Genomic DNA, 91,744 nt, shown 5'->3' with positions numbered 1-91,744 from the left:
AACCAATCAACCGAATAAAACATCCGGTATCAACAAACATGGCACACTATTGAGTTCTCAAACAACAGACCAGCAACCAGGCACCACACCCGGAAACCGTGTTGGAATTCTTTTTCGCTCGGTTCTCGCGATCTCTCGCTTTCCCCGCGGCGACCTCCTCAGCCTATCCCCATCTTCTCCGCTTCCCCAAATCGCTTTTCCGTCGCTCGGCGACGGTCGGTTCTTCGGGAGGAGAATTCGTGGATCTGCCGGATTCGGCGCCGTGGGCCGCAACGATCTCTCGCTGCTGCCCGAAACAGCTCCACCAGCGTACCCGACCCGATCTCGGCCCACAAGCTGATGTCCACCGCGCAGCGGTGATCGGCTTGATGGTTCGAGGAGGTTCGGTCCGCCGGATTCGGCGTTGCCGTCCGGGGCGATCTCTCGCGTCCCTTGCGGCGACTCGGAATACATTACACAGGCCCCGGAGGACCGTCAAAACCCGTGCCGGGCCGGGCCGGAGTCCCCTGGTCACCGCTCTGCGCTCCCGCCGATCGCCGCAGGATCGTGCGGCCGGGGCTGCGGTGGCGGCAGTGCGTAGGCTGATGGAACACCGATGCCCCGACCCGAAAGGACAGCAGATGAGCACCTCACCGGAAGAGCTGCCGGAGACTCCCGACGCCTACGAGGGCGCCGCCGAGATCGATCCCGAGCACTGGCGCGAGGACCCGCTGATCGAGGGCGACGAGGCCGTCGTGCAGGACGAGCGCGTGGACCCCGAGCACCCGGTGGTCCCCTCGGAGCAGGAGCTCCGGGACGAGACGGCGGAGGCCCGCTACGAGTCGGGCGACGAGCAGGTCCCGCCCGAGGAGCCTCGCATGGGCGAGGCGATCGCGGACCTCGACATCCCCGAGGATCCCGCGTTCGAGGACGAGATCGACTCGAGCAACGACTCGTTCCACGGCGGCGCCGACCTCTGAGCCCCCACGGACCGAGCACGACGGCGCCCCGGCCTCGACGGCCGGGGCGCCGTCCTCGTTCCCGGGCCGGCCCCAGCGATTCTGTCCTCAGGGGTGGCGCAGCTCCTTCCTGCGCACCGTGCCCGTCGCGGTGCCGGGCACGGCCTGCTCCCCCTCGAGCGAGGAGACGTTCTCCCCGTCCCAGATGATCACGTCCTTCCCCCCGGTCCTCGAGCTGGAGGCAGTCGTCGGGGTGCATCACCCCGAGGTCCCCGGTGAGGCACCGGCCGCCGGGGAAGGCCTCGGCCGTGACCCCCTCGTCCTCGTGGTAGCCGAGCATCACGTGGTTGCCGCGCAGCACCACGTCACCGAGGGTCTCGCCGTCGTCGTGCGGAAAGGGCGAGAGATCAGGCGAAGGCGGAGATGCCGGTGATGCCGCGCCCGATGATCAGGGCCTGCACGGTCTCGGTGCCCTCGTAGGTGTGCAGCGCCTCGATGTCGGCGAAGTGGCGGGCCACGCGGTTCTCGATCAGGATGCCGTTGCCGCCCATGAGGTCCCGGGCGTTGGCCGCGATCGAGCGGGCCGTGCGCGTGGAGGTGTACTTCGCCAGCGACGCCTGCTCGGCGGTGAGCCGGCCGGCCTCCTCCCGCTCGGTCATCCGCGCCACGAGCAGCTGGATCTGGGTGAGCTCGCTCAGCATCCGGGCCAGCCGCTCCTGGACGATCTGCGAGGCGGCGAGGGGCCGGCCGAACTGCACGCGCTGGCCCGCGTACTGCACGGCGGTCTCGTAGCAGGCCTGGGCGTGACCCACCGCGCCCCACGCCACGCTGATGCGGGTCGCGAACAGGACGTCGGCGGTGTTCCTGAAGGACCGTGCCGCGGGCAGCGCGTTCTCCTCCGGCACGAAGACGCCGTCGAACCGCAGGTGCGCCTGGTGGATGGCGCGCAGGGCGAGCTTGCCGCGGATGGTCGTGCCGGTGTAGCCCTCGCTCTCCTGCGGGACCACGAAGCCCCGGACCTGGCCGTCCTCGTCGGAGCGGGCCCACACCACGGTGATCCCGCCCATCGAGCCGTTGCCGATCCACTTCTTCTCACCGTTGAGCAGCCAGCCGCCGTCCACCGGGGTGGCACGGGTCTCGAGGCTCACCGAGTCCGAGCCGTGCGTGGGCTCGGTGAGGGCGAACGCGCCGAGGAGCTCGCCGGTGGCCATCCGCGGCAGCCAGCGCTGCCGCTGCTCCTCGGAGCCGCACATGGCGATCGAGCGCATCGCGAGCCCGCCCTGGACGCCGGAGACGGTCGCGATGGACCCGTCGCCGCGGGAGAGCTCCATGCTGATCAGCCCCGCCGCGGTCTTGGACATCGCCTCGTGGCCGTCGACGGCCACGCCGTCGCGCAGCAGATCGAGCTCCCCGAGCCGGCGGACGAGGTCGAGGGGGTACTCCGAGCGGTCCCAGTGCTCGGCGATGACGGGCAGCAGGTCCTCCTGGACGAACCGGCGGGCGCGCATCCAGTGCTCGCGGTCGGTGTCGGAGACGGCGTCGAAGGCGCCGGCGGCGTCGGTGTCGAGGGCCTCGTCGAGGACGTAGTCGGGCTCCACGGTGCCGGCGGGGAACAGGTTCGCGCCGGTCTCAGGGGTGGCGGTCATGGAAGGATCCTTCGTTCTGTGGGCTGGCGGGAGGTCGATCGGGGACACGGTCAGTCCCGGTGGAAGGGGCGGCCGAGGACGCGCTCGGAGGCGCCGGTGCGGTCGAGGTACGGGGTGATGCCGCCCAGGTGGAAGGGGTAGTTGGCGCCGAGGACCATGCACAGGTCCACGTCCTCGGGCCCGGCGACGACGCCTTCGGCCAGCATCGCGCCGATCTCCTCGGCCAGGGCGTCCTGGACCCGCGCGAGCAGCTCCTCCGGCGAGGCGGGGGCGCCCGGGGTGCCTGCGGGGCGCTCCGCCCGGGTCCGCTCGAGCAGCCGGGCGGCGTCCGCGGCGAGGTAGCCGTCCGCGCCCGTCTCCGGGGCCTGTTCGGTGGGCAGCACGTGGGTGAGGCCCGCCTCGACCACCGCGTCCATCCACGGGGACCGCGCGAAGCGCTGGGGATAGGCCCGGTGCATGGTCTCGTCCACGTGGTGCAGCACGGCCGGGCCCACGAAGTCGAGCAGCCGCAGCGGGGTCATGGGCAGGCCCATCGGATCGGGGGCGTGGTCGGCGGCCGACACGTCCGTCCCCGCGTCGATCGCCTGGACGATCACGTCGAACAGCCGGGTCAGCACGCGGTTGACCACGAAGCCGGGGGCGTCCTGGACGCGCACCGCCGTGCGGCGCAGCGCCGCGGCGAGCTCGAAGGCGGTCGCGAGGGCGGCGTCGCCGGTCCGCCGCCCGGCCACGATCTCCAGGAGCGGGGTGACCTCCACCGGGTTGAAGACGTGGAAGCCGACCACCCGCTCGGGGTGCCGGAGGCCCTCCGCCATGGCGGTGACGGACAGGGAGCTCGTGTTGGTCGCGAGGATCGCGTCCGGCCGCACGACCTGCTCCCACTGGGTGAGGACCTGCTTCTTCACGTCGAGGTCCTCGAAGACGGCCTCGATCACGAAGTCCGCGTCGGCGAGGTCCTCCGGTCCGCTCGCCCCCGTGACGAGGGCGCCGAGCTGCTCGGCCTGCTCCGTGCTGATCCTGCCCCGGGCCGCCTGGGCCGCGAAGCGCTCCCTGGTCCGGGCCACGCCGGCGGCGAGGCGTTCGTCGTCGAGGTCGGTCATGACCACGGGGATCCGGGCGCCGCTCGCGACGAGCGAGGCGAGCTGGCCGGCCATCAGGCCGGCGCCGATCACGGCGGCCTTGCGCAGGGGAACGGGCTCGGCGGCGGGGACGTCGGCGGCCTGCCGGGACCGTGCCGAGACGAGCTCGAACGCGTAGAGGGAGGCCCTGGCCACGTCCCCGCGGACCAGTGCGGCGAAGGCGGCCACGGCCTTGGTCCCGTTCTCGGTGCGGGTCTCGGTCCAGGCGTCCGCCACGAGGTCGATCGCCACGAGCGGGGCCGGCGCCGCGCCGTGCCACGTGCGCTCGGCACGGTCCCGGGCCTGCTCCACGGCGTCGTGCCACTGCTGCTCACTGGTGCCGCCGGGCGTGCCCGCGCGGCGGCGGGTCTCCCCCGCGTCGAGCGCGGTGAGCTTGTCGGCGACCCACCGCTGCCAGGCGGTGTCCCACTCCCCGGTCCCCGGGGCGGCGTCGAGCACCACGTCCACGAGGCCGAGCTCGAGGGCCTCCGCCGCCTTGGCGTTGCGGCCCCGCAGGGAGTCGAACACGATGACGCGCAGCGCCGCGGCCGGGCCGATCAGGTGCGGGAGCAGGTGCACGCCGCCCCAGCCCGGGAAGAAGCCGAGCCGGCACTCGGGCAGTCCGAGCGGACCGGTGCGCGGATGAGCCGCGCGGTAGTCCGTGTGCAGGGCGAGCTCGAGGCCCCCGCCGAGTGCCTGCCCCGTGAGCAGGGAGAACGTCGGCACGCCCGCGTCGGCCAGGACGCCGAAGGCCTCGTGGCCGAGTCCCACGTACCGGTCGGAGACGCCGGCGAGCTGGGCGTGGCGGATCTCCTTGAGGTTGGCCCCCGCGCCGAAGGACCGGGCGTTGCCGGTGACCACGATCGCCTCGACCGCCGACTGGTCGATCGACTCCAGGACGTCCCGGAGCTGTTCCAGTGCCTCGGAGCCCCAGATGATCAGCCCACCCGGCGGGGTGGAGTCCAGCCGCACCAGGGCAACGGGGGCGGACCGGCCGGGCAGGACCAGCTGTTCGACGTCCACCGTGACGGTGGACGGGAAGGACGGGGCGGGCGCGGCGGGTGCCATGGGCGGACTCCTGACGTGTGGGTGATCGCCACCACTCTGACTGATACTGAGTATCACGTCAAGGAATTGAGTCTCAATGTCGTCGCGCGGCGTCCGGTTCCCGGGTGTGCAGGCCGTATTCTGGCTGGTGATGATCGACGTGCTGCCCCCAGAGACCGAACGCCTCGCGTTCCGCCGCTTCGACGCCGCGGACCTCGACCCCATGCACTCCTACCAGAGCCGCGAGGACTACGCGCAGTACGCGTGGCGGGGTCCGCGCACCCGCGAGGAGTGCGAGCGGACCCTGGCCGAGAACAGCGGCATGCGCCCCTGGGGCCGGGACGGCGACCACGTCCGCTTCGCCGTCTCCCCCCGGGGCTCGCGGGAGCTCGCGGGCGAGGTCGTGCTGACGCTCACGGACGCGGCGGCCGCGCAGGTCGAGATCGGCTGGGTGGTCCATCCCGACCACGCGGGCCGGGGGATCGCCTCCGAGGCCGCCCGCGCCGCGATCGAGTTCGCGTTCGCCGAGCTGGGCGCGCACCGGGTCTGCGCGAGCCTGGACGCCCTCAACGTGAGCTCCGCCAAGGTCTGCGAGCGCATCGGCATGCGCCTGGAGGCGATCCTGCGCGAGAGCCACCACCAGCTGGGCGAGTGGCGCGACGAGCTGATCTACGCGATCCTCGCCGGCGAGGTCTGAGTCCTCAGCGCAGGGCGTCCCGCACGGACGCCAGGATCTCCTCCGTGTCCGCGCCGGGGTCCAGGACGGTGACGACGACGGCGGGGCGCGCCCCGGCGGCGGCCGGCCGCGCCGCGCCGCCCTCGTAGCCGGAGACGAGCGTGCGCGCGAGGCGCTCCAGCTGCACCGCCAGCTCCGCCGAGGGGTCGGTGTCCGGGGCGCGCAGCCAGGCCCGCAGGGCGGCGTTGTGCACCGCCACCGCGGCGGCGGACAGCGCCGTGGCCAGCGTGGCCCGCCCCGGCGAGTCGGGCAGCGCGGAGCGCAGGTAGCGCTGCAGGACCCGCTCGTAGCGGTGGGACGTGATGAGCTCCCGGTCCCGCAGCTGCGGGACCTGCCGGAGCAGGGCGTTGCGGGCCAGGGCCCGCTCCCGGTGGTCGAGGTGGTGGCGGAAGACCAGCAGCACGCCGTCCCGCAGCGCGACGGCCGGGTCGGCGCCCGGCTCGTCGGCCGCCCGGGCCAGCTGCTGCTCGAGGCGCTCGAGGTTCGCGGCGTGGTCCGCGAAGACGATGTCCTCCTTGGACCCGTACTTGCGGAAGAAGGTGGCCCGGCTGATGCCCGCGGCGAGCGCGAGCCGGTCCACGGTCGTGGCCTCCCAGCCCTGCTCCGCGAGCAGGCGGATCGAGCCGGTGACGACGTCCGGGGCCGCCCGGGGGGTCTCGGTCATGGGTTCCTCCTCGCTGCGATCCTAGACCGGCGGCCTCCCCACCTCCTGGCCGCAGCTCACCGCACTGCCGCCCGCGCCGGGGGCCTCAGCCCGCGGCGCGGTCGGCGTTGGCGTGGATCGCGTCGCGGACGTACTGCGCCAGCCCGGGCTCCAGGTCCTCGTAGGTCCTGGTGAACCGCGGGTCCCCCACGTACATGTCCCCCAGCGCCCGGTGGAGCTCGGGCGAGAGGTCGTAGAAGCGTTCGTGGATCTGGCGCCGAGCCGCCTCCGCGGCGTCCATCGCCTCGGCCGAGCCGGCGGGCAGTCCGGCGCGCCGGGCCGCGGCGAACCGTTCGTTGATCGCCGAGGTCTCGGCGGCGATCCGCCGCCAGTCCTCCTGGTCGTATCCGGCCGCGCGGCGGTGGGACTGCTCCCACGCGTCGGTGCCGCCCCAGCGGCGCTCGGCCTCCGCCGCGTACGCGTCGCTGAAGCCGTCGCCGAAGAGCTCGCGGCGCTCTTCGGGGGTCAGGTCGATCCCGGTCATGTCCTTCTCCAGTGCTCGGTCGATCGCGGTGACGAGGTCGGACAGCTCGGCCTGCCTCGCCAGGACGGACTCGCGCTGCCGGCGCAGGTGCGCCCGCACGGACCCGGGCTCCTCCGCGGTCAGCAGCTCCTCGATGCGATCGAGGGGGAAGCCTAACCGGCGGTAGACCACGACGTGCCGCAGCCGGAGCAGGTCGCCCTCCGTGTAGAGGCGGTACCCGCCCGCCGAGCGTTCGCTCGGGCGCAGCAGGCCGACGTCGTCGTAGTGGTGGAGCGTGCGCACGGTGACGCCGAAGCGCTCCGCGACCTGCCCCACGGTGAGCCTCTCGTCCGCCGCCGCCGGCCGCTGTCCGTCCATGCCCTCCATCCTGGGCCCTCCCGCCGCGTGAGGGTCAAGCCCGTCAGCGCCGGGCCCGGCGGCCCAGGAGCAGCGCCCCGGCGGCGCACAGCACGGCGAGCACGGCGAAGGAGAGCGCCGACGAGGTCCCCCCGCTGAGCAGGGAGCCCACGAGGGCGACGACCCACACGAGCACGAGCAGCCACAGCAGTCCGGCGGTGCGCCTGGGGTTCCGCACCGCGGTCAGCCCTCGAAGGGCAGGACGGGAAGGCCGGCGACGTCGACCCGGACGGCGAACAGGGAGCCGGCGGCGGGATCCTCGTCCGCGGCGAGGTTCTCCCGGGAGGTGGTGATGTAGAGGGTGCGCAGGTCCTCCCCGCCCAGGCAGCACGCGGTGGTCTGGCGCGCGCCGACCTCCACGACGGCGTCCAGGGCGCCGTCGGCCGTGTAGCGGTGCACCTGCCCGGCCCCGTGCAGCGCCACCCAGACCGCGCCCTCGGCGTCGACGGTCAGCCCGTCGGGGTGGACGTCCCCCTCCGCGAGCTCGGGCACCACGAAGGTGCGGCGGCCGTGCAGCCCCGCGGCCTCCGACCAGTCGAGGACGTCGACCTTCCCGGTGGGCGTGTCGTTGTAGTAGGCCAGGGTGCCGTCCGGGGACCAGGCGATGCCGTTGGAGACGGTGACGCCCTCCAGGACCGGCTCCCACCGCAGGTCCGGGTCCACGCGCCAGAGCGTGGCCGCGCCCTCGGCCTGGTCCCAGGCCATGGAACCGACGTAGAAGGAGCCGTCCGGGCCGGCCCCGCCCTCGTTCATCCGGACCGCTCCGGGCTCCCAGAGCAGCTCGGCCGGGTGGACGGTCCCGTCCGGGTCCTCGAGGGCCACGCCCGTCTCGACGGCCAGCACCGCGCCCCCAATCGCGCGCGGGCGCACGCAGGCCACGACGTCCCCGACGTGCTTGCGGAGCACCTCGCCGTCCGCGCCGAAGGACAGCACGTCCCCGGCGAGCATGTCGACCCACCGCAGTCCGCCCCAGGCCTCGGACCAGCACGGCCCCTCGCCGTGGTAGGTGACGGAGTCGGTGATCCGTTCGGCGTTCAGCCGCCGCACCGCCATCTCAGCGGCCCGTCGCGCGTGCATCAGGCCGGTTGCCGGGCTGGACGCCGGCGTAGATCGCCGCCTCCTCGTCGATCCGGCGGAGCAGGCTCCCGCCGAACAGGGTGCCGTTGGCGTTGAGGTCCTCCGGCGTGACCCACGTGCGGGTGCGGAAGGAGATGTCCTGGGTCGTCATGCCCCCACGATAGTCAGGGCCGGCGTCCCGTGCGCCGTCGGCTACAGCTCGACGGTCCCGCGGACCACCGGGCTCACGTGCCCGCCGACCCATACGGTCTCCGCGTCCCGCTCCACCACCACGCGCCCGGTGCGCCCGAGCACCGTGCCCTGGGCGGCGACGTAGCGGTCCGGGGCCCACCCGTTGTCGGTCAGCCACCGGGCCAGGCCCGCGTTGAGGCTGCCCGTGACCGGGTCCTCCACGACCCAGTCGCCCACGAACGCCCGCACCTCGACCGCGCACTCCGCGCCCTCGGGATGGGACCCGACCACCCCGAGCTTGAGCCCCGCCATGGCGGACCAGTCCGCGCGGATCCCCAGGACGGCCCCGGCGTCGGCCACGCGCACGCCGATCCAGCCGGGACCGTTGTCGACCCAGGAGACGTCGAGCATCGCGGACGGGTCCAGCCGCAGGGACCGTGCCACCCGGTCCAGCAGCGCCGGCTCCACCACGGGCTCGTAGCGCAGCAGGGGCGGGGCGGCGAACGAGAGCCGGTCCCCGCGGCGCCGGACGGTCACCAGCCCCACCCCGCACTCCTGGACGACGTCCTCGCCCGCGGCCTCCCCGCCGAGGGCGAGCCAGGCGGACGCCGTCCCGAGCGTGGGGTGCCCCGCGAACGGCAGCTCCCCGCCGGGGGTGAAGATCCGCACCCGGTAGTCGGCGCCCGGGACCGTGGGCTCGAGCAGGAACGTGGTCTCGGAGAGGTTGGTCCAGCGGGCGAAGCGCGCCATCGTGTTCTCGCCGAGGGCGTCGGCCCCGTGCACGACGGCGAGCGGGTTGCCGCCCAGCGGCGCCGCCGAGAAGACGTCCACCCAGCTGATCGCGTGGCTCGTCACGGTCTCAGAGCACCGGCCCGCGCGCGTTCCTGCGGGCGGGCCGGGCCCGTCCCGCCCGCCGGCCGCCCCGGCCTGCGGGCGGGACGGCGGTCTCGCCGCGGGCCGCCGCCCGGTCCTCCCGCAGCCTCCGCACCACCATGCCGACCAGGACGGAGCCCACGGTGCTCAGCACCAGGGGCAGCACCGCGCTGCGCTGCTCGCTGTTGTCGTACATGGCCGGGCCTCCTGCCGGAAGGCGACGCGGGGCGTCGTCGGGTTCGGTGCCAGGAATCCTACGCACCCTCCGGCGCCTCCGGCCACACCCCGGAGCTGCCCCGGCGGTGGCTGCCGACCAGGTGGGTGTCGACGATCCCGACCGCCTCCATGAGCGCGTGCATCGTGGTCGGCCCCACGAAGCGGAAGCCGCGCCCCCGCAGCGCCCGGGACAGGGCCTCGGACTCCGGGGAGCGGGTCGGGACCTCGTCCGCCGTGCACGGTCGGGGGGTCCGCGCCGGGCGGAACGACCACACGAGCTCGGCCAGCCCGCCCTCGCCGCGCAGGGCCACGGTGGCGCGGGCGTTGCCGACGGCGGCCTCGATCTTGCCCCGGTGGCGCACGATCCCGGCGTCGCCCAGCAGCCGGTCGACGTCCTCCGGGCCGAAGCCGGAGACCGTGTCCGGGTCGAAGTCCGCGAAGGCCGCCCGGAAGGCGGGCCGCTTGCGCAGGATCGTGGCCCAGGACAGTCCGGCCTGGAAGCCCTCGAGGCAGATCCGCTCGTAGAGCCCCCGCTCGTCCCGCACGGGGACGCCCCACTCGGTGTCGTAGTACGCGCGCAGGAGCGGGTCCGTGGCCGCCCAGGCGGGGCGGGCGAGCCCGTCCTCGCCGAGGACGAGGCCGGTCGCGGGATCGGGCAGGGAGCTCATGCCGAGCATCGAACCACACCGGAGGGCTCCGACACACCCCGGAGCAGTACCCCCTGGGGTATATGATGGCGGTCATGCACCCGACGAACTCCACCGTGGACCGGCGCGCCCTCCAGCGGAGAGTCGTCCGCGTCCTGGCCCTCGGCCAGGTCCTCGGCGGGCTCGGCGTCGGCGCCACCCTGGCCCTCGGCGCCCTCCTCGTCACCGAGGTCTCCGGCTCCTCGGCCTGGTCGGGCATGGCCGCGACCATGAACACCCTCGGCGCGGCCCTGCTCGCCGTCCCCCTCGCCCGGCTCGCCCAGGCCCGCGGCCGCCGGATCTCGCTGAGCACCGGGGCGTTCACCGCCATGGCGGGCGCGTCGATCACGATCGGCGCCGCCGCCCTCGCGAGCTTCCCCGTCCTGCTGGTGGGCCTGGCGCTGCTCGGCGCCGGCTCTGCGCTCAACCTCCAGTCCCGGTTCGCGGCGACCGACCTCGCCCCCGACGACACCCGCGCCCGGGACCTGTCCCTGGTGGTCTGGTCCACGACGATCGGCGCGGTGCTCGGCCCCAACCTCTTCGAGCCGGGTGAGCTGATCGGGCGGACCCTGGGCCTGCCGGAGCTCACGGGCGGGTTCGTCATCGCCCTCGTGGCGCAGGCCTGCGGAGCCCTGGTCTACCTCACGGCGCTGCGGCCGGACCCCCTGCTGCTGGCCGTGGCCGACGGGGAGGCCGCGGGGAGGGACAAGCCCTCCCCCGCGGGCGGGCTGGCGGTGCTGCGGTTCTCGTCGCCCGCCCGCCGCGCCGTGCTCACCGTGGCGCTGAGCCACGCCGTCATGGTGGCGCTGATGTCCATGACGCCCGTGCACCTGACCCTGCACGGCGCGTCGCTGAGCGTCGTGGGCCTGACCATCAGCCTGCACGTGGCCGGGATGTACGCCCTCGCCCCCGTGTTCGGCTGGCTCGCGGACCGGGCCGGCCGCCGCCCCACCGTCCTGCTCGGCCAGGCCCTGTTCGTGGCGTCCCTCGTGCTGTCCTGGCTCGGCTCGACGTCCCCGGTGCTGGTGACCGTCAGCCTGGTCCTGCTCGGTCTCGGCTGGTCCGCCTCCACGGTCTCGGGCTCCACGCTCGTGGCCGAGGCCGTCGCACCGGCCGAGCGGCCGAAGCTGCAGGGCGTCTCGGACCTGTTCATGAACCTCGCCGGAGCGACCGGCGGCGCGCTCGCGGGACCGGTGCTGGCGCTGATCGGCTTCGACGGGCTCAGCGCGGCCCTGCTCGTCCTCGTGGCGGTCGTGGTGCTCGCGCACCGGGCCCGGACCAGGCCCGCCCCGGCTAGGTGAGCACCGGCAGCTGGAGCGGGTAGCGGTACACCTCGCCCTTGTTGGCCTTGAGCACGGCCAGGACGTGGCACACCACGAGCAGCACCGCGGCGAGGATCCACAGCACGACCGCCACGGGGATCAGGATCACGGTGAACAGGCACACCCACGCCGCCACGTTGAGCAGCCACATGGACAGGTTGAAGTTGAACGACCCGGCGGAGGTGGCCCGCAGGAAGGGGTTCCGGTCCTTGTACACGAGCCACACGACGAGAGGACCCACGAAGCCGAGCCACCCGACGGAGACCAGCGCGCCGATCAGGCCCGACAGGTGGGTGAGGACCGCGATGGTGCGGTCGTCACCCTGCGCCCGGTGCTGCGGACGAGGTGCTGACGGTGGAAGGTAGGACATCGGGTTCTCCTGGTGGGCAGAGACGGAACCGGTCGCGGCACCCGGTGCCGCGGACGCCGGACCGGCGCGGTGCTGCCAGCGTATCGGGACCGGGCCCGCGCCCGGTATGGGGGATGACCGCACTCCACGGCAGCGGTTCCCCGCCGCCGCGCGCTGCGGGGGCGCCGCCCCGCACCCTGGTCTACGATTCTCTGCAGACCGTTCCCGGCCCGTCTCCTGGCGGGCCCCTTCCCGAGGGAGGCCCGTGGCCCCGCAGCTGCGCCCCAACAAGTACGCCTACCGGGCCATCGTGCTCGCCGGCCTCGCCGCGGTGAAGCTCTTCCGCGTGCCCCTGCTGGCCACGGGTGAGGAGCACCTGCCCACCGACCAGGTGGTGCACGGCCTGCACCGGGAGATCCGCCCGGGCAAGGGCGCCGTCGTGGCGGTGACCCACTTCGGCTACCTCGACTTCGTCTTCGCGCAACTGGTGGTCTGGCGCCGGCTGCGGGCCCACTCCCGCTTCCTCATCACCCGAAAGCACACCGGCAGCGCCCTCGTCACGGCGGTGTGCCGGCTGTGCGACCACGTCGTCGTCGACCGCGCCGACGGCGCCCCCGCCTACGCCGAGGCCGTGGCGAAACTGGCCCGCGGCGAGTTCCTCGCGGTGTTCCCGGAGGGCGGGGTCAGCCGCAGCTGGACCGTGCGCCCGCTGCGCACCGGCGCCGTGCGGATGGCCGCCGAGACCGGCGCCCCCGTCATCCCGGTCTCCGTGTGGGGCGGCCACCGGATGCTCACCCGGGGTCGCGGCGGGATCCGGCTGCGCGACGTGTGGCGCACGCCGGTGCGCGTCCATGTCGGCCCGGTGCTGCAGGTGGAGCCCGACGAGGACGTCCGCGCCGCGAGCGCCCGGCTGCGCGCGGCCCTGCAGGACGGGATCGACCGGTGCATCGAGAGCTACCCCGTCACCCCGGCGCCCGGCGCGTGGTGGATGCCGGCGCACCTGGGCGGCAGCGCGATCACGGTCCAGGAGCAGATCGACTCCGACGCCCGGGAGCGCGAGGCCTACAAGCGGACCGGCTGAGCCCGGCGGGCGCGCAGGGGCACCCACCGCCTCACCGGAATCCGGCGCGCAGCACCAGCTCGAGCTCGAACCGGCTCTTGGGGTCGTTGAGCCGGTCCCCGAAGACCTCCCGGAGCTGGTTCACCCGGTAGCCCACCGTCTGCTCGTGGATGTTCAGCTCGGCGGCCATCGCGGCGCGCTGCCCGTGGTGCTCGAGCCAGCACAGCAGGGTCGCGGCCAGCCGCTCCCGCTGGCCGGCCTTGAGGTCCACCAGCGGGGCGAGGCACTGCGCGGCGAGGTCCTCGACCACGCTGCGCTCGCTGTGCAGGACGAGCTCCATGAGGTGCTCCGAGACCCACAGCGGACCGGGGTCGGCCGGTTCCACCCGCTGCAGCAGGTCCCGGGTCAGCACGGCCAGGCGCAGGGAGTCGGGGGCCGCGTACCAGGGCCGGCCCGGGCCGATCACGGCGCCCCGCCCGGTGAGCGCGCGCTCCAGTTCCCGGCGGCCGGTCGGCGAGGAGGGCTCGGGGACCACCGCCACGACGTCGCCCGGGCGGGAGGTGAGCAGCGCCCGCTCCCCGAGGCGCGAGCGCAGGCCCACCCGCCGGTCGGCGGCCAGCGTCACCACGACCACCCGGTCGGGCACCGGCCACCCCGCGGCGGCGGCGGCGGTGCGCACCGCGTCCTCCGCCACGTGGCCGCGGACGAGCATGTCCGCGAGCACGTCCAGCAGACGGTCTTGCTCCCCCGCGCGCTCGGACTGCTCCATGGCATAGCCCTCGGCGCTGGCCGCGGAGAGCTCCTCGATGTAGGCGAAGACGGACTCCGCGAGGCCGATGAGCACGGACGCCTCGAACCCCGCGTCCATGGCCACGCGGGAGAGCGAGCGCAGCGTGGTGCGCGCCCCGGAGCGGTAGGCCGCGAAGAGGGCGTCCATCGGACGCCCCTCCCGCACCTCGCCGCGGCCGAGCCCCTCGTAGACCCGCCGGTCGTCGCCCATCAGCGCCGGCTGCTGGGTGCCGGGCAGCTGCAGGAACCGGTTCAGGGCCACCTCGACCCCGCGCCGGATGCTGTCGCCGAACAGACCCTCCAGCGGCCGGGCGTAGACCGGGACGTCGAGCCGCACGGAGTCCAGGAGCTCCTCGGTCACCGCGGGCAGGTGCGGGACGAGGAGGGGGGTGAGCGCCGGCGGCAGCGAGGTCCACGGCAGCTCCCGGTCCGCCCGGTCCGCCGGCCGCGCGTGCTCCGTCGTGTGGTCCACCCGATCCACGATCCCCCGCTTTCATTCCGACACCACAATTTCTCTGCTGAAAGAGTACGCGACGGGACGAGAACCACGGCCGGATTTGGGGCACAGTTATTAGGTGCCCCAAATGCGACTGTTCACCCGCCTGGCTTCGGCCTTCACCACCCCCCGCTCCCCCGAGGACTTCCTGCGGCTCATCGACCCCTTGGCCAGCGCCCGCCAGCTGCGCGGCCTGGTGACCTCCGTGGTGCCCGAGACCGCGGACTCGGTGACGATCCGCTTCCGTCCCGGCCGCGGCTGGAACGCGCACGAGGCCGGCCAGTGGGCCCGCATCGGCGTGGAGATCGACGGCGTGCGGCACTGGCGCTCCTACTCCCTCAGCACGGGCGCCGGCCAGGACCCGGCCATCACGGTGACGGCGATGGGCAAGGTCTCCACCGCCCTCGTCCGGGGCACCCGGCCCGGCGACGTCCTGTTCCTCGCCCCGCCCGAGGGCGACTTCGTCCTCCCCGAGAGCCCGCGCCCGCTGCTGATGCTCACCGCCGGCAGCGGCCTGACGCCGGTCATGTCCATGATCCGCACCCTCGTCCCCCGCCGCGCGGACGCCGATCTGGTGCTCGTGCACTCCTCGCGCTCCCCGGAGGAGTCCCTGTTCCGGGAGGAGCTGCTGGAGCTCACCGACCAGTTCCCCGGCTTCCGTCTCGTCCAGTGGTTCACCGGCGAGCGCGGCCGCCGGCTCGACCTCACGGCCACCGCCGACCTCGACGCCGCGTGCCCCGACTGGCGCGACCGCGCCGCCTACGCGTGCGGCCCCGCCGACTTCCTCGACGCCGCCGAAGCCCTCTGGCAGCAGGAGGAGGGTGAGCTGCGGGTCGAGCGCTTCGCCGCCGTGGTCGCCCCCGGCTCCGGCGGGGAGGGCGGGCGCGTGACGTTCGAGAAGTCCGACACGGAGGTCGAGGCCGACAGCGGCACGACACTCCTCGCCGCCGGGGAGGAGGCCGGCCTGATGATGCGCAGCGGCTGCCGCATGGGCATCTGCCACGCGTGCGTGACCCCGCTGCTCTCCGGGCAGGTCCGGGACACCCGCACCGGCGAGGTCCACGGCGAGCCCGGCCACCTCGTCCAGACCTGCGTGTCCACGGCCGCCGGTCCCGTCAGTCTCGACGCCTGACCCGACACCTCCAGCACTTGTTCCCCGACCCCGTTCCCGAAGGACAGACATCATGACGATCGTCACCCCGTTCCTGCTCGACTCCGGCCGACCCGCCGAGTCGACCAAGCCCTCCGCCGCCGCCCACCTCTCCGACGAGCAGGTCGAGGAGCTGGGCCGCGAGCTCGACGCGCTCCGCGAGTCCGTGATCGCCACCCGCGGGGCCAAGGACGCGGCCTACATCCGCCGCGTCATCGCCACGCAGCGCTCCCTCGAGCTGGCCGGGCGCGCCACGCTGCTGCTCGCCAAGCACAAGCCCGCCTGGTTCGCCGGCACCGGCATGCTGACCGTCGCCAAGATCCTGGAGAACATGGAGATCGGCCACAACGTGCTGCACGGGCAGTGGGACTGGATGCGCGACCCCGACATCCACTCCACCACCTGGGAGTGGGACTTCGTGACCCCGTCCAAGGCCTGGCAGCACACCCACAACGACCTGCACCACACCTGGACCAACGTGGTCGGCAAGGACCGGGACGTCGGGTACACCATCCTGCGCATGGACGAGGACCAGGAGTGGACGCCCCGGAACCTCGGCAACCCGCTCTACAACGCGCTGCTGGCCCCGGTCTTCGAGTGGGGGATCGCGATCTACGACCTCGAGCTCGACGAGTACCGCGAGGGCCGCAAGCCGAAGGCGGAGCTCGTGCGCGGCGTGAAGGCCCTCGGCGCCAAGTTCCTGAAGCAGGCCGCCAAGGACTACGTGGCCACCCCCGCCGCCGCGACGCTGACCGGCTCCGGGAAGCAGGCCCTGGCCGCGACCCTCACCGCCAACGCCGCCCGGAACATCTGGGCGCACGCCGTCATCTTCTGCGGCCACTTCCCCGCCGGCGCGGACACGTTCACCGAGGCGCAGATCGAGGGCGAGACCCGCGGTGACTGGTACGTGCGGCAGATGATCGGCTCGGCCAACATCTCCGGGTCGAAGCTGATGCACCTCATGACCGGCAACCTGTCCTTCCAGATCGAGCACCACCTGTTCCCGGACCTGCCCTCGAACCGCTACGCCGAGGTCGCCGTCAAGGTGCGCGAGATCTGCGAGCGCTACGAGCTGCCCTACACCACTGGGCCGCTGCCGAAGCAGGTCGCCTCGGCGTGGGCGAAGGTGTTCCGCCTGGCCCTGCCCTGATCCGTCCCCGCACGACGACCGGCCGAACGGCCGCGATGCTCCGGCACGCGGCCGTTCCGCATGCCGGAGCGCAGGCGGGGCCCGGCCGTCTGCCTGTCGGGCGGCGTTGGTAGGCTCGCGGGACCCGCACGAAAGGCAGGCCATGAGCTCTCCCCAGCGCGTCCTCATCACCGGTGCCACCGGTTACATCGGAGGGCGCCTGGCGCCCAGGATGCTGGAGGCCGGGCACACCGTGCGCGTCGCCGTCCGGTCCCCCGGCAAGCTGCACGCCGTGCCGTGGCGGGACCGGGTGGAGGTCGCCGAGACGGACCTCAACGACCTCGACGGGATGACCGCCGCGTGCCGCGACGTGCACACCCTGTACTACCTGGTGCACTCCATGGGCGCTTCCCAGCAGTTCGAGGAGGAGGAGGCCGAGATGGCCCGGACCGTGGCCCGGGCCGCGGAGCGGGCCGGGGTGCGGCGCATCGTCTACCTCTCGGGCCTGCACCCCCAGGGCGTGGAGCTGTCCCAGCACATGCGCTCCCGGGTCCGGGTGGGCGAGATCCTGCTCGAGAGCTCCGTCCCGGCCGTCGTCTTCCAGGCCGGTGTGGTCATCGGCTCCGGCTCGGCGTCCTTCGAGATGATCCGCCACCTCGGCGACACCCTCCCGGTCATGCCGGCGCCGTCCTGGGTGACCAACAGCATCGAGCCCATCGCCGTCCGCGACGTGCTGTACTACCTGGTCCGTGCGATGGACCTGCCGGAGGACCTCAACCGCACCTTCGACATCGGCTCCCGCGACGTCATGACCTACGCGGACGCCATGCGCCGCTACGCCCGGGTCGCCGGGCTGCGCCGGCGGGTGGTCTTCCACCTCCCCCTCCCCGCGCCCCGGCTGTCCGGGTTCTGGGTGGGCATGGTCACCCCGATCCCCCTGGGCCTGGCCGTGCCGCTCGTGCAGTCGCTGCAGCACGACGCCGTGGCGGGCGAGCACGACATCGACGACCACATCCCGCCGCCCCCCGAGGGGCTGGCCGGCTACCGCCGTGCGGTGGCGCTCGCCCTGAAGAAGATCGAGGACAACTCCGTGGAGACCACGTGGGACGTCCACTACAGCTCCTCCGAGGCCGCCGCCGATCCGCTGCCCTCGGACCCGGACTGGGCGGGGCGCACGGTGTTCGTGGACGAGCGCAGCCGCACGGGCCCGGCGCGGCCCGAGCAGGTGTGGCGGGTCATCGAGTCCATCGGCGGGCGCAACGGCTGGTACTCGCTGCCCCTGGCCTGGCAGGTCCGCGGGATCATGGACAAGCTCGTGGGCGGGGCCGGCCTGAACCGCGGCCGCCGCGACGCCACGGACCTGCAGGTGGGCGAGTACGTGGACTGGTGGCGCGTCGAGGCCATGGAGGAGGGGCACAATCTGCTCCTGCACGCCGAGATGCGCGCCCCCGGCCGGGCGTGGCTCGAGCTGTCCGTGGAGCCCGAGGGTGACGGCAGCCGGTACACGCAGCGGGCCATCTTCTTCCCCCGTGGCCTGCCGGGCCGGCTCTACTGGTGGGGTGTGTGGCCCTTCCACGGGTTCATCTTCCCGTCGATGGCCCGCAACATCCTCGCCACCGCCGCCGCGCTGGACGGCCCCGGGGCCCAGGAGCAGCAGACGGCCTCGGCGGACCAGGCGGCCGCTCGGATCACTCCTGCCGCGGAGACCCCGGTCCGGGACTGACCCCTTCCGGGCCCGCCACGGGCCGGGGACCGGGACGGCCCCACTCGCTCCAGGAGCCGTCGTAGACCACGACGTCCTCGCGGCCGGCCAGGTGGGCGCCGAGCGCCAGGACGCACGCCGTGAGGCCGGACCCGCAGCTGGTGACGATCCGCCGGCCCTCGGGCGCGGCCGCCGCGATCCGCTCCCGCAGCTGCGGCAGCGGCAGCAGCCGCCCGTGCGCGTCCTGCAGGTCGGTGTACGGCAGGTTGACGGCCCCCGGCATGTGCCCGGGGCGCAGACCCGGCCGCGGCTCGGGCTCGGTGCCCGCGAACCGGCCGGCGGAGCGGGCGTCCAGGACGGTGGCGCCCGGGTCGCCCAGCGCGCGGGCGACGTCCTCCGCCCCGACGAAGCTGCCCGCGCGGGGCACGAGCTCCACGTCCCCGGGCTCGGCGGGCGGCGCGGCGTGCGCCCCGGTGGGCCGCCCCTCGGCGAGCCACGCCGGGAGGCCGCCGTCGAGGACGCCGACCCGGTCGAAGCCCGCGGCCCGCAGCATCCACCAGACCCGGGCGGACGCGAAGATCCCCTTGGCGTCGTAGGCCACGACCGTGCTCGTGCGCGAGATGCCGAGCGCACGGGCCGCCGCGGTCAGCTGCTCCGCCGGGGGCGCCGTGTGCGGCAGGTCCGAGGACGGGTCCGAGAAGGCCCCGTCCAGGTCCAGGAGCACGGCCCCGGGAAGGGCCTCCTCGGCCCGGTTCAGCGTGGAGCTCGCGTCCACGAGCACGAGCCGGGGGTCGTGGAGGTGCTCGGCCAGCCAGCGCGTGCTCACCACGGGCCCGGGGAGCTGGAGCGGGGTGTCGTCCTGCGGGGTGTCGTCCTGCGGGGTGTCGTCCTGCGGTGTGCCGTCCTGCGGGGTGCCGGTGCTCATGCGCCCCAGGATAGTGCCGTCCGCGGCGGGCCGCCGGGTCAGGAGACGTCGGCGAGCGCGCGGTCGAGGTCCTCCAGCTGGTCCTCGACGTCCTCGATGCCCACCGAGAGCCGCACCAGGTCCACGGGCACGGCCAGCGCGGTGCCCCGGACGGAGGCGTGCGTCATCTCCGAGGGGTAGCAGATCAGGGACTCCACCCCGCCCAGGCTCACCGACAGCGAGTACAGCCGGGTGCCCTCCGCCACCGCGCGGGCCGCGGCCTCCCCGCCGGCGAGCCGGAAGGAGACCATCCCGCCGAAGCCGCGCATCTGCACGGCGGCGAGCGCGTGGCCGGGGTGCTCGGGCAGCCCCGGGTAGAGCACCCGCGAGACCTCCGGGCGCTCGAGGAGCCACTCGGCGATCCGCTGCGCGTTGTCCTGGTGGCGCTCCATCCGCAGGCTCAGGGTCTTGAGCCCGCGGGCGGCCAGGTAGCTGTCCTGAGGGCCCGCCACGGCGCCGGCGGCGAACTGCTGGAAGCCGACCGCCTCCGTGAGCGGGGCGCCCCGCCACTCGGCCGTCCCGACGACCACGGCGCCGCCGAGCACGTCGGAGTGCCCGCCGATGTATTTGGTGGTGGAGTGCACCACGGCGTGCGCGCCGAGCTCGAGGGGGTTCTGCAGGTACGGGGACGCGAAGGTGTTGTCGACGACGAGCAGCGCCCCAGCGTCCCGGGCCAGCTGCGCCCAGGCCGCGACGTCGGCGATGCCGAGCAGCGGGTTGGACGGCGTCTCGAGCCACAGCACCCTCGTGGCGCCGGGCCGCACGGCCGCGCGGACCGCGTCGAGGTCCGTGATCTCCACGGGCGTGTGCGCGATCTCCCACGGGGCGAGGACCGTGGTGATCAGCCGGTTGGTGCCGCCGTAGCCGTCGGCGCCGAGCACGATGTGGTCGCCCGGGCGCAGCACCGCGCGCAGCAGGGCGTCCTCGGCGGCGATCCCCGAGGCGAACGCGAACCCGCGCTCGCCGCGCTCCAGGGCCGCGAGCTGCTCCTCGAAGCCGCTGCGGGTGGGGTTGGAGCCGCGGCTGTACTCGTGCCCGGCGCGCAGCACGTTGATCCCGTCCTGGGCGAACGTGGAGGTCTGGTAGATCGGCGGGATGACCGCCCCGGTCAGCGGGTCGGGCTCCTGGCCGGCGTGGACGGCGGTGGTCGTGAAGCCCCGGTGGCGGGTGCGGGTCTCGGTGGAGGACGTCATGGCGGTGCTCACTTCCGGGAGGTCTGGACGGTGGCGACGACGGTGTCGAGGGCCTGGCCGAGGTCGGCCACGAGGTCCTGGGGGGACTCGAGGCCGATCGACAGCCGGATCGTGGTCTCGGCGATCCCGCCGGCCCGGCGCTGCTCGGGGGTCAGGCGGCAGTGCGTCATCGCCGCCGGGTGGGCCACGAGGCTGCGGGTGTCGCCGATGTTGGCGACCAGCTTGAACAGCCGCAGCGCGTCGATGAACGGGCCCACGGCGTCGTCCGGGGCGGCGAGGTCGAAGGAGAACACGGAGCCGGTCCCGCGCGGGAAGTCGCGGACCGCGATCCCGGCGCCCGGGTCCCCGGGCACGCCGGGGTGGTGGACGCGGGCGACGGCGGGGTGCTCCGCCAGGAACTCGGCCACCTCCAGCGCGGAGGCCGTGTGGCGGGCCACGCGCAGGTCCAGGGTCTCGGTGCCCTGCAGGATCTGGCTGGCGTTGAACGGGGACAGCGTGGTCCCGAGGTCGTGCACGTACTTGGCGCGGACGAGGTGCAGGTAGGGGCTGGCCCCGGCGCACTTGTCGACCAGGCTCAGCCCTCCCCAGCGGGCGCGGGCCCGGGTGAACTGCGGCCACTTGTCGGGCCGCGCGGACCAGTCGAAGGTCCCGCCGTCCACGACCGCCCCGGCGAGCGCGTTGCCGTGCCCGCCCAGGAACTTGGTGGCCGAGTGCACCACGATGTCGGCACCCTTCTCCAGCGGCCGGTACAGGGCCGGGGACGCGAGGGTGTTGTCGACGACGACGGGCACCCCGGCGGCCCGGGCGACGTCGGCGATCCCGGGCAGGTCCGGGAGGGTGGCCAGGGGGTTGCCGATGGACTCGAGCAGGAACGCGCGGGTGTCGGGGCGCACGGCCGCGGCCCACGCCCCCGGGGCGGTGGGGTCCACGAAGGAGACCTCGATGCCGTAGTCCGCGAAGGAGTCGGTGAGGAGGTCCACCGTCCCGCCGTAGAGCTTCTCGGAGGCCACGAGGTGCTTGCCGGCGCCCTGGCCGAGCAGTGCCAGCAGCGCGACGGCCACGGCGGACTGCCCGGAGCCGGTCGCCACGGCGCCCGCGCCGCCCTCGAGGTCGCTGATCCGCTGCTCGAGCACGGCCACCGTGGGGTTGCCGGTGCGGGTGTAGGTGAAGCCCGCCCGGGTCTGCGCGAACATCTGCCGGGCCGCCTCGTAGTCCGGGAACTCGAACGCCGCGGTCTGGTAGATCGGCACCGTCAGGGTGCGCTGGGTGACCTGGTCGTGGGTGCCGGCGTGGATCTGCCGGGTCGCGAGGTCGTGGTCGGTCACGGGGGTGGACATGGCGCTGCTCCTGTGCGCTTGCTCTTACCCGCACCGGTCATCCGCGCCGGCCCGGTGGGCACGCCGCGGAAGATGCAGGCCGCTTCCTCATCCGAACCACCCAATGAGCATGGGGTTGGTGCGTGACCAAGTCGGAGCTTGGCGGTCACGTCTCGTGAAGCTGGAACAACACTATGCGCAGAGGTAGTGGGTGTCCCTCCGCGACGGAAGATGACGACCGTGACGGTTCATGACGCCGGCCGTGCGCGGCGGACGTGCCGGGCCCGGGCGTCAGGCCCGCGTGTCGATGTCCTCGAAGATCAGGAACGTCTGGGTGTCCACCACGCCGGGCAGCTGCTGGACGTGCTCGAAGATGACCTGGCGCAGGTGCACGGTGTCCACGGCCCGCACGAGGAGCATGACGTCGAAGTTCCCGCCCACCAGGGCGATGTGGTGCACGGCCGGGATCGCCCGGAGCTGGGCGCACAGCTCCCGCCAGGTGTTCTGCTGGAGCTTGAGCGTCACGTAGGCGGAGGCCTGCAGGCCCGCCCGCACCGGGTCGATCACGGTGCTGAAGCGCAGGATCACCCCCTCGTCCCGGAGCCGGTTGATCCGGGCGTAGGCGTGGGCGCGGGAGACGTGCACGGCCGCGGCGATCGCGGTCACCGACTGCCGGGCGTCCCGGGACAGCTCCGCGAGGATCTTCCGGTCGGTCTCGTCCAGCGTCACGGGCGTCGAGGGCACGGCGGGCTCCTTCGCGGCGGGTCGGTCGCAGCGTCCGGAACGCGCCGGACGAATGCGTGTGCTCCACGCCACACTAGAACATTTCGTCCACGCACAGTGCACTGTCTGTCTCAGTCTTCTGCATTTTCCCGGTTCTGTGGATACGAACCATGCCGGGTTCCCATACTGGGGAGACAGAGCTGCACCAGCCTTCCTGCCTCCCCGGGCCCGCGAGCGGACCGGGGACCGACCGAGGGGACACCATGAGCCAGACCGTCGAGACCCCCGGGGACCCCATCCTCCGGGCCTCCCAGACCTTCGGCATCACGCCGGAGCAGTACATGCTCCCGGCCCGCGGCGAGATCCGCATGGTCGACCCGAGCGGGAGGCTGCTCGCCCCCGAGGAGCAGGGCACCGGCCCCGGCCACGAGTACCCGCTGCCCGCCCGGGACGTCCTGCTGGAGGCCTACGAGAAGCTGGTGGTCGGGCGGCGGGTCAACGACCAAAACTCCGCCCTGGTCCGCCAGGGCCGGATGGCCGTCTACCCGTCCAGCCACGGCCAGGAGGCCTGCCAGGTGGCGGCCGCCCTGTGCCTCGAGGAGGGCGACTGGCTGTTCCCCACCTACCGGGACACCGTGGCGGTGATGACCAAGGGCGTGGACCCGATGCAGGTCATGGCGATCTTCCGCGGCGAGTGGCACGGCGGCTACGACCCGTACGAGCGCTGCGTGGGCATCCAGTCCACCCCGCTCACCACCCAGCTGCTGCACGCGGTGGGCGTGGCCCACGCCGCCAAGCTGCGCGGCGAGGACACCGTGGTCCTGGCGATGTGCGGCGACGGCGCCACCAGCGAGGGCGACTTCCACGAGGCCCTGAACTTCGCGGCCGTGTTCAAGCTGCCGGTCGTGTTCTTCGTGCAGAACAACGGCTACGCGATCTCCGTGCCCCTGTCCCAGCAGTCCGCGGCCCCGAGCCTCGCCCACAAGGCGGTCGGCTACGGCATGGCCGGCGAGCGCGTGGACGGCAACGACCTCGTGGCGCTGCTCGCCACCCTGCGCCGCGCCGTGGACCTGGCGCGCTCCGAGTCCGAGCCCCTCCTCGTCGAGGCGCACACCTACCGCATGCAGGCGCACACCAACGCCGACGACGCCACGCGCTACCGGGACGACGCCGAGGTGCAGGAGTGGATCGCCAAGGACCCGGTGACGCGGATGCGCGCCTACCTCGGCGCCGAGGGCGTGCTCGACGACGTGGCGGAGCAGCGCATCGCCGCCGCCGCCGAGGACGTCGCCACGGTGCTGCGCGACGGCATGAACGCCGACGTGGAGATCGACCCGCTCGAGCTGTTCCGTCACGTCTACACCGAGCAGACCCCGCAGCTCGCCGAGCAGGAGCAGTTCCTGGCCGCCGAGCTCGCCCGAGAGGAGACCGGACAGTGAGCACCCTGCACGCCCCCGCCCCGGCCGGCGGGGCCCGGGCGGTCAGGCCCGCCACCTTCGCCCAGGCGCTCAACACCGCTCTGGCCGACGCGCTGGCCGCCGACGACGCCGTCGTCGTCTTCGGCGAGGACGTCGGCACCCTCGGCGGCGTCTTCCGCATCACCGACGGGCTGACGAAGCGCTTCGGCCGCACCCGGTGCTTCGACACCCCGCTGGCCGAGTCCGGGATCGCCGGCATGGCCGTGGGCATGGCGATGAACCGGATGCGCCCCGTGATCGAGATGCAGTTCGACGCCTTCGCCTATCCGGCCTTCGAGCAGGTCGCCTCGCACATCGCGAAGATGCACAACCGCACCCGCGGCGCCGTGCGCCTGCCGATCGTCATCCGGATCCCGTACGCGGGCGGCATCGGCGGTGTGGAGCACCACTGCGACTCCTCCGAGGCCTACTACGCCCACACCCCGGGCCTGAAGGTCTTCACCCCCGCCACGGTCGAGGACGCCTACCTCATGCTGCGCGAGGCGATCGACTCCGACGACCCCGTCGTGTTCTTCGAGCCCAAGAAGCTCTACTGGTCCAAGGCCCCCGTGGACCTGGCCGAGCTCAAGGACCGCTACGAGAACCGGTCGCCCGAGCGCCGGGAGGGCCGCGCCGTCGTCGCCCGCGCCGGTGAGGACGCCACGATCCTGGCCTACGGGCCGTCCGTGCCGACCGCCCTGGCCGCCGCCGCGGCCGCCGCCGGCGAGGGCCGCTCGCTCGAGGTCGTGGACCTGCGCAGCATCGTCCCGTTCGACGACGAGACGGTCGCCGCGTCGGTGCGGAGGACCGGGCGGGTGGTGGTCGTGGCCGAGGCCCCGGGCTTCGCGTCCGTGGCGGCCGAGATCGCGGCCCGCGTCCAGGAGCGCTGCTTCCACTCCCTGGCCGCGCCCGTGCGCCGCGTGACCGGGTTCGACATCCCGTACCCGGCGCCCAAGCTCGAGGAGCACTACCTGCCCGGCGTCGACCGCATCCTCGACGCCGTGGACGACCTGCAGTGGGAGGACTGACCATGACCGTGAAGACGTTCACCCTGCCGGATCTCGGCGAGGGACTGACCGAGGCCGAGCTCGTGAGCTGGCTCGTGCAGGTGGGCGACACCGTCGCCGTGGACCAGCCGATCGCCGAGGTGGAGACCGCCAAGTCCGCCGTGGAGGTGCCCTGCCCGTTCGCCGGGACCGTGCACCAGCTCCACGGCGCCTCGGGGCAGACCCTCGACGTGGGCGCGCCGTTGATCTCCGTCGACACCGGGGACCGGGCCGGCACCCCCGCCCCCCAGGGCGGCGGGCCCAAGGGCGGGCAGTCCTACCGGGAGGAGGAGCGCGCCGGGGCGGACCCCGCGGCGGCCGCCGAGGCCTTCGTGGCCTCAGGGGGTTCCGGGGCCTCGGACGACGACGCCGGATCGGGCAGCGTGCTCATCGGCTACGGCACACCCGCCGGCAACACGGCCGGGCGCCGGCGCCGGCCGAAGCGGGCCGGCTCCGCCGCCGGTGCCCCCGCCGCTTCCACCGTCGGGTCTGCCTCCGCGCAGGCGGCGGAGCAGACGGCGGCCCAGGCGGCGCAGGCCGCGGGTGCCGCCCACGACGCGATGGCCTCGGCCCCGCGCCTGGCGCCCACGGTCGTCTCGCCGATCGTGCGCAAGCTCGCCAAGGACCGCGGCGTCGACATCTCCACCGTGCGCGGCTCGGGCCCAGGCGGGCTCATCCTGCGCCGCGACGTCGTGGCTGCGGCGGACGCCCCCGCGGTGCCGGCGCCGCGGGAGAGCACCGCCCCGTCGTCGCCCCTGGCCCCGGAACCGTCCGGCGCGGCACCGTCCGCCGTGGTGCCGTCCGCCGTGGACGCCCGCACGGGGCTCGGGGTGGCCGAGCGGCTCCCGGTCTCCGGGATCCGCAAGGTCATCGGGCAGGCCATGACCCGCTCCCGCGCCGAGATCCCCGAGGCGACCGTCTGGGTGGACGTGGACGCCACGAAGCTCGTGGAGCTGCGCGCCGAGCTCAAGGCGCAGGACCCCGCGACCGCGCCGGGGCTCATGGCCCTCATCGCGCGGTTCGTGCTCGCAGGCCTGGCCCGCCACCCCGAGCTCGCCACCCGGATCGAGACCCTCGAGGACGGCAGCCAGGAGATCGTGCGCTTCGACGGCGTGAACCTGGGCTTCGCGGCGCAGACCGACCGCGGGCTCGTGGTGCCGAACATCCGCAACGCGCACACCCTCAGCGCCCGCGGGCTCGACGCCGAGCTCCGGCGTCTCACCGAGCTCGCACGCGCCGGCAAGGCCGGCCCCGCCGAGCTCTCCGGCTCCACGTTCACCCTCAACAACTACGGGGTGTTCGGCACGGACGGGGCCGCGGCGATCATCAACCACCCGGAGGTCGCGATCCTCGGGATCGGCCGGATCATCGACCGCCCGTGGGTGGTCGACGGGCAGCTGGCCGTCCGCAAGGTCACCCAGCTCTCCCTCGCGTTCGACCACCGCGTGTGCGACGGCGGGGCCGCCGGCGGCTTCCTGCGCATGGTGGCCGACGCCGTGGAGAACCCGGTGTCGGTGCTCGCAGACCTGTAGCCGCCCAGGAGCCCCGCCCGCGAGGGGTCGCGTTCAGCACTCTCCCGCGGCGAGGGGTCGCGTTCCGCCGGTGTGTCTGCCCCAGACCGGCGGGACGCGACCCCTCGGCATGGAGCCGCAGCGGAACGCGACCCCTCGGCGCCGGGGGCCGGCAGCTCAGGGCTGGTCCGCCGTCGCGTCCCTGCGGGAGAGGTCGGGGTGGCGGCGGGTGCCGAGCAGGTGCGGGCCCAGGTCGGCGACCGTCTCGGCGCCCATCAGCTGCATGCTGATCCGGACCTCCTCGGCCAGCAGCTCGATCGCCCGCTCCACGCCCTGCTGCCCGCCGGCCATCAGCCCGTAGAGGTAGGCACGGCCGATGAGCACGAAGTCCGCTCCGGCGCACAGGGCGGTGATGACGTCGGCGCCGCTCATGACCCCGGAGTCCAGGATCAGCTCGACGTCCTCGCCCACCTCGTCCCGCACCTCGGGCAGCGCGTGCAGCGAGGCGGGGGCCCGGTCCAGCTGCCGGCCGCCGTGGTTGGAGACCACCAGCCCGTCGGCCCCGGCGGCCAGGGACTGCCGGGCGTCGTCCCGGGTCAGCACCCCCTTCACGAAGAGCTTCCCCGGCCACACGGAGCGGATCCACTCGAGGTCCTCGTAGGACAGGGTCGGGTCGAACATCGAGTTCGTGATGGTGGGCAGGTCGGCGCTCGTGCTGGAGAGGGACGCGAACTTCAGGGAGTCCGTGGTCAGGAAGTTGAACCACCACTCGGGCCGGTAGGAGGCGTCGGCCACCGTCCGCAGCGTGAGCCTCGGCGGGATGACCATGCCGTTGCGCACGTCCCGCAGCCGCTGGCCCGCCACCGGGGTGTCCACGGTGACGAGCAGGGTGCCGTAGCCGTCGGCCGCGGCGCGCTCCAGCAGGTCCAGGGACCGGGCGCGGTCCTTCCACAGGTACAGCTGGAACCAGCGGGTGGCGTCCGGGCCGGCCGCGGCGACCTCCTCCAGCGAGCGGGTGCCCATGGTGGACAGCGTGAAGGGGATGCCGGCCTTCTCCGCCGCGCGGACTCCCCCGATCTCGCCCTCCGCGTGCATGAAGCGGGTGAATCCGGTCGGGGCGATGCCGAACGGCAGCGCGGAGCGGGACCCGGCGATCGGCGTGGACAGGTCAGGGGCGGCGATGCCGTGCAGGATCCGGGGCAGCAGCTCGACCGCGTCGAACGCCTCCCGCGAGCGCCGGCGGGTCAGTTCGCGCTGGGCGGCGCCGTCCACGTAGTCGAACGCCGGGCGCGGGGTGCGGCGTCGGGCGATCCGGCGCAGGTCCCAGAGGTCCGCGGCCCTGGCCAGCCGGGCCGCGCGGCGGTCCAGAGCGGGGGTCTCGAACTGCAGGAGCGGGCGCAGCTCGGACCACTGGGGCAGACGCCGTTCCATGGCGGACCTCCTGACGGTCGGGGTGCTCCCGACCACACTACGACGGGGATCCTGCCGCCGGGGCCCGTGCCCCGGACGGTGCGCCGTTCAGTCGGTCTCGGGACCCGCGCAGTACGGGCAGTCCTGCTCGACGTCGGACCAGCTGTGCCGGCCGGCCCGGAGGATCCGCGCCGCAGTCCCGCAGTCGGAGACGTCGTCCGGGCGCGGGGAGGTCTGGGGGGAACGGGACGGGAGCAGGTCGACGGTCATGGTGCTGTCCTCCGGGAGGGGTGGTGGCGGGCGGGGCGTCGCCCGGTCCTTCCAGTATCGAGGACACCACCCGTGAGGAACAGCGACGAATCCCGATGCTGACCCGTCAGTCCGCCTGATGGGTTCGTCCGCGGTCGCCCTGCCGGTCACGGGCCCTGGATGCCTGCCCCGGGGCGCTGCGGCCGCCGCCCGGGCTCAGAGCCCGGTGAGGACGTCGAGGGCGGTCCGCAGGCCCTGCTCCTGCCGGACCGCGCGCCCCACGCGCCGCGCCTGCTCCCGGCGGGCGAGGGCGTCGCCCACCGCGGGGACCAGGGTCTCCGGCGTCAGCCTCCGGTGCGGGATCGGGGCCGCGGCGATGCCGAGCCGGTGCAGCTGCCGGCCCCAGAAGGGCTGGTCGACGAGGAAGGGCACCACCACGGACGGGATGCCCGCGCGGGCCACCGTGTGCGCCGTTCCCGCCCCGCCGTGGTGGACCGCGAGGGCGGCGTCCGGGAGCACGGCGTCCAGCGGCGCGGCCGGCACGACGAGCACGTCCTCGCCGCGGCGGTCCTCCGGCAGGGCCAGCCCGCCCCAGCCCGTGACCAGGAGGGTCCGCAGCCCGTGGGCGCGCGCGCTGTCCACCACCGTCCTCCCCCGCGCGGACGGGTCGCCGGCCGCCATGGAGCCGAAGGTCGCCACCAGGCACGGCCCGCCCCGGACGAACTCGGCCACCGCCGGGTCCGGGGACGGGAGGCCCGTTCCGGGGTGCCAGGAACCGGTCAGGTGCACCCGGGCCGGCCAGTCGGCGGGCCGGGGCAGCAGCTGCGGGCTGATCCCCATCAGCGTGGCCCGGGACGCCGCGGGGGCCGACGCCGCTCGGCCGCCCGGCAGCTGCCGGCACGCGCGCTCGACGTCCCGCCGGAACAGCCGGGCGCCGCTGCGGGGGACCGCGTAGGTCGCCCGGTTGAACCGCCCGAGGTCCTTGGAGACCGTGGGCCCGCCCGGCGCGGAGAACTCCTGCGTGGGCGTCGCCACCGGCACGAACTCGGCGAGTGCGCGCGGGACGCCGAGGGCGTCCGCCACGGCCGGTGCGGTGAGGATCAGCGGGTGGTGCAGGACCAGGTCCGGTCCGAACGCCAGAGTCTCCCGCACCGCCGCGGAGAACATCCTCCGCATCCCGGGGCGGACCTCCGCACGGACGTGGTGCACCGCCGCCCGCGGCGAGGCCCCGGGGGCGTCCATCAGCCGGTGGAAGTCCACGTCCAGGCTCACGGCGTCGACCCCGGAGAGGTCGACCCCGGAGTTCTCCGGCACCCCGAGCCGGACCCGGTGGCCCTGCGCGGTGGCGTACCGGGCCAGGGCCGCGAACGGCTCCACGTCGCCGCGGGTTCCGGAGGTCAGCAGCATCATGCGCACCCCCACAGTCTGCCCCGCGGCGGGACGGAGCACGACCGGACCGGCGGCGGTCCCGGTGGCTCGGGGCCCGCCGCCGCGCCGGTCCCGGAACCGACGTAGTGTGGGGTGCACCCGGACCCCCGGGTCACCCGACGTCCGAGGAGGTCCGCCGCCGTGCCCCAGGCAGGATCCGCCCCCGCGCTCCAGCGGATCGTCCACATCTCGCGGCCGGTGCTCTGGATCAACGCCCTGGGCACCGGTGTGGTGGGCATGTGGCTCGCGGGCTCGCTCTGGCGGTGGGAGGCGCTGCCGCTCCTGCTGTGGCTCACCCTCCCCTTCAACCTGCTGATCTACGGCGTCAACGACGTCTTCGACCAGGACACCGACGCCCTCAACCCGCGCAAGGGCTCGCTCGAGGGAGCCCTCATCGACTCCTCCGAGGTGCGCACGATCCTGACCGCGGTGCTCGTCACCAACGTGCCGTTCGTCGTCTGGTTCGCCGTCGCCCTGCCCCCGGCCGCGCTGGGCTGGATCGCGCTGTACGTCCTGGTCTTCGTGTTCTACTCGGCCCCTCCCCTGCGCTTCAAGGCCCGGGCGTACCTCGACTCGCTGAGCAACGCCGCCTACGCGCTGCCGCTGGTCTTCGTCGCCTTCGCGCTGGGGGCGACTCCCGTGTGGCCCGCGGCGCTCGGCCTGATGGCCTGGAGCGTCGCCAAGCACGCGTTCGACGCCGTCCAGGACATCGAGGAGGACCGCGCGGTGGCCATCACCACGACGGCGGTCCGGCTGGGACCGCGTGGGACGGCCCTGTGGAGCGGTGGCTGGTGGGCCGCGTCCACGCTGGGCTTCGCACTGGTCAGCTTTCCGGTGGCCGCGGTCAACGCGCTCATCGCCGGGTGGCTCGTGGCCTCCCTCCTGCGTGACCCGCGGCCCGGGACCGGGCACCGGCTGTACAGGCACTCCATCGCCTTCCCCTACGTCGCCGGCGCCGTGGCCGGCGTGCAGCTGACGGTGGCGCTGTTCTTCGGGCTGTACCCGTGAGCCGCGTCGTCGTCGTCGGCGGTGGCATCGGCGGGCTGACCTCGGCCGTCCTGCTCGGCCACGCCGGTCACCGCGTCACCCTGCTCGAGTCCGCCGACCACCTGGGCGGCAAGAGCCGCCGCCTCGAGGCCGGGGGGCAGCGCCTGGACACCGGACCGTCCCTCTTCACCTTCCCGGGCGTGTGGGAGGAGCTCCTCCGCCGCCTGGACCGCCTGCGGGACGCCGGGACCGCGCGGACGGGGGCCCGGGCGCCGAGGGCCGAGGAGACGGCCGGGCTCGTGCTGGAGCGCCTGCCCGAGGTCGGCACCTACTACTACCGTGGCGCCCGGTGCACGCTGCCCGTCCCGCCCGGGCACCCGTGGCACGAGGCCTGGGCCCGCTTCGAGGCCGAGCACGGCGTGCTCGGACCGGACATCACGCGGCTGCTGACCACCGACGTGCTGGACCGGGCGGCCTATCCCGCGCTCGGTCGGCTCGGGAAGCTGTACGGGCGCCGGCTCACGACCCGCGACTACCTCGACAGCCTCACCTGGATGCCGGAGGGCCTGCGCGAGGTCATCGCCATCCACACCCTCAACGCCGGTGTCGGCCCGGCCCGGACCCCGGCCCTGTACGCGAGCATGCCCGCCGTCATGGCGCGCGACGGCGTCTGGATCCCCCGGGGCGGTGTCTACGAGCTCGTCGAGGCACTCCGGCGCCTCGCCGCGGACGCCGGGGTGGAGCTCCGCACCGGGGAACCGGTGACCTCCGTCGCCCGCCGGCACGTCCGCACGGACCGGGGCGCGTATCCGGCCGACGCCGTGGTGAGCGGGGTCGACGCGCACCGGCTGGACGGGCTGCTCGCGGGGCGCGCCCCCCGGACCCCGCGCCGGCTCAGCTGCTCGGCGATCGCGGTCTACGCCGTGCTCGACTCCGAGCTGCCCGAGGGGACGCCCCGGCACGGCGTCGTGCTGCCCGACCGTCCCGCCGACCTCTACGCCGATCTGGAGGCCGGGTCCGAGCCCGAGCAGACCATGGCCTTCGCGAACCACTACCCGGCGCGCGCGGGCCGTCCCCACAGCGCGGCCACGCTCGCCCTGCTCCTGACCGCGCCGGCCAACGGGAAGTCCTACACCCTCGAAGACCCGTTCGTCGCGCGCGAGCTCGAGCGCACGGGGCGGGTGCTCGGGCTGTCCGGGCCGCTCACGGACCGCTTCCGGAGCACGGAGATCCTGGACCCCGCGTACTTCGCCGCGCACGGCTCGGAGGGCGGGGCGCTGTACGGCGCGGTGCGTCCTGCGTGGCGCAGCGGCCCGTTCCACGCCCCCGCCCACAGCACCCCGTTGCGGCCGTGGCTGTGGCGGGTGGGTGCCTCCGTGCACCCGGGTGGCGGACTGCCCGCGGTGCTGGGCGGCGCCATGATCTCGACCGACAAGCTGCTGAAGCGCCTCGGGTAGGGCGGAAGCCGCCGGCAGGTCTGCGGCCACGGTCCGGGCGGACGGTCAGCGGGCGAGCTCCCACGCCCAGATCAGCAGCAGCGTCACCAGGAACCCGGTGAGGTAGTTCAACCACAGGAACCGCCGCCAGCCCCGGTTGGCGCGCTCGCAGCCGGCGTCCGTGATGGTCAGGAACGGCACGAGGTTGGCGAGGTAGGGCAGCACCAGGAAGGACGCCACCGGTCCGGGCCAGGGCGTGAGCAGCAGGAGCACCCCGGCGGCGAGGTAGAACGCCGCGGCGGCCCACACCGTGGGGCGGGCGCCCAGGACCGTCGCGATCGAGCGCAGCCCGCCCTCCCGGTCCGCCTGGACGTCCTGCACGGCCCCGAACGCCTGCGAGGCCATCGACCACAGGAAGAACCCGGCGCACAGGGCCACGAGTCCTGGCGACCAGTCCGCTCCGGCGAGCACGAGGCCGTAGACGGCCGGGGACACGAAGTGGGTGGCGGAGGTCGCCGAGTCCAGGAACGGGATCTCCTTGAAGCGCAGCCCCTCGAGGCTGTAGGCCGCCACCGCGAACAGGCTGACCACGAGCACTCCCGCCGCGGCGGCCCCGCCCGCCAGGAGCAGGTAGGCCAGGAAGGGCAGCGCCGTCAGCACCGAGCCCACGAGGATCGTCCGGTGCTCGGACCGGTCCACGAGCGCGCCCTCCACACCGCCCTTGCGGGGGTTGCGGAGGTCGGACTCGTAGTCGAAGACGTCGTTGATCCCGTACATCAGGAGGTTGTACGGGAAGAGGAAGAACAGCGTCCCCACCACGAGCGGCAGGTCCACCCGACCGGTCGTCAGGACGCCGGCCGCCGCGAAGGGGTAGGCGGTGTTGACCCAGGAGACCGGTCGGGAGGTGGCCACGAGGGTGCGCACGGTGGCGGCGAGGCGGCCGCGCTCCGCCAGACCCCACCACAGCGAGGGCAGCAGCAGCAGTGCGGCGAGCGGGTACGCGAAGTCCTCGACGGGCACGAGACCGATCCGCAGCTCCGTGATGTGCCCGGCCCCGTAGTCGAAGAACCCGGCGGCGATCATGAGGTTGTCGAACACGGCCGTCAGCACCGCGAGCACCACGAAGGAGATCCCGAGCACGGCCAGGGCCCGGCGCCGCGGCGGCGCCGGGGAGGGCCTGCGGACCAGCAGGGTGGCCGGGGTCAGGGCGAGCGCGAGGAAGACGGGGATGACGAGGGCGTAGGTCACGGGGCGTCGGCTTCCCCCGGGGCCGGAGCGGCCGCGGCGGAGCGGCGCGCCAGCACCTGCTCCGTGAGCCGGACCAGGTTCATGGTCAGGTAGCAGAGGAACACGAGGAACACGACCTCCTCGACGGGGATCTGCGGGGCCACCATCCAGCCGGTCGCCCAGACGCTCGGGCTGTGCAGGAAGATCCCCAGGCTGATCCCGGCGACGTCCCAGGCGAGGAAGAACACCAGGCCCGTGAGCAGCACGAGGGCCGCCCGGCGGGGGTCGTGGGCGAAGAACAGTCTCTCGCGCACGTCGAGGAGCACCATCCCGGCCAGGCTGAACAGCAGGAAGCCGAGGTACACGAAGCTCATCCGCGCGGCACCAGGGGTTCTGCCAGCGGTCCGGTGGAGGTGTCCCCGCGCAGATCCTTGAGCAGGATCTCCGCGCTGATCAGGCACATCGGCAGGCCGATGCCGGGGATGGTCGAGGCCCCGCAGTAGTGCAGGCCCGCGACCTTCCGGCTGCGGTTGGCGCCCCGGAAGAACGCGGACTGCTTGAGCACGTGAGCGGGTCCCAGCACGTTGCCGCGCCAGGAGTTGAAGTCCCGCCGGAAGTCCTCCGGGCCCACGGTGTGGCGCACCACGATGCGCTCCCGCAGGTCGGGCACGCCGGCCCACGCCGCGACCTGGTCGATCACCTGGTCCGCGACGGCCTCGACCCGCGGGGAGCCGGTGCCGTCCGGGCCGCCCGCGCCCAGCGCGGGGTCGGCGGGGACCGGGATCAGCACGAAGAGGTTCTCGTGCCCCTCCGGGGCCACGTCCGGGTCGGTCGCCGAGGGCTTGCAGACGTAGACGGACGCGGGGTCCGGGACGCTCGTGGGCTCCTCGAAGATCGCCCGGAAGTTCGTGTCCCAGTCCTCGCTGAAGAACAGGCTGTGGTGCGGCAGCTCGGGCAGCTCCCCGCGCACCCCGAGCATCACGAGCACCGCGCCGGGGCCGGTCTGGCGCTTGTCCCAGTACCGCTGCGGGTAGCTCTGCAGCCCGCGCGGGAGCAGCGCGGTCTCGGTGTGGTGCAGGTCCGCGGCCGAGACGACGACGTCCGCCGCGAGCTCGTGCTCCGCCCCGTCCGCGTCCCGCCACACGACGCCGGTGGCCCGGACCGGGCCGTCGGCGGCCGGGGAGGTGCTGATCCGCACCACGTCCGCCCCCGTCCGGATCCGTGCCCCGTGGGCGCGGGCGAGCCGCTCGACGGCCTCGACGACCCGGCGGAACCCGCCCTGCGGGTACTGGACGGAGTCCGTGAGGTCCATGTGGCTCATGAGGTGGTACAGCGACGGCGTCATCCGGGGCGCACTGGCCAGGAAGACGGCCGGGTAGCCGAGCACCTGCCGCAGCCGTGTGTCCTGCACGGTGCCGGCGGCGAAGTCGTGCAGGGAGCCGGTGAGGTGCCGGGCGAGCTCCGGCAGGCCCCGCACGACCGGGCGGGTGAGCAGCGGCGTGAACGAGGCGTAGGAGGTGTAGAGGAAGTGGTCGACGGCGAGCTCGTAGGTCCGCTTCGCCGAGGCCAGGTACGCACGGATCCGCGCGCCCGCACCGGGCTCCACCGACTCGAACAGCGCCACGGTGTCCTCGAGGTCCGAGCGGATGTCGATCGGCTCCTCGTAGCGCTCGCCCCAGACCCGGTACGCGGGGTCCAGTCGGAGCAGCTCGAGCTCCTCGGCAGCGCTGGAGCCCATGAGCCGGAAGAAGTGGTCGAAGACCTCGGGCATGAGGTACCAGGAGGGCCCGGTGTCGAAGCGGAAGCCGTCCCGCTCGAGCCGCCCGGCGCGCCCGCCCGTCATCGTCCCGCGCTCCAGGACGGTCACGTCCCAGCCGTCCTTCGCGAGCAGGCCCGCGGCCGCGAGCCCGGCGATCCCGGCCCCCACCACCACGGCGTGCCGCCCGCGGGGCCCGGTGGGGCGACGGCGGGTGCGCGCCTTGACCACGGCGGCCGCGGCGAGCCCGGCCTTGCGGGGGTTCGGCACGCGGATGCGGGAGCTCAGCAGCTCCCGGGCAGGGGTGGCGCGGATCCGCACGGACAGCTCCCGGAACAGGTCGTGGGCGGCGAGGACGGCGGCGCGGGAGGACCCGGGTAGGTCCCCGATCACCGCGCGGGCGGCGGCGAGGTCGGCGTCGATGTCGTCGAGGAGGCGGTTCTTCTCGGCCTCGGAGAACTCCCCGGGCTCCACGCCGGGGAAGTACACGCGGCCGAGCTCCCCGTAGTCCTCGGCCAGGTCGCGCAGGAAGTTGACCTTCTGGAACGCCGCGCCCAGCCGGCGGGCCCCCGCGACGAGCTGCGCCCGGCGCTGCTCGGGCACGGGACGGCCGGCCAGGAAGACCTGCAGGCACATCAGCCCCACGACCTCGGCCGAGCCGTACACGTACTCGTCGAGGGAGTCGGCGCTGTGCCGGTCCTCGCTGAGATCGGCGCGCATCGACGCGAAGAACGGGCGCACGAGGTCGGGGCCGATCCCCGCGTGGCGGGCCGTGCGGGCGAAGGCGTGCACCACGAGGTTGCTGCTGAAGCCGCGCTCGATCGCCCCGTACGTCTCGTCCTCGAGGCCGTCCAGCAGCTCCCTCGACCCCCGGGGCGGGACCCCCGCGCCGGCGCTGGCGCCGTCGACGATCTCGTCGGCGATCCGCACGAGGGCGTAGACGGCGTAGACGTGCGGGCGGATCTCCGGGCCCAGCAGCCGGCAGGCGAGGCCGAAGGACGTGGAGTAGCGGCGGATGACGGTCTCGGCGGCCTGCCGGGCGGTGTCGTCGTACCGGGCGGCGGCCTCGGCCGGCGACCCGGTGTGCTGGGCGGCGCTCACCGGACGCGCTCCGTGGCCCCGGCCACGATGCGGCGCAGGTCCCGCTCGAGGGACGCGGGCAGCCCCGCGGCGTCGAGCAGGGCCCGGGCCTCGTCCGCGCACTCGGCGACCATGTCCTCGACCTCCTGCCGCGCCCCGCACTGCTCGAGCAGGTCGCGGGCCCGCAGGGCCTGCTCGCTGCTGATCTCGTGGCGGCCCAGGATCGCGTCGAGCTCCTCGCCGGCGGGCGTGCGCTGCGCGGCGGCGACGAGCATGGTCCGCTTGCCCTCCCGCAGGTCGCTGACCGCGGACTTGCCCGTGGCCTCCGGGTCCCCGAAGACGCCGAGCAGGTCGTCCACGAGCTGGTAGGCGGTGCCCACGGTCCGGCCCAGGCGCCCGAGCACCTCCACGTCCCCGTCGGGGGCCCCGCCGAGCACCCCGCCGGCCTGCAGCGGGGTCTCGAAGGAGTACACCGCGGTCTTCAGGCACGTGGCCGCGAGGATCTGCTCGCGGTCGGGACGGGCCCCGGGCAGCGTGTGGTCCACGTCCAGCAGCTCTCCCGCGGCCGAGGAGAACAGGGCGGCGTCGAGCAGGTCGAGGAGGCGGGGCAGCCGCTCGGGCGAGAGCCCGGAGCGGGCCACGAGCCGGTACGCGCCGGCGAGGGCGAGGTCCCCGGCGATGACGCCCACGCTCGCGCCGTACTGGCGTGCCTGGTCCGGCCCCGAGCCCGAGGCGAACGCCCGGGCGGCCGCGGCGGCGTTGATGGTGGGCTGGTGCCGGCGCTGCTCGTCCTGGTCGATGACGTCGTCGTGCACGATGAGGGCGGTGTGCAGAAGCTCGAACGCCGCGCCGACGGCCTCGACCACGGGCTCCGGCTCGGGCGCGGGATAGGCGCCGGCCGCGAGGCGCACGAGGTGCGGACGGATCTGCTTGCCCCCGGAGCTGAGCCGGGAGACCTCGCCCCACAGCCGGGCGAACCCGGGGTCCACGGCCTCCGCGCGGCCGGTGGCCTCGGCGAGGAAATCCTCCAGGACGGGCACCCGGGCAGGCTCCCTCCCCCCACCGTGCCCGGTACGCGTCCCGGTGCCCGGACGAGCGCTCGAGGAGGCCGATTCGCGCGAGAAGACCGTCACCATTCCCCCATTCCACCACAGTCCTTCGATAATCGAATCAATCATCTGCGTCACGCCGTGCGCGCAGCCGTCCCGGGCCCTTCCGGAGCCGTTCCGGGCGGGACCGGCGCCCCCTGCGTCGCCCCGTCCTCGCGCGGGCCCTCCCCCGCCCGCTGGCCGGCCCGGCGGACCGCCTCGGTGAGCTGGGGCAGGCGCCGCCGCAGGACGTCGATCTCCTCGTCGGTGCAGTCGTCGAGCACCGCCAGGACCTCCTCGCCCATGGCCGAGAACATCCGGCGGCCGGCGCGGTAGGCGTGCTCGGTGGCCTGGAGGCTGACTTCCCGCCGGTCGCGGGGATCGACCGCGCGCACCAGGTGTCCCGCGCCGACCAGGCGCTTGATGACCGTCGTGGTCGCCGAGCCGCTCAGCACGAGCCGGCGGGCGATGTCCCCGGCGCGGATCGGCCGGCCGGCGCGGTTGGCCTGCATGACCTCGTTGAGGGCGTGGACGTCCTTGTGCGCCAGACCGAAGCGGCGGCGGACCTGGTCCGCGTACCGCTCGGCCTCGGTGCTGAACTGCTGCAGCAGGAAGAGCACGTCGAATCCCCGCCGCCCCTGGTGCGCGCTGCCGCCCGGCGCCGCGGCGCCGGGCGTGCTGATCGTGCCCTCGTCGGACTGCATGTGCCGATTCTAGGGCGCGGGCACGAGAGAATGGGGCCATGACGGAGCGCAGAGACCACACCGGACCGGACCTCCCGCCGCCGGGGACGGCCGGCGCCCCGGCGGTGTCCGTGGTCGTGCCGGCCCGGAACGACGCCGTGCACCTCGCGCGGTGCCTGCGGCTGCTCGCCGCGCAGACCCGTCCGCCGGACGAGATCGTGGTGGTGGACAACGCCTCGAGCGACGGCACCGCCGACGTCGCCCGCGCCGCCGGGGCCCGTGTGGTGTTCGAGCCCGTGCGGGGCATTCCCGCCGCCGCCGCCGCCGGCTACGACGCCGCCCGGGGGGACGTGGTGGTGCGCTGCGACGCGGACAGCCTCCCCGGCCCGGAGTGGATCGCCGGGCTGCTCGCGGCCCTCGAGTCGCGTCCGGACGTGGTCGCCGTGGCCGGCCCGGGCCGCTTCCACGGCCTTCCCCCCGGCATCGACCGGCTGCTGTCCTCGCTCTACATCGGCCTGTACGTGCTCACCACGGCCGCCGCGCTGGCCCACCCTCCCCTGTTCGGCACCAACATGGCGATGCGCCGGTCGTGGTGGCTCGAGGTCCGGGACGGCGTCCACCGCGACGACCCGGAGCTGCACGACGACTTCGACCTCAGCTTCCGGCTGGACCCCGCGCACCGGATCCTGTTCCGGCCCGGCCTGTCCGTGGGCATGTCCCCCCGGGCGCTGCGGGGCGGGCGCCCCGCCGTCGTCCGGCTGGCGCGCGCCTTCCGGACGATCCGGCTCAACTGGGCGGACGAGCGCCCGTGGGAGCGGTGGCAGGCGCGCCTGGGACACCGGCTGCACGGGGGCCGTGCATGAACCGGCTCGCCCTCGCGGTGCGGTGGATCGGCCCGCTCTCCGTGCTGCTCACCGCCCTGTTCTTCGACGCCGTGGGCGCCTCCGTGATGATGCTCGTGTGCCTGGCCATCACCATCACGTGGCGGGCCCGGCTGCCCGCGGCCCTCGAGATCACCACGGACCTGACGCTGCTGCTCGCGGCGTGGAGCTCGGTGTTCCTGCTCTACGAGAGGTTGGAGCACTGGGACCTGGTGGTCCACTTCGCGGCCACCGCGGTGCTGGCCGAGCTCGCGTTCCGCGCCCTCGAGCGCTGGTCCCGGCTCGCGTCCCCCGGCCCGGTGTCCCACGTGGTCCTGGTCAGCTCCCTCGGCGCGGCGCTGGCCCTCGTGTGGGAGTACCTCGAGTTCGCCGGCTACTACCTCGTGGACCCCCAGGTGAACGTGGGCTACCTGGACACCATGGGGGATCTGGCCGCCGGCCACGCCGGGGCGGTGGTCGCCGGGATCCTCGGCACCTGGGCCCGGCAGCGGGCTGCCGCACCCGGCGGCACCCGCGCGCACCGGGACCGCGCCGGTCACGGGGACGCCGTCGGGAATCCGCGCGCCGCCGAGAACCCGGACACCACCGAGACGAAGGACTGATCCATGTTCTGGACGAATCTGCTCAAGACCACCGTGCAGACGGGGGCGGCCGCCGTGGCCGGCACCGCGGCCTCCGCCGGGGTGGACAGTCCCTGGTACCGGGACCTGCGGAAACCGGGGCTGCAGCCGCCGGCCGCCGTGTTCCCCGTCGTGTGGACCGCGCTCTACACGGACCTCGCGGTCACCTCGGCCGCCGTGCTCACCGAGCTGCAGCGGCAGACCCGCCCGGGCCTGCACCGCCGCGGCCCGCGGGTGCGGACGATCCGGCGTCCGGGGTGCACCCCGTCGGAGGCGGCACGGCGCGAGCGCGGCTACCGCCGGGCGCTCGCACTGAACCTCGCCCTGAACGCGGGGTGGAGCTGGGTCTTCTTCACGAAGCACGACACCGCCCTGGCCGCGGCCACGGCCGCCGCGCTGACCGCCAGCACCGCCGATCTCGCACGCCGGGCGGCGCAGGCACGCCCGCTGCACGGCGCCGCCCTGCTCCCCTACGTCGGCTGGTGCGGCTTCGCCACCGTCCTGAGCGCCCGCATCCACCGGCTCAACGCCTGAGCCGGTCCCGGGCGCCCGGACCCGCTCAGCGGGCGGAGATCGTGATCGCGCCGTGGCGGTAGCTGATCGATCCGCCCTGGAAGCGCTGGAGGACCGAGTCCCCGGAGCGGTGCTCCGGGGTCGCCGGGTAGCCCAGACGGCCGTGCTCGCCCCGGAGGTCGGCGTAGGCGCGTCCGATCGCCCCGCGCACGGGCTGCGCGCCGGTGGCGGGCGACCACAGGATCCGGCCCCGCTCGAAGGCCTGGTGCGCCCCGCCGCCGGCCAGTCCGCCGCGCTCGCCGCCCAGCGGGTGCCCCAGGGGGCCCGTCTCCCCGCCCAGGGCCGCCCAGCGTGAGCCGATGGCGCCGCGCACGGCGGCCGCTCCGGTCCCGGCGCTCCAGACGACCGTGCCCCGCTGGAAGCGCTGGTGGACGCCGCCGGCGCCGTTGCCCGTCTCCTCGGTCCGGGGGTAGCCGAGGAGGCCGTTGACGCCGCCGGCCCGGTTCCAGGTGCTCCGCACGCTGCCGTGCACCCACCGGGCGCCCGAGCCCACGCTCCAGTAGATGGCTCCGCGCTCGAACTCCTGGTAGCAGCCGTCCTGCGCGAGGCCGCACCGTTCGTGCGAGCGCGGCGCCCCGGTGGAGGCGCCGATCCGGGCGTGGAGCGCGCCGATGGCGCCCTGCGTGGTGTAGCCCTTCTGGAGAGTGGCCCGGGCGACGGCGGCCCTCGGGTTCAGGAGCCCGGCGCCGCAGCCGCCCGGGCAGGCTCCGGGGAGGGGCCGGGCCGTGGCGACCAGGACCTCCTTGACCTGGGCCGGGGAGAGGGACGGGTCCGTCTCACGGACCAGGGCCACGACCCCCGCGACCGTGGGGCTGGCCATCGAGGTGCCGTACTTGTAGGCGTAGGTGCCGCCCCCGGGCCGGGCCCTCCCGGCGTCGGCGGTGGACAGGATCTGCCGGGCGGGGTCCCCGCCCGGGGCGGCCAGCGTGACCCTGCCCCAGTTGGAGTACCCGGCGCGGGCGCCGTGGGCGGTGGTGGAGGCCACGGCGATCACCCCGCGGCAGTTGGCCGGGGACTCCAGCCGGGCGTCGCGGTTGTTGTTGCCCGCCGCGACGACCACGCTCGCCCCGCGGGACAGCGCCCGGTCGATGCCCTCCTGCAGGGCGGCCGGGCACGTGCTGGAGAGGAAGCCGAGGCTGAGGTTCACCACGGTCGCCGGGTGGGGGTTCGCCGGGACGGTGTCGACGTCGTCGCCGGCGGCCCAGGCGATCGCCACGGCGATGTCGGACACGTACCCGTCCCCGCAGGCCCCGAGGGCGCGCACCGGCAGGAGCTTCGCGCCGTGGGCGACACCGGCCACGCCGGTCGCGTTGTTGCCCCGCGCCGCCGCGGTGCCGGCCGTGTGCGTGCCGTGCCAGGAGGAGGACCGGGCCGCGGAGCCGGACCCGCACTCGCCGGGGCCGGCGTAGTCGCCCTCGTCCTGCGGGTCCGGGTCCCAGCCGTCGCCGTCGCGGGAGTGGCCGGGCTGCACACCGCCGGCGTGCAGGGAGACGAAGTCGTGGCCGGGCAGGACGTTGGCGTCCAGGTCGGGGTGGGCCGTGATCCCGGTGTCGACGACCGCGATGGTCTGGCCGCTGCCGGTCGCCCGGTCCCAGGCGCTGGGCAGGTCGAGGCCCCCCGCCGTGGCCTGGAGGTTCCACTGCGACGTCGCGTAGTAGGGGTCGTCGGGCACGGCGGCGGTGCTCGCGAGATGGTCCGGCTCGGCGTACTCGACGGCCGGGTCCTCCTCGAGCGCGGCGGTCAGGGTCTCGAGCTGCGCCGCGTCGAGGAGCTCGTCCGCCGCCACGACCCTGGCGGAGTCCACGGTCTCGCTGATCTCGTCCAGCAGGGGCGCCGCCTCCTGGTGCTCGCCCGCCGCCGCCGCGCCCCGGGGCGCGATCCGCTCCGCGGCCTCCGCGTAGACGCGCTCGCGGGCCCGCGGGGCGGGCTCCGCGCCGTCCTTGAACCTGACGATCACCCGGTCGGTCGCGCCGGGGCTCCGTGGCCCGCCCGTCGCGGGCGCGTGCGGGGCCGGTCCGACGGCCTCCGCCGGGGGCCGGGCCGCCGCGGGGGCCGGGGCACCGGCCAGGATCAGGACCAGGGCGGCCGCCAGGGCACGGCCGTGGAAGGACGTCATGGACTCTCCAGCCGGTGGGGGGTGCAGCGCGCAGCGGGCAGCTGCAGTGCACCGACCACGGGAAGCGGGGAGTCGGCGCCGCTGCGCTCAGCGTACGGAGCGGTTGCTTGTGTTACCGAATGGGAAGATCCATGTTTTCCGATGAGTCGACACGTCCCGGAGGAGCCGCCCGGGGACGACGACGGCGCCGCCCACCCCAGGAGGTGGACGGCGCCGTCGGGCGGGGCGGTGGATCAGCCCGCGGAGGGGATCGCCCACCACTGGGCCGGCAGGGCCTGCTGCCAGCGGGCGCCGAGACCGGCGTTCCAGACGATCCATCCGTTGGCGAACTCCTGGAAGCACGGCGTGCCGCCCAGGGCGCACAGCTCCCGGGAGCGGGCCTCGCCGGTGGTTGCACTGATCTTCCGGTGCAGCGCCCCGATGCCGCCCGCGGTGGTGAAGGGCTCGCCGCCCTGCACCGCGACCAGCGCGGAGACCGGGTCCACGATGCCGGCGCCGCACCCGGCCGCGCACCCGCCGGGGGCCTGCCGTGCGGTGGAGGTCAGCGCGTCCCGGAGGCCCGCCACACCCAGTCCCGGCGCGACCTCACGGAGCAGCGCCACGGTGCCGGAGACCGCCGGCGCCGCCATGGACGTGCCGTTGCGCTCCGTGTACGTGGGCGCGCCGAGGGCCTGGACCCCGGCGTTGCCGGTCGAGAGGATCTGCGCGTACGGATCCCCGCCCGGGGCCGCGAGCGTGACCGAGCCTGAGTTGGAGTAGGGGGCCAGGGCACCCGAGACGTCCGTGGCGGCGACCGAGATCACGCCGGCGCAGTTGGCCGGGGCGGACTGCGCGGCGTCCGTGCCCTGGTTGCCCGCGGCCACCACCACGGGGATCCCCCGGTTCAGGGCCTCGCTGATCGCGGACTGCAGCACCGCCGGGCACTCCCCCGGGACGCCGAGACTGAGGTTGATGACCGTCGCGGGGTTCGGGTTGGCGGCGGCTCCGGCCACCGGGGCACCGGCGGCCCACAGGACGCCGGCCGCGACGTCGGTGATGTACCCCTGGCTGCAGGCGCCCACGGCGCGCACCGGGAGGATCTTCGCGTCCGGGGCCACCCCCGAGATGCCCAGGCCGTTGTTCGCGTCGGCCGCGGCGATGCCGGCCGTGTGGGTGCCGTGCCACGTGGACTGCGGGGGCATGGGGCTGTTGGGGCACAGCACGGCGTCGGGGTGGTCGCCCATGTCGGTCGGGTCCGCGTCCCACCCGTCGCCGTCCCGGCCGTTCGTGGCCGTGGAGACGAAGTCGTAGCCGGGCAGGACGTTCGCGTCCAGGTCGGGGTGGGAGGTGATGCCCGTGTCCACGATGGCGATGGTCTGTCCGGCACCGGTGGCCCGGTCCCACGCAAGGGGCATGCCCAGGCCGGCCGGGTCGTCCCACAGGCTCCACTGCAGCGCCGCGTAGGACGGGTCGTCGGGCACCGCGGCGGTGGTCGCCAGGAGGTCCGGTTCCGCGTACTCCACGGCGGGGTCCTGCTCCAGGGCGGTGGTCAGCGCCTCGAGCTCGGCGCCGGCCAGCATCCCGTCGGTGCGCACCACCTGCGCGCCGTCCGCGGTGGCGGCGGTCTCCACGAGCCCGGCGCCCCCGGACCGGCCTGCGGCCTGCGCGTACACGACGTCGCGGGAGTCCTCGGGGGCGGCGCCGTCCCGGAACTTCACGACGACGCGATCGGTCGCCGCCACCGTTCCGGAACCAGCTCCGGCAGCCGTACCGGCGGCCTCCGGGACCGGCGGGGTGGCCTGGACGGCAGGCGCGGCGGCCCCGGTCGCCGCCGCGGCGGAGCCGAGCGGGACGAGGGCGAGGGCGGCCGCGAGCGCGAGAGAAGCGGTGGTGCTGCGGGTGGTCGTCAAGTAATCCTCCGGCCGTCGGGACGGGAGGCGGCATGGTGCACACAGCCCACCCCCCGATGGACTGGAGCGGGAGAGATCCCCCTGCGGAAACGGAGCCCCCGCTCCTGTGCTCTGCCCAGCGTAGGGAGGGTGTGCGTGTGTGACCGAATGCGAACCCCGCGGTCCGGGGACGGGGAGGCGCCCCGTGCCGAGCGATGGGCGCTCAGCCCGCCCGGGCGATGCGCAGTGCTCCGGCGATCAGGGGGACCTGCAGCGGGAGCCGCACGAGCGTCACGGCCCGCCGCAGCGGGGAACCCCGGCGGGCGCGCCAGGCCATGGTGACGTTGCCCGGCCACACGCCCACGAAGAGGGCGGCCGCGGCCCAGCCGCCGGCACGGCGGGTGCCGGGGTGGAGCAGCAGCGCTCCGATCCCGAGCTCCGCCACCCCGGAGCCCAGCGTCCAGGTCCGGGGCGTGCCCGGCAGCGACCGGGGGATCAGCCCGTCGAACGGTGCGGGCCGCACGAGGTGCAGCACGCCCGTCCCGCACAGGACCGCTCCCATGCGCAGGGCGCGTGCCGCCACGGCGCCGGAGCGGACGCCGCGGGGATCCGCCCCGGATCGGATCTGCGGGGAACGAAGGGGCATGGGGTCAGGCTACCCACCGGGACGTGCTGCGACGTGACGGACGGCACAGTGCGTCACCGGCATAGACCCGCACCTCTCTTTGTTGACATGTACATCAACGTGACCGCGCCCCTGAAAGGACACCCCATGGCACCCGAGACCCTGCAGGACCAGCTCACCCTCGACGCCCTCGCCGCCGACCTGCTCTTCCGCGAGGCCCGCACGGCCTCCGAGTTCCTCGACGAGCCCGTGGCCGACGAGCAGCTCCGGGCGGCCTTCGAGCTCGCCAGGATGGGCCCCACCGCCATGAACATCCAGCCGCTGCGCGTGACGTGGATCCGCTCCGCGGAGGCACGGGAGCGCCTGCTCCCCCACATGGCCGAGGGCAACCGGGCGAAGACCGCCGCGGCACCCGTCGTCGCGGTGCTCAGCTACGACGTCGACTGGCACGAGCACCTGCCCGTCGTCTTCCCGCCCGCCGCCGGCAACCAGGAGATGTTCGCTGGCAACGAGGAGCTGCGCGCGCAGATGGGCCGGGACAACGCCCACCTGCAGGCCGGGTACTTCGTGCTGGCCGTGCGCGCCGTGGGCCTGGCCGCAGGACCCATGGGCGGTTTCGACGCCGCCGGGGTGGACGCGGAGTTCCACGCCGGCACGGGCCTGCGCTCTCTGATGGTCGTGAACATCGGCACCCCCGCCGCCCCGCGCCACGAGCGGCTGCCGCGCCTGGACTTCGACGCCGCGACCACCACTGTCTGAGTCCGTCCCGGGCGGACCCGCGCACAGCGGGTCCGCCCGGCTCCCGCGCGCCCTCCGTGGCACCTGTCGGTCCGAGGACGGATACTGGACGGGATGACGCCCGCACTCCTGTCCCTCGGCACGGCCCTCCCGCCGCACGTGCTCGAGCAGACCGACGCCCAGGACCTCTACCAGGCCCAGCCCGGCACCGACCGGCTCAACGCCCGGCTGCTGCGCACGGTGTTCGGCGCCTCCGGGGTCGAGCGCCGGCACACGGTGCTGTCCGAGCTGGTCGAGGAGGACGCACGCGCCGGGTCCCCGTACATCACCGCGGACGGCCGGTTCCTGGCTCCGCTGACCGGCGTCCGGAACCGGACCTACGTGGAGCGGGCCCCCGCGCTGTTCGCCGCGGCCGCCCGGGACGCCCTCGCGCGCTGCCCCGGGCTCGACCCCGCGGCCGTCACCGACGTGGTGACCGTCTCCTGCACCGGCTTCTTCGCCCCGGGCCCCGACTACCAGCTGGTCCGGGACCTGGGCCTCGATCCGGCCGTCCGCCGCGCGCACATCGGCTTCATGGGGTGCCACGGCGGGCTGATCGGCCTGCGCCAGGCCGCGGCCATCGCCACGGCGGACCCGGCCGCCGTCGTCCTGCTCGTGGCCGTGGAGCTGTGCACGCTGCACCTGCGCCCGGCCCGGGACACCGACACCATCCGGGGGGCCGCCCTCTTCGCCGACGGCGCGGCGGCGGCCGTGGTCAGCGCGAGGACGCCCGAGGGCGTCACCCCGCTGCTCGAGCTCGACCGGTTCCGCACCCTCGTGATCCCCGACGGCGAGGACGCCATGGCCTGGACCATCGGCGACGCCGGGTTCGAGATGATCCTCGGCGCCGCGGTGCCCCAGGTCCTCGAGGACAACATCCACACCGCCCTGGCGGCGCTGCTGGACGGGCCGGAGGGGGCCGTGGACCGGGACAGTATCACCGACTGGGCCCTCCACCCGGGCGGCCGGGGCATCCTCGACAAGCTCGAGGACACCCTGGGGCTGCCGCCCGAGGCCCTGCGGGAGTCCCGCGACGTGCTCGCGACGCGCGGCAACATGAGCAGCGTGACCGTCCTGCACGTCCTGCGCCAGGTGATCGACGCGGCCCCCGAGGACGAGATCCGCACCGTCTGCGCCCTGGCCTTCGGACCCGGCCTGACCGTAGAGTCGGCGCTGTTCACGATCCCCGCCCGGGCCGCGGCACCGGCCGCGGAGCTCGATCCCGCCGCGGCCGTCCCGATCCGCTAGGAGGTTCCCGTGGACCACGATGTCGTCGTCGTCGGCGCCGGACTCGCAGGCCTGCAGTGCGCCCACCTGCTCGAGCGGCACGGACTGGACGTGGTGGTCCTGGAGGCCTCCGACGGGGTCGGGGGCCGGATCCGCACCGACACGGTCGACGGCCACCGGTGCGACCGCGGTTTCCAGGTGCTCAACCCCGCCTACACCGAGCTGCGGCGCAGCGTGGACGTCGCGGCGCTGGGAATCCAGAAGTTCGACGCCGCGGCGGGGGTCCGCCGCGGCGACGGCATCGACGTCCTCGCCGATCCGCGGCGCGTCCCGTCCCGGCTGCCGGGAACGCTGCGCAGCCCGCTCGTGGAACTGCGCCGGCTGCCCGCCCTGGCGGCCTGGCTCGCCCCGGGGCTGGACCCCCGCGCGCGGCGCCAGGAGCAGCGGGACCGGGCCTGGCACGAGTCGTTCGACGCCGCCGGGGTGCGGGGACCGCTGCGGGACCTGGTGCTCGAGCCGTTCCTGGCCGGCGTGATCCTCGAGGACGAGGGCCGCACCTCGGCGGCCTTCGTGCGCGAGCTCGTCGGCTGGTTCCTGCTCGGCACGCCGGGGCTTCCGACCGGGGGCATGGGCGCCCTCCCGGCCTGGATCCACGACGGGCTCCGGGCCCCGGCCGTCCTCGACACCCGTGTGGACGCGATCCAGCGCACCGGGAACGGGTGGACCGTGGGCGCCGGCGACGCCGCCTGGCGGGCGCCCACCGTGGTCGTGGCCACCGAGGGCCCCGCGGCAGCCCGGCTCCTGGACCTGCCGGACACCCCCATGAAGGGCGAGGCGACCTGGTGGTTCGCGGCGGAGTCCGCGCCCTCGGAGCTCGGGTGCCTGGTCCTGCCGGGCGAGTCCGCCGGCCCCCTCATCGACACGGCCGTGGTCAGCAACGCCGCCCCCAGCTACGCCCCGGACGGCCGGGCGCTGATCCAGGCGACCGCCCTCCTGCCGCGGGGCGCCGAGCTCCCTGCCGAGGCCGACGTCCGCCGGCAGCTGGGCACGATCTGGTCCGCCGACACCGCCGCCTGGGACCTGCTGACCGTGCACGAGGTGCGCCGGGCGCTGCCGGAGCAGCCGCCCGGGCTCGTGACCGACCGGCCCGCCGCCCTCGGCGACGGCCTGTACGTGTGCGGCGACCACCGCACCAACGGCTCGACCCAGGGCGCCCTGCGCTCCGGGCGCCGCGCCGCCGAGGCCCTGCTGTCCTGAGTCCGGGCTCCCCCCGTAGGTCGTCGGTGGCCGGTGGTCGGTGGCCGGTGGTCGGTGGTCGGTGGTCGGTGGCCGGTGGTCGGTGGTCGGTGGTCGGTGGAGCCTGGCGCACCCGTGGTGGGACCGGAACAACCTGCCGCCGGGCGCGTCGCGCGACAGGGCCCTACGATGTCGCCATGGCACGCACGGACACGGCCGCACGAGTGGTCGCCGCCTCCCCAGCACGCGTCTACGCCGCCCTGGTCGACCCGGACGCGCTCGCGGCCTGGCTTCCGCCCAAGGGGATGAGCGGTCGCTTCGAACGGTTCGACGCCCGGCCGGGCGGGTCCTACCGGATGGTTCTCAGCTACGCCGACGCCTCGGCCGCCCCCGGCAAGGCCACCGCCGACTCCGATGTCGTGGACGTCCGCTTCGTGGACCTCGTCCCCGGCGTGCGCGTGGTGCAGGCCGTGGACTTCGTCTCCGACGACCCGGCCTACGCCGGCACCATGACCATGACCTGGGAGCTCACCCGGATCGAGGGCGGCACCCGGGTGGAGGTGCGTGCCGAGGACGTCCCCGCCGGCATCTCCGCGGAGGACCACGCGGCGGGTCTCACCTCGTCGCTGGCGAACCTGGCCCACCACCTGGAGGGCTGACCCGGCCCCGGTGCCTCAGATGTTGGAGGCGTCCGGGGGCAGGCCCGCCGGCGGTCGGGAGGACCCGCCCTCACCGGCGGACCGGGGGCAGTCCATGCCCAGGGTGTAGGCGGTCATCGACAGGGAGCCGTAGGAGTACCCGTCGACGAGCACGCCGGTGTCCGGGGATCCGGCGGCCCCGGCGAGCCCGGCCAGGTAGAGGGACGGGATGAAGTGGTCGGGGGTGGGCACGGCCAGGTCCCAGTCCCGGTGGGCGTCCAGGGCCGCCAGCTCGGTGGGGTCGGTGAGGATGCGCTCCTTGGCGTCCTCGTTGAAGCGTCTCGCCCAGTCGTAGCCGTCGTCGGTGAGGGTCCAGTCCATCCCGCCCAGGTTGTGCACGATATTGCCGCTGGTGATGATCAGCACGCCCGCCTCCCGCAGCGGCGCCAGGCGGGCCCCGAGGTCCAGGTGGTAGTCCAGGGGCTTGTCGGCGTTGATGCTCATCTGCAGCACCGGGATCGAGGCGTCCGGGAAGGCGTGGGTGAGCACGGACCAGGTGCCGTGGTCGATCCCCCAGCTGTCGACGTCGGCCCCGATCCACGTGAGATGCACGGTGTCGCTGATCTCCTCGACCAGGCCCGGCAGACCGGGTGCGGGGTACTGCACGTCGAACAGCTCCTGGGGAAAGCCGTAGGAGTCGTGGATGGTGCGCGGGGCTGGCATCGCGGTGACCGCGGTGGCGTTGATGTACCAGTGGGCGCTCACCACCAGGATCGCCCGGGGCCGCGGCACCGAGGCCCCGAACGCCCGCCAGGCGGAGGTGTACCGGTTCACCTCCAGCGCGTTCATCGGATTGCCGTGCCCGAAGAACGCCGCCGGCATCACGACGTTCGCACCGGAGCTCTGAGCGCTCATCCCGCCTCCTCGGCGCGGCTCCCCGAGGGGCGCGCGGTGCCACAGTGGTCCGTTGCGGCCATCCTGCCCCGTGGTGCTGCTCCTGCCAAGGCGGCGCCGGGCCCCGGCGACATGACCGGGCGTGGCATGCCCCGGCCGCGGTCGAGGAGCAGGGTCCGTGTCCGGTCGGCCGTCAGCGGGTTCTGTCCGCAGGCCCTGTGGCTGCGGACGAGTCAGCGGGACGGGTGGTGCTGTGGTGCCCGCGGAGCACGACCGGCAGCGCGGCGGCGGCCAGGAGCGTGAGCGCGCTCAGGGGCACCCAGGGGGTGCCGGGCCACCAGGAGTGCCGGTCCGTGAGGTCGAGCAGCTGCCCGAGCACGGCATTGCCGGCCAGCACGGCGATGCCGCCGCAGGTGGCGGCCAGCCCGTAGTAGGCGCCCCGCCCCGAGGCAGGTCCGTGCACGGGCACGAACGAGGGGATCAGGGACAGGATCGTGGGGGTGAGGAGCATGTGCCCCAGGATCAGGACGGTGACGGTGCCCATCAGCGGCGCCATCGATCCGGGAGCGGTCCCGGGGTGCATCGAGGTCACGGCGGCCAGGGTGAACGCGCCGGCCTCCAGCACGAAGCCGACCGACAGAGCACGGCCGGGACCCATGCGCAGACCGGCGGTGGAGACCGGCAGCTGCAGCAGCAGGGTCAGGACCGAGGCCAGCAGGAACAGCGCGCCGAGCCAGGCGCCGTCGAGGCCGCGTCGGCTCAGCTCGACGGGCACGGCGAAGTAGAGCTGGTTGTAGGCCAGCATGTTCATGCTGGCCAGTGCGCAGAACACCACGAAGCGCCGGTCGCGCAGGCAGGCCCACCGGGGACCGGTCGCAGAGGGTGCGGCGGCGGGCACCCCTGCTTCCCCATCCGACGGCAGGTGGTCCGGCTCGGCCGGGAGCAGATACCACAGCAGGACCGTCACCGCGGCGAACACCGCGATCCCCATGGTCAGGGCCGCGTCGAACCCCCACCCCAGGAGGAACGATCCCACCACCGGGCCCAGGACGGCGCCGATCTCTCCGGTGATCGCCAGCCACACGAACACCGACCGCCGACTCCCCCGCCCGGAACCGGATCCGGTCGTCCCGGCCGGCCGGTCGGCGTGGGAGAGCCGGGACTCCAGGGCGGGCGAGAACAGGGCGCCTCCTGCGCCGGTGAGCACCGCGCCGAGGAGGAACAGGGCGAAGTCGGACGCCGCCGCCAGCGTGGCGTAGCCGACGATGCGCACCAGGCAGCCGGTGAGGATGGCCCGGCGAGCACCCCACCGGTCGGCCAGCATCCCGCCGAGCAGGAACATGCCCTGCTGGCTGAAGGTCCGAGCTCCCAGCACCAGCCCGATGGCCGCGGCGCCCAGGCCGTACTCGGTGCCCATGGCCCCGGCCAGGAAGGGCACGACGGCGTAGAAGCCGATGTTGAACACCAGTTGAGCGCCCAGCAGGGTGCGCGTCTCGGGCCGGTGGTCACGGAAGGGCATCGAGGTGCTCCTCGGGCAGGCGGTGCGTGTCCAGGATCGCGCACACCTGGGGCAGTGCCGCTGCCACCAGCTGCTTGCTGTGCTCGTGGCGTGGGCGGGTGAACAGCTCAGAGGTTTCCGCGAGCTCCACCAGGCGACCCCGGAAGAGCACGGCGACCCGGTGGCTCATGTAGCGGACGACGCTCAGGTCGTGGGAGATCATCACCAGGGACAGGCGCCGGTCGCGGTGCAGGCGCAGCAGCAGGTCCAGGACGGTGCGCTGGGTCACCGCGTCCAGGGCCGAGGTGGCCTCGTCGCAGATGAGCACCGCGGGTTCCAGCAGCAGTGCTCTGGCGATGGTGAGCCGCTGCAGCTGGCCTCCGGAGCACTGGCCGGGATATCGGTCCAGCAGACCGGGCTCCAGTCCCACCTCCCGCACGACCCCGTGGATGCGGTCACGCCGCTGCTCGGGCGTGCCGTCCCGGTGCCGCAGGAGAGGAGCCTCCAGGCTGGTGCGCAGCCGCATACGGGGATCGAAGGAGTCGTGCGGGTCCTGGAAGACGAGCTGCACGTGCGAGGCCGCCGCGCCGGTGCCACCACGATCGGCGCCCGCGGTGCCGGTGACCCGGCCGCTGTCCGGTGTCTCGAGTCCCACGATCAGCCGTGCGAGGGTGCTCTTGCCGGATCCGGACTGCCCCAGCACCCCGAGGATCTCGCCCTCCCGCAGATCGAGGGACACCCGGTCCACGGCGGGCAGGTCTTTGCGCCGCTTCGAGCCGAAGCGCTTGGTGAGGCTGTCCAGCACCACCACGGGGCGCGCCCCCCGGGTGGCGGGCGGTGTCCCGGTGGGGGTGAGGGACGACGCCTCCAGGAGGGCCTTCGTGCACGTGCTCCGCGGCTGGTTGAGCACGGTGCCGGCCGGCCCCGACTCCTGCACGCGTCCGGCGTCCATGACCACGACCCGGTCGGCGTAGGCGGACACCGTGGCCAGGTTGTGGGTGATGTAGAGGACCCCCAGTCCGCGGTCGCGCCGCTCGCGGTCGATGAGCTCCAGGATCTGCCGCTCGAGCACCGTGTCGAGGGCCGACGTCGGCTCGTCGGCCAGGAGCAGTCCGGGGCGGCCGGCCAGGGCCAGGGCCACCATGGCCCGCTGGGCCATGCCGCCGGAGAGCTGGTGGGGGTGCGCCCGGGCGCACCACCGGGGGTCCTCGAACCCCACTTCGGCCAGCAGTTCCAGCGTGCGCGCACGGGCCTGCGTGCCGCGCAGCCCGGCATGGAGCCTCAGCGGTTCCCGCAGGTGGTCCCCGATGGTCCGGCGCGGGTTGAACATCCGCTTCGGCTGCTGGTAGAGCATCCCGATCCGGCCGCCGCGCACGCGGTTCAGCTCCGCTTCTCCGGCCCGGGTGAGGTCCGTCCCGCCCAGCCGGATCGTCCCGGCGTCGCGGTGCACCTGTGCGGGCAGCAGGCCCAGGACGGACATGGCCGTCAGGGTCTTGCCCGAGCCGGAGGCGCCGACCAGCGCCACGAACTCGCCCGGAGCCACGCTGAGGTCGATGCCGGAGAGGAGGGGGCGGCCGCCGGCCGCGGTCCCCGCTCCGGGCCCGCGCGCGGCCGGCCGGTGGCTGAGATGCAGGTCCTCGACTATCAGGTGCTCAGACATCCCGTTCCGTCCGTGCGGATGCCGGCAGCAGCATGCTGGTGCTGCTCATGTGCGCCAGTCGTTGGCCGACCAGGGTCACGCACAGCGCGACGGTGAAGACCACCAGGCCCGGGGCCAGGATCGTCACCGGCGCCCTGGCGGCGTACGGCTGGGCCGCGGCCAGCATCGCCCCCCAGTCCGACTGCGGCGGCTGCACCCCCAGCCCCAGGTAGGACAGGGCGCCGACGGTGATCAGGAACTGACCGAACCGCAGCGCGGCCTGTCCGAGCAGGGGTCCGGCCAGGTGCGGCAGGATGTGCCGGAGGACGATGAAGGACGGCGAGCACCCCAGGACGCGGGCGGCCTCGACGAAGCCGCGGGCCGAGACGTCATAGGCCAGTGCTCGGGCCAGCCGGGCGAAGGGTGTCCAGCCGGTCACGGTCAGGGCCAGCAGCAGGGAGAGGTGGCCGGGGCCCAGCACGGCGACCAGGAACAGGGCCACCACCATCTCCGGCAGCGCCAGCAGGACGTCGTTGGTCCGGGTGAGCAGCTCGTCGACCCAGCCCCGGCGGCGGGCGCTCAGCACACCGATCCCCGTGCCGATCGCAGCGGTCAGCACGGTGGCCACAGCGGCGGTCACCAGGGAGAACCGGCCGCCGTCGAGCAGCCGGCTCAGGGTGTCGCGACCGAGGTGGTCCGTGCCCAGCCAGTGGTCCGGACCGGGCGGGGCGAGCCGTGCCGTGAGGTCCTGGGCGGCGGGCGGGTACGGTGCGATCCAGGGCGAGACGGCCACGGACAGCACGATCAGGGCCAGGACCGCCGCCGCCGCCCAGACCAGGACGGGCCGCTCACGCATGACGCCCCCTGATCCGGGGGTTGAGGATGCCGTGCACCAGATCCGCCGCGGTCGTCAGGAGGACCGCCAGTCCCACGACCACCACCACGCCGCCCTGGGCGAGGGGGATGTCGCTGTTGCGGACGGCGTCGAACAGCAGCCTGCCCATGCCGGGGATCGCGAAGACGACCTCCACGATGACGGACCCGCCCAGCAGACCGGCGAACCACACGGCCACCAGCGTGGTGAGGGGCAGCAGGCCGTTGGGGATCACGTGGCTCCGCACGGCCCGTGCGTGGCTGAGTCCCCGGGCCCGGGCGGCGACGACGTGCTCGGCGCCCAGCGCCTCGAGCATCCCCTCGCGCACCGCCGAGGTGAAGTAGCTGATCGGGCGCAGGGCCAGGACCGCCACCGGCAGGACCGCGGACGCGGGGCCCTCCCACCCGGCGGAGGGCAGCAGGGACAGCTGCAGCGCGAAGACCAGCACGAGCATCGGGGCCAGCCAGTACTCGGGCATCGCGATGAAGGCCTGGGTGACCGTGGTGATCATCCGGTCGGCCGGGCGCCCCTCCTGCAGGGCCGCGACGATCCCCAGCACCACGGACACCGCGGCCGCCACGCCGAGGGTCACGACCACCAGGCTCAGCGTGATCCACAGGGCGGGCAGCACCTGCTCGATCACCGGTGTCCGGCTGGCGTAGGACAGGCCCATGTCACCGCCGGCGAGCCTGCCGAGCCATCGCAGGTACTGCACCGCGAGGGGGTCCTGGAGCCCCAGTTCGAGCGCCAGCCCCTGGGCGGCGGCGTCGTCGACCACCTCCCCCGCGACCCGGGAGCGGATGATCTTGCGCACCGGGTCCCCCGGGGTGACGTACGGGATGAGGAAGACCACGAAGGACGCCAGCAGGACGGTGGCCCCCAGGGTCGCCGTCCTCCTGGCGAGGAACGCCGTCATCGCCGCCCCCGTGCCCGGAGGGCTCTGCAGGTGCCGGCGGTGCTCACGAGCCGGGCTTCGTCGTCTCCGCGCGCAGCACGTACCGGGACAGCGGGTCCTGGACGTAGTTCTGCAGGTCGGTGCGGACCGCGTCGATGGCCTGCTCGTTGACCAGCCAGACGTTCACGGCCTGCTCCTCGAGGATCTTCCCGGCCTGGGCATAGAGCTCGTAGCGCTGCTCGGTGTCGGCGGTCTCGGCGGCCCTGGCGATGAGCGCGTCGTAGTCCTCGTCGCAGAAGTGGCTGAGGTTGTAGCTGCCCTCGCAGGTGTAGTCGGCGGTGAGGAACCCGATCGGGTCGGCGATGTCGATCAGCCGGTTGCGCTGGCTGAGCACCATGTCGTAGTCCCCGGACAGCAGGTCCGGCTCCACCGCGGCGTACTCCTTGGTCGTGATGGTGACGGGGACCCCGACGCTCTCCAGGTTCTCCTGGACGACGGTCGCCACGTCGGCGAACTCGGCCCGCTCCACGATCGCGATGATCTCCAGCGGCCGCTCGGCGGTGTAGCCGGCGTCGGCCAGCAGCTCCTTCGCCGCCTCCACGTCCCGCGGCGGTGTCCCGGCGCCCTCGACGGCCCAGGGCTCGGACGAGGCGAAGGGACCGGTGCCCGGCAGGGCCGCGCCCTCGTAGACGCTGCCGGCCAGGGCCTCCAGGTCCAGCGCTGAGCGGACGGCCCGGCGGAAGTCGACGTCGTCGAAGGGCGCCCTGCTGTTGTTCATGTACAGCGTGGCGGTCCGCGGGGACTCGGCCTTGAGGACCTCGACCTCGGGATCGGCTTCCAGGGCGGACAGGTCGGCGACGGGAATGGACAACGAGACGTCGGCCTCGCCGGTCTGCACCTGCGTCGCACGCGTGGCCCCATCGGTGATGAACCGCACCTCGGCCCCGGCGAGCTGCACCTCCCCGCCCCAGTAGTCCTCGTTGCGGTCCAGGGTCAGGGACTGCTTGGGCTGCTCCGAGACGGGGGTGAACGGCCCGGTGCAGTGCCCGAACGGGTCCACCGTCCCGCCCTCGAAGGCGGCCGGGGACAGCACTCCGGTGTTGACACTGGCCAGGCGGTAGGGAACCAGGGGGCTCTCGGCCGGGGTGGTGATCCGCACCGTGCGGTCGTCGACGGCCTCGACGCCGCTGACGACGGCCGGGCTGAAGGCCCGGGCCGGGACCTCCGCGTCCAGGACGTTCTGCAACGAGGTCACCACCGCATCGGCGGTGAGCTGGGTGCCGTCCTGGAACTGCACGCCGTCCCGCAGGGTGAAGTCCCACTCCGTGGGCGAGACCTGGCTCCACTCCGTGGCCAGGGCCGGGACGATCTCGCCCTGGGCCTCGTCGTAACGGGTCAGGGTCTCCAGGCACCCGGACAGGGACAGGATGTAGGCGGCGTCGCTCTCCAGGGCCCAGTCGGCCACCGGGGCGCGGAAGTTGTCCACCACGATCCGCTGGTCCCGGTCTGCCGCCTGCTCGCCCTGCCCGTCCCCACCGCTGAAGCCGCAGCCTGACAACGTGAGAACGGCGACGACACCCATCGATGCCGATGCCCGGAGCACAGCGCGCACAGAACCACCTCAGTTCGGCGTCCTTGGACAGTAGCGTCCGCCGACGACATGTGAATGATCGGAAAATCCCCCGGGGGAGAGGTTAGGCTAACCTCAGTCACAGGTCCACTCGACCCGCGGAGACCGTCATGGACCGGCAGGAGTTCGGCGTCCGCCACGGATGTGCTGGGGGCCCGTTCCGGCCGTCCTGCCCGGTGGAGCCGCTCCCGCCGACACCGCCGCGTCAGGGTCCCGGGCGGCGCCGCAGCGGGGCGAAGGTGGCCGGCTTGTCGGCGGCGTGGAAGTCGGTGATCAACCGCGCGCACAGCTGCGGCTTCTCGACCAGCACCCCGTGGGAGGCGTGCGGGACCACGGCCAGCTCCCCGTGCGGCAGCGCGCGGTACGTGGCCACGGCGTGCTCGAGCCGCACCTCGTCGTCGTCGCCGACGAGCACGAGGACGGGGAGGTCGAGGCCCGCGAGGTCCGCGTCCGTGAAGACCGGTTCCCGCGCGTGCATCTGCCGCAGCTTCTCCACGACCCGGTCGTAGTGCTCGCGCCCGTCGGGGGAGACCTCCGCGTAGGCGTCGACCATGAAGTCCGGCACCTCCTCCTCGCCCTCCAGGACCCCGGGCTCCCACCCGTCGCGGTGGTGCACCCCGGCCGCGAGCACCAGGTCCCGGACCAGGTCGGACCGCTGCAGCGCCACGGTGAGGGCGATGACGGCCCCGTCGCTGCAGCCCAGCAGGTGCACCGGCGCACCGGCCTCCTCGTCGAGGAAGGCGATCGTGTCCTCGGCCATCGCCGCGTAGGAGAGCGGGCCCTCCCGGTCGGGGGTGTGACCGTGGGCGCGCTGCTCTGGGGTGATCACCCGGTACCGGCCCGTCAGTTCCTCCACCAGCGGGCCCAGGGCCCGGGAGTCCGTGCCACCGGGGTGCAGCAGGACGAACTGCGGCCCGCTCCCCCGGGCGCAGGCCCACAGTCCCCCGGCCCGGCCGGTCCGCTCCTCGCTCATGCGGCCAGTATCGCCCCTCCCGAGGACACCGCAACAGCCTCGGAGCGGCGCCGGGCCGAGGAGCCCCCGCCGTTCCCGGTGCCGGTCGCCACGGCCGCCACAGCCGCCGCGCCACCGCGGCGCAGTGGCTCAGTGGCGGAGCATCTCCCCCACCCGCCGGACCCCCTCGGTGATGTCCACCTCCGAGGCCGCGGAGTACGCCAGGCGCAGGCTCGTGGAGGCGCGCCCGTCCGCGTAGCAGGCGCCGCCGGGCACCAGCACCACCCCGTGCCCGATGGCCCGGCCCAGGAGGTCCCCGTGGTCGAGGGCCGGGTCGAGGTCCAGCCACGTGAAGAAGCCGCCGGCGGGACGCGTCCAGCGCACCCCCTCGGGCATGAACTGCTCGAGGGCGTCCATCATGGCGGCGCAGCGCGAGCGGTACCGCTCCACCGCCCGGTCCAGGGCGGGCCGCCAGTGCTCGCTGCCCACGTACTCGGCGGCGAGCTCCTGACCGAGCACGGACGGGTGGATCGTCACGGCCTCGGCCGCGATCTGCAGCCGGGCCCGCACCGCCGGCACCGCCGCGATCCAGCCGACCCGCAGCCCGGGCGAGAAGATCTTGGAGAAGCTGCCCAGGTGGATCACGGTGCCGGGGTCCAGCGAGTACAGGGACGGGAGCCGGTGGTCGCGGTCGAAGCCGAGCAGGGCGTACGGGTCGTCCTCGAGGATGAGCACGCCGCGCTCGGCGCAGACCTCCACGAGCCGGCGGCGCCGCTCCTCGGTGGTGGTCACGCCCGTGGGGTTGGAGAAGTTCGGGACGGTGTAGACGAACTTCACGCTCCGGCCGGCGGCCCGCAGCCCGTCGATCCGCTCGGCGACCGCCTCGGGGTCCAGTCCGTCGTCGTCGACGTCCACGTGGGCGACCTCGACCTCGTAGCTGCCGAACACGCCCAGGGCCCCCACGTAGGTGGGGCCCTCGGCCACGACCACGTCCCCCGGGTCGCAGAACAGCTTGGTCACGAGGTCGAGTCCCGCCTGGGACCCGGCGGTGATCTGTATCGTGTCGGGCGTGGTCTCGGCGCCCTGCAGGCGCATGAGGTCGACGACCAGCCCGGGCAGGCGCTCGATCCCGGCCCCGGAGCCGTACTGGAGCACCTCGGGACCGCGCTCGGTCAGGATCCGCGCCGTCATCGCGGCCACGACGTCGTGCGGGAGCACGCTCATGTCCGGGTTGCCGCCGGCGAGGGAGATGATCCCGGGGCGCATCGCGATCTCGAACACGGCCCGGACCGGGGAGGGCCGGAACTCCTCGGAGCGGTGGGCGAACAGCGAGGTGTGGTCGGGCCGGGGGGTCACGGCCGCACCCCCGGTCACCGGCCCTCCCCCGCCGGGAACTGCGCCCGGTCCTGCGCCGGCTCCTCCGCCGGCTCCGGGACGGCGTCCCCGTAGACGTGCCCGGCCAGCCCGTAGGCGGGGCCGCCCGGTGCCGCGCCGGGGCCCAGCGCGAGGAGGCTGATGAGCTCGTAGGCCACGTGCGCGGCGGCCACGCCGGTGAGCTCGGCGTGGTCGTAGGCCGGGGCGACCTCGACGACGTCGCAGCCGACCACGTTCGTGCCGCGCAGCCCGCGCAGGATCTCGAGCACCTCCCGGCTGGTCATCCCGCCGGCCTCGGGGGTCCCGGTGCCGGGGGCGTGGGCCGGGTCCAGGACGTCGATGTCCAGCGAGACGTAGAGCGGGCGGTCGCCGACGCGCTCCCGCAGGTGCGCGACGACGGCGTCCACTCCCAGTCGCATGACGTCGGCGGAGGAGACGATGCCGAAGCCGAAGCGGGCGTCGTCGTCGAGGTCCTCGGTGCCGTAGAGCGGTCCGCGGGTGCCGACGTGGCACACGGCGTCCGAGTCGAGGAGGCCCTCCTCGAACGCGCGGCGGAACGGGGTGCCGTGGGTGTACTCCGCGCCGAAGTAGGTGTCCCAGGTGTCGAGGTGGGCGTCGAAGTGCAGCAGCGCGACCCTGCCGTGGCGCGCGTGGGCGGCGCGCAGCAGCGGCAGGGCGATGGTGTGGTCCCCGCCGATCGCCACGAGCCGGGTGTCCTCGCCCATGAGCTCGGTGGCCTGGGCCTCGATGGAGACGATCGCCTCGGGGATGTCGAAGGGGTTGGCCACGATGTCCCCGGCGTCGGCGACCTGCGCCCCGGCGAACGGCGAGACGTTCTGCGCGGGATTGTAGGGGCGCAGCAGGCGCGAGGACTCCCGGACGTGGTTGGCCCCGAACCGGGCGCCGGGCCGGTAGGAGACGCCGGCGTCGAACGGCACGCCCACCACCGCGATGTCCGTGTGCTCGACCTCGTCCGTGCGCGGCAACCGGGCGAACGTGCCCAGCCCGGCCCAGCGCGGGGTCAGGGCGGCGTTGACGGGTCCGACGACGGGGGTGCCGTCCGGGGCAGTGCCGGTGATGCGCTCGGGGTTCATGGCGTGGGGTCCTCTCGGTGGGTGCTGACGGGGGTGGTGGCCGGGACGGGCGGGGAGCTCAGGAGCCGAGGATCCACAGCAGCACGGCCTCCTCGGTGCCGGGGTTCTCCCAGGTGTGCGGCTCGGAGCCGGGGAACGTCACCGTGTCCCCGGCCTCCAGGTCGTAGGTGCGGTCCGGGACGTGGAGCCGGAACCGGCCGCTGATCAGGTGCAGCACCTCGGTCTCGCAGTCCATGCTGTACATCGCGTCCTCGCCCCGGCCCCCGGCGGCCACGCGGGCCCGGATGACCTGGACCTGGCGCTGGGCCGACGGCGTGACGAGCTGCTCCTCGATCCCCTCGCCGCCGAGGTCGATGTGCGGGGCGTCCTCGAGCCGGACCAGCTCCACGTCGGCGGGCCCGGCGAAGAGCGCGCCCACGTCGATCCGCAGCACCTGGCACATCCGCACCAGGGAGTCCACGGACGGGGAGGTGATGTCCCGCTCCACCCGGCTGACGAAGCCCTTGGTGAGGCCCGCGGCGGAGGCGAGCTGGTCGATGGTCATGTGGCTGCGCCGCCGGTGGTTGCGCAGCCGCGAACCCACGGCGGCGGTGTGCCCGGAGCTCTCGATGGGCAGTGCTTTCACGACGACGACGCCTCCTCCCGGACGGATTCACCCGTCCGTCACGACCGGGACCCGTTCCCAAAACATGATCTGCATCATACTATGTGGGACAACTTTTGTTTCTTGTCGAGCAACCTCGTGGCGAGGAGGCTCCCGATCGACCCCGTGGGCGCCCGCGCTCCGAGGAAGAAGTGACATCCATGAACGTGCTGATCATCGTGCTCTACCTGATCGCCATGGTGGCGGTCGGGCTCTGGGCCAGCCGCAGGGCCCACGACGCCGAGGACTACCGGGTGGCGGGCCGCCGCCTGGGTCCCGGCTTCTACACGGGCACCATGGCCGCCGTGGTCCTCGGCGGCGCCTCCACCGTGGGCGGGGTGGGCCTCGGCTTCACCTACGGCATCTCCGGGATGTGGCTGGTCGTGGCGATCGCCACGGGCCTGGCCGCGCTGAGCCTGTTCTTCGCCGGCCGCATCCAGTCCCTCAAGGTGTTCACCGTCTCCCAGATGCTTCAGCTGCGCTACGGCGAGCGCGGCGGGGCCAAGGCGTCCTCGTTCGTGATGCTGGCCTACACCGTGATGCTCTCCGTGACCTCCACCTCCGCGTACGCCGCGATCTTCTCGGTCCTGTTCCCGCTCGACCGGGCCTGGGCGATCCTGCTCGGCGGCGTGGTGGTCGTGGGGTACTCCGTGCTCGGCGGGATGTGGTCGATCACGCTCACCGACATGATGCAGTTCGTGTTCATGACGGTCGGCATCTTCCTGATCCTGCTGCCGTTCTCCCTCTCCGCCGCGGGCGGCTGGACCGGGCTCGAGGACCGGCTGGACGCCACCTTCTTCACCTGGGACGGCATGGGCACGCAGGCGATCATCACCCAGTTCGTGGTCTACGGGTTCGGCATGCTGATCGGCCAGGACATCTGGCAGCGCGTCTTCACCGCCCGCTCCCCGCAGGTCGCCCGCTGGGGCGGGCTCGCCTCCGCGGCCTACGTGGCGCTCTACGGCGTGGCCGGGGCCGTCATCGGGATGACGGCCGCCGCCGTGGCCCCGGACCTCTCCTCCCCGGACGACGCGTTCGCCACGATGGCGCAGCAGTACGTCCCGGCCGGGCTCGGCGGGGTCGTGCTCGCCGCCGGTGTCGCCGCCATGATGTCCACGGCCTCGGGCGCGCTCATCGCCGCGGCCACGGTCGCCCGGGTGGACGTCGTGCCGACCCTGAGGTCCCTGCTCACCCGCCACGCCGCCCCCGCCCCGGAGGGCACCGCCGAGGCGCTGCGCGGGGACCGGATCTACGTGCTCGTCTTCGGCGTGGTGATCACCGTGATCTCGATCTTCGTCTCGGACACCGTCACCGCCCTGACCATCGCCTACGACATCCTGGTGGGCGGCCTGCTCGTCGCCGTCCTGGGCGGGCTCCTGTGGCGGCGGGGCACGAGCCTCGGCGCGGCCCTGTCCATGCTCGTCGGGTCCGTGGTGACCGTGGCGTCCATGGCGGTCTTCGGCGTGCTGGCCAACGCCCCCATCTACCTGGGCCTGGTGAGCTCGGCGCTGGTCTACGTGGTCGTCTCGCTGCTGTCCCGCCCCACGCACGCCGGGGTGCTGCGGCAGTGGAACGAGCGCCTTGCCGGCACCGGCCCGGCCGGCGCCGACCGCGCGGAGGTCCGCCCGTGAGCGCCTGGACCCGGCTCTCGGACCACCTGGACGAGAACTCCGAGGGCTACGGCCCGCTGCGGGGCACGCTCGGGGCGGGCCGGATCGGGATGATCTGGCTCGCGGCGAACCTCGTGGTGACCACGCTGCTGACCGGGACGCTGTTCGTGCCCGGGGTGTCCTGGCCCACCGCCCTGGGCATGATCGTCCTGGGCACGCTGATCGGCGGCGCGGTGCTGGTGCTCGTGGGGAACATGGGCACCCGCACCGGCCTCGCCACCATGTCCCTGACCAAGGGCTCGTTCGGTCTGCGCGGGTCCTTCCTGCCGGTGGCCGCGAACGTGGTCATCCTCATGGGCTGGAGCTGGGTGCAGGCCATGCTCGCCGGCGTCACCGTGAACTTCCTCGTGGCGCAGGCGACCGGCTACTCCAACCCGGTGCTGTTCTCGGTGCTCTGCCAGGCGCTGGTCGTGGCGCTGGCCGTCCTCGGCCACGAGGGCATCGCCCGCGTGGAGCCGTGGCTGGCGGTGGTGATCCTGGGCATCATGGCCTGGGTCTTCACGGTGGCGTTCACCTCCTACCCGGTGGCGGACTTCGCCGCCCTGCCCGCGGATCCCGAGGCGGGCTGGTCCTCCGTCGCGGTCCTCGACGTCGTCATCGCCACGGCCATCTCCTGGACCGTGCTCTCCGCGGAGTTCAACCGCCTCGCCCGGAGGCAGTCCGCGGGCATGATCGGCTCCGGCACGGGGTATGTCCTGTCCACGGTCGCGGCCATGAGCCTCGGGGCCACCGCCATCGCCTACGTGGTGCTCGACGGCGGGGAGGCGGTCGGGTTCGACCCGACGGTCCTCGTGGCCGCCTTCGGCGCCCCCCTGGCGGTGGTGGTCTTCCTGTCGGTGATGGCCACCAACACCATGGTCGTCTACGGCATGGTCTCCTCGGTGGTGAACCTCACGCCCTCGCGGAGGCTCCGCTTCCTGCCCACGGCGCTCGTGCTGGGGGCCGTGTCGGTCCTCGGCTCCACCCGGCTGGGCCTGCTGGACCAGTTCACCGAGTTCCTGGTGCTGATCGGCTCGCTGTTCATCCCCGTCTTCGCGATCATGCTGGTGGACTACTACGTGGTCCAGCGCGGCGCCTACGCGGCGGACATCCTGCGGGGACGCGGCGGCCGGTACTGGTACCGGGGCGGGGTCAACCCCGCCGCCGTGGTGGTGTGGGTCGTCGGCGCGGTCTCCTCGCTGGTGCTCACCTACGTGCTCCCGAGCCCCGTGGGCGCGACCATGCCCACGTTCGTCCTCTCCGCGGCGCTCTACCTGGGATGGGCTCTCGCGGCGGGAAGGATCGTGGCGGGCCGTCCGGCGCAGCACCACCTGTCCGAGGCGGCGGACGGGACCGCAACGCCGGACGGGATCCCGGCACCGGAGGGGGTCGATGGGGTCGGCACGGTCGGTGCGGTCGGCACGGCCGGCGAGCCGGAGGAGACCGCCGATGCGCCTCGTTGACCTGAGCCACCCCGTGGAGGCCGGCATGCAGGTGTTCCCGGGGGATCCGCCCGTGGACTCCCGGCTCGCGGCGTCCGTCCCGCGGGACGGCTTCCAGGTGGCCGAGCTGCACCTGAGCACGCACAGCGGGACGCACGTGGACGCTCCCCTGCACACCGTGGACGGGGGCCCCGCCGTGGACGAGCTCGACCTCTCCCGCCTCGTGGGACCGGCACGCATCGTGCACGTGCCGGGCCTCCAGGAGCACGAGGTGGTCCGCTGGGAGCACGTCCGCGCGCAGCTGGAGGACGTCCGGGCCGGCACGATCGTGCTGTTCCGCACCGACTGGTCCCGGCACTTCGGCACGCCGCGCTACCTGGCGCACCCGGTGCTGGACGTGGAGATCGCCGAGCACCTGCTGTCCGCGGGCGTGCAGGTGCTCGGCACGGACACCCTCAACCCGGACCGCACCCCGGACGCCGGCTCGACCGGCCCGCTCGAGCTGCCGGTGCACGCGGCGGTCCTGGGAGCGGGCGGGGCGATCATCGAGAACCTGACGAACCTGCACACCGTCGACTGGCCGAACCCGCTGCTGAGCGCCCTGCCGCTGCGGCTGCGCGGTCTGGACGGCTCCCCGGTGCGGGCGGTGGCGATGCAACTGTGAGCCCCGTCCCGTCCCTGACCGTTCCCCACCCCGAGGGCCACGACGCCGTCGACGACACCCGATCCCCGAAGAGGAGCCACCACCATGACCGCTGATGCCCGCCCCACCGCCCCGACCTCCTACCGGTCCGTCAACCCGGCCACCGGCCAGGTGCTGGCCGAGTTCCCGACGGCCACCGACACCCAGGTCCAGGAAGCCCTCGCCGGCGCCGACGCCGCGTTCCGTGCGTGGCGGGCCGTGCCGATCGAGGAGCGCGCGGACGTCGTCGCCCGCGTCGGGGCACTGTTCACCGAGCGGGCCGAGGAGCTGGCCACGATCATCACGGAAGAGATGGGCAAGCCGCTGGCCGAGGCCCGGGACGAGGTCGAGTTCTGCACGGAGATCTTCGCCTACTTCGCCGAGCAGGGCCCGGCCCTGGCCGCCGACCAGCCGATCACCGCCTCCGGCGGCGGCCGGGCGGTGATCCAGAAGCGACCCGTGGGGGTGCTGCTGGGGATCATGCCGTGGAACTTCCCGTACTACCAGGTCGCCCGCTTCGCCGCCCCCAACCTCGTGCTGGGCAACACGATCGTGCTCAAGCACGCCGAGTCCTGCCCCCGGGCCGCACTGGCCATCCAGCAGCTCATGGACGACGCCGGGGTGCCGGCCGGCGCCTACGTCAACCTCTTCGCCTCCCACGACCAGGTCGCCGAGATCATCGCCGACCCGCGGGTCCAGGGGGTGTCGCTGACCGGGTCCGAGCGGGCCGGGGCAAAGGTCGCCGAGATCGCCGGGCGGAACCTGAAGAAGGTCGTCCTCGAGCTCGGCGGCTCCGACCCCTACGTGGTGCTGGACACCGCCGATGTCCAGGAGTCCGCCCGGGCGGCCTTCGCCACCCGGATGGCCAACACCGGCCAGGCCTGCAACTCCAACAAGCGGATGATCGTCATGGCCGACGTCTACGACGAGTTCGTGGCCGAGCTGACCCGCCAGGCCGAGGCGCTGACCCCTGGCGACCCCGCCGACGACGTGCCCGGCACCTACGCCCCGCTGTCCTCCCGGTCCGCCGCCGAGGGGCTGGCCCGCCAGATCCAGGACGCCGTGGACGCCGGTTCCACCCTGCACGCCGGCGGGCGGCTGCTCGAGGGCCCGGGCGCGTACCTGGAGCCGACCGTGCTCACCGGGATCACCCCGGACATGGCCGCCCACCACGAGGAGCTCTTCGGCCCCGTGGCCGTGGTCTACCGGGTCGCCGACGACGCGGAAGCCCTCGCCCTGGCCAACGACACCCCCTACGGCCTGGGCGGGGCCGTCTTCAGCACCGACCCCGACCGGGCGCGCCGGCTCGCCGAGGGCCTGGACGCGGGCATGGCCGCCGTCAACGCCGCCGAGGCCGAGGGTGCCGAGATGCCCTTCGGCGGGGTCAAGCGCTCCGGCTACGGCCGGGAGCTGGGACCGCTGGGCATGGACGAGTTCGTCAACAAGCGCCTGCTCTACGTCAAGGACCGACCCGCCGGCGAGGACTGACCCACCGGCGCCCCACCGCACGAGACCCCCGCCGCCCCACCCCACCCCTTGGAGGACCGCTCATGACCGCCCGCAGGACCACCGCCCGTGCCGTGCTGGAGACGCTCCGGGGCTACGGCGTCGACACCGTCTTCGGCATTCCCGGGACCCACTCGCTCGAGTTCTACCGCCCGCTGCGCGAGCTGGGCATCCGGGCGGTCACCACCCGCCACGAGCAGGGGGCCGCGTACGGCGCCGACGGATGGAGCCAGGTCTCCGGGCTGCCGGGCGTCGTCATCACCACGTCCGGGCCGGGCCTGCTCAACTCGCTGTCCGGGGCGGCCACGGCCTACGCCGAGTCCCGCCCGATGATCATCCTGTCCCCCGGGCGCCCGGTGGGCCACGACTTCCGGGACATCGGCTCGCTGCACGAGACGAAGAACCCGTCCGCGGCCGTGGACGCGATCGTGGGCCGCAGCCGCCGGGTCACCAGCGGCGCCGAGGCCGTGACCATGGTCCACGACGCCTTCCGGGACTTCGCCCACTCCCGCCCCCGGCCGGTGCACATCGAGATCCCGCTGGACGTCCTGGAGGCGGAGCTCGACTACACCGACCGGCAGGTGGCCCCGCGCCGGCTCGGGGCCCCGCAGCCGGCCCCGGTCGACGACGTGCGCCGCGCCGCCGAGGTGCTGCGGAGCGCCGAGCACCCTGTCATCCTGGCCGGCGGCGGCTCCCTGGCCGCCGGCGCGCGGCTGCTCGAGCTCGCCGAGCTGCTCGAGGCACCGGTCATCACCACGACCAACGGCAAGGGCGCGATCCCCGAGCGGCACCGCCTCTCGCTGGGCGCCGACCTGCGCCTGTCCACCGCGCACGAGTTCCTGCGCTCCGCCGACGCCCTGCTGGTGGTCGGCTCGAAGGTCGGTGAGGCCGAGCTGTGGGGCGGGGACATCACGCCCCGGGGGCCGGTCGTGCGCGTGGACATCATGCGGGACCAGATGCTGTGCAACCTCGACCCGGACATCGAGCTGCCCGGGCACTCCGCGGCCGTGGTCCCGCAGCTCCTCGAGGCGATCGGCCCGCTCCCGCCGCGGCCCCCGCGCGACCTCACCGAGGTCTTCGCCGGGCTCGACGACGAGGGCCGCCGCACCGCGCCCGAGCTCGCCGCGCTCAACGAGACCATCATGGCCGTGGTGCCGGAGGGCACGATCATCGGCGGCGACTCCTCCCAGGTCACCTATCTGGGCTCCACCACGTTCTTCCGCGCCCAGCTCCCCCACTCCCTGCTCTACATGGGGACCTACGCGACCCTGGGCTACGGCCTGCCCGCCTCGATCGGGGCGAAGCTCGCCGCCCCGCACCGGCCCGTGCTGTGCCTCGTGGGCGACGGCGCCCTGATGTTCTCGATCCAGGAGCTGATGACCGCCGTGGAGCTCGGCGTGGACCTGCCCATCGTGTGCGTGGACAACGGCGGCTACGGCGAGATCCGGCAGAACATGACCGACCGGGACATCGACCCGCTCGCCGTGGACCTGCGGCAGCCGGACTGGCCGGCGCTCGCGGAGGCCTTCGGCGCGGTCGGGCTCGAGGCCACCCCGGAGAACCTCGCCGAGAAGGTCGTCGAGGCGCTCGCGGTGGAGGGACCGAGCCTCGTGCACCTCCGCATCTGAGTCGTCCGGCCGGTGCGTCACGCGAGGGTCACGACTTGCGCAGAGTGCTCGGGAAGGGACGGGGGAAGATCCGCAGAGTCCGGCGTCATGCCTTGTGAGCGCTCGAAAAGCCTGCCTACGGTGAAGGGGCACGCAGCCGGAGCCCGGTGCCTCACCGCCGATGCGCCGACCCGGTGACCATGGCCGACACCAGGAGGCACATCATGAGAACGCGTGAATCCCACACCACCCGCAAGGCCGTCGTGAGCCTGCTCGCCGCCGCCGCACTGGGTCTCGCCGGCTGCGGCAACGGCGAGCCCGAGACGGGCACCGACGTCGAGGACATCCAGGAGAGCGAGGTCATGGAGTCCTCTCCGGCGCCGCAGGAGGGCGAGGAGACGCCCGCGGACGTCGTCGCTCCCTACAGCGGCGCCTACAACCGGGACTTCTCCGAGGACCGGGCGCTCTACGAGGGCCAGGAGGTGACCCTCACCGGCGAGGTCGAGGACGTCGTCTCGGCGAACGCACTGCAGCTCTCGGACCCGGACGACCTGGAGCTGGGCTCGCTGCTCGTGCTCCACGACGCCGATCTGCCTGAGCTGCAGGACGGCGCCCTGGTCGAGCTCACCGGCACGCTCCAGGCGTCGCTGGACGTGGCCGCCGCAGAGGAGGATCTCGGTGCCGGCCTCGGCGACGAGCTCGCCGACATGGAGGGCGAGTCCTACGTCCGGGCCACGGACGTCACCGTGACCCAGCAGGAGGAGTGATCCAGCACCAGGACTGAAGCACCCCGCCGCACCGCGGCACCGAGGGGCCGCGAGCTGCCGTCGTGCGAGCACCGTGCCGGCAGCACGCGGCCCTTCGTCGTGGGCAGCGGTGGACGCGCCGAGGACGGACGGGCCCGCACCTGCGCCCCGGCACGTGCCGGAAACACCCGGTGAACCTCGCCGAAACACGGAGCCCCTACGGTGACGACTGTCCCTGAGCACCAGCCGTCCCGAGGAGAGCCGTGCACTTGACACCCCGTGAGCAGGAGAAGCTGCTGGTCGTCGTGGCCGGTGACCTCGCCCGACGGCGCCGGGCCCGGGGGCTGCGGCTCAACCACCCGGAGGCGGTCGCCCTGATCACCGCCGAGCTGCTGGAGGGCGCCCGCGACGGCCGGACCGTGGCCGACCTCATGTCGTGGGGCTCCACGATCCTGGCCCGCGCGGACGTCATGGAGGGCGTGCCGGAGATGGTCCACTCCGTCCAGGTGGAGGCGACCTTCCCGGACGGCACCAAGCTCGTCACCGTCCACGACCCCATCCGCTGACGCGACCGTCCCCGAAGGAGCGCCCGTGATCCCCGGAGAGTACGTCCTGCGGCCCGAGCCCGTCGTGATCAACGCCGGCCGGCCCACCACGGAGGTGGACGTGGTCAACCGCGGCGACCGCCCCGTGCAGGTGGGCTCGCACTTCCACTTCGCCGAGGCCAATCCCGGGCTCGAGTTCGACCGGGCGGCGGTCCGCGGCTTCCGCCTGGACGTCCCCGCCGGCACGGCGGTGCGCTTCGAACCCGGCGACCGCAAGCGGGTCCGGCTCGTCGCCCTGGCGGGGCGCCGCGAGGTCCACGGCCTCGCGAACCGGGTGGACGGGCCCCTCGACACCCCCGGCACGGGCGCCCCCGGGACCGGATCTCCTCGCACCGGCGCTCCCGGGGAGGAGCAGGCATGAGCCACGAGATGTCGCGCGCCCAGTACACGAGCCTCTACGGGCCCACCACCGGGGACCTGGTGCGCCTGGCGGACACCGAGCTGTTCCTCGAGGTGGAGCACGACCGCACGGTCCCCGGGGACGAGGTGGTCTTCGGCGGCGGCAAGGTGATCCGGGACGGCATGGGCCACAACGGACGGCTGACCCGGGACGACGGCGTGGTGGACACCGTGGTCACCAACGCCGTGGTCCTCGACGCCTCCGGGATCTACAAGGCGGACGTCGGCATCCGGGACGGGCACATCAGCGGGATCGGCAAGGCCGGCAACCCGGACATCATGGACGGCGTCGACATCCTCATCGGCGCCTCCACCGAGGTGATCGCCGGCGAGGGCCGGATCCTCACCGCCGGCGGGATCGACTCCCACATCCACTTCATCGGCGCCGACCAGATCGGCACGGCCCTGTCCTCCGGGATCACCACGATGTTCGGCGGCGGCACCGGCCCGGCCGAGGGCTCCAACGCCACCACGATCACCCCCGGCGCGTGGCACCTCGCCCGGATGTTCCGGGCCCTCGACGACCACCCCATGAACTTCGGGCTCCTCGGGAAGGGCCACGCGAGCACCGCCGAGCCCCTCGCGGAGCAGATCCGCGCTGGTGCCGTGGGACTCAAGATCCACGAGGACTGGGGCGCCACCACCGCGGCGATCGACACGGCCCTGGCCGTGGCCGACGAGTTCGACGTGCAGGTGGCCATCCACACCGACACCCTCAACGAGTGCGGGTTCCTCGAGGACACGGTGGCGGCGATCGGCGGGCGGGTCATCCACACGTTCCACACCGAGGGCGCCGGCGGCGGCCACGCCCCGGACATCATCCGCATCGCGGCGCTGCCCCACGTGCTGCCGTCCTCGACGAACCCCACGCTGCCCTTCACCCGGAACACGGCGGAGGAGCACCTGGACATGCTCATGGTCTGCCACCACCTCAACCCGGACATCCCGGAGGACGTGGCGTTCGCGGACTCCCGGGTCCGGCCCGAGACGATCGCCGCCGAGGACGTCCTGCACGACCTCGGGGTGTTCTCCATGACCTCCTCCGACTCCCAGGCCATGGGCCGCGTGGGCGAGGTGGTGCTGCGCACGTGGCAGCTGGCCGACCAGATGAAGCGGCGCACCGGGCCCCTGCCCGAGGAGACGGGCCGCGGGGACAACGCCCGGCTCAAGCGCTACGTGGCCAAGTACACGATCAACCCGGCGGTCGCGCACGGGATCGCCGACGTGGTGGGCTCGGTCGAACCGGGCAAGTTCGCCGACCTCGTGCTGTGGGACCCGGTGTTCTTCGGGGTCAAGCCCCACGCCGTGCTCAAGGGCGGGCAGATCGTGCACTCGCTCATGGGCGACCCCAACGCCTCGATCCCCACCCCGCAGCCGCAGCTGCTGCGGGACGCGTTCGGCGCCAAGGGCACAGCCCCGCACGCCAACTCCATCACCTTCATGTCCCGCGCCGCCGTCGAGGCGGGCGTCGGCGAGCGGCTGGGCCTGCGCAAGCAGGTGCTGCCCGTGGGCGGGATCCGCGGTCTGACCAAGCAGGACATGCGGCACAACCACGCCACCCCGGAGATCGAGGTGGACCCGCAGACCTACGAGGTCCGCGTGGACGGCGAGATCGCCACGTGCGAGCCCGCCGAGGAGCTGGCCATGGCCCAGCGCTACTTCCTGTTCTGACCCTTCCACCGGCCCCGCACTTGCCGAAGCATCCCGCAGCATCCCGCAGCATCCCGAGAGGACCCGCACCCGTGATCGTCGAAGCCGTCCTCGGCAACCTGGCCGAGCTCACCGAGCCGGAGCGCGCCGGCCTGCACCTGGAGCGGGTCGCCCTCTCCGGGCCCGAGCTGCGCAGGCGCGTCCAACGGGTCGTGACCGACCACGGGACCGAGGTGGGGATCCGCCTGACCGCGCGGCAGGAGCTCAAGGACGGCGACATCCTGCACCGGGCGGGCCGCAACGCCGTGGTCGTCTCGACCCTGCCCACCGACGTCCTGCTCGTCGCGCCCGCCACGATCGAGCAGATGGGCTTCGTGGCCCACTCCCTGGGCAACCGGCACCTGCCCGCCCAGTTCCTCGGCCCCGCGGCCGACGTCGCCGAGCTGCCCGGCCACGACGGGGTCATGGTGCTCCAGTACGACCACACCGCCGAGGCCTTCCTCCGGGACGCCGGGGTGCGCTTCGCGCGCGTCGAGCGGCAGATGGAGGTCCCCTTCCGCCATGCCGAGCACACCCACTGAGCGCACCCCCGCGGGCGCCCCCGGGACGCCGGCCGGGATGCTCGCCGTGCTGCAGCTGGCCGACTCCGCCCTGCCCACCGGCGCGTTCGCCCACTCCCTGGGGCTCGAGACCTACGTGGACGACGGCACGGTCCGCGACGAGCCCGGCTTCCTGGCCTGGGTCCGGCACTGCCTGCACCACCAGGTGGTGCCCGCGGAGGGCTGGGCGGTCCGGGCGGTCGCCACGGCGGCCGACGACGACGCCGTGTGGCGTGCCGACGACCTGCTGGACGCCCAGGCCCTGCCCGTCCAGGTGCGGGACGCCGCGACCGCGATGGGCCGGCGGATGACCGGCATCGGGGCCGAGAACTTCCCCTCGCCCCGGCTGCTGGCCTACGCCGAGCGGCAGCGCGCCGGGACGAGCCGCGGCAACCCGGCCGTGGCCTTCGCCCTCGTGGGCGCCGGCCTCGGCGTGGCCTGGGAGCAGCTCGCCGGCGCGTACCTCTTCTCGACCGTCACCTCCCTGACCCAGAACGCCGTCCGCGGCATCCCCCTCGGCCAGAACGCGGGCCAGCGCGTCCTGCGCGCCCTGCACGAGGACGTCGCCCGCGGCGTCGAGCGGATCGGGCGCATGGCCGACCACGAGGCCGGGGCGACCAGCCCCGGCCTGGAGATCGCCCAGATGCGCCACGCCTGGCAGCGGGCCCGCATGTTCATGTCCTGACCCGCCACCGGACCGGCCCCACCACCGGGCCGCACCGACCGCACCGACCGCACCGACCCAGGAGCTCCCCATGACCACCGTCTCCCCCGTCCCCTCCGCGCCGACCGGCCGCGGCCCCGTGCGCATCGGCGTGGGCGGGCCCGTGGGCGCCGGCAAGACCCAGCTCGTGGAGCGGGTCACCAGGGCGCTGATCCACGAGGTCTCGATGGCCGCGATCACCAACGACATCTACACGATCGAGGACGCGAAGATCCTGGCCCGCAACGGCGTGCTGCCGCTGGACCGGATCGTGGGCATCGAGACCGGCGGCTGCCCGCACACCGCGATCCGCGAGGACACCTCGATGAACGAGGCCGCGATCGAGAAGCTGTGCGCCGAGCACCCGGACCTGCAGATCGTGTTCGTCGAGTCCGGCGGGGACAACCTCTCCGCCACGTTCAGCCCGGAGCTGGTCGACTTCTCGATCTACGTCATCGACGTGGCCCAGGGCGAGAAGATCCCCCGCAAGGCCGGGCAGGGCATGATCAGGTCCGACCTGTTCGTCATCAACAAGATCGACCTCGCCCCGCACGTCGGCGCCGACCTCGACGTCATGGCCGCGGACTCCGCCGTGTTCCGCAAGGACCGGCCGTTCTGCTTCACCAACCTCCGGACCGACGAGGGCCTCGAGCGGATCCTCGCGTGGATCCGGCACGACGTGCTGATGCTGGACATGGCCCCGTGACCCCTGCCGCACCCGCCGCCGTGGCCCCTGCCGTGGGACCCGCCGGGCAGACCGCTCCGCCGGTCACCGCCCCGACCGGCCGGCTCGAGCTGGTCCTGACGCTCCGCGGGGACCGGACCGTGGCCGCCCACCAGTTCCATGCCGGGGCCCTGCGCGTGCTGCGCCCGCACCACCTGGACGGGTCGGGGCAGCCGTGCTTCGTCGTCGTCAACCCGGGCGGCGGGTACCTCGGCGGGGACCGCTACGAGCTGGACGTCACGGTCGGGGCCGCCGGCACCGCCCTGGTCACCACCCAGTCCGCGACCAAGGTCTATCGCACCCCGGCCGCACCCGCCCGCCAGGACGTGCGGTTCGAGCTCGGCCCCGGCGCGGTGCTCGAGTACCTGCCGGACCAGCTCATCGCCTACGAGGACGCCGACTACGTGCAGTCCACGACCGTGTCGATGGACCCCTCCGCCTGCCTCGTGGCGGGCGAGGTGATCACCCCCGGGTGGGCGCCGGACGGCACCGTCTTCCGCTACCGCGGCGTGGTGCTGCGCACCGAGGTGCTGATGGGCGGGCGCACGGTGGTCCTCGACAACCTCCGCCTGCGCCCCGGGGAGGACGCCGTGGCCGAGCTCGGCTTCCTGGAGGGCCGCACGCACCTCGGGTCCCTGCTGGTCGTGGACCCCCGGGCGGACCGGGAGCTGGTGGAGGAGGTCCACGATCTGCTCGCCGCGGCCGAGGCCCGGGTGCCGGGGCTGCGCTGCGGGGTCTCGGAGCTGCCGGTGCCCGGCCTCGTGGTCCGCGCCCTGGGCCCCGGCTCCGCGGAGCTCACAGACCTGCTCCTGGACGTCTCGGCGCTGCTGCGCGCGCGGTGGACGGGACAGGCCCGCGTGACCCTGCGGAAGTACTGATCCCCGCCGGATCCCCTTCCGGGCACGGGCCGGGCACGGTGCTGACGCCGAGGAGAAGTCATGGGATCGCCATCCTCCGGAAATGCCGCGGCCACAGACCGGGACGAGGATGGAGGAGCTGGGTGCACGAGACGGAAGGGGCTCCCCATGACCGCGAGCAACAGATGGATCCTGGGCCTGGCCCGGGTGCGGCCGGGTGACCGGATCGAGGCCTGGGAGCACCGGCAGCCGTGCTTCACCGGCACGGTCAGCGAGGTGGTTCCGCAGCTGGGGATCGCGTGGGTCCTCGAGGACCGCACGGGACTCCGGCGGCTGGTCTCGGTCCGCGACCACCGGCTGCGCCGGTCCGAGCTGGTGGGCACCGCCTGACCACCCGGGGCCCGGAGCGCACGGAGGTGGTTCCGGGCGGTCCGCGGCCGCGCGCGCCGGCCGGTACGGCGCCGGTGCCTCGGCGGGCCGCGGCGCGTGCCGTGCCGTGCCGTGCCGTGCCGTGCCGTGCCGTGCCGTGCCGTGCCGTGCCGTGCGGGAGCATGCCGTGCCCCCTGGCCTCGGCTCCGGCACGCGCGCACGATGGACACCACGGGCAGGCACCAGGGCCCGCCGCGGCCGGGGGAGGACACGATGCCGGAGGCTCTCACGTTCGACTCGGGCGGCGTCCCGTGCGCCGCCACGCTGTACCGTCCGCCGCGGGCCGGCGCCGCAGCGCCCTGCGTGGTCATGGGCCACGGCTTCTCCGGCACCCAGGACCAGCTGGCCGAGCACGCCGCCGGCCTCGCGGAGCACGGTCTGGCCGTGCTGACCTTCGACTACCGGCGGTTCGGCCGCAGCGGCGGCGCACCCCGGCAGATCGTCGATCCGGCGGAGCAGCTCGAGGACTGGCGGGCGGCCGTGCGCCTGGCCCGCTCCCTGCCCGGCGTCGACCCGGCCCGCACCGCACTGTGGGGCAGCTCGTTGTCCGGCGGGCACGTCCTGCGGCTGGCCTCCGAGGACCGGCGGACGCGGGCCGTGGTCGCCCAGGTGCCGGAGTTCGGCAAGGGCTCCCGGAGCACGGCCGAGGAGCTGCGGGCCAAGAGGCGGCAGGAGCACATCCCGCTCGGGACGCTCCTGCGGACCACCGTCCGGCTGGTGGCCGCGGCGGTCCGCGACGAGCGGCGGAGCCGGCGCGGGCTGCCCCCGTACTGCATCCCGGTGTTCGCGCTGCCCGGGGACGTGGGTGCGATCATCGACCCGGACAGCGACCAGCACCTCGCGCGGGCCGTGGCGACGGGCCCCACCTGGCGCAACGAGTTCGCACCCCGGCTGCTCCTCCACCCACCGGTGTACCTGCCGGGCACCGCCGAACGGGTGCGGGCGCCGCTGCTCGTGTGCGTCGCGGAGCGGGACACCGAGACGGATCCGCTGCGGGCCGCGGAGATCGCCCGGGCGGCGCCGCGGGGAGAGGTCGTGACGTACCCGGTGGGGCACTTCGCGATCTACGAGGACCCGGTGCGCTCGCACGTGCTCGAGGACCAGGCCCGGTTCCTGCTCCGCCACCTCCGCCCCGAGGCGGAGCCGACCGGCGTCGGCTGAGCCGCGTCCGCCCCGGGAGCGCCGAGCAGGGGTGGGGAAAACCACAGGTGTAACAGGTGGAGAACGTCGCAGTGCGGGAGGCCCGCGCGACCGTAGCGTGAAGGGCATGAGCACACCGCACGACACCCGGCCCCTGCCACCCGCACCGTGGAGCGGCCCCGGCCACGAGCGCCCGCACGACCCCGGCGCCGGCCCCGGGGGCCCCGACGACACCCCCCGCCCCGCCGGCGGATCCCGTCCCGCCGGCCCTGCAGACGCATCCCGGTTCCGGGAGTGGGGACCGTGGTCCCCCAGGACCCTCTTCTTCGGCACCACCGACCTCGTGGTGGACGCCGCGCTCGGCACGCTGTGGCTGACCGCCCTCGTCTCCCTGGTCTCCGCAGGCCTTGCCTCGCTCGCCGCCCTGGTGGGCGTGGTCCTGCTCGTGGCCGCGATCTACGCGGTCCGCGGGATCGAGTGGGTCGAGCGCCGCCGCACGCAGGCGGCGTTCGGCCTGTACCTGCCCGCCCCACGCCGGCGCCGCTCCCCCCGCACCGACGGCTGGCGGATCGTCCACCAGTGGTGGCTGGACGTCTCCGACGCCGCCTTCTGGACGGGCCTGCTGCACCTGCTCCTCACCACCGTCCTGGGCTGGGTCGCCGTGGCGGCCCTGGCCGGCACCGGCGCCGCCGTGGCCCTCGCCTTCGCACCGCTGTACGCGGCGCCGAACAACCCGTTCTGGCCCTCCGAGCTGGTCGGGACGTGGCCGGACTGGGCCGTGGTCCTGACGGGGATGGCCCTGACCCTCCTCGGGCTGCTCGTCGTGGTCCTCGCCGTGGCCGCGCACCGGGGCCTGTCCCGGCTGCTGCTGCGGGTGGACGAGGCAGCGGAGCTGCGCCGCCGGGCCGCCGAGGCCGCGGCCGCCCGAGAGACCGCGGTCCGCGGCGCCCGCACCGAGCGCTCCCGGATCGAGCGGGACCTGCACGACGGCGTGCAGCCCCAGCTCGTGTCCGTGGCCATGAACCTCTCGATGGCCCAGCGGCGCATCGACCACGACCCCGCCGGGGCCAAGGACCTCATCGGGGAGGCGCACGCCACCACGAAGGCCGCGATCGCCGAGCTGCGCCGCCTGGCCCGGGGCTTCCACCCGGCGGTCCTGGAGGACCGGGGCCTCGACGCCGCCCTCTCCGCCGTGGCCGCCCAGTCCCCCGTCCCGATCGCCGTGGACGTGCGGGTGCCGCGGCTGGCGCCGGAGACCGAGGCCGCCGTGTACTTCGCCGTCTCCGAGGGCATCGCCAACATGGTCAAGCACGCCCAGGCCGGCGCCGCGTCGGTGCGGGTGGGCCTCGAGACCGACCCCGCGGGAGGCACCCGCGTGGTCGCCCGGATCGCCGACGACGGCCGCGGCGGCGCCGTGGTGGTCCCCGGCGGCGGCCTGTCCGGGATCGCCGACCGGATCCGCTCCGCGGGCGGGCACTTCTTCCTCGACTCGCCCGCCGGCGGGCCGACCGAGCTGACCGTCGAGCTGCCGGTCGACCGAGGGGCGGGATCCTGATGCGCATCGTCATCGCCGAGGACGCCGTCCTCCTGCGCGCCGGCCTCGTCCGCCTGCTCACCGAGGCCGGCCACGAGGTGGTCGCCGACGTCGACACCGCGGAGGACCTGCTCAGGGCCGTGGAGCAGCACGAGCCGGACTTCGCCCTCGTGGACGTGCGGCTGCCGCCGACGTTCACGGACGAGGGCATCCGCGCCGCCGTCCTCGTCCGCTCGCAGCACCCGCGGATCGCGGTGCTCGTGCTCTCGCAGTACGTCGAGGAGCGCTACGCCTCCGAGCTCATCGCGTCCCGCCGGGACGGGCTGGGGTACCTGCTCAAGGACCGGGTCGCGGACGTCGACCAGTTCCTGGAGTCCGTGGAGACCGTGGGCGCGGGCGGCACCGTCCTGGACCCGGAGGTCGTCTCGCAGCTGCTCGTGCGCTCGCGGCACCGTCAGGACCTGGACCTCCTCTCCCCACGGGAGCACGAGGTGCTCGGGCTCATGGCCCAGGGGCTCTCGAACGCCTCGATCGCCGCGAACCTGTTCCTCACCGAGTCCTCGGTGGAGAAGCACATCCGCTCCGTGTTCACCAAGCTCGGCCTCGCCCACGAGGACGGCGGCAACCGCCGCGTCCGCGCGGTCCTGCGCTACCTCGGCTACCCGGACCCCGGGCCCGGCCACACCCCGTCCGTCCACCCGTCCCACCAGGAGCACCGGCCATGAGCACCCACCCCGAGCACCCCGCCGTCGCGGACGTCCCCAGCGCGAACGAGCGCACCGCCTGGCTCGTGCCGACCGCCGTGCTCGGCGGCATCGGCGCCCTCCTCCTGCTGGGCGCCGGCGGCGCGACGGCGGCCGCGTCCCTGTCCGTCCAGGAGCACCGGGTGGACACCACCGTGACCGAGGATGTGGACACGGTCGTGGTCGACGGCCGGTCGGCCGTCATCGAGGTCGTGACCGCCGACGTCCCGGACCTGCGGGTGGAGTCCGTGCACGCCGGGTTCCGGCTCGAGAGCGCTCCCGAGCCTAGGATCGAGGACGGCCGGCTGAGCATCGACGCCCTCCCGTCGAGCTCCTGGCCGGGCGCCGGCAGCGGGATGCACGTGCGGATCACCGTCCCGGCCGAGGACGAGCCCGTGGACCTGCGGCTCTCCGGGGACGCCGGCGCCATGAGCGTCGAGGGCGACTTCGACGACGTCCGGCTGGACACCCGGGCCGGCGTGATCGAGATGAGCGGCGGCGCCCGGACCCTGTGGGCGGCCTCGGAGTTCGGCGCCGTGGACCTCGACGGCGTACGGGTGCGCGAGGACCTGGACGTGCACACCGAGGTCGGCGCCACCGAGGTCCGGCTGGTCGGCGAGGCGCCGCAGCGCGTGTCCGTCACGACCCGGACGGGGGCCGTCGAGGCCTCGGTCCCGGACGCCGACTGGTGGACCCCCGCCGTGGTCGGCGCGGACGAGCGCGACCCGGAGGACCTCACGGCGGCCACGGTCTGCGCCGCCGCCCCCGGCGACCGGCCCTGCCTGTACGTCTCCTCGGCCGTGGGCGCGGCTGAGATCACCTACGGCGGCCGGTCCTCCACCCCTGCCGGCGGACCGGTCGAGCGGTAGACTGGTCCCTGTTGTCCGGGTCGGGCGCACCGGGAGGGGGGACGGTGCGCACATCCTTCGAGGACCCCTGTGAACCCCCTGACCCCCTCTTCCACGGCTGAGCGCGCCGCCCGCGCCTCCGCCACCCCGGTCGCCGCCCCGGCCCCCACCGCGGAGCACTCCGCGACCGCCCCGCACGACACCGGCCGCCGGACGACGCCCTCGTCCGGCGGCCGGTACGCCCGGCTGGTGCGGCTCGCCGGGCGCGACTTCCTGCCGATCGCCTTCGTGGCCCGCCTGCCCCTGGCCATGCTCACCGTCGGGGCGCTCACCCTCGCCACCGCCGTCAGCGGCTCCTACGTCGTCGGCGGGCTGGCCGCCGGCGCCGTCGGGGTCGGATCGGCCCTGGGTGGGCCCCTGATGGGCCACCTCGCCGACCGCCTGGGCCAGCGGGCCGTGCTGCTGGTCTCCGCCCTCGTCCACGCCGTGGCCATCGGGCTGCTGCTGGTCACCGCCTACGCCCCCGCGGGGCCGGGCGCACCCGCCGTGCCGCTGCTTGTCGGCGCGTCCCTGCTCGTGGGCGCCACCTGCCCCCAGGTGGGTCCGCTGGCCCGGGTGCGCTGGCGGGGACTGGTCGGCGGCAACCGGCGCGAGCTGGACACCGCCCTGTCCTACGAGTCCACCGCCGACGAGCTGACCTTCGTGCTCGGCCCGGCCCTGGTGGGTCTCCTGGCCTCCCTGGTGGCCCCCTGGTCCCCCTTCGTCCTCGCGGCCGTCCTGACGCTCACGATGGTCACGACCTTCGCCGTGCACCCCACGCGACTGGCGGTCCCGGCCGTCTCGCGGGAGGACCGACGCCGGGCGGCGGCCCGTCCCGTCACCGGCCGCGAACGGCTCCTCGTGCTGCTCCCCGTCCTGGGGATGGTGGCCATGGGCGCGTTCTTCGGCGCCGTGCAGAACGGGCTCAACGCCTTCGGCGGCGAGTTCGGCATCCAGAGCGCGACCGGTCTGCTCTACGCCGTGCTCGGCATCAGCTCGGCGGCCGCGGCGCTGTCCGTGGCGTGGTGGCCGCAGCGCTTCCGGCCCGCCTCCCGCTGGGTGGCCAGCTCCGGCGCGATGGCCGCCCTGAGCCTGCTGTTCCTGCTGCCGAGCGGGATCGGGCCGATGCTCGTGGTGCTGCTGCTCGCCGGGCTGCCCCTGGGGCCCGCCATGGTCACGATCTACACCATCGGCGGGGACGTGGCCCGTCCGGAGCGGCTGGGCACGGTCATGACGATGCTGGCGAGCGGCGTGGTCCTCGGCTCCGCCGTGGGCGCGGCGCTGGCCGGTCTCCTGGCCGAGACCGCCGGGCACCGGGGCGCGTTCGCCGCCGCGGTCGGCGCGGCCTGCGCCATGGTCCTGATCAGCGCGGTGCTGGCTCTGCTCCAGCGCCGGGGCCGCTGACGAGCAGGACCACCTCGTTGCGGCGCAGGAAGGCCGGGGTGAACGGCGGGTCGAACGGCGCGAGGCGAGCCGCCGCGACCGGCACGGGCCCTGCCTCCCGGGCCGCCCGCCCGAGCCGCTGCCACACGGGAGCGGTCATCGGGATCTCCCGCCGCCCCTGGTTGTTGCCGCTGATGTAGCGGAACAAGGCGTTGAAGGCGGCGTTGCCCGCCCGCTCGAAGGACTCGCGGACATCCACCTCCGCGAGCACGTGCTCCGGGTAGCGCCGGAGGTCGAACTCGGGGCAGTGCCGCACCGTCGAGTACGGCTGCTGCTCGGTCGTGGCGGCTCCGTACGCCACGACGCCTCCAGCGGGAAGGACCGGCCGGCTAGACCAGCGGCGACTTGGGCCGGTGCTCCCGGTTCCCCAGGCCCTCGCGGCTGTCCAGGTTGTCGACGAGCTCCCGGAGCGCCTCGAGCGAGCTGACGGTCTCCGACCAGCCGGTGACCTCGCGGATGCGCGTGGTGTCCATGATGGGCACGGCGCCGGCGAGGTCGATCCAGCCGGGGTCGGTGGGCTGCAGCCGCAGCCGGTAGGTGATCGCCACGAGCGCACGGACCAGGGCCGGGGGCACGGGCAGCACGCGCCGGGCGCCGAGCACCTGGGCCACGCCGTCGGCGCCGAGCACCGGCTCGGCCGCGACGTTGAACGCCCCGCCGGCCCGGTGCTGGATGACCCGCCAGAACGCGTCCGCGACGTCGTCGGTGTGCAGCGTCTGGAAGCGGAACTTCTCGGGGAACGGCAGCACGGGCAGGCGCAGCCGGGCGATCAGACCCTTGGGCACGAGGGCGCCGAAGAAGTAGTCCCCGATCTCGGGGGCGGCGTCCGCCTGGAACAGGAAGCCGGGCCGCAGCCGGGTCACCACGACCCCGGGATGGGCCTCCTCGAACCGGTTGAGGACCGCCTCCGTCTCGGCCTTCTGCACGTTGTAGTGCGACGTCTCGACCCCGCCGACCGGCCAGGACTCGTCCACGGCCCGGTCCTTGGGGCCGGGGCTGTAGGCGCCGAGCGAGGAGGGGTAGACGATCTGGGGCACGCCCGCGAGCACCACGGCGTCGAGCACGTGGACGAGTCCGTCCACGTTCGTCTCGTGCATCAGCGCGAAGTCCCGGTTCGGGCGGATGAGCCACACGAGGTGGATCACCGCGTCCGCGCCGGCCAGGATCTCCGCGAGCGCCGCGGTGGACTCCTTCACGGCGACGTCGACGGTGTGCCACTCCACGCCGTCGTAGGGCTCCCCGTCCCGCTCGGGCCCCTCGCGGGAGACCCCGACGATGTGCGTGACCTCCGGCGCGGCGTGCAGCCGGCGGAGCACCGCGGTGCCCACGTTGCCCGTGGCTCCCAGGACGACGATCTTCACGGTGCTCCCCCTTCGCCGGTGCAGGACCTACTGGTCCTGGACCCGGTCGCTCTTGCCCTGCAGGCGGTCGATGTGCTTGGACGCCTCGGCCTTCGTGAGGTCCGCCGGCAGCTCCTCGCCGGCCTCGCGGGCCAGGGTGTCGAGGTAGCTGCGCTGCGCGCTGGTCATCGGCTCCTCGCCGGTGGCCCAGTCGTCCGGGTCGCGGTCGAGCCCGCTGCCCGGCTCGGGGCTGGAGGCGCCGATGGTCTGCTGCTCGTCGGGATCCGGGGATCCGCTCGCGTTCTCAGTCATGCGCCCATGATAGTCACACCCCTTATGGTTTCCGCCCCGCGGGTCGCCCTGGACCGGTCGTCCCGCCCCACGCCTGCCACATCGTTCCTGCCGCACCGCTCCTGCCGTGGCGGAAACGGAATCAGTAGGCTGGGAGACCGAGGACATCCGCAGGACGTCACCGGCAGGCTCCCGACCGGCGCCCCGGCGATGCCCTTCCCACGATCGAGGAGAAGCAGATGAGCGAGCAGCCGCACACCGGCCCGAACGGCACCGCGGGCGCGGGAGTCCAGTCGGACAAGCTCGAGGCCTACATGCTCGGGCACTACATGGGCGCCCTCTCCGGGGTGCGGCTCTTCGACGAGGCGGCCACCACGTGGGCCGGCACCCCGTACGAGGAGCGGTTCGCCGCGTTCGTCGGCGAGATCAAGAACGACATCGACCACCTCGAGGCGATGCTCGACCGTCTGGGCTCCGGCCGGCGCAAGGTGGCCAAGGGGCTCGGGACCGTCACGGGCATCGCGTCCCGGCTGAATCCGCTGAGCCGGATCCGGGAGCGGACCGGCATCGCCGCCCATGGCGAGCTCGAGATGCTGCAGTCCCTGGTGGTCGCCAAGCGCAGCATGTGGGTCACGCTCCTGGAGCTCGCGCCCGCCGAGCCGCGCCTCGACGCCGGGGAGCTGCGGAAGCTCGAGGCCGACGCCGCCGACCAGTACGACCGCCTGCGAGCCGTCACCGAGGAGACGGCACGGGACCGGTTCCTCGCCCGGGACTGATCCCGTGTCCGGCTCCGCGAGCGACGCCTCCGCGCCCCGCGGCCCCGGGGGCGCCCCACCGCCCGCGGACGACGACGACGCCTCCGCCGCCGCACCCGATCCCGCCTGGGAGGGGCTGCTGGCCGGCCGGACCCGCCCCGCTCCGCCCCCGGGGGCGGAGCTCGTCGAGCGCTACGGACCGATCGTGGCGCACCGGGGTCCCCTGGTCCTCGCCCAGCTGGGGCAGAGCCTGGACGGGTTCATCGCCTCCCGCACCGGGCACGCCGAGTTCGTGACCGGCCCGGAGGACCGGGAGCACCTGCACCGGCTGCGCGCGCTCGTGGACGCCGTGGTCGTGGGGGTCGGCACGGTCGTCGCCGACGACTGCCTGCTGACCGTCCGCGCCGTTGCCGGACCCCATCCCACCCGGGTGGTCCTGGACCCCTCCGCGCGGGCCCCGCTGGCCTCGGCCGTGCTGACGGACGGTGCCGCGCCCACCCTGTGGGTCGTGGGCGAGCACGCGGACGTGCCCGCGGCGCCGGGCCCGCACGTCGCGGTGCTGCGGGTGCCCGTGGGCGAGCACGGGCTGGCCCCGCAGGCCGTGCTCGAGGCGCTGGCCCGGCGGGGCCTGCAGCGGGTGCTCGTGGAGGGCGGCGGACGCACCGTCTCCGGGTTCCTCGCGGCCGGGACGCTGCACCGCCTCTACCTCACCACCGCACCCCTGCTCATCGGGGACGGAGTGCCCGGCATCCGGTTCCCCGGCGCGGACCACCTCTCCGGAGCCCTGCGCGCCCCCGTGCGCCGCTTCGTGCTCGGCGACGACCTCTGCACCGAGCTGACCTTCCGCCCCTGAGCTCCGCCCACCACCGCCGTACGACCTCACCCCGAGCTGTGAGCACCCCATGACCTCTTGACGCCCGACCCGGTCGACGGTAGATTTCGTGATACGGAATTTCAATTCCGTATCACGAACTCGAAGGAGTCCTCATGAACGCCAGCCCGGCCTCCACCGCCCACGCATCCTTCTTCAGCTACACCGGCGCCGACTGCGATCCCGATCTGGCTCTGCCCCCGCACGCCGACACCCGATCCACCCCGCGGTGGGTGCTCGCGGTGTCCTCGGCCTGTGTCGGGGCCGCAATGGGTCACCTCTCGGCCCGGCGCCCGTAGCACCGCCCCGCTCACCCCCGGCGCCCGCGGCGCCACATCCCGCCCCGCCCCGACCACCGCGCTCAGGAGCACCGATGACACCGCAGATCCAAACCGACCGGCAGGCCCCCGACTTCACGCTCACCGACCACGAGGGCCGGCAGGTGCGACTCTCCGACCTGCGCGACCGCCGGGTGATCGTCTACTTCTACCCGAAGGCCTTCACCCCGGGCTGCACGTCCGAGGCGTGCGACTTCCGGGACAATCTCGCGTCCCTCGAGTCGCTGGGGGTCACCGTGCTCGGGGTCTCGGGGGACGCCCCGGAGACGCTGCGGCGGTTCGCCGAGGAGCACGACCTCCCCTACCAGCTCCTCTCCGACCCGGACTCGGCGACGGCCCGGGCGTGGGGCGCCTGGGGCGAGAAGACCGTCAACGGGCAGACCGTGGTCGGCCCGCTCCGCTCGACGTTCGTGATCGAGCCGGACGGCACCGTGAGCTCCGCGGAGTACAACGTCCAGGCCGAGGGGCACGTGACCGACCTCCGGCGCCGACTGGCCGGCTGACGCACGTCCGGCACCCCCGAAGGGCTCCCCCGCACATCGCGGAGGAGCCCTTCGGGTCTGCCGGCACCCGCCCGTCGGCCGAGCCGGGACGGCGCTGCCGGCGCCCTCCGGCCGTGACCACGGCCCAGGCCTTCTGTGCGGTGCGGTCCGACGACCGGGCCCTGCGGCCCGGCGGCGAGGCGCGAGGAGCCCGGCGTGCACGGTGGGTCCGGATGCGGTGGGCTCAGGCCCCATGGAGAGGGTGGGAAGTCCGGGGCGACGACCGGTCGGGGCCGACCTGCTCGCCGACCTGGTGGAGCTTGATGAGGTTGGTGGACCCTGGGACCCCGGGAGGGACACCGGCCACCATGACCACGAGATCATCCGGTGCGGCCAGTTCCTTGTCCAGGAGCACGGCATCGATGTGCGCGGTCATCTCATCGGTGTGTGCCGGGGCCGGGGTCAGCAGGGGGTGGATGCCCCAGGCGAGGGTGAGCTGGTTGCGCACGTCCTCGGCGGGGGTGAACGCGTAGAGCGGGCGGATGGGGCGCAGCCGGGAGAGCCGGCGGGCGGAGTCACCGGTCTGGGTGAAGGTGCAGATGGAGTGCGCCCGGAGCTGGTCGGCGATCACCACCGCCCCCATGGTGATGGCCCCGCCGCGGGTCTGCCGTGTGCTGCCCAGGGGTGGGATGCGCTCGAGCCCGTGGGCTTCGGTGGAGGTGATGATGCGGGCCATCGCCTGCACGGCGCCCACCGGGTAGGCGCCCACGCTGGTCTCCCCGGAGAGCATGACCGCATCCGCCCCATCGAGAACGGCGTTGGCACAGTCAGAGGCCTCTGCGCGGGTGGGCCGGGGGCTGTCGATCATGGATTCCAGGACCTGGGTGGCCACGATCACCGGCTTGGCCCAGCGCCGAGCCAGCTCGATGGCCTGCTTCTGGACCACCGGGACGTCCTCCAGGGGCATCTCCACCCCGAGGTCGCCGCGGGCCACCATGAGGGCATCGAAGACGTCGACGATCTCCTCCAGGGCCGCCACAGCCTGCGGCTTCTCGATCTTGGCGATCACCGGGACCCGTCGACCCTCCTCGTCCATGATCTCGTGAACGCGATCGATGTCGGAGGCATCCCGCACGAAGGAGAGGGCGATGAAGTCCACGCCGCGGCCCAGCGCCCAGCGCAGGTCCTCCTCGTCCTTGCTCGACAGCGCAGGAACATCGACCGGGACCCCTGGCAGGTTGATGCCCTTGTTGTCCGACACCGCCCCGGGCACGGTCACCTCGGTGATCACCTGGTGGTCGGTGACGTCGGTGGCCCGCAGAGCGACTTTGCCGTCGTCGATCAGCAGCGCGTCTCCGACACGGACATCCCCGGGCAGGCCCGCAAAGGTGGTGGAGCAGATCTCACGGGTGCCTTCGACGTCCCGGACGGTGATCGTGAACCGGTCGCCGACGGCCAGGTGGTGGGGGCCGTCGGCGAAGCGGCCCAGGCGGATCTTCGGTCCCTGCAGATCCGCCATGATGCCCACGTCACGACCCAGGTCCTTTGCGGCAGCACGGACATTGAGATAGGTGGTGTCGTGAACCTGGTGGTCGCCGTGGCTCATGTTCAGGCGTGCCACATCGACCCCGGCCGCCAGCAGCGCCCGGGTCTGGGCGCAGCCGGCAACGGCCGGGCCGAAGGTGGCGACGATCTTTGCTCGTCTCATCGGATTCCTGTCATCGGGGCGAGAGGGAGAGGGGGTTCCGGCCGATCAGCGCCCTCGTCCCTGATGCCTGGATCGGGGCGGGCCGTGCCGATGGGCCGGAGGCATCAGCTCCGACGAGGCGGCCGGAGGGGCTCTCCTCGGGTGGTGGATCGTCCGTGCGAGCCGGGCCTCCGGTCCGCTCCGGCTTCCGGAGGAGCGGGCTACGGGTGGCGCCGAGCAGCCACGCGACCCACCACCGCACCGATGCAGGCGGAGGACACCGCAAGGACCCACAGCGGGACGGTGCCGCGGTGCCGGTCCAGCGGACGACTGAGGTCGGGGTCGCAGTCGATGGCGGTGTAGTCGACGAAGAATGCGGGTGCGGTCGACGGCGCGGTGTGGTTCACGAGTCCCCCTGGGTTCATATTATGGAATTATGGTTCCACATCATGAAACTTAGAGGGCCCTCACCGATGCGTCAAGAGAGGCCCGCCGATTCAGGGGAACGCCCGCAGCACCGGGGCGGCCGGGCCAGCCCCGTCGACGGGCGCCCGCCTCCAGGGCGGCCGTCCGGGCGCCGGAACGACACGGACGAAGTCGCGGTCGTTCTCGACCGCCATCCGAGCGCGCCGCCCGGGCCGATCAACCGCGCCCGCCGAACGGCATCCCGGAGGCGGTGAGCACGAGCGAGTTCACCGTGGCGGAGGCCGGCAGCTCGGCCATCATGAGCACCGCCCGCCCCACCTCCTCGACGGGGAAGCTGGGCTCCGGGCGGAGCGTGCCGTCGGCCTGCAGTGCGCCGCCGTCCGTGCCCAGGCCCGCCAGCAGCTCCGTGGCCGCGTTGCCGATGTCGATCTGCCCGCAGGTGATGCCGTAGGGGCGGCCGTCCAGGTCCAGGGACCGGGTGAGGCCGGTGACGGCGTGCTTGCTCGCGGTGTAGGCCGCGGACAGCGGCCGGGGCGCGTGCGCGGAGATCGAGCCGTTGTTGATGATCCGTCCGCCCCGGGGGTGCTGCTGCTTCATGATCCGGACGGCCTGGGCCGAGCACAGGAACGTCCCGGTGAGGTTGACCTGCAGGGTGCGCTGCCACTCCCCGGGATCGATCTCGTCCACCCCGCCGCGGGGCCCGAAGGTCCCTGCGTTGTTGAACAGCACGTCGATGCGCCCGGTCAGCCCCTCGATCTCCCGGAAGGCCGAGGACACGCTCTCGGCGTCGGCCACGTCCACCGGCACGATCCGAGCACCCGGCGCCCCGGCGGCGGCCTCCTCCAGTGCGGCACGCCGCCGGCCTGTCAGCACGACCACCCACCCTGCCGCCAGGAAGGTGCGCGCCACGGACCGACCGATCCCCGACCCAGCCCCCGTGACCACGAGCACCCGCTCCTGCATCGGCTCCCGTCCCGACTCCCCTGCTGCTCCCTGCACTGCTGCCCCCTCGGTCGTGGACCTCGTACCGCCTCCGGACGAGGGTCCGTCATCAACGATGAAAAGTTGGGTCAAGCCATTGACTTCAGGCTTGTGAGCCAGTTCACTATACATAGTGAAAGTTTTCTTCCACATTACGGAATACAGAGAGGCGGCAGACGCGCTCCATGAAACTCACCGAGTTCAACTCCCTCAGCAGGACCCAGGCGGCCGAGATCGTCCGGCCGGCGCTCGACATCCCGCGCTGGCTGGAGGCCGTGGTCGACGCCCGGCCGTACGCCCACCATGATGCCCTGCGCAACACGGCCCGGACGGCAGCACAGCCGTTCAGCGCCGAGGAGATCGAGGGAGCACTGGCCCACCACCCTCGCATCGGAGAGCGGGCCGAGGGCGACAGCGCGGAGGCCGGGCTGTCACGCGCGGAGCAGTCCGCGGTCGACCCTTCGGACACCGACGTCCAGCAGCGCCTGCGCGAGGGCAACCTCGCCTACGAGGAGCGGTTCGGCCAGGTGTTCCTCATCCGCGCCGCCGGGCGCACCCCCGAGGAGATCCTCGAGAACCTCTCCGCCCGCATGGACAACGACCCCGCGACGGAACGGACCGTGGTCGCCGACCAGCTGCGCCAGATCGCCCTCCTCCGACTCGAAGGACTCGTCACCCCATGAGCTACGTCACCGCCCACGTCCTCGACTCCGTCACCGGCACCCCCGCCCGGGGGATCGCCGTGGCCCTCGAGGCCGCCGACGGCACCTCCATCGCGACCGCCGAGACCGACACCGACGGTCGCGTGCCCGAACTGGGCCCACAGACCCTGGAATCCGGCGACTACCGGATCACCTTCGCCACGGGACAGTACTTCGCCGGCAGGAACCAGCCGACGTTCTACCCGTTCGTGACGGTGAACTTCACGGTGCAGGCCGCGGAGTTGCACTACCACGTGCCGCTCCTGCTGAGCCCGTTCGCCTTTTCCACCTACCGGGGCAGTTGACCCAGGAGTTGACGGGCCCGCCCGTCTTCGACCGCCCCGAGCAGCAGACACCGCCTTCCACCCTCCAAGGAGAAACGTCATGACCGACGTCACCACCCGGGCCGCCACGGACACTGTCGTCCTGGGCAAGAACCAGTACGGCAAGGCCGAGAACCACGTCGTGCGCGTCAACCGCGACACCGACCGGCACGAGATCCGCGACCTCGTCGTCACCTCGCAGCTGCGCGGCGACCTCGAGGCCGTGCACACGGAGGGCGACAACGCCCACTGCGTGCCGACCGACACCCAGAAGAACACCGTCTTCGCCTTCGCGCAGAAGTACGGGATCGACTCCCCCGAGGCGCTGCTGCTCAAGCTCGCCGACCACTTCACCGGCGAGTTCGAGTGGATCACCGGTGGTCGCTGGGCCGCCCAGGAGCACGCCTGGAACCGGATCGACGACCACGACCACTGCTTCGTGCAGAACAAGGACGAGGTGCGCACGGCGGTGGTCGTGGCGGAGGGCGGGTCGCGGACCGTCATCTCCGGGTTCAAGGATCTGACGGTCCTGAAGTCCACCGAGTCCGGTTTCACGGGCTATCCCAAGGACCAGTACACGACGCTGGTCGAGACCGAGGACCGGATCATGTCCACGGACGTGGCCACCCGCTGGCGCTACAACACGGCCGACGTGGACTTCGACGCCGTCTACGAGGACGTCAAGAAGATCATTCTCAGCAAGTTCACCGACCACTACTCCCGGGCGCTGCAGGAGACCCTCTACCTCATGGGCAGGGCCGTGATCGAAGCCCACCCGGAGATCGACGAGATCAAGTTCTCCTGCCCCAACAAGCACCACTTCGTGTACAACCTGGACTTCTGCGGCCTCGAGAACGACAAGGAGACGCACTACGCGGCGGACCGCCCCTACGGGCTCATCGAGGCGACGATCCAGCGCAAGGACGCCCCCGAGAACGAGCACGCCTGGATGGGCATCAACGGCTTCTGCTGAGCCCGTACCACCTGGCGCCGCACACGGCGCTGTCGGGTCCGTCGTCGCCGTCCGCGCACGACGACGACGGACCCCTCTCCACACCCTCCTGCGGACGGCGCACGCGCTGCCCGCCCAGCGCCCCTGCAGCGCCCACCGCACCTCTCTCCGCCCCGGTCCCGCTCCGACGCCGGCACCGGGCCTCTCCCGCCACCAGGATCCCTAGGAGAACACCATGGCCAGGTCACGCACCGTCGAGCCACCCACCACCACCCGCACCCGCCCGGAGGACGAGTACCTCGGCGTGGGCGGCAGCCTCGGCTACGGGCTGCAGCACGTGCTCACCATGTACGGCGGCATCATCGCGCCCCCGCTCATCATCGGCGGCGTCGCGGGGGTGACCCCGCAGGAGCAGGGCCTGCTCATCGCGGCCTGCCTCTTCGTGGGCGGCCTCGCCACGATCCTGCAGTCGTGGGGCATCAAGTTCTTCGGCTCCCAGCTGCCCCTCGTGCAGGGCACCTCCTTCGCGTCCGTGGCCACCATGACCGCGATCGCCCAGGGCGACGGCGGCATCCAGGCCGTCTTCGGCGCCGTGATCGCCTCGGCGGTCCTCGGCTTCCTCATCACGCCCTTCTTCGCCAGCATCGTGCGCTTCTTCCCGCCGGTCGTCACCGGCGTGGTGATCACCGCGATCGGCCTGACGCTGTTCCCGGTGGCTGCCCGCTGGGCCATGGGCGGCAACGCGCAGTCCCCCGAGTACGGCTCGGTGGGCAACCTCGGGCTGGCCGGCCTGACCCTGCTGATCATCCTGCTGCTGTCCAAGGTGGGCAGCGCCGTCATCTCCCGGCTGTCCATCCTCCTGGGCCTGGTGCTGGGCACGATCGCTGCGACGCTGATGGGCAAGGCCGACTTCAGCCAGGTGCTCGAGGGCAACATCTTCGCGTTCCCGGAGCCCTTGGCCTTCGGCCCCCCGGTCTTCGAGGTGGCCGCCATCCTCTCCATGTTCATCGTGGTGCTCGTGATCCTCACCGAGACCACGGCGGACATCATCGCCGTCGGCGAGATCGTGGACACCAAGGTCGACAAGAAGCGCATCGGCGACGGCCTGCGTGCGGACATGGCGGCCTCGGCGCTCGCCCCGATCTTCAACGGCTTCACCCAGAGCGCCTTCGCCCAGAACGTGGGGCTCGTGGCGATCACCGGCGTCAAGAGCCGCTTCGTGGTCACCGCCGGTGGCTTCATCCTCGTGGTCCTGGGCCTGCTGCCCGTCCTCGGACGGGTCGTCGCCGCGGTGCCGCCGCCCGTGCTGGGCGGCGCGGGCATCGTGCTCTTCGGCAGCGTGGCCGCCTCCGGCATCCGGACCCTGGCGAAGGTGGACTACAAGAACGGCGCCAACCTGATCATCGTGGCCACCTCGATCGGCTTCGGCATGCTGCCGATCGCCGTCCCGGAGATCTACGCGAACTTCCCGGGCTGGTTCGAGACCATCTTCCACTCCGGCATCAGCTCCGCGGCCGTGATGGCCGTGCTGCTGAACCTGCTCTACAACGAGTTCCGCGCCGGCAACCCCGCGCGGGGCACAGGCTCCGTGTTCGCCAACGCCCCGGTGCGCGCCGTGCGCTACGAGAGCCTGGAGCACCTGCAGGACCACTTGCAGGAGGGCGACACCGTCAAGGACGGCAAGCTCGTGGACTGCGAGGGCAACCCGGTCCCCGTGGTCACCGCCGCCGGCGAGATCATCGACACAAGGGTCTGCAAGCCCCAGGACGGCCCCGGCGGCTCCTCCGCGCACTGACGCGCCGGCACCAGCAAGTCTCCATTGGCTTTCTGCGGCGCCGGGGATCCCGGCGCCGCAGAGAACCAGTCAGACATACCTTTTCTCCACCCCTGACCACCGAGAAAGAGTTGACGTGACCTCTGATCCCATGCTTGAGACCCACCACCGGTCGGCCCCCGATTCCTCGACAGGTACGTCGGGAGACACCGCGGAGTGGCTGGGTTCGTTCGAGGACCTCGTGGAGAGGCAGGTGAGGGAGCGGACCCAGTACCTCCTGCAGGCCTCGGCACCACGCCCCGCGGCCACGAGCACGGGCACCCCGGTGGTCACCACCACCGACTACGTGAACTCGATCCCGGTGGACCAGGAGCCGGAGTTCCCCGGTGACGAGGAGATCGAACGGCGCTACCGCCGCTTGCTGCGCTGGAACGCCGCCGTGATGGTGCACCGGGCCCAGCGCCCGGGAATCGGGGTGGGCGGGCACATCTCCACCTACGCCGGTGCGGCCACCCTGTACGAGGTCGGCTTCAACCACTTCTTCCGCGGCCCGGATCACCCCGGCGGCGGCGACCAGGTCTTCTTCCAGGGCCACGCCTCGCCGGGCATGTACGCCCGGGCGTTCCTGGAGGGACGACTCACCGAGGAGCAGCTCGACGGGTTCCGGCAGGAGAAGTCCAAGGGCGGCAACGGCATCCCGTCCTATCCGCACCCCCGGTCCATGCCGGACTTCTGGCAGTTCCCGACCGTGTCCATGGGCATCGGCCCGATGAACGCGATCTACCAGGCGCAGTTCAACCGCTACCTGCACAACCGCGGCATCAAGGACACCTCCGACCAGCACGTGTGGGCGTTCCTGGGCGACGGCGAGATGGACGAGCCGGAGTCGCGCGGCCTCCTCCAGCTGGCCGCCAATGACAAGCTGGACAACCTCACCTTCGTGATCAACTGCAACCTGCAGCGACTGGACGGGCCGGTGCGCGGCAACGGCAAGATCGTCCAGGAGCTGGAGGCCTTCTTCCGCGGGGCGGGCTGGAACGTGGTCAAGGTGCTGTGGGGGCGGGAGTGGGACCCGCTCCTGGCAGCCGACACGAACGGCGAGCTCGTCCGGATCATGAACGAGACCCTGGACGGCGACTACCAGACCTTCAAGGCCGAGTCCGGCGGCTTCGTCCGCGACCACTTCTTCGGCCGGTCCACCACCACCAAGGAGCTCGTCGCGGACATGACCGACGACGAGATCTGGGCCCTCAAGCGGGGCGGCCACGACTATCGGAAGGTCTACGCCGCCTACCGGGCGGCCACCGAGTTCCGGGGCAAGCCCACGGTGGTGCTCGCGATGACGGTGAAGGGCTACGGCCTGGGCGCCTCCTTCGAGGCGCGCAACGCGACCCACCAGATGAAGAAGCTGACCCTGGAGGACCTCAAGGCCTTCCGCGACCTCCTGCGCATCCCGGTCACCGACGAGCAGATCGACAACGACCTCTACGGCGCCCCGTACTACCATCCCGGCCCCGAAGCCCCGGAGATCCAGTACCTCCTCGAGCGGCGCAAGGAGCTGGGCGGAGGCCTGCCCGTGCGCCGGTCCCAGCACGCCCCCGTGGTGCTGCCCGGCGACGACGCCTACCGGTCCGGCAAGAAGGGCTCCGGCAAGCAGATGGCCGCCACCACCATGGCCTTCGTGCGCGTCCTGCGGGACCTCCTGCGGAGCAAGGAGTTCGGCCACCGGATCGTGCCCATCGTCCCCGACGAGGCCCGGACCTTCGGCATGGACTCGTTCTT

At 73.7% G+C, this 91,744-nt stretch carries 89 protein-coding genes, 2 pseudogenes and 1 riboswitch; of the genes and pseudogenes, 48 read left to right on the top strand and 43 right to left on the bottom strand.

The annotated features are described in order from the left end of the window. Both ACFYE3_RS16460 and ACFYE3_RS16455 read left to right on the top strand, forming a co-directional pair. Window positions 1–340 (top strand): hypothetical protein (locus ACFYE3_RS16460; RefSeq protein ID WP_387610877.1); only part of this gene is annotated, 340 nt, incomplete at its 5' end. Window positions 341–620: 280 nt separating this feature from the next. Beyond that, window positions 621–959, top strand: coding sequence for a hypothetical protein (locus ACFYE3_RS16455; protein ID WP_387610876.1), 339 nt, complete (start codon window positions 621–623; stop codon window positions 957–959). A gap of 386 nt (window positions 960–1,345) precedes the next feature. Here ACFYE3_RS16455 and ACFYE3_RS16450 read toward each other — a convergent pair whose 3' ends face one another. Both ACFYE3_RS16450 and ACFYE3_RS16445 read right to left on the bottom strand, forming a co-directional pair. Then, window positions 1,346–2,584, bottom strand: coding sequence for an acyl-CoA dehydrogenase family protein (locus ACFYE3_RS16450; protein WP_387610874.1), 1,239 nt, complete (start codon window positions 2,582–2,584; stop codon window positions 1,346–1,348). 50 nt (window positions 2,585–2,634) lie between these two features. After that, a complete protein-coding gene (locus tag ACFYE3_RS16445; RefSeq protein ID WP_387610873.1) occupies window positions 2,635–4,770 on the bottom strand; it encodes a 3-hydroxyacyl-CoA dehydrogenase NAD-binding domain-containing protein in 2,136 nt (711 codons plus the stop codon). Window positions 4,771–4,846: 76 nt separating this feature from the next. Here ACFYE3_RS16445 and ACFYE3_RS16440 point away from each other — a divergent pair, with 76 nt between their 5' ends. Then, window positions 4,847–5,446: a GNAT family N-acetyltransferase gene (locus tag ACFYE3_RS16440; protein ID WP_387610872.1), complete on the top strand. Its 600-nt coding sequence runs from the start codon at window positions 4,847–4,849 to the stop codon at window positions 5,444–5,446. Between the two features lie 4 nt (window positions 5,447–5,450). On the opposite strand, the gene ACFYE3_RS16435 is transcribed toward ACFYE3_RS16440, so the two are convergent. The 8 genes and pseudogenes from ACFYE3_RS16435 to ACFYE3_RS16400 form a co-directional block, all read right to left on the bottom strand. Continuing rightward, entirely contained in the window at window positions 5,451–6,149 is a 699-nt protein-coding gene (locus tag ACFYE3_RS16435) for a TetR/AcrR family transcriptional regulator (protein ID WP_387610870.1), read from the bottom strand. 85 nt (window positions 6,150–6,234) lie between these two features. Further along, window positions 6,235–7,029 carry a MerR family transcriptional regulator gene (locus tag ACFYE3_RS16430; protein ID WP_387610868.1) on the bottom strand — a complete coding sequence of 265 codons (795 nt, stop codon included), beginning with the start codon at window positions 7,027–7,029 and terminating at the stop codon, window positions 6,235–6,237. A 43-nt stretch (window positions 7,030–7,072) separates the two neighbouring features. Continuing rightward, window positions 7,073–7,246: a hypothetical protein gene (locus ACFYE3_RS16425; protein WP_387610867.1), complete on the bottom strand. Its 174-nt coding sequence runs from the start codon at window positions 7,244–7,246 to the stop codon at window positions 7,073–7,075. Between the two features lie 5 nt (window positions 7,247–7,251). Continuing rightward, window positions 7,252–8,145 carry an SMP-30/gluconolactonase/LRE family protein gene (locus tag ACFYE3_RS16420; protein ID WP_387806154.1) on the bottom strand — a complete coding sequence of 298 codons (894 nt, stop codon included), beginning with the start codon at window positions 8,143–8,145 and terminating at the stop codon, window positions 7,252–7,254. Between the two features lie 7 nt (window positions 8,146–8,152). Beyond that, window positions 8,153–8,296 (bottom strand): annotated as a pseudogene (locus ACFYE3_RS16415) (acyl-CoA thioesterase); the annotation flags it as partial. Window positions 8,297–8,337: 41 nt separating this feature from the next. After that, on the bottom strand, window positions 8,338–9,171 hold the full coding sequence (locus ACFYE3_RS16410) for a PhzF family phenazine biosynthesis protein (protein WP_387610865.1): 834 nt from the start codon (window positions 9,169–9,171) through the stop codon (window positions 8,338–8,340). 4 nt (window positions 9,172–9,175) lie between these two features. After that, window positions 9,176–9,385 (bottom strand): hypothetical protein, encoded by a 210-nt coding sequence (locus ACFYE3_RS16405; RefSeq protein WP_387610863.1) that lies wholly within the window; start codon window positions 9,383–9,385, stop codon window positions 9,176–9,178. 58 nt (window positions 9,386–9,443) lie between these two features. Continuing rightward, window positions 9,444–10,082, bottom strand: coding sequence for a DNA-3-methyladenine glycosylase I (locus tag ACFYE3_RS16400; RefSeq protein ID WP_387610861.1), 639 nt, complete (start codon window positions 10,080–10,082; stop codon window positions 9,444–9,446). Between the two features lie 56 nt (window positions 10,083–10,138). Between ACFYE3_RS16400 and ACFYE3_RS16395 the strand changes: the two genes are divergently transcribed. Continuing rightward, complete coding sequence (locus ACFYE3_RS16395) at window positions 10,139–11,392, top strand: MFS transporter (RefSeq protein ID WP_387610882.1); 1,254 nt, start codon at window positions 10,139–10,141, stop codon at window positions 11,390–11,392. Here the strand turns inward: ACFYE3_RS16395 and ACFYE3_RS16390 are convergent. Further along, a complete protein-coding gene (locus tag ACFYE3_RS16390; protein WP_387610859.1) occupies window positions 11,385–11,783 on the bottom strand; it encodes a DUF4870 domain-containing protein in 399 nt (132 codons plus the stop codon). The genes ACFYE3_RS16395 and ACFYE3_RS16390 overlap by 8 nt on opposite strands. A 244-nt stretch (window positions 11,784–12,027) precedes the next feature. Between ACFYE3_RS16390 and ACFYE3_RS16385 the strand changes: the two genes are divergently transcribed. Next, on the top strand, window positions 12,028–12,843 hold the full coding sequence (locus ACFYE3_RS16385; protein ID WP_387610857.1) for a lysophospholipid acyltransferase family protein: 816 nt from the start codon (window positions 12,028–12,030) through the stop codon (window positions 12,841–12,843). 31 nt (window positions 12,844–12,874) lie between these two features. Here ACFYE3_RS16385 and ACFYE3_RS16380 read toward each other — a convergent pair whose 3' ends face one another. Further along, on the bottom strand, window positions 12,875–14,083 hold the full coding sequence (locus ACFYE3_RS16380; RefSeq protein ID WP_387610855.1) for a PucR family transcriptional regulator: 1,209 nt from the start codon (window positions 14,081–14,083) through the stop codon (window positions 12,875–12,877). Window positions 14,084–14,195: 112 nt separating this feature from the next. On the opposite strand from ACFYE3_RS16380, the gene ACFYE3_RS16375 reads away from it, so the two are divergent. The 3 genes from ACFYE3_RS16375 (at window position 14,196) to ACFYE3_RS16365 (ending at window position 18,109) form a co-directional block, all read left to right on the top strand. Then, window positions 14,196–15,239 (top strand): ferredoxin reductase, encoded by a 1,044-nt coding sequence (locus ACFYE3_RS16375; RefSeq protein ID WP_387610853.1) that lies wholly within the window; start codon window positions 14,196–14,198, stop codon window positions 15,237–15,239. A 52-nt stretch (window positions 15,240–15,291) separates the two neighbouring features. Further along, a complete protein-coding gene (locus tag ACFYE3_RS16370; RefSeq protein WP_387610852.1) occupies window positions 15,292–16,407 on the top strand; it encodes a fatty acid desaturase family protein in 1,116 nt (371 codons plus the stop codon). A gap of 142 nt (window positions 16,408–16,549) precedes the next feature. Beyond that, window positions 16,550–18,109 carry an SDR family oxidoreductase gene (locus tag ACFYE3_RS16365; protein WP_387610850.1) on the top strand — a complete coding sequence of 520 codons (1,560 nt, stop codon included), beginning with the start codon at window positions 16,550–16,552 and terminating at the stop codon, window positions 18,107–18,109. On the opposite strand, the gene ACFYE3_RS16360 is transcribed toward ACFYE3_RS16365, so the two are convergent. The 4 genes from ACFYE3_RS16360 to ACFYE3_RS16345 form a co-directional block, all read right to left on the bottom strand. Then, window positions 18,075–19,013: a sulfurtransferase gene (locus ACFYE3_RS16360; protein ID WP_387610849.1), complete on the bottom strand. Its 939-nt coding sequence runs from the start codon at window positions 19,011–19,013 to the stop codon at window positions 18,075–18,077. The genes ACFYE3_RS16365 and ACFYE3_RS16360 overlap by 35 nt on opposite strands. 38 nt (window positions 19,014–19,051) lie before the next feature. Beyond that, entirely contained in the window at window positions 19,052–20,245 is a 1,194-nt protein-coding gene (locus ACFYE3_RS16355; protein ID WP_387610847.1) for a cystathionine gamma-synthase, read from the bottom strand. 8 nt (window positions 20,246–20,253) lie between these two features. After that, window positions 20,254–21,582: an O-acetylhomoserine aminocarboxypropyltransferase/cysteine synthase family protein gene (locus tag ACFYE3_RS16350; RefSeq protein ID WP_387610845.1), complete on the bottom strand. Its 1,329-nt coding sequence runs from the start codon at window positions 21,580–21,582 to the stop codon at window positions 20,254–20,256. 38 nt (window positions 21,583–21,620) lie between these two features. Next, a riboswitch (SAM riboswitch) is annotated at window positions 21,621–21,742 on the bottom strand. A gap of 110 nt (window positions 21,743–21,852) precedes the next feature. Beyond that, complete coding sequence (locus tag ACFYE3_RS16345) at window positions 21,853–22,305, bottom strand: Lrp/AsnC family transcriptional regulator (protein ID WP_387610844.1); 453 nt, start codon at window positions 22,303–22,305, stop codon at window positions 21,853–21,855. Window positions 22,306–22,547: 242 nt separating this feature from the next. Here ACFYE3_RS16345 and ACFYE3_RS16340 point away from each other — a divergent pair, with 242 nt between their 5' ends. The 3 genes from ACFYE3_RS16340 to ACFYE3_RS16330 are packed head-to-tail and all read left to right on the top strand — an operon-like array spanning window position 22,548 to window position 26,319. Then, a complete protein-coding gene (locus ACFYE3_RS16340; protein WP_387610842.1) occupies window positions 22,548–23,723 on the top strand; it encodes a thiamine pyrophosphate-dependent enzyme in 1,176 nt (391 codons plus the stop codon). Beyond that, window positions 23,720–24,769 carry an alpha-ketoacid dehydrogenase subunit beta gene (locus ACFYE3_RS16335; protein WP_387610841.1) on the top strand — a complete coding sequence of 350 codons (1,050 nt, stop codon included), beginning with the start codon at window positions 23,720–23,722 and terminating at the stop codon, window positions 24,767–24,769. Before ACFYE3_RS16340 ends, ACFYE3_RS16335 begins: the two co-directional genes overlap by 4 nt. Window positions 24,770–24,771: 2 nt before the next feature. Further along, window positions 24,772–26,319: a dihydrolipoamide acetyltransferase family protein gene (locus ACFYE3_RS16330; protein WP_387610839.1), complete on the top strand. Its 1,548-nt coding sequence runs from the start codon at window positions 24,772–24,774 to the stop codon at window positions 26,317–26,319. A gap of 156 nt (window positions 26,320–26,475) precedes the next feature. Here ACFYE3_RS16330 and ACFYE3_RS16325 read toward each other — a convergent pair whose 3' ends face one another. From ACFYE3_RS16325 to ACFYE3_RS16315, 3 genes are all read right to left on the bottom strand, one after another. Continuing rightward, window positions 26,476–27,729, bottom strand: a complete 1,254-nt coding sequence (locus tag ACFYE3_RS16325; protein ID WP_387610837.1) for an alpha-hydroxy acid oxidase — start codon at window positions 27,727–27,729, stop codon at window positions 26,476–26,478. An 87-nt stretch (window positions 27,730–27,816) separates the two neighbouring features. Further along, entirely contained in the window at window positions 27,817–27,978 is a 162-nt protein-coding gene (locus ACFYE3_RS16320; protein WP_387610836.1) for a hypothetical protein, read from the bottom strand. A gap of 195 nt (window positions 27,979–28,173) precedes the next feature. Next, window positions 28,174–29,367 (bottom strand): glycosyltransferase, encoded by a 1,194-nt coding sequence (locus ACFYE3_RS16315; RefSeq protein ID WP_387610834.1) that lies wholly within the window; start codon window positions 29,365–29,367, stop codon window positions 28,174–28,176. A 159-nt stretch (window positions 29,368–29,526) separates the two neighbouring features. Between ACFYE3_RS16315 and ACFYE3_RS16310 the strand changes: the two genes are divergently transcribed. Further along, complete coding sequence (locus ACFYE3_RS16310) at window positions 29,527–30,393, top strand: UbiA family prenyltransferase (protein WP_387610832.1); 867 nt, start codon at window positions 29,527–29,529, stop codon at window positions 30,391–30,393. Continuing rightward, a complete protein-coding gene (locus ACFYE3_RS16305) occupies window positions 30,390–31,829 on the top strand; it encodes a phytoene desaturase family protein (RefSeq protein ID WP_387610831.1) in 1,440 nt (479 codons plus the stop codon). The genes ACFYE3_RS16310 and ACFYE3_RS16305 overlap by 4 nt, the downstream gene beginning before the upstream one ends. Window positions 31,830–31,874: 45 nt before the next feature. On the opposite strand, the gene ACFYE3_RS16300 is transcribed toward ACFYE3_RS16305, so the two are convergent. The 5 genes from ACFYE3_RS16300 to ACFYE3_RS16280 form a co-directional block, all read right to left on the bottom strand. Then, window positions 31,875–33,056 (bottom strand): prenyltransferase, encoded by a 1,182-nt coding sequence (locus ACFYE3_RS16300; RefSeq protein WP_387610829.1) that lies wholly within the window; start codon window positions 33,054–33,056, stop codon window positions 31,875–31,877. Further along, entirely contained in the window at window positions 33,053–33,409 is a 357-nt protein-coding gene (locus ACFYE3_RS16295; protein WP_387610828.1) for a lycopene cyclase domain-containing protein, read from the bottom strand. Before ACFYE3_RS16295 ends, ACFYE3_RS16300 begins: the two co-directional genes overlap by 4 nt. Then, a complete protein-coding gene (crtI, locus tag ACFYE3_RS16290) occupies window positions 33,406–35,892 on the bottom strand; it encodes a phytoene desaturase family protein (RefSeq protein ID WP_387610827.1) in 2,487 nt (828 codons plus the stop codon). The genes ACFYE3_RS16295 and crtI overlap by 4 nt, the downstream gene beginning before the upstream one ends. After that, window positions 35,889–36,911, bottom strand: a complete 1,023-nt coding sequence (locus tag ACFYE3_RS16285; RefSeq protein WP_387610825.1) for a polyprenyl synthetase family protein — start codon at window positions 36,909–36,911, stop codon at window positions 35,889–35,891. Before ACFYE3_RS16285 ends, crtI begins: the two co-directional genes overlap by 4 nt. A 143-nt stretch (window positions 36,912–37,054) precedes the next feature. Continuing rightward, the gene (locus tag ACFYE3_RS16280; RefSeq protein ID WP_387610823.1) at window positions 37,055–37,663 is read right to left on the bottom strand and encodes a MarR family winged helix-turn-helix transcriptional regulator; all 609 of its coding nucleotides are present in this window, start codon (window positions 37,661–37,663) and stop codon (window positions 37,055–37,057) included. 38 nt (window positions 37,664–37,701) lie between these two features. Between ACFYE3_RS16280 and ACFYE3_RS16275 the strand changes: the two genes are divergently transcribed. Genes ACFYE3_RS16275 through ACFYE3_RS16265 form a run of 3 tightly spaced genes read left to right on the top strand, consistent with a single transcriptional unit; the run spans window position 37,702 to window position 39,677 of the window. Continuing rightward, a complete protein-coding gene (locus ACFYE3_RS16275) occupies window positions 37,702–38,505 on the top strand; it encodes a glycosyltransferase family A protein (protein ID WP_387610821.1) in 804 nt (267 codons plus the stop codon). Then, the gene (locus tag ACFYE3_RS16270) at window positions 38,502–39,125 is read left to right on the top strand and encodes a hypothetical protein (protein WP_387610819.1); all 624 of its coding nucleotides are present in this window, start codon (window positions 38,502–38,504) and stop codon (window positions 39,123–39,125) included. The genes ACFYE3_RS16275 and ACFYE3_RS16270 overlap by 4 nt, the downstream gene beginning before the upstream one ends. A 3-nt stretch (window positions 39,126–39,128) precedes the next feature. Further along, the gene (locus ACFYE3_RS16265; protein WP_387610817.1) at window positions 39,129–39,677 is read left to right on the top strand and encodes a TspO/MBR family protein; all 549 of its coding nucleotides are present in this window, start codon (window positions 39,129–39,131) and stop codon (window positions 39,675–39,677) included. A 25-nt stretch (window positions 39,678–39,702) separates the two neighbouring features. Here ACFYE3_RS16265 and ACFYE3_RS16260 read toward each other — a convergent pair whose 3' ends face one another. The 3 genes from ACFYE3_RS16260 to ACFYE3_RS16250 form a co-directional block, all read right to left on the bottom strand. After that, on the bottom strand, window positions 39,703–41,832 hold the full coding sequence (locus tag ACFYE3_RS16260; protein ID WP_387610815.1) for a S8 family serine peptidase: 2,130 nt from the start codon (window positions 41,830–41,832) through the stop codon (window positions 39,703–39,705). 233 nt (window positions 41,833–42,065) lie between these two features. Further along, window positions 42,066–43,721: a S8 family serine peptidase gene (locus ACFYE3_RS16255; RefSeq protein ID WP_387610814.1), complete on the bottom strand. Its 1,656-nt coding sequence runs from the start codon at window positions 43,719–43,721 to the stop codon at window positions 42,066–42,068. A 202-nt stretch (window positions 43,722–43,923) separates the two neighbouring features. Then, the gene (locus ACFYE3_RS16250; RefSeq protein WP_387610812.1) at window positions 43,924–44,346 is read right to left on the bottom strand and encodes a DoxX family protein; all 423 of its coding nucleotides are present in this window, start codon (window positions 44,344–44,346) and stop codon (window positions 43,924–43,926) included. 126 nt (window positions 44,347–44,472) lie between these two features. Between ACFYE3_RS16250 and ACFYE3_RS16245 the strand changes: the two genes are divergently transcribed. The 4 genes from ACFYE3_RS16245 to ACFYE3_RS16230 all read left to right on the top strand — a co-directional run bounded on the left by ACFYE3_RS16245 (window position 44,473) and on the right by ACFYE3_RS16230 (window position 48,224). Next, window positions 44,473–45,084 (top strand): malonic semialdehyde reductase, encoded by a 612-nt coding sequence (locus ACFYE3_RS16245; protein WP_387610810.1) that lies wholly within the window; start codon window positions 44,473–44,475, stop codon window positions 45,082–45,084. Window positions 45,085–45,177: 93 nt separating this feature from the next. Then, a complete protein-coding gene (locus ACFYE3_RS16240) occupies window positions 45,178–46,350 on the top strand; it encodes a type III polyketide synthase (protein WP_387610808.1) in 1,173 nt (390 codons plus the stop codon). Between the two features lie 9 nt (window positions 46,351–46,359). Continuing rightward, window positions 46,360–47,586, top strand: coding sequence for an NAD(P)/FAD-dependent oxidoreductase (locus ACFYE3_RS16235; protein WP_387610807.1), 1,227 nt, complete (start codon window positions 46,360–46,362; stop codon window positions 47,584–47,586). A gap of 176 nt (window positions 47,587–47,762) precedes the next feature. Next, window positions 47,763–48,224: an SRPBCC family protein gene (locus ACFYE3_RS16230; protein ID WP_387610806.1), complete on the top strand. Its 462-nt coding sequence runs from the start codon at window positions 47,763–47,765 to the stop codon at window positions 48,222–48,224. A gap of 15 nt (window positions 48,225–48,239) precedes the next feature. On the opposite strand, the gene ygiD is transcribed toward ACFYE3_RS16230, so the two are convergent. The 10 genes from ygiD to ACFYE3_RS16180 all read right to left on the bottom strand — a co-directional run bounded on the left by ygiD (window position 48,240) and on the right by ACFYE3_RS16180 (window position 59,678). Continuing rightward, the gene (ygiD, locus tag ACFYE3_RS16225) at window positions 48,240–49,118 is read right to left on the bottom strand and encodes a 4,5-DOPA-extradiol-dioxygenase (protein ID WP_387610804.1); all 879 of its coding nucleotides are present in this window, start codon (window positions 49,116–49,118) and stop codon (window positions 48,240–48,242) included. A gap of 172 nt (window positions 49,119–49,290) precedes the next feature. Continuing rightward, entirely contained in the window at window positions 49,291–50,616 is a 1,326-nt protein-coding gene (locus ACFYE3_RS16220) for an MFS transporter (RefSeq protein ID WP_387610803.1), read from the bottom strand. Beyond that, window positions 50,603–52,255, bottom strand: a complete 1,653-nt coding sequence (locus tag ACFYE3_RS16215; RefSeq protein WP_387610801.1) for an ATP-binding cassette domain-containing protein — start codon at window positions 52,253–52,255, stop codon at window positions 50,603–50,605. The genes ACFYE3_RS16220 and ACFYE3_RS16215 overlap by 14 nt, the downstream gene beginning before the upstream one ends. Then, on the bottom strand, window positions 52,248–53,090 hold the full coding sequence (locus ACFYE3_RS16210; RefSeq protein ID WP_387610799.1) for an ABC transporter permease: 843 nt from the start codon (window positions 53,088–53,090) through the stop codon (window positions 52,248–52,250). Before ACFYE3_RS16210 ends, ACFYE3_RS16215 begins: the two co-directional genes overlap by 8 nt. Continuing rightward, a complete protein-coding gene (locus tag ACFYE3_RS16205; protein WP_387610797.1) occupies window positions 53,083–54,024 on the bottom strand; it encodes an ABC transporter permease in 942 nt (313 codons plus the stop codon). Before ACFYE3_RS16205 ends, ACFYE3_RS16210 begins: the two co-directional genes overlap by 8 nt. A gap of 43 nt (window positions 54,025–54,067) precedes the next feature. Further along, window positions 54,068–55,585, bottom strand: a complete 1,518-nt coding sequence (locus ACFYE3_RS16200; protein WP_387610881.1) for an ABC transporter substrate-binding protein — start codon at window positions 55,583–55,585, stop codon at window positions 54,068–54,070. A 253-nt stretch (window positions 55,586–55,838) separates the two neighbouring features. Beyond that, a complete protein-coding gene (locus ACFYE3_RS16195; protein WP_387610795.1) occupies window positions 55,839–56,606 on the bottom strand; it encodes an alpha/beta fold hydrolase in 768 nt (255 codons plus the stop codon). A gap of 129 nt (window positions 56,607–56,735) precedes the next feature. Then, window positions 56,736–57,941, bottom strand: coding sequence for an aminotransferase-like domain-containing protein (locus tag ACFYE3_RS16190; protein WP_387610793.1), 1,206 nt, complete (start codon window positions 57,939–57,941; stop codon window positions 56,736–56,738). 14 nt (window positions 57,942–57,955) lie between these two features. After that, window positions 57,956–59,053 carry an agmatinase gene (gene speB / locus ACFYE3_RS16185; RefSeq protein WP_387610791.1) on the bottom strand — a complete coding sequence of 366 codons (1,098 nt, stop codon included), beginning with the start codon at window positions 59,051–59,053 and terminating at the stop codon, window positions 57,956–57,958. A gap of 58 nt (window positions 59,054–59,111) precedes the next feature. Further along, window positions 59,112–59,678: a helix-turn-helix domain-containing protein gene (locus ACFYE3_RS16180; RefSeq protein WP_368822293.1), complete on the bottom strand. Its 567-nt coding sequence runs from the start codon at window positions 59,676–59,678 to the stop codon at window positions 59,112–59,114. Between the two features lie 179 nt (window positions 59,679–59,857). On the opposite strand from ACFYE3_RS16180, the gene ACFYE3_RS16175 reads away from it, so the two are divergent. From ACFYE3_RS16175 to ACFYE3_RS16085, 19 genes are all read left to right on the top strand, one after another. Further along, a complete protein-coding gene (locus ACFYE3_RS16175) occupies window positions 59,858–61,327 on the top strand; it encodes a sodium:solute symporter (RefSeq protein ID WP_387610789.1) in 1,470 nt (489 codons plus the stop codon). Then, complete coding sequence (locus tag ACFYE3_RS16170; RefSeq protein ID WP_387610787.1) at window positions 61,324–62,808, top strand: purine-cytosine permease family protein; 1,485 nt, start codon at window positions 61,324–61,326, stop codon at window positions 62,806–62,808. Before ACFYE3_RS16175 ends, ACFYE3_RS16170 begins: the two co-directional genes overlap by 4 nt. Continuing rightward, window positions 62,795–63,451 (top strand): cyclase family protein, encoded by a 657-nt coding sequence (locus ACFYE3_RS16165; RefSeq protein WP_387610785.1) that lies wholly within the window; start codon window positions 62,795–62,797, stop codon window positions 63,449–63,451. Before ACFYE3_RS16170 ends, ACFYE3_RS16165 begins: the two co-directional genes overlap by 14 nt. 84 nt (window positions 63,452–63,535) lie before the next feature. Beyond that, window positions 63,536–64,957, top strand: coding sequence for an NAD-dependent succinate-semialdehyde dehydrogenase (locus ACFYE3_RS16160; protein ID WP_387610783.1), 1,422 nt, complete (start codon window positions 63,536–63,538; stop codon window positions 64,955–64,957). Window positions 64,958–65,019: 62 nt separating this feature from the next. After that, a complete protein-coding gene (locus ACFYE3_RS16155) occupies window positions 65,020–66,603 on the top strand; it encodes a thiamine pyrophosphate-binding protein (RefSeq protein WP_387610782.1) in 1,584 nt (527 codons plus the stop codon). A 203-nt stretch (window positions 66,604–66,806) separates the two neighbouring features. Next, complete coding sequence (locus ACFYE3_RS16150; RefSeq protein WP_387610780.1) at window positions 66,807–67,349, top strand: hypothetical protein; 543 nt, start codon at window positions 66,807–66,809, stop codon at window positions 67,347–67,349. A 242-nt stretch (window positions 67,350–67,591) separates the two neighbouring features. Continuing rightward, complete coding sequence (locus ACFYE3_RS16145) at window positions 67,592–67,894, top strand: urease subunit gamma (RefSeq protein WP_368822280.1); 303 nt, start codon at window positions 67,592–67,594, stop codon at window positions 67,892–67,894. Window positions 67,895–67,919: 25 nt separating this feature from the next. Then, window positions 67,920–68,294 (top strand): urease subunit beta, encoded by a 375-nt coding sequence (locus ACFYE3_RS16140; RefSeq protein WP_387610777.1) that lies wholly within the window; start codon window positions 67,920–67,922, stop codon window positions 68,292–68,294. Continuing rightward, a complete protein-coding gene (ureC, locus tag ACFYE3_RS16135) occupies window positions 68,291–70,003 on the top strand; it encodes an urease subunit alpha (protein ID WP_387610775.1) in 1,713 nt (570 codons plus the stop codon). The genes ACFYE3_RS16140 and ureC overlap by 4 nt, the downstream gene beginning before the upstream one ends. A 71-nt stretch (window positions 70,004–70,074) precedes the next feature. Next, a complete protein-coding gene (locus tag ACFYE3_RS16130) occupies window positions 70,075–70,563 on the top strand; it encodes an urease accessory protein UreE (protein ID WP_387610773.1) in 489 nt (162 codons plus the stop codon). Beyond that, window positions 70,544–71,266, top strand: a complete 723-nt coding sequence (locus tag ACFYE3_RS16125) for an urease accessory protein UreF (protein ID WP_387610772.1) — start codon at window positions 70,544–70,546, stop codon at window positions 71,264–71,266. The genes ACFYE3_RS16130 and ACFYE3_RS16125 overlap by 20 nt, the downstream gene beginning before the upstream one ends. A gap of 70 nt (window positions 71,267–71,336) precedes the next feature. Further along, entirely contained in the window at window positions 71,337–71,990 is a 654-nt protein-coding gene (ureG, locus tag ACFYE3_RS16120; protein WP_387610770.1) for an urease accessory protein UreG, read from the top strand. Next, window positions 71,987–72,886 (top strand): urease accessory protein UreD, encoded by a 900-nt coding sequence (locus ACFYE3_RS16115; RefSeq protein WP_387610768.1) that lies wholly within the window; start codon window positions 71,987–71,989, stop codon window positions 72,884–72,886. The genes ureG and ACFYE3_RS16115 overlap by 4 nt, the downstream gene beginning before the upstream one ends. 147 nt (window positions 72,887–73,033) lie before the next feature. Beyond that, window positions 73,034–73,255 (top strand): hypothetical protein, encoded by a 222-nt coding sequence (locus tag ACFYE3_RS16110; protein ID WP_387610766.1) that lies wholly within the window; start codon window positions 73,034–73,036, stop codon window positions 73,253–73,255. 252 nt (window positions 73,256–73,507) lie between these two features. After that, entirely contained in the window at window positions 73,508–74,455 is a 948-nt protein-coding gene (locus ACFYE3_RS16105; RefSeq protein ID WP_387610765.1) for an alpha/beta hydrolase, read from the top strand. 106 nt (window positions 74,456–74,561) lie between these two features. Next, complete coding sequence (locus ACFYE3_RS16100) at window positions 74,562–75,989, top strand: sensor histidine kinase (RefSeq protein ID WP_387610763.1); 1,428 nt, start codon at window positions 74,562–74,564, stop codon at window positions 75,987–75,989. Then, a complete protein-coding gene (locus tag ACFYE3_RS16095; RefSeq protein ID WP_387610761.1) occupies window positions 75,989–76,693 on the top strand; it encodes a response regulator transcription factor in 705 nt (234 codons plus the stop codon). Before ACFYE3_RS16100 ends, ACFYE3_RS16095 begins: the two co-directional genes overlap by 1 nt. Continuing rightward, window positions 76,690–77,580: a hypothetical protein gene (locus ACFYE3_RS16090; RefSeq protein WP_387610759.1), complete on the top strand. Its 891-nt coding sequence runs from the start codon at window positions 76,690–76,692 to the stop codon at window positions 77,578–77,580. Before ACFYE3_RS16095 ends, ACFYE3_RS16090 begins: the two co-directional genes overlap by 4 nt. A 69-nt stretch (window positions 77,581–77,649) precedes the next feature. Next, window positions 77,650–79,002 carry an MFS transporter gene (locus ACFYE3_RS16085; RefSeq protein WP_387610757.1) on the top strand — a complete coding sequence of 451 codons (1,353 nt, stop codon included), beginning with the start codon at window positions 77,650–77,652 and terminating at the stop codon, window positions 79,000–79,002. Here ACFYE3_RS16085 and ACFYE3_RS16080 read toward each other — a convergent pair. Genes ACFYE3_RS16080 through ACFYE3_RS16070 form a run of 3 tightly spaced genes read right to left on the bottom strand, consistent with a single transcriptional unit; the run spans window position 78,962 to window position 80,693 of the window. Next, window positions 78,962–79,342 carry an SOUL family heme-binding protein gene (locus tag ACFYE3_RS16080; protein WP_387610755.1) on the bottom strand — a complete coding sequence of 127 codons (381 nt, stop codon included), beginning with the start codon at window positions 79,340–79,342 and terminating at the stop codon, window positions 78,962–78,964. The two genes, ACFYE3_RS16085 and ACFYE3_RS16080, sit on opposite strands and share 41 nt — an antisense overlap. Before the next feature lie 28 nt (window positions 79,343–79,370). Next, the gene (locus ACFYE3_RS16075; protein ID WP_387610753.1) at window positions 79,371–80,402 is read right to left on the bottom strand and encodes an NAD-dependent epimerase/dehydratase family protein; all 1,032 of its coding nucleotides are present in this window, start codon (window positions 80,400–80,402) and stop codon (window positions 79,371–79,373) included. A gap of 27 nt (window positions 80,403–80,429) precedes the next feature. Continuing rightward, entirely contained in the window at window positions 80,430–80,693 is a 264-nt protein-coding gene (locus ACFYE3_RS16070; protein WP_368822264.1) for a DUF3072 domain-containing protein, read from the bottom strand. Between the two features lie 218 nt (window positions 80,694–80,911). On the opposite strand from ACFYE3_RS16070, the gene ACFYE3_RS16065 reads away from it, so the two are divergent. The 4 genes from ACFYE3_RS16065 (at window position 80,912) to bcp (ending at window position 83,139) form a co-directional block, all read left to right on the top strand. Continuing rightward, entirely contained in the window at window positions 80,912–81,448 is a 537-nt protein-coding gene (locus tag ACFYE3_RS16065; RefSeq protein ID WP_387610751.1) for a hypothetical protein, read from the top strand. Window positions 81,449–81,452: 4 nt separating this feature from the next. After that, on the top strand, window positions 81,453–82,280 hold the full coding sequence (locus tag ACFYE3_RS16060) for a RibD family protein (protein ID WP_387610750.1): 828 nt from the start codon (window positions 81,453–81,455) through the stop codon (window positions 82,278–82,280). Between the two features lie 134 nt (window positions 82,281–82,414). Then, on the top strand, window positions 82,415–82,597 hold the full coding sequence (locus ACFYE3_RS16055; RefSeq protein ID WP_387610748.1) for a hypothetical protein: 183 nt from the start codon (window positions 82,415–82,417) through the stop codon (window positions 82,595–82,597). Window positions 82,598–82,671: 74 nt separating this feature from the next. Next, window positions 82,672–83,139, top strand: coding sequence for a thioredoxin-dependent thiol peroxidase (bcp, locus tag ACFYE3_RS16050; RefSeq protein WP_387610746.1), 468 nt, complete (start codon window positions 82,672–82,674; stop codon window positions 83,137–83,139). 223 nt (window positions 83,140–83,362) lie between these two features. On the opposite strand, the gene pyk is transcribed toward bcp, so the two are convergent. From pyk to ACFYE3_RS16035, 3 genes are all read right to left on the bottom strand, one after another. After that, window positions 83,363–84,826 (bottom strand): pyruvate kinase, encoded by a 1,464-nt coding sequence (gene pyk / locus ACFYE3_RS16045; protein WP_387610744.1) that lies wholly within the window; start codon window positions 84,824–84,826, stop codon window positions 83,363–83,365. A gap of 200 nt (window positions 84,827–85,026) precedes the next feature. After that, entirely contained in the window at window positions 85,027–85,212 is a 186-nt protein-coding gene (locus ACFYE3_RS16040; RefSeq protein WP_387610742.1) for a hypothetical protein, read from the bottom strand. A 235-nt stretch (window positions 85,213–85,447) separates the two neighbouring features. Continuing rightward, window positions 85,448–86,194, bottom strand: a complete 747-nt coding sequence (locus ACFYE3_RS16035) for an SDR family oxidoreductase (RefSeq protein ID WP_387610879.1) — start codon at window positions 86,192–86,194, stop codon at window positions 85,448–85,450. Window positions 86,195–86,397: 203 nt separating this feature from the next. Here ACFYE3_RS16035 and uraD point away from each other — a divergent pair, with 203 nt between their 5' ends. The 5 genes and pseudogenes from uraD to ACFYE3_RS16010 form a co-directional block, all read left to right on the top strand. Continuing rightward, entirely contained in the window at window positions 86,398–86,895 is a 498-nt protein-coding gene (gene uraD, locus ACFYE3_RS16030) for a 2-oxo-4-hydroxy-4-carboxy-5-ureidoimidazoline decarboxylase (RefSeq protein ID WP_387610740.1), read from the top strand. Continuing rightward, complete coding sequence (gene uraH, locus ACFYE3_RS16025; protein ID WP_387610739.1) at window positions 86,892–87,218, top strand: hydroxyisourate hydrolase; 327 nt, start codon at window positions 86,892–86,894, stop codon at window positions 87,216–87,218. The genes uraD and uraH overlap by 4 nt, the downstream gene beginning before the upstream one ends. 79 nt (window positions 87,219–87,297) lie before the next feature. Then, window positions 87,298–88,209 (top strand): factor-independent urate hydroxylase, encoded by a 912-nt coding sequence (pucL, locus tag ACFYE3_RS16020; RefSeq protein WP_387610737.1) that lies wholly within the window; start codon window positions 87,298–87,300, stop codon window positions 88,207–88,209. 214 nt (window positions 88,210–88,423) lie between these two features. Continuing rightward, entirely contained in the window at window positions 88,424–89,983 is a 1,560-nt protein-coding gene (locus ACFYE3_RS16015) for a nucleobase:cation symporter-2 family protein (RefSeq protein WP_387610735.1), read from the top strand. 130 nt (window positions 89,984–90,113) lie between these two features. After that, window positions 90,114–91,744, top strand: a pseudogene (locus tag ACFYE3_RS16010) (pyruvate dehydrogenase (acetyl-transferring), homodimeric type); the annotation flags it as partial.

The organism is Kocuria arenosa, from assembly GCF_042879215.1.
Taxonomy (GTDB): domain Bacteria; phylum Actinomycetota; class Actinomycetes; order Actinomycetales; family Micrococcaceae; genus Kocuria; species Kocuria arenosa.
This window is presented reverse-complemented; position numbering and strand designations above follow the sequence as displayed.

Bases quoted from the DNA above. Each gene is read 5' to 3' on its own strand.
- ACFYE3_RS16455 (WP_387610876.1), top strand. From the start codon at position 621: ATGAGCACCTCACCGGAAGAGCTGCCGGAGACTCCCGACGCCTACGAG.
- ACFYE3_RS16450 (WP_387610874.1), bottom strand. From the start codon at position 2,584: ATGACCGCCACCCCTGAGACCGGCGCGAACCTGTTCCCCGCCGGCACC.
- ACFYE3_RS16445 (WP_387610873.1), bottom strand. From the start codon at position 4,770: ATGGCACCCGCCGCGCCCGCCCCGTCCTTCCCGTCCACCGTCACGGTG.
- ACFYE3_RS16440 (WP_387610872.1), top strand. From the start codon at position 4,847: ATGTCGTCGCGCGGCGTCCGGTTCCCGGGTGTGCAGGCCGTATTCTGG.
- ACFYE3_RS16435 (WP_387610870.1), bottom strand. From the start codon at position 6,149: ATGACCGAGACCCCCCGGGCGGCCCCGGACGTCGTCACCGGCTCGATC.
- ACFYE3_RS16430 (WP_387610868.1), bottom strand. From the start codon at position 7,029: ATGGACGGACAGCGGCCGGCGGCGGCGGACGAGAGGCTCACCGTGGGG.
- ACFYE3_RS16420 (WP_387806154.1), bottom strand. From the start codon at position 8,145: ATGCACGCGCGACGGGCCGCTGAGATGGCGGTGCGGCGGCTGAACGCC.
- ACFYE3_RS16405 (WP_387610863.1), bottom strand. From the start codon at position 9,385: ATGTACGACAACAGCGAGCAGCGCAGCGCGGTGCTGCCCCTGGTGCTG.
- ACFYE3_RS16400 (WP_387610861.1), bottom strand. From the start codon at position 10,082: ATGCTCGGCATGAGCTCCCTGCCCGATCCCGCGACCGGCCTCGTCCTC.
- ACFYE3_RS16395 (WP_387610882.1), top strand. From the start codon at position 10,139: ATGGCGGTCATGCACCCGACGAACTCCACCGTGGACCGGCGCGCCCTC.
- ACFYE3_RS16390 (WP_387610859.1), bottom strand. From the start codon at position 11,783: ATGTCCTACCTTCCACCGTCAGCACCTCGTCCGCAGCACCGGGCGCAG.
- ACFYE3_RS16375 (WP_387610853.1), top strand. From the start codon at position 14,196: ATGCGACTGTTCACCCGCCTGGCTTCGGCCTTCACCACCCCCCGCTCC.
- ACFYE3_RS16370 (WP_387610852.1), top strand. From the start codon at position 15,292: ATGACGATCGTCACCCCGTTCCTGCTCGACTCCGGCCGACCCGCCGAG.
- ACFYE3_RS16365 (WP_387610850.1), top strand. From the start codon at position 16,550: ATGAGCTCTCCCCAGCGCGTCCTCATCACCGGTGCCACCGGTTACATC.
- ACFYE3_RS16360 (WP_387610849.1), bottom strand. From the start codon at position 19,013: ATGAGCACCGGCACCCCGCAGGACGGCACACCGCAGGACGACACCCCG.
- ACFYE3_RS16355 (WP_387610847.1), bottom strand. From the start codon at position 20,245: ATGACGTCCTCCACCGAGACCCGCACCCGCCACCGGGGCTTCACGACC.
- ACFYE3_RS16350 (WP_387610845.1), bottom strand. From the start codon at position 21,582: ATGTCCACCCCCGTGACCGACCACGACCTCGCGACCCGGCAGATCCAC.
- ACFYE3_RS16340 (WP_387610842.1), top strand. From the start codon at position 22,548: ATGAGCCAGACCGTCGAGACCCCCGGGGACCCCATCCTCCGGGCCTCC.
- ACFYE3_RS16330 (WP_387610839.1), top strand. From the start codon at position 24,772: ATGACCGTGAAGACGTTCACCCTGCCGGATCTCGGCGAGGGACTGACC.
- ACFYE3_RS16325 (WP_387610837.1), bottom strand. From the start codon at position 27,729: ATGGAACGGCGTCTGCCCCAGTGGTCCGAGCTGCGCCCGCTCCTGCAG.
- ACFYE3_RS16320 (WP_387610836.1), bottom strand. From the start codon at position 27,978: ATGACCGTCGACCTGCTCCCGTCCCGTTCCCCCCAGACCTCCCCGCGC.
- ACFYE3_RS16315 (WP_387610834.1), bottom strand. From the start codon at position 29,367: ATGATGCTGCTGACCTCCGGAACCCGCGGCGACGTGGAGCCGTTCGCG.
- ACFYE3_RS16295 (WP_387610828.1), bottom strand. From the start codon at position 33,409: ATGAGCTTCGTGTACCTCGGCTTCCTGCTGTTCAGCCTGGCCGGGATG.
- ACFYE3_RS16280 (WP_387610823.1), bottom strand. From the start codon at position 37,663: ATGCAGTCCGACGAGGGCACGATCAGCACGCCCGGCGCCGCGGCGCCG.
- ACFYE3_RS16275 (WP_387610821.1), top strand. From the start codon at position 37,702: ATGACGGAGCGCAGAGACCACACCGGACCGGACCTCCCGCCGCCGGGG.
- ACFYE3_RS16270 (WP_387610819.1), top strand. From the start codon at position 38,502: ATGAACCGGCTCGCCCTCGCGGTGCGGTGGATCGGCCCGCTCTCCGTG.
- ACFYE3_RS16265 (WP_387610817.1), top strand. From the start codon at position 39,129: ATGTTCTGGACGAATCTGCTCAAGACCACCGTGCAGACGGGGGCGGCC.
- ACFYE3_RS16260 (WP_387610815.1), bottom strand. From the start codon at position 41,832: ATGACGTCCTTCCACGGCCGTGCCCTGGCGGCCGCCCTGGTCCTGATC.
- ACFYE3_RS16250 (WP_387610812.1), bottom strand. From the start codon at position 44,346: ATGCCCCTTCGTTCCCCGCAGATCCGATCCGGGGCGGATCCCCGCGGC.
- ACFYE3_RS16245 (WP_387610810.1), top strand. From the start codon at position 44,473: ATGGCACCCGAGACCCTGCAGGACCAGCTCACCCTCGACGCCCTCGCC.
- ACFYE3_RS16240 (WP_387610808.1), top strand. From the start codon at position 45,178: ATGACGCCCGCACTCCTGTCCCTCGGCACGGCCCTCCCGCCGCACGTG.
- ACFYE3_RS16230 (WP_387610806.1), top strand. From the start codon at position 47,763: ATGGCACGCACGGACACGGCCGCACGAGTGGTCGCCGCCTCCCCAGCA.
- ygiD (WP_387610804.1), bottom strand. From the start codon at position 49,118: ATGAGCGCTCAGAGCTCCGGTGCGAACGTCGTGATGCCGGCGGCGTTC.
- ACFYE3_RS16220 (WP_387610803.1), bottom strand. From the start codon at position 50,616: ATGCCCTTCCGTGACCACCGGCCCGAGACGCGCACCCTGCTGGGCGCT.
- ACFYE3_RS16215 (WP_387610801.1), bottom strand. From the start codon at position 52,255: ATGTCTGAGCACCTGATAGTCGAGGACCTGCATCTCAGCCACCGGCCG.
- ACFYE3_RS16210 (WP_387610799.1), bottom strand. From the start codon at position 53,090: ATGCGTGAGCGGCCCGTCCTGGTCTGGGCGGCGGCGGCGGTCCTGGCC.
- ACFYE3_RS16205 (WP_387610797.1), bottom strand. From the start codon at position 54,024: ATGACGGCGTTCCTCGCCAGGAGGACGGCGACCCTGGGGGCCACCGTC.
- ACFYE3_RS16200 (WP_387610881.1), bottom strand. From the start codon at position 55,585: ATGGGTGTCGTCGCCGTTCTCACGTTGTCAGGCTGCGGCTTCAGCGGT.
- ACFYE3_RS16195 (WP_387610795.1), bottom strand. From the start codon at position 56,606: ATGAGCGAGGAGCGGACCGGCCGGGCCGGGGGACTGTGGGCCTGCGCC.
- speB (WP_387610791.1), bottom strand. From the start codon at position 59,053: ATGAACCCCGAGCGCATCACCGGCACTGCCCCGGACGGCACCCCCGTC.
- ACFYE3_RS16175 (WP_387610789.1), top strand. From the start codon at position 59,858: ATGAACGTGCTGATCATCGTGCTCTACCTGATCGCCATGGTGGCGGTC.
- ACFYE3_RS16165 (WP_387610785.1), top strand. From the start codon at position 62,795: ATGCGCCTCGTTGACCTGAGCCACCCCGTGGAGGCCGGCATGCAGGTG.
- ACFYE3_RS16160 (WP_387610783.1), top strand. From the start codon at position 63,536: ATGACCGCTGATGCCCGCCCCACCGCCCCGACCTCCTACCGGTCCGTC.
- ACFYE3_RS16155 (WP_387610782.1), top strand. From the start codon at position 65,020: ATGACCGCCCGCAGGACCACCGCCCGTGCCGTGCTGGAGACGCTCCGG.
- ACFYE3_RS16150 (WP_387610780.1), top strand. From the start codon at position 66,807: ATGAGAACGCGTGAATCCCACACCACCCGCAAGGCCGTCGTGAGCCTG.
- ureC (WP_387610775.1), top strand. From the start codon at position 68,291: ATGAGCCACGAGATGTCGCGCGCCCAGTACACGAGCCTCTACGGGCCC.
- ACFYE3_RS16125 (WP_387610772.1), top strand. From the start codon at position 70,544: ATGCCGAGCACACCCACTGAGCGCACCCCCGCGGGCGCCCCCGGGACG.
- ureG (WP_387610770.1), top strand. From the start codon at position 71,337: ATGACCACCGTCTCCCCCGTCCCCTCCGCGCCGACCGGCCGCGGCCCC.
- ACFYE3_RS16110 (WP_387610766.1), top strand. From the start codon at position 73,034: ATGACCGCGAGCAACAGATGGATCCTGGGCCTGGCCCGGGTGCGGCCG.
- ACFYE3_RS16105 (WP_387610765.1), top strand. From the start codon at position 73,508: ATGCCGGAGGCTCTCACGTTCGACTCGGGCGGCGTCCCGTGCGCCGCC.
- ACFYE3_RS16100 (WP_387610763.1), top strand. From the start codon at position 74,562: ATGAGCACACCGCACGACACCCGGCCCCTGCCACCCGCACCGTGGAGC.
- ACFYE3_RS16095 (WP_387610761.1), top strand. From the start codon at position 75,989: ATGCGCATCGTCATCGCCGAGGACGCCGTCCTCCTGCGCGCCGGCCTC.
- ACFYE3_RS16090 (WP_387610759.1), top strand. From the start codon at position 76,690: ATGAGCACCCACCCCGAGCACCCCGCCGTCGCGGACGTCCCCAGCGCG.
- ACFYE3_RS16070 (WP_368822264.1), bottom strand. From the start codon at position 80,693: ATGACTGAGAACGCGAGCGGATCCCCGGATCCCGACGAGCAGCAGACC.
- ACFYE3_RS16065 (WP_387610751.1), top strand. From the start codon at position 80,912: ATGAGCGAGCAGCCGCACACCGGCCCGAACGGCACCGCGGGCGCGGGA.
- ACFYE3_RS16055 (WP_387610748.1), top strand. From the start codon at position 82,415: ATGAACGCCAGCCCGGCCTCCACCGCCCACGCATCCTTCTTCAGCTAC.
- bcp (WP_387610746.1), top strand. From the start codon at position 82,672: ATGACACCGCAGATCCAAACCGACCGGCAGGCCCCCGACTTCACGCTC.
- pyk (WP_387610744.1), bottom strand. From the start codon at position 84,826: ATGAGACGAGCAAAGATCGTCGCCACCTTCGGCCCGGCCGTTGCCGGC.
- ACFYE3_RS16035 (WP_387610879.1), bottom strand. From the start codon at position 86,194: ATGCAGGAGCGGGTGCTCGTGGTCACGGGGGCTGGGTCGGGGATCGGT.
- uraD (WP_387610740.1), top strand. From the start codon at position 86,398: ATGAAACTCACCGAGTTCAACTCCCTCAGCAGGACCCAGGCGGCCGAG.
- uraH (WP_387610739.1), top strand. From the start codon at position 86,892: ATGAGCTACGTCACCGCCCACGTCCTCGACTCCGTCACCGGCACCCCC.
- pucL (WP_387610737.1), top strand. From the start codon at position 87,298: ATGACCGACGTCACCACCCGGGCCGCCACGGACACTGTCGTCCTGGGC.
- ACFYE3_RS16015 (WP_387610735.1), top strand. From the start codon at position 88,424: ATGGCCAGGTCACGCACCGTCGAGCCACCCACCACCACCCGCACCCGC.